At 63.8% G+C, this 112,841-nt stretch carries 116 protein-coding genes and 1 pseudogene (1 of these 117 running past the window's edge); 62 read left to right on the top strand and 55 right to left on the bottom strand.

What is annotated here, in order from left to right:
* Positions 1-235: 235 nt before the first annotated feature.
* Together AB0O58_RS02175 and AB0O58_RS02180 are read left to right on the top strand one after the other, a co-directional pair.
* Positions 236-655 (top strand): CrcB family protein, encoded by a 420-nt coding sequence (locus tag AB0O58_RS02175; protein ID WP_283549911.1) that lies wholly within the window; start codon positions 236-238, stop codon positions 653-655.
* Positions 652-1,017, top strand: coding sequence for a CrcB family protein (locus tag AB0O58_RS02180; protein ID WP_032366900.1), 366 nt, complete (start codon positions 652-654; stop codon positions 1,015-1,017). The genes AB0O58_RS02175 and AB0O58_RS02180 overlap by 4 nt, the downstream gene beginning before the upstream one ends.
* Before the next feature lie 10 nt (positions 1,018-1,027).
* Here the strand turns inward: AB0O58_RS02180 and AB0O58_RS02185 are convergent, their stop codons facing one another.
* The 7 genes from AB0O58_RS02185 to AB0O58_RS02215 all read right to left on the bottom strand — a co-directional run bounded on the left by AB0O58_RS02185 (position 1,028) and on the right by AB0O58_RS02215 (position 7,108).
* Positions 1,028-1,603: a YdcF family protein gene (locus AB0O58_RS02185; RefSeq protein ID WP_206497727.1), complete on the bottom strand. Its 576-nt coding sequence runs from the start codon at positions 1,601-1,603 to the stop codon at positions 1,028-1,030.
* 50 nt (positions 1,604-1,653) lie between these two features.
* Positions 1,654-1,860 (bottom strand): hypothetical protein, encoded by a 207-nt coding sequence (locus tag AB0O58_RS02190; RefSeq protein ID WP_027495611.1) that lies wholly within the window; start codon positions 1,858-1,860, stop codon positions 1,654-1,656.
* 79 nt (positions 1,861-1,939) lie between these two features.
* The gene (locus AB0O58_RS02195) at positions 1,940-2,671 is read right to left on the bottom strand and encodes a MerR family transcriptional regulator (protein ID WP_308051221.1); all 732 of its coding nucleotides are present in this window, start codon (positions 2,669-2,671) and stop codon (positions 1,940-1,942) included.
* 112 nt (positions 2,672-2,783) lie between these two features.
* Entirely contained in the window at positions 2,784-4,307 is a 1,524-nt protein-coding gene (locus AB0O58_RS02200) for an NAD(P)/FAD-dependent oxidoreductase (RefSeq protein ID WP_366237796.1), read from the bottom strand.
* A complete protein-coding gene (locus AB0O58_RS02205) occupies positions 4,304-5,224 on the bottom strand; it encodes a ferritin-like domain-containing protein (RefSeq protein WP_366237797.1) in 921 nt (306 codons plus the stop codon). The genes AB0O58_RS02200 and AB0O58_RS02205 overlap by 4 nt, the downstream gene beginning before the upstream one ends.
* Before the next feature lies 1 nt (position 5,225).
* The gene (locus AB0O58_RS02210) at positions 5,226-6,104 is read right to left on the bottom strand and encodes an SDR family NAD(P)-dependent oxidoreductase (RefSeq protein WP_366237798.1); all 879 of its coding nucleotides are present in this window, start codon (positions 6,102-6,104) and stop codon (positions 5,226-5,228) included.
* Entirely contained in the window at positions 6,101-7,108 is a 1,008-nt protein-coding gene (locus AB0O58_RS02215; RefSeq protein ID WP_366237799.1) for an alpha/beta hydrolase, read from the bottom strand. Before AB0O58_RS02215 ends, AB0O58_RS02210 begins: the two co-directional genes overlap by 4 nt.
* 112 nt (positions 7,109-7,220) lie before the next feature.
* Here AB0O58_RS02215 and AB0O58_RS02220 point away from each other — a divergent pair, with 112 nt between their 5' ends.
* Positions 7,221-8,309 carry a ferredoxin--NADP reductase gene (locus AB0O58_RS02220; protein WP_366237924.1) on the top strand — a complete coding sequence of 363 codons (1,089 nt, stop codon included), beginning with the start codon at positions 7,221-7,223 and terminating at the stop codon, positions 8,307-8,309.
* Between the two features lie 16 nt (positions 8,310-8,325).
* Here AB0O58_RS02220 and AB0O58_RS02225 read toward each other — a convergent pair whose 3' ends face one another.
* From AB0O58_RS02225 to AB0O58_RS02235, 3 genes are read right to left on the bottom strand one after another with little or no spacing between them, the layout of a single operon-like run.
* Positions 8,326-9,003 carry a TetR/AcrR family transcriptional regulator gene (locus tag AB0O58_RS02225; RefSeq protein WP_366237800.1) on the bottom strand — a complete coding sequence of 226 codons (678 nt, stop codon included), beginning with the start codon at positions 9,001-9,003 and terminating at the stop codon, positions 8,326-8,328.
* Entirely contained in the window at positions 9,000-9,800 is an 801-nt protein-coding gene (locus AB0O58_RS02230; RefSeq protein ID WP_206497891.1) for an alpha/beta fold hydrolase, read from the bottom strand. The genes AB0O58_RS02225 and AB0O58_RS02230 overlap by 4 nt, the downstream gene beginning before the upstream one ends.
* Before the next feature lie 17 nt (positions 9,801-9,817).
* Positions 9,818-11,374 carry an NAD(P)/FAD-dependent oxidoreductase gene (locus tag AB0O58_RS02235; RefSeq protein ID WP_206497731.1) on the bottom strand — a complete coding sequence of 519 codons (1,557 nt, stop codon included), beginning with the start codon at positions 11,372-11,374 and terminating at the stop codon, positions 9,818-9,820.
* Between the two features lie 196 nt (positions 11,375-11,570).
* On the opposite strand from AB0O58_RS02235, the gene AB0O58_RS02240 reads away from it, so the two are divergent.
* Both AB0O58_RS02240 and AB0O58_RS02245 read left to right on the top strand, forming a co-directional pair.
* The gene (locus AB0O58_RS02240) at positions 11,571-11,732 is read left to right on the top strand and encodes a hypothetical protein (RefSeq protein WP_155288534.1); all 162 of its coding nucleotides are present in this window, start codon (positions 11,571-11,573) and stop codon (positions 11,730-11,732) included.
* 166 nt (positions 11,733-11,898) lie between these two features.
* Positions 11,899-12,081: pseudogene (locus AB0O58_RS02245) on the top strand (CsbD family protein); the annotation flags it as partial.
* Between the two features lie 460 nt (positions 12,082-12,541).
* Here AB0O58_RS02245 and AB0O58_RS02250 read toward each other — a convergent pair.
* The 3 genes from AB0O58_RS02250 to AB0O58_RS02260 form a co-directional block, all read right to left on the bottom strand.
* The gene (locus AB0O58_RS02250) at positions 12,542-12,838 is read right to left on the bottom strand and encodes a hypothetical protein (RefSeq protein WP_027495602.1); all 297 of its coding nucleotides are present in this window, start codon (positions 12,836-12,838) and stop codon (positions 12,542-12,544) included.
* A 103-nt stretch (positions 12,839-12,941) separates the two neighbouring features.
* The gene (locus tag AB0O58_RS02255) at positions 12,942-13,907 is read right to left on the bottom strand and encodes an alpha/beta hydrolase family protein (RefSeq protein ID WP_205914390.1); all 966 of its coding nucleotides are present in this window, start codon (positions 13,905-13,907) and stop codon (positions 12,942-12,944) included.
* A gap of 177 nt (positions 13,908-14,084) precedes the next feature.
* The gene (locus tag AB0O58_RS02260; protein WP_366237801.1) at positions 14,085-15,365 is read right to left on the bottom strand and encodes a hypothetical protein; all 1,281 of its coding nucleotides are present in this window, start codon (positions 15,363-15,365) and stop codon (positions 14,085-14,087) included.
* Between the two features lie 77 nt (positions 15,366-15,442).
* On the opposite strand from AB0O58_RS02260, the gene AB0O58_RS02265 reads away from it, so the two are divergent.
* The gene (locus tag AB0O58_RS02265) at positions 15,443-15,841 is read left to right on the top strand and encodes a hypothetical protein (protein ID WP_032400384.1); all 399 of its coding nucleotides are present in this window, start codon (positions 15,443-15,445) and stop codon (positions 15,839-15,841) included.
* 93 nt (positions 15,842-15,934) lie between these two features.
* On the opposite strand, the gene AB0O58_RS02270 is transcribed toward AB0O58_RS02265, so the two are convergent.
* From AB0O58_RS02270 to AB0O58_RS02280, 3 genes are all read right to left on the bottom strand, one after another.
* A complete protein-coding gene (locus tag AB0O58_RS02270) occupies positions 15,935-17,242 on the bottom strand; it encodes an NAD(P)/FAD-dependent oxidoreductase (RefSeq protein WP_204857612.1) in 1,308 nt (435 codons plus the stop codon).
* 141 nt (positions 17,243-17,383) lie between these two features.
* The gene (locus tag AB0O58_RS02275; protein WP_032400362.1) at positions 17,384-18,001 is read right to left on the bottom strand and encodes a DUF305 domain-containing protein; all 618 of its coding nucleotides are present in this window, start codon (positions 17,999-18,001) and stop codon (positions 17,384-17,386) included.
* Positions 18,002-18,083: 82 nt separating this feature from the next.
* Positions 18,084-18,479: a DUF6153 family protein gene (locus AB0O58_RS02280; protein ID WP_032400361.1), complete on the bottom strand. Its 396-nt coding sequence runs from the start codon at positions 18,477-18,479 to the stop codon at positions 18,084-18,086.
* A gap of 150 nt (positions 18,480-18,629) precedes the next feature.
* Here AB0O58_RS02280 and AB0O58_RS02285 point away from each other — a divergent pair, with 150 nt between their 5' ends.
* Positions 18,630-19,508, top strand: a complete 879-nt coding sequence (locus AB0O58_RS02285; RefSeq protein ID WP_032400383.1) for a universal stress protein — start codon at positions 18,630-18,632, stop codon at positions 19,506-19,508.
* Positions 19,505-21,895 (top strand): phosphoketolase family protein, encoded by a 2,391-nt coding sequence (locus AB0O58_RS02290; protein WP_366237802.1) that lies wholly within the window; start codon positions 19,505-19,507, stop codon positions 21,893-21,895. Before AB0O58_RS02285 ends, AB0O58_RS02290 begins: the two co-directional genes overlap by 4 nt.
* Before the next feature lie 11 nt (positions 21,896-21,906).
* On the opposite strand, the gene AB0O58_RS02295 is transcribed toward AB0O58_RS02290, so the two are convergent.
* The 4 genes from AB0O58_RS02295 to AB0O58_RS02310 all read right to left on the bottom strand — a co-directional run bounded on the left by AB0O58_RS02295 (position 21,907) and on the right by AB0O58_RS02310 (position 26,120).
* Complete coding sequence (locus tag AB0O58_RS02295) at positions 21,907-22,791, bottom strand: universal stress protein (protein ID WP_322544588.1); 885 nt, start codon at positions 22,789-22,791, stop codon at positions 21,907-21,909.
* Positions 22,788-23,672 (bottom strand): universal stress protein, encoded by an 885-nt coding sequence (locus tag AB0O58_RS02300; RefSeq protein WP_322544589.1) that lies wholly within the window; start codon positions 23,670-23,672, stop codon positions 22,788-22,790. Before AB0O58_RS02300 ends, AB0O58_RS02295 begins: the two co-directional genes overlap by 4 nt.
* Positions 23,673-23,749: 77 nt before the next feature.
* Positions 23,750-25,456, bottom strand: a complete 1,707-nt coding sequence (locus tag AB0O58_RS02305) for a GAF domain-containing protein (RefSeq protein WP_322544590.1) — start codon at positions 25,454-25,456, stop codon at positions 23,750-23,752.
* Positions 25,449-26,120: a response regulator transcription factor gene (locus tag AB0O58_RS02310; RefSeq protein ID WP_032374979.1), complete on the bottom strand. Its 672-nt coding sequence runs from the start codon at positions 26,118-26,120 to the stop codon at positions 25,449-25,451. Before AB0O58_RS02310 ends, AB0O58_RS02305 begins: the two co-directional genes overlap by 8 nt.
* A 195-nt stretch (positions 26,121-26,315) precedes the next feature.
* Here AB0O58_RS02310 and AB0O58_RS02315 point away from each other — a divergent pair, with 195 nt between their 5' ends.
* The 6 genes from AB0O58_RS02315 to AB0O58_RS02340 all read left to right on the top strand — a co-directional run bounded on the left by AB0O58_RS02315 (position 26,316) and on the right by AB0O58_RS02340 (position 30,988).
* Positions 26,316-27,227: a universal stress protein gene (locus AB0O58_RS02315; RefSeq protein WP_366237803.1), complete on the top strand. Its 912-nt coding sequence runs from the start codon at positions 26,316-26,318 to the stop codon at positions 27,225-27,227.
* Between the two features lie 87 nt (positions 27,228-27,314).
* A complete protein-coding gene (locus AB0O58_RS02320) occupies positions 27,315-27,479 on the top strand; it encodes a hypothetical protein (RefSeq protein ID WP_155288688.1) in 165 nt (54 codons plus the stop codon).
* On the top strand, positions 27,476-28,423 hold the full coding sequence (locus AB0O58_RS02325; RefSeq protein WP_032400357.1) for an ATP-binding cassette domain-containing protein: 948 nt from the start codon (positions 27,476-27,478) through the stop codon (positions 28,421-28,423). The genes AB0O58_RS02320 and AB0O58_RS02325 overlap by 4 nt, the downstream gene beginning before the upstream one ends.
* Positions 28,420-29,247 carry an ABC transporter permease subunit gene (locus tag AB0O58_RS02330; RefSeq protein WP_032400356.1) on the top strand — a complete coding sequence of 276 codons (828 nt, stop codon included), beginning with the start codon at positions 28,420-28,422 and terminating at the stop codon, positions 29,245-29,247. The genes AB0O58_RS02325 and AB0O58_RS02330 overlap by 4 nt, the downstream gene beginning before the upstream one ends.
* The gene (locus AB0O58_RS02335; protein WP_051365012.1) at positions 29,240-29,890 is read left to right on the top strand and encodes a hypothetical protein; all 651 of its coding nucleotides are present in this window, start codon (positions 29,240-29,242) and stop codon (positions 29,888-29,890) included. Before AB0O58_RS02330 ends, AB0O58_RS02335 begins: the two co-directional genes overlap by 8 nt.
* A gap of 336 nt (positions 29,891-30,226) precedes the next feature.
* Positions 30,227-30,988 carry a flavodoxin domain-containing protein gene (locus AB0O58_RS02340; protein ID WP_230593456.1) on the top strand — a complete coding sequence of 254 codons (762 nt, stop codon included), beginning with the start codon at positions 30,227-30,229 and terminating at the stop codon, positions 30,986-30,988.
* 15 nt (positions 30,989-31,003) lie between these two features.
* On the opposite strand, the gene AB0O58_RS02345 is transcribed toward AB0O58_RS02340, so the two are convergent.
* The 3 genes from AB0O58_RS02345 to adhP all read right to left on the bottom strand — a co-directional run bounded on the left by AB0O58_RS02345 (position 31,004) and on the right by adhP (position 33,145).
* Positions 31,004-31,603, bottom strand: a complete 600-nt coding sequence (locus AB0O58_RS02345) for a hypothetical protein (protein WP_032400355.1) — start codon at positions 31,601-31,603, stop codon at positions 31,004-31,006.
* A 144-nt stretch (positions 31,604-31,747) separates the two neighbouring features.
* Complete coding sequence (locus tag AB0O58_RS02350) at positions 31,748-32,023, bottom strand: ANTAR domain-containing protein (protein WP_052061495.1); 276 nt, start codon at positions 32,021-32,023, stop codon at positions 31,748-31,750.
* Between the two features lie 111 nt (positions 32,024-32,134).
* On the bottom strand, positions 32,135-33,145 hold the full coding sequence (gene adhP, locus AB0O58_RS02355) for an alcohol dehydrogenase AdhP (protein WP_322544593.1): 1,011 nt from the start codon (positions 33,143-33,145) through the stop codon (positions 32,135-32,137).
* 255 nt (positions 33,146-33,400) lie between these two features.
* Here adhP and AB0O58_RS02360 point away from each other — a divergent pair, with 255 nt between their 5' ends.
* Positions 33,401-33,853 carry a DUF1003 domain-containing protein gene (locus AB0O58_RS02360; RefSeq protein ID WP_032374976.1) on the top strand — a complete coding sequence of 151 codons (453 nt, stop codon included), beginning with the start codon at positions 33,401-33,403 and terminating at the stop codon, positions 33,851-33,853.
* Here AB0O58_RS02360 and AB0O58_RS02365 read toward each other — a convergent pair.
* The 3 genes from AB0O58_RS02365 to AB0O58_RS02375 form a co-directional block, all read right to left on the bottom strand.
* Entirely contained in the window at positions 33,828-34,328 is a 501-nt protein-coding gene (locus AB0O58_RS02365) for a flavodoxin domain-containing protein (RefSeq protein ID WP_032374975.1), read from the bottom strand. The two genes, AB0O58_RS02360 and AB0O58_RS02365, sit on opposite strands and share 26 nt — an antisense overlap.
* Positions 34,325-34,756, bottom strand: a complete 432-nt coding sequence (locus AB0O58_RS02370; RefSeq protein WP_032374974.1) for a hypothetical protein — start codon at positions 34,754-34,756, stop codon at positions 34,325-34,327. The genes AB0O58_RS02365 and AB0O58_RS02370 overlap by 4 nt, the downstream gene beginning before the upstream one ends.
* A gap of 286 nt (positions 34,757-35,042) precedes the next feature.
* Positions 35,043-36,422, bottom strand: coding sequence for an MBL fold metallo-hydrolase (locus AB0O58_RS02375; protein WP_032374973.1), 1,380 nt, complete (start codon positions 36,420-36,422; stop codon positions 35,043-35,045).
* A 126-nt stretch (positions 36,423-36,548) separates the two neighbouring features.
* Here AB0O58_RS02375 and AB0O58_RS02380 point away from each other — a divergent pair, with 126 nt between their 5' ends.
* A complete protein-coding gene (locus AB0O58_RS02380) occupies positions 36,549-37,322 on the top strand; it encodes a sulfite exporter TauE/SafE family protein (protein WP_366237804.1) in 774 nt (257 codons plus the stop codon).
* Here the strand turns inward: AB0O58_RS02380 and AB0O58_RS02385 are convergent.
* A complete protein-coding gene (locus AB0O58_RS02385; RefSeq protein WP_045841147.1) occupies positions 37,297-38,718 on the bottom strand; it encodes a DUF4389 domain-containing protein in 1,422 nt (473 codons plus the stop codon). The genes AB0O58_RS02380 and AB0O58_RS02385 overlap by 26 nt on opposite strands.
* A 234-nt stretch (positions 38,719-38,952) precedes the next feature.
* On the opposite strand from AB0O58_RS02385, the gene AB0O58_RS02390 reads away from it, so the two are divergent.
* From AB0O58_RS02390 to AB0O58_RS02430, 9 genes are all read left to right on the top strand, one after another.
* Positions 38,953-39,258 carry a three-helix bundle dimerization domain-containing protein gene (locus AB0O58_RS02390; RefSeq protein ID WP_366237805.1) on the top strand — a complete coding sequence of 102 codons (306 nt, stop codon included), beginning with the start codon at positions 38,953-38,955 and terminating at the stop codon, positions 39,256-39,258.
* Between the two features lie 5 nt (positions 39,259-39,263).
* Complete coding sequence (locus AB0O58_RS02395) at positions 39,264-40,154, top strand: universal stress protein (RefSeq protein WP_196249590.1); 891 nt, start codon at positions 39,264-39,266, stop codon at positions 40,152-40,154.
* Positions 40,155-40,285: 131 nt separating this feature from the next.
* The gene (locus AB0O58_RS02400; protein WP_052061494.1) at positions 40,286-40,882 is read left to right on the top strand and encodes a hypothetical protein; all 597 of its coding nucleotides are present in this window, start codon (positions 40,286-40,288) and stop codon (positions 40,880-40,882) included.
* A gap of 42 nt (positions 40,883-40,924) precedes the next feature.
* Complete coding sequence (locus tag AB0O58_RS02405) at positions 40,925-42,388, top strand: bifunctional aminoglycoside phosphotransferase/ATP-binding protein (protein ID WP_032374969.1); 1,464 nt, start codon at positions 40,925-40,927, stop codon at positions 42,386-42,388.
* Complete coding sequence (locus tag AB0O58_RS02410; RefSeq protein ID WP_032374968.1) at positions 42,385-43,410, top strand: zinc-binding alcohol dehydrogenase family protein; 1,026 nt, start codon at positions 42,385-42,387, stop codon at positions 43,408-43,410. The genes AB0O58_RS02405 and AB0O58_RS02410 overlap by 4 nt, the downstream gene beginning before the upstream one ends.
* A 154-nt stretch (positions 43,411-43,564) precedes the next feature.
* Positions 43,565-43,765, top strand: a complete 201-nt coding sequence (locus AB0O58_RS02415; RefSeq protein WP_027495568.1) for a hypothetical protein — start codon at positions 43,565-43,567, stop codon at positions 43,763-43,765.
* 15 nt (positions 43,766-43,780) lie between these two features.
* A complete protein-coding gene (locus AB0O58_RS02420) occupies positions 43,781-44,908 on the top strand; it encodes a cation:proton antiporter (RefSeq protein ID WP_032374967.1) in 1,128 nt (375 codons plus the stop codon).
* Between the two features lie 130 nt (positions 44,909-45,038).
* A complete protein-coding gene (locus AB0O58_RS02425; protein WP_135043299.1) occupies positions 45,039-45,347 on the top strand; it encodes a WhiB family transcriptional regulator in 309 nt (102 codons plus the stop codon).
* 119 nt (positions 45,348-45,466) lie between these two features.
* Positions 45,467-45,688, top strand: a complete 222-nt coding sequence (locus tag AB0O58_RS02430; RefSeq protein ID WP_230593455.1) for an ANTAR domain-containing protein — start codon at positions 45,467-45,469, stop codon at positions 45,686-45,688.
* A 144-nt stretch (positions 45,689-45,832) separates the two neighbouring features.
* On the opposite strand, the gene AB0O58_RS02435 is transcribed toward AB0O58_RS02430, so the two are convergent.
* On the bottom strand, positions 45,833-47,047 hold the full coding sequence (locus AB0O58_RS02435) for an EAL domain-containing protein (RefSeq protein WP_322544594.1): 1,215 nt from the start codon (positions 47,045-47,047) through the stop codon (positions 45,833-45,835).
* A gap of 438 nt (positions 47,048-47,485) precedes the next feature.
* Between AB0O58_RS02435 and praA the strand changes: the two genes are divergently transcribed.
* Positions 47,486-47,995, top strand: coding sequence for an alkane oxidation protein activator PraA (gene praA / locus AB0O58_RS02440; protein WP_032366927.1), 510 nt, complete (start codon positions 47,486-47,488; stop codon positions 47,993-47,995).
* Between the two features lie 44 nt (positions 47,996-48,039).
* Positions 48,040-48,762 (top strand): hypothetical protein, encoded by a 723-nt coding sequence (locus tag AB0O58_RS02445; protein WP_032374964.1) that lies wholly within the window; start codon positions 48,040-48,042, stop codon positions 48,760-48,762.
* 69 nt (positions 48,763-48,831) lie between these two features.
* On the opposite strand, the gene AB0O58_RS02450 is transcribed toward AB0O58_RS02445, so the two are convergent.
* Together AB0O58_RS02450 and AB0O58_RS02455 are read right to left on the bottom strand one after the other, a co-directional pair.
* Positions 48,832-49,941 (bottom strand): GGDEF domain-containing protein, encoded by a 1,110-nt coding sequence (locus AB0O58_RS02450; protein WP_206497740.1) that lies wholly within the window; start codon positions 49,939-49,941, stop codon positions 48,832-48,834.
* 98 nt (positions 49,942-50,039) lie between these two features.
* Positions 50,040-50,258, bottom strand: a complete 219-nt coding sequence (locus AB0O58_RS02455; RefSeq protein ID WP_027495561.1) for a hypothetical protein — start codon at positions 50,256-50,258, stop codon at positions 50,040-50,042.
* Positions 50,259-51,030: 772 nt separating this feature from the next.
* Here AB0O58_RS02455 and AB0O58_RS02460 point away from each other — a divergent pair.
* The 6 genes from AB0O58_RS02460 to AB0O58_RS02485 all read left to right on the top strand — a co-directional run bounded on the left by AB0O58_RS02460 (position 51,031) and on the right by AB0O58_RS02485 (position 56,285).
* Entirely contained in the window at positions 51,031-52,254 is a 1,224-nt protein-coding gene (locus AB0O58_RS02460; RefSeq protein WP_366237806.1) for a fatty acid desaturase, read from the top strand.
* The gene (locus AB0O58_RS02465; protein WP_366237807.1) at positions 52,254-52,418 is read left to right on the top strand and encodes a rubredoxin; all 165 of its coding nucleotides are present in this window, start codon (positions 52,254-52,256) and stop codon (positions 52,416-52,418) included. The genes AB0O58_RS02460 and AB0O58_RS02465 overlap by 1 nt, the downstream gene beginning before the upstream one ends.
* The gene (locus AB0O58_RS02470; protein WP_027495558.1) at positions 52,415-52,588 is read left to right on the top strand and encodes a rubredoxin; all 174 of its coding nucleotides are present in this window, start codon (positions 52,415-52,417) and stop codon (positions 52,586-52,588) included. The genes AB0O58_RS02465 and AB0O58_RS02470 overlap by 4 nt, the downstream gene beginning before the upstream one ends.
* Positions 52,585-53,799, top strand: a complete 1,215-nt coding sequence (locus AB0O58_RS02475) for an FAD-dependent oxidoreductase (RefSeq protein ID WP_366237808.1) — start codon at positions 52,585-52,587, stop codon at positions 53,797-53,799. Before AB0O58_RS02470 ends, AB0O58_RS02475 begins: the two co-directional genes overlap by 4 nt.
* A gap of 10 nt (positions 53,800-53,809) precedes the next feature.
* Positions 53,810-54,430 (top strand): TetR family transcriptional regulator, encoded by a 621-nt coding sequence (locus AB0O58_RS02480; RefSeq protein ID WP_032375138.1) that lies wholly within the window; start codon positions 53,810-53,812, stop codon positions 54,428-54,430.
* 391 nt (positions 54,431-54,821) lie between these two features.
* Positions 54,822-56,285 (top strand): PLP-dependent aminotransferase family protein, encoded by a 1,464-nt coding sequence (locus AB0O58_RS02485; protein ID WP_206499159.1) that lies wholly within the window; start codon positions 54,822-54,824, stop codon positions 56,283-56,285.
* A 38-nt stretch (positions 56,286-56,323) separates the two neighbouring features.
* Here the strand turns inward: AB0O58_RS02485 and AB0O58_RS02490 are convergent, their stop codons facing one another.
* The gene (locus AB0O58_RS02490; protein ID WP_206499158.1) at positions 56,324-56,773 is read right to left on the bottom strand and encodes a YdeI/OmpD-associated family protein; all 450 of its coding nucleotides are present in this window, start codon (positions 56,771-56,773) and stop codon (positions 56,324-56,326) included.
* 103 nt (positions 56,774-56,876) lie between these two features.
* Positions 56,877-57,344: an SRPBCC family protein gene (locus AB0O58_RS02495; protein ID WP_032400353.1), complete on the bottom strand. Its 468-nt coding sequence runs from the start codon at positions 57,342-57,344 to the stop codon at positions 56,877-56,879.
* 98 nt (positions 57,345-57,442) lie between these two features.
* Here AB0O58_RS02495 and AB0O58_RS02500 point away from each other — a divergent pair, with 98 nt between their 5' ends.
* Positions 57,443-58,051: a ClpP family protease gene (locus tag AB0O58_RS02500; RefSeq protein ID WP_032383042.1), complete on the top strand. Its 609-nt coding sequence runs from the start codon at positions 57,443-57,445 to the stop codon at positions 58,049-58,051.
* Positions 58,048-58,677 (top strand): ATP-dependent Clp protease proteolytic subunit, encoded by a 630-nt coding sequence (locus AB0O58_RS02505; RefSeq protein ID WP_032383043.1) that lies wholly within the window; start codon positions 58,048-58,050, stop codon positions 58,675-58,677. Before AB0O58_RS02500 ends, AB0O58_RS02505 begins: the two co-directional genes overlap by 4 nt.
* Here the strand turns inward: AB0O58_RS02505 and AB0O58_RS02510 are convergent.
* Positions 58,635-58,937: a helix-turn-helix transcriptional regulator gene (locus AB0O58_RS02510; protein ID WP_287454495.1), complete on the bottom strand. Its 303-nt coding sequence runs from the start codon at positions 58,935-58,937 to the stop codon at positions 58,635-58,637. The genes AB0O58_RS02505 and AB0O58_RS02510 overlap by 43 nt on opposite strands.
* A gap of 66 nt (positions 58,938-59,003) precedes the next feature.
* Positions 59,004-59,678 carry a class I SAM-dependent methyltransferase gene (locus AB0O58_RS02515; RefSeq protein ID WP_366237809.1) on the bottom strand — a complete coding sequence of 225 codons (675 nt, stop codon included), beginning with the start codon at positions 59,676-59,678 and terminating at the stop codon, positions 59,004-59,006.
* Positions 59,679-59,778: 100 nt separating this feature from the next.
* Here AB0O58_RS02515 and AB0O58_RS02520 point away from each other — a divergent pair, with 100 nt between their 5' ends.
* The 3 genes from AB0O58_RS02520 (at position 59,779) to AB0O58_RS02530 (ending at position 61,728) form a co-directional block, all read left to right on the top strand.
* Complete coding sequence (locus tag AB0O58_RS02520) at positions 59,779-60,450, top strand: TetR family transcriptional regulator (RefSeq protein ID WP_366237810.1); 672 nt, start codon at positions 59,779-59,781, stop codon at positions 60,448-60,450.
* Complete coding sequence (locus AB0O58_RS02525) at positions 60,447-61,379, top strand: TIGR01777 family oxidoreductase (RefSeq protein ID WP_366237811.1); 933 nt, start codon at positions 60,447-60,449, stop codon at positions 61,377-61,379. Before AB0O58_RS02520 ends, AB0O58_RS02525 begins: the two co-directional genes overlap by 4 nt.
* Before the next feature lie 151 nt (positions 61,380-61,530).
* A complete protein-coding gene (locus AB0O58_RS02530) occupies positions 61,531-61,728 on the top strand; it encodes a hypothetical protein (RefSeq protein ID WP_366237812.1) in 198 nt (65 codons plus the stop codon).
* Here AB0O58_RS02530 and AB0O58_RS02535 read toward each other — a convergent pair.
* The 3 genes from AB0O58_RS02535 to AB0O58_RS02545 are packed head-to-tail and all read right to left on the bottom strand — an operon-like array spanning position 61,715 to position 63,093.
* Complete coding sequence (locus AB0O58_RS02535; RefSeq protein ID WP_366237813.1) at positions 61,715-62,050, bottom strand: hypothetical protein; 336 nt, start codon at positions 62,048-62,050, stop codon at positions 61,715-61,717. The two genes, AB0O58_RS02530 and AB0O58_RS02535, sit on opposite strands and share 14 nt — an antisense overlap.
* 3 nt (positions 62,051-62,053) lie before the next feature.
* The gene (locus tag AB0O58_RS02540; protein ID WP_032400351.1) at positions 62,054-62,497 is read right to left on the bottom strand and encodes a hypothetical protein; all 444 of its coding nucleotides are present in this window, start codon (positions 62,495-62,497) and stop codon (positions 62,054-62,056) included.
* Positions 62,498-62,523: 26 nt separating this feature from the next.
* A complete protein-coding gene (locus AB0O58_RS02545) occupies positions 62,524-63,093 on the bottom strand; it encodes a cysteine hydrolase family protein (RefSeq protein ID WP_287454488.1) in 570 nt (189 codons plus the stop codon).
* A 215-nt stretch (positions 63,094-63,308) separates the two neighbouring features.
* Here AB0O58_RS02545 and AB0O58_RS02550 point away from each other — a divergent pair, with 215 nt between their 5' ends.
* Positions 63,309-64,637: a glycosyltransferase 87 family protein gene (locus AB0O58_RS02550; RefSeq protein ID WP_080733388.1), complete on the top strand. Its 1,329-nt coding sequence runs from the start codon at positions 63,309-63,311 to the stop codon at positions 64,635-64,637.
* A 217-nt stretch (positions 64,638-64,854) separates the two neighbouring features.
* Entirely contained in the window at positions 64,855-65,229 is a 375-nt protein-coding gene (locus AB0O58_RS02555; RefSeq protein ID WP_366237814.1) for a PLD nuclease N-terminal domain-containing protein, read from the top strand.
* Between the two features lie 40 nt (positions 65,230-65,269).
* On the opposite strand, the gene lepB is transcribed toward AB0O58_RS02555, so the two are convergent.
* On the bottom strand, positions 65,270-66,010 hold the full coding sequence (gene lepB, locus AB0O58_RS02560) for a signal peptidase I (protein ID WP_287454485.1): 741 nt from the start codon (positions 66,008-66,010) through the stop codon (positions 65,270-65,272).
* A 41-nt stretch (positions 66,011-66,051) separates the two neighbouring features.
* Here lepB and AB0O58_RS02565 point away from each other — a divergent pair, with 41 nt between their 5' ends.
* Both AB0O58_RS02565 and AB0O58_RS02570 read left to right on the top strand, forming a co-directional pair.
* Positions 66,052-66,384, top strand: coding sequence for a hypothetical protein (locus AB0O58_RS02565; protein ID WP_032366948.1), 333 nt, complete (start codon positions 66,052-66,054; stop codon positions 66,382-66,384).
* Between the two features lie 46 nt (positions 66,385-66,430).
* Positions 66,431-66,916, top strand: coding sequence for a hypothetical protein (locus tag AB0O58_RS02570; RefSeq protein WP_230593454.1), 486 nt, complete (start codon positions 66,431-66,433; stop codon positions 66,914-66,916).
* 50 nt (positions 66,917-66,966) lie between these two features.
* On the opposite strand, the gene AB0O58_RS02575 is transcribed toward AB0O58_RS02570, so the two are convergent.
* Positions 66,967-67,380: a hypothetical protein gene (locus AB0O58_RS02575; protein WP_366237815.1), complete on the bottom strand. Its 414-nt coding sequence runs from the start codon at positions 67,378-67,380 to the stop codon at positions 66,967-66,969.
* 290 nt (positions 67,381-67,670) lie between these two features.
* Positions 67,671-67,853: a hypothetical protein gene (locus AB0O58_RS02580; protein WP_027495532.1), complete on the bottom strand. Its 183-nt coding sequence runs from the start codon at positions 67,851-67,853 to the stop codon at positions 67,671-67,673.
* A gap of 77 nt (positions 67,854-67,930) precedes the next feature.
* Between AB0O58_RS02580 and AB0O58_RS02585 the strand changes: the two genes are divergently transcribed.
* Complete coding sequence (locus AB0O58_RS02585) at positions 67,931-68,224, top strand: hypothetical protein (protein ID WP_032374949.1); 294 nt, start codon at positions 67,931-67,933, stop codon at positions 68,222-68,224.
* A 404-nt stretch (positions 68,225-68,628) separates the two neighbouring features.
* On the opposite strand, the gene AB0O58_RS02590 is transcribed toward AB0O58_RS02585, so the two are convergent.
* Entirely contained in the window at positions 68,629-69,855 is a 1,227-nt protein-coding gene (locus tag AB0O58_RS02590) for a PAS domain S-box protein (protein ID WP_363797549.1), read from the bottom strand.
* A gap of 133 nt (positions 69,856-69,988) precedes the next feature.
* Between AB0O58_RS02590 and AB0O58_RS02595 the strand changes: the two genes are divergently transcribed.
* Genes AB0O58_RS02595 through AB0O58_RS02605 form a run of 3 tightly spaced genes read left to right on the top strand, consistent with a single transcriptional unit; the run spans position 69,989 to position 72,372 of the window.
* Positions 69,989-71,194 carry an MFS transporter gene (locus AB0O58_RS02595; RefSeq protein ID WP_206498711.1) on the top strand — a complete coding sequence of 402 codons (1,206 nt, stop codon included), beginning with the start codon at positions 69,989-69,991 and terminating at the stop codon, positions 71,192-71,194.
* A gap of 30 nt (positions 71,195-71,224) precedes the next feature.
* Positions 71,225-71,581: a metalloregulator ArsR/SmtB family transcription factor gene (locus AB0O58_RS02600; protein WP_032366952.1), complete on the top strand. Its 357-nt coding sequence runs from the start codon at positions 71,225-71,227 to the stop codon at positions 71,579-71,581.
* Positions 71,582-71,634: 53 nt separating this feature from the next.
* A complete protein-coding gene (locus AB0O58_RS02605) occupies positions 71,635-72,372 on the top strand; it encodes a TetR/AcrR family transcriptional regulator (protein ID WP_052057102.1) in 738 nt (245 codons plus the stop codon).
* Here AB0O58_RS02605 and AB0O58_RS02610 read toward each other — a convergent pair.
* Both AB0O58_RS02610 and AB0O58_RS02615 read right to left on the bottom strand, forming a co-directional pair.
* The gene (locus AB0O58_RS02610; RefSeq protein WP_032366953.1) at positions 72,345-73,313 is read right to left on the bottom strand and encodes a diiron oxygenase; all 969 of its coding nucleotides are present in this window, start codon (positions 73,311-73,313) and stop codon (positions 72,345-72,347) included. The two genes, AB0O58_RS02605 and AB0O58_RS02610, sit on opposite strands and share 28 nt — an antisense overlap.
* A gap of 163 nt (positions 73,314-73,476) precedes the next feature.
* Positions 73,477-73,800: a hypothetical protein gene (locus AB0O58_RS02615; protein WP_288122925.1), complete on the bottom strand. Its 324-nt coding sequence runs from the start codon at positions 73,798-73,800 to the stop codon at positions 73,477-73,479.
* Positions 73,801-73,955: 155 nt separating this feature from the next.
* Between AB0O58_RS02615 and AB0O58_RS02620 the strand changes: the two genes are divergently transcribed.
* On the top strand, positions 73,956-74,750 hold the full coding sequence (locus AB0O58_RS02620; RefSeq protein WP_366237816.1) for an SDR family oxidoreductase: 795 nt from the start codon (positions 73,956-73,958) through the stop codon (positions 74,748-74,750).
* 10 nt (positions 74,751-74,760) lie between these two features.
* On the opposite strand, the gene AB0O58_RS02625 is transcribed toward AB0O58_RS02620, so the two are convergent.
* Complete coding sequence (locus AB0O58_RS02625; protein WP_366237817.1) at positions 74,761-75,687, bottom strand: GGDEF domain-containing protein; 927 nt, start codon at positions 75,685-75,687, stop codon at positions 74,761-74,763.
* Positions 75,688-75,936: 249 nt separating this feature from the next.
* Here AB0O58_RS02625 and AB0O58_RS02630 point away from each other — a divergent pair, with 249 nt between their 5' ends.
* A complete protein-coding gene (locus AB0O58_RS02630; protein WP_366237818.1) occupies positions 75,937-76,911 on the top strand; it encodes a GGDEF domain-containing protein in 975 nt (324 codons plus the stop codon).
* Between the two features lie 72 nt (positions 76,912-76,983).
* On the opposite strand, the gene AB0O58_RS02635 is transcribed toward AB0O58_RS02630, so the two are convergent.
* The gene (locus AB0O58_RS02635; protein WP_366237819.1) at positions 76,984-78,006 is read right to left on the bottom strand and encodes an ABC transporter substrate-binding protein; all 1,023 of its coding nucleotides are present in this window, start codon (positions 78,004-78,006) and stop codon (positions 76,984-76,986) included.
* Positions 78,007-78,175: 169 nt separating this feature from the next.
* On the opposite strand from AB0O58_RS02635, the gene AB0O58_RS02640 reads away from it, so the two are divergent.
* From AB0O58_RS02640 to AB0O58_RS02660, 5 genes are read left to right on the top strand one after another with little or no spacing between them, the layout of a single operon-like run.
* Positions 78,176-79,180: a 3,4-dioxygenase subunit beta gene (locus AB0O58_RS02640; protein WP_032374947.1), complete on the top strand. Its 1,005-nt coding sequence runs from the start codon at positions 78,176-78,178 to the stop codon at positions 79,178-79,180.
* 33 nt (positions 79,181-79,213) lie between these two features.
* Positions 79,214-79,420 (top strand): twin-arginine translocase TatA/TatE family subunit, encoded by a 207-nt coding sequence (gene tatA / locus AB0O58_RS02645; protein WP_027495512.1) that lies wholly within the window; start codon positions 79,214-79,216, stop codon positions 79,418-79,420.
* Positions 79,417-80,196, top strand: coding sequence for a twin-arginine translocase subunit TatC (gene tatC / locus AB0O58_RS02650; protein ID WP_288124080.1), 780 nt, complete (start codon positions 79,417-79,419; stop codon positions 80,194-80,196). Before tatA ends, tatC begins: the two co-directional genes overlap by 4 nt.
* Positions 80,184-80,633: a twin-arginine translocase TatA/TatE family subunit gene (locus tag AB0O58_RS02655; RefSeq protein WP_288124082.1), complete on the top strand. Its 450-nt coding sequence runs from the start codon at positions 80,184-80,186 to the stop codon at positions 80,631-80,633. Before tatC ends, AB0O58_RS02655 begins: the two co-directional genes overlap by 13 nt.
* A gap of 50 nt (positions 80,634-80,683) precedes the next feature.
* Complete coding sequence (locus AB0O58_RS02660; RefSeq protein WP_288124083.1) at positions 80,684-81,748, top strand: 2-oxoglutarate and iron-dependent oxygenase domain-containing protein; 1,065 nt, start codon at positions 80,684-80,686, stop codon at positions 81,746-81,748.
* A gap of 12 nt (positions 81,749-81,760) precedes the next feature.
* Here the strand turns inward: AB0O58_RS02660 and AB0O58_RS02665 are convergent, their stop codons facing one another.
* The 7 genes from AB0O58_RS02665 to AB0O58_RS02695 all read right to left on the bottom strand — a co-directional run bounded on the left by AB0O58_RS02665 (position 81,761) and on the right by AB0O58_RS02695 (position 95,932).
* Positions 81,761-82,792 carry a sugar transferase gene (locus AB0O58_RS02665; RefSeq protein WP_353852317.1) on the bottom strand — a complete coding sequence of 344 codons (1,032 nt, stop codon included), beginning with the start codon at positions 82,790-82,792 and terminating at the stop codon, positions 81,761-81,763.
* A 124-nt stretch (positions 82,793-82,916) separates the two neighbouring features.
* Positions 82,917-83,624, bottom strand: coding sequence for a GAF domain-containing protein (locus tag AB0O58_RS02670; RefSeq protein WP_366237820.1), 708 nt, complete (start codon positions 83,622-83,624; stop codon positions 82,917-82,919).
* A gap of 59 nt (positions 83,625-83,683) precedes the next feature.
* On the bottom strand, positions 83,684-84,352 hold the full coding sequence (locus AB0O58_RS02675) for a hypothetical protein (RefSeq protein WP_052054927.1): 669 nt from the start codon (positions 84,350-84,352) through the stop codon (positions 83,684-83,686).
* Between the two features lie 295 nt (positions 84,353-84,647).
* Positions 84,648-84,824, bottom strand: coding sequence for a hypothetical protein (locus tag AB0O58_RS02680; protein WP_366237821.1), 177 nt, complete (start codon positions 84,822-84,824; stop codon positions 84,648-84,650).
* A gap of 26 nt (positions 84,825-84,850) precedes the next feature.
* On the bottom strand, positions 84,851-85,156 hold the full coding sequence (locus tag AB0O58_RS02685; protein WP_366237822.1) for a hypothetical protein: 306 nt from the start codon (positions 85,154-85,156) through the stop codon (positions 84,851-84,853).
* Positions 85,157-85,259: 103 nt separating this feature from the next.
* Positions 85,260-86,135, bottom strand: a complete 876-nt coding sequence (locus tag AB0O58_RS02690) for a cyclopropane mycolic acid synthase family methyltransferase (RefSeq protein WP_230073058.1) — start codon at positions 86,133-86,135, stop codon at positions 85,260-85,262.
* Positions 86,135-95,932: an amino acid adenylation domain-containing protein gene (locus tag AB0O58_RS02695; RefSeq protein WP_366237823.1), complete on the bottom strand. Its 9,798-nt coding sequence runs from the start codon at positions 95,930-95,932 to the stop codon at positions 86,135-86,137. The genes AB0O58_RS02690 and AB0O58_RS02695 overlap by 1 nt, the downstream gene beginning before the upstream one ends.
* A gap of 267 nt (positions 95,933-96,199) precedes the next feature.
* Here AB0O58_RS02695 and AB0O58_RS02700 point away from each other — a divergent pair, with 267 nt between their 5' ends.
* Positions 96,200-97,975 (top strand): DUF4012 domain-containing protein, encoded by a 1,776-nt coding sequence (locus AB0O58_RS02700; RefSeq protein ID WP_366237824.1) that lies wholly within the window; start codon positions 96,200-96,202, stop codon positions 97,973-97,975.
* A gap of 353 nt (positions 97,976-98,328) precedes the next feature.
* Here AB0O58_RS02700 and AB0O58_RS02705 read toward each other — a convergent pair whose 3' ends face one another.
* Entirely contained in the window at positions 98,329-99,945 is a 1,617-nt protein-coding gene (locus tag AB0O58_RS02705) for a polysaccharide biosynthesis tyrosine autokinase (RefSeq protein WP_366237825.1), read from the bottom strand.
* A gap of 784 nt (positions 99,946-100,729) precedes the next feature.
* Here AB0O58_RS02705 and AB0O58_RS02710 point away from each other — a divergent pair.
* The gene (locus AB0O58_RS02710) at positions 100,730-101,866 is read left to right on the top strand and encodes a glycosyltransferase (protein ID WP_366237826.1); all 1,137 of its coding nucleotides are present in this window, start codon (positions 100,730-100,732) and stop codon (positions 101,864-101,866) included.
* Here AB0O58_RS02710 and AB0O58_RS02715 read toward each other — a convergent pair.
* Together AB0O58_RS02715 and AB0O58_RS02720 are read right to left on the bottom strand one after the other, a co-directional pair.
* Positions 101,794-102,774, bottom strand: coding sequence for a glycosyltransferase family 2 protein (locus AB0O58_RS02715; RefSeq protein WP_366237827.1), 981 nt, complete (start codon positions 102,772-102,774; stop codon positions 101,794-101,796). The genes AB0O58_RS02710 and AB0O58_RS02715 overlap by 73 nt on opposite strands.
* On the bottom strand, positions 102,771-103,523 hold the full coding sequence (locus AB0O58_RS02720; RefSeq protein WP_052054930.1) for an acyltransferase: 753 nt from the start codon (positions 103,521-103,523) through the stop codon (positions 102,771-102,773). Before AB0O58_RS02720 ends, AB0O58_RS02715 begins: the two co-directional genes overlap by 4 nt.
* Before the next feature lie 276 nt (positions 103,524-103,799).
* Between AB0O58_RS02720 and AB0O58_RS02725 the strand changes: the two genes are divergently transcribed.
* From AB0O58_RS02725 to AB0O58_RS02755, 7 genes are all read left to right on the top strand, one after another.
* Positions 103,800-105,941, top strand: a complete 2,142-nt coding sequence (locus tag AB0O58_RS02725; protein ID WP_366237828.1) for an acyltransferase family protein — start codon at positions 103,800-103,802, stop codon at positions 105,939-105,941.
* A 66-nt stretch (positions 105,942-106,007) separates the two neighbouring features.
* A complete protein-coding gene (locus AB0O58_RS02730; protein ID WP_366237829.1) occupies positions 106,008-106,871 on the top strand; it encodes a TylF/MycF/NovP-related O-methyltransferase in 864 nt (287 codons plus the stop codon).
* A 56-nt stretch (positions 106,872-106,927) separates the two neighbouring features.
* On the top strand, positions 106,928-108,328 hold the full coding sequence (locus AB0O58_RS02735) for a polysaccharide biosynthesis tyrosine autokinase (RefSeq protein WP_366237830.1): 1,401 nt from the start codon (positions 106,928-106,930) through the stop codon (positions 108,326-108,328).
* 55 nt (positions 108,329-108,383) lie between these two features.
* The gene (locus AB0O58_RS02740) at positions 108,384-109,715 is read left to right on the top strand and encodes an O-antigen ligase family protein (protein ID WP_366237831.1); all 1,332 of its coding nucleotides are present in this window, start codon (positions 108,384-108,386) and stop codon (positions 109,713-109,715) included.
* Positions 109,712-110,977, top strand: a complete 1,266-nt coding sequence (locus tag AB0O58_RS02745) for a glycosyltransferase (protein ID WP_366237832.1) — start codon at positions 109,712-109,714, stop codon at positions 110,975-110,977. Before AB0O58_RS02740 ends, AB0O58_RS02745 begins: the two co-directional genes overlap by 4 nt.
* A complete protein-coding gene (locus AB0O58_RS02750) occupies positions 110,974-112,206 on the top strand; it encodes a hypothetical protein (RefSeq protein WP_366237833.1) in 1,233 nt (410 codons plus the stop codon). Before AB0O58_RS02745 ends, AB0O58_RS02750 begins: the two co-directional genes overlap by 4 nt.
* Positions 112,203-112,841 carry the 5' portion of a glycosyltransferase family 1 protein gene (locus AB0O58_RS02755; RefSeq protein ID WP_366237834.1) on the top strand. It continues 444 nt past the right edge of the window, so only the first 639 of its 1,083 coding nucleotides appear in the window; its start codon is at positions 112,203-112,205; its stop codon lies off the right edge, out of view. The genes AB0O58_RS02750 and AB0O58_RS02755 overlap by 4 nt, the downstream gene beginning before the upstream one ends.

Below are 112,841 nucleotides of genomic sequence, written 5' to 3' on the forward strand. Positions count from 1 at the left end.
GCTCAACGCGTTCGCGATCACCTTCGAAGGACGCATCACCCCGAACGGAAACTAACCGACGCCAAGGTCGGATCCACCGTTAATCTGACACTCCCGAAAAGTCCACTCAACGTGACATTGACCCCCGAAAAGTCCACCGAACGTGACATTGAGTCCCCTCGGGGTGGCCTTCGGGTTGTTTTGCCGCCGTCGGCTCACTCAGCCGAGGGGTATCGATCGCATTAGGCTTGTCCAGGTGATCGAGGGCCTGCATTCCATGGACGGTCGCGGTCTGCGTCGTCGCTCGCTCGGGCAGTACGTCGCGGTCGTTGTGGGCGGCGCGGTCGGTGCGGCGTTTCGGTACGAGGTGTGGACGTGGCGGGCGACGCCGCGGTGGCAGTTGTTGTCCACGTTCGGCGTGAATGTGTTCGGCTGTCTGCTCGTCGGCGCTGCGTTGGGGTATCTGTCCGGTCGTCGGGCTCCGGTGACTCGGGCCGGGCTGTTCGGTCTTGCGTGCGGTCTGACGACGTTCGGTCTCTATGCGTTTCAGGCGGTCACCCATCGCGGGGCGTGGAATTCGGTGATCTATCTGGTGGCGACGCCGGTGTTCGCGTTGATCGCGATGGCCGTCGGGGCTGCGATCACGAGACCGGCACGAACGAGCCCGACGCTGTGACGACGTTGATCCTGGTGGCGGCCGGCGGCGGACTCGCGGCTCTGTGCCAGTTCGTGTTCTCGTTCGCCCTCCGGTCGAGGCGACGGGCGACGGCACTGAATCTGGTGGCGTGTGCCGCGCTGGGGTTGGTGTTCGCACTCGATCCGCCGAATGCTGTTCGCTCCGTGGTGGCGGTCGGGTTTCTGGCGTCGGTGGCTCCGCTGGCGGGGACAACGCTGGCGACGATCGGGCTTGCGCGAGATCGTCGGTACCGCTCGGCAGCACTGTTCTTCGGCGCGAACGTGGTGGGTGGAATTGCCGCGGTGATGTTCGGGTTCCTGGCGTGGAAGTCCGGTGTGACGCTCTATCACAAGATTCTGTGACCGAATCCGGTCAGTCGCTTTCCGAATCCTGGCAGGAGCCCTGCACTCCGGCCTTGACGAACCCTGTGATTTGGTACAGGTACGTGAACTCCCATTCGACGAGTGAGAAGTCGTACGCGCGAGGCGTCGGACGCATCGTGACGGTTCCGTCGAAGCACTGATCGAAGATGTAGCGAGCCCGCGGGAGGTGGTATCGCCACGTCACGACGATCACGTGGTTCCAGCCGCGTTCGCGGGCAAGGGTTTCGGTGAACATGGCTTCGCCACGGGTGGTCGAGGGCGACGGCGGAATGCACAACACCTCGAACTGCGACGTGGACGCCGCGCAGGCCTTCTTCATCGTCGGATCGCTGGATCCGTAGGGATCGGACAGCACCACTGTCGTGGCCAGGCCTTGTTGGGCGAGCGAAATGCCGTAGGCCTCACGTCCGTCGTGTTCGCCGCCGAGCACCACGATTGCGTCGGCGGCAACGAGCGAATCCACCCGAGCTTTCGTAAACGCGAGGTAGCCGCCGACACCTACCGACGACACCAGGACAACTGGGATCGCCAGGGCGAGAAACAGCAACCAGCGTCCGCGGAACACCTCACCAGGTTAGGGAAGGCGCTCCGCGAGCGCGCGGTCAGCGACTCATATCACTCGCTAGGCTGCGGCACGGTGACGTTGCAGTCCGTGACCTCGGGGTTGATTCCGAAGTAGTTGAGCGGACCGGCAACGACGGTGAGGGCGATTGTGCCCGCACCTGCACAGTTCTCGGGCGCATTCTCGAAGTCTCCGCGCTGGTACGACGCGAATGCGCCGATGATCAGCCAAACCAGAACGATCAACGTTACGAACCTCATTGGTGCCCCCTTAGGCGGTCAGCCGCCGTTCGGCTGTCGAAGGGCAGGTATGTCCGATTGTGGCAGGCTTCAAACCACGTCACGTGCGCTTCGACAGAGTCTCCGACAGATAATCGTCGAGGGCGCGTTCCTGTACCCGGTCCAGTGCGCGCGCCAGTTCTGCCTGTGCCGATTTAATGGCAAGGCTGCGCATCTTCTCGAACATCTCGGTGGTCTCGGCTACCTCTCCGGACTTGGGCAGCCAACCTGGACCGTGTTTCGCGGCCAGATGGTCGGTCACGCTCCCGACCATCGACTCGGCGATTTCGTTCATTTTCGACGCGGTCCGCTCGTGCTGGTCGAGCAGACGTTCCAACGTGAAGCCGTACTGACTCAGGTCGACGAACACCTCGAGGAGGGTCGGATCGAGAATCTCGCACTGGTCACCGTCGATTCTGATCAGTTTCGCTTCGATCAGTCGGGCAACGATGTCGTCGTTGTCCTCACCGAGAAATTGCGCAATCAGTTCGACGGGAATGACCGTGGTCTCGGCCGACGACCACTTGCGAGTCACGATTTCCTGCAGGCCCAGGATTTCTTCCAGGTCTTTGCCCTGCTCCCAGCCCGACAGGAAATCGGCTATGTGCGCCGAGGTGAACCCCCGCTGAAGCAGCGAGTCGATCACCTTCAATCGAGTCAGGTGATCGTCGTTGTAAATACCTACTCGTCCTCGGAGCGTGGGCGGCGGCAGCAGCCCGCGTTCCTGGTACGCCCGCACGTTGCGAGTGGTCGTCTTGGCCTCTCGGGCCAAGTCGTCGATTCGATACTCCACCGAGCTCCCTACCTCCGCCGCGCGTCGACCTTCAGGATATACGTCGACCACGCGGCGGAAGGAAGAGCCGAATCCGACCGTCATCGAAACGACAAGCGTGCTCTCGAGCGATTCAGGAGTGGGCGACGACCTGTGCCGGTTCCTGCGGCAGGTCGACGCGGCGCGGAACCATGGTGAAATCGCCCTGTTCGACACCTCTGAGTTGGTTGACGTACTGGGTGGCGAAACCCGGGAACATGGTCGCGTTGAAGCCGTCCTCGGTGAGATACCAACTGCTGCAACCGGAATTCCAGGTCGTCTTCGCCAGTTTGCGCTGCATGTCCTCGTTGTAGGCATCCTGGACGTCCTGGCGCACATCGGCGCTGTGCAGATCTCCTTCGAGTACCAGAGAGATCGCCTCGACGATGTAGTCGATCTGCGCCTCCATGTACACCAATGCCGAACTGTGTCCCGGGCCGGAATTCGGCCCGAAGGTGAAATACATGTTCGGATAGCCCGATACTGCAATGCTCTTGTACGCCTTGGCTCCCGCGCTCCATTCGTCGGCCAGCACGCGGCTGTCGCGTCCGGTGATCGGAATGGGTGTTCCGGTGTTGGACACGTCGAACCCGGTCGCGAAGACGATGGCGTCGAACTGATGCTCGACGCCTTCCACGGTTCGAATGCCCTTGGGTGAGAGCGTCGCGATCGGCCAGGTCACCAACGTGCAGTTCGGCTTCTGCAGGGCCGGGTAGTAGTCGCTGGTCATCAGCAATCGCTTGCAGCCGGCCCGGAATCGGGGTGTCAGCTGTCGCCGCAGCCACGGATCGCGAACCTGCTGACGCAGATGCGCGCGCCCGACCAGTTCGACGATGCGCGTCAACGGGGTCTTCCACACGACACCGAGGGCAACGGACTCGTGCCCCCAGAACCACAGCGACCGCGCCAGGGCCTGCGTCTGCGGGTACCGGGCGTATCGATGCTTGGTGCCTGCCTGCACCTTTCGATTGATCCTGGGCAGCGTCCAACCCGGGGTGCGTTGGAACACCTTGACCGTATCGGCGATCTTCACCAGTTCGGGCACGATCTGTACCGCGCTCGCCCCGGTTCCCACGACCGCGACCTTCTTACCCTCGAAGTCGTAGTCGTGATCCCACCGTGCACTGTGGATCTTGTGTCCCTCGTAGGTATCGATGCCTCGAATGTTCGGCAGGCTGGCATTGGCGAGCGGCCCCGACGCCATCACCACCGTGCGCGCCCGAACATCGGGGTGCCCGTCGATGCTCACGTGCCAATGCCCGGCCGCCTCGTTCCAGATGATGTCGACTACGTTGTGTCCGAATCGAATACGCGATCCGATGTCGAACTCACGCACCATTGTGTGGATGTAATCGAGAATCTCACCACTACCGGAATAGGTGTGCGACCAGTTGGGATTGGGCGCGAAACTGTACGAATACAGCCTCGACGGTATGTCGCAGGCTGCGCCCGGGTAAGTGTTGTCGCGCCAGGTTCCACCGACGGCGCTGCCGCGTTCGAGGATCGCGACATTCTCGATTCCACTGTTGCGCAGTCGGATAGCGGTACCGATTCCGGCGAATCCCGCACCGACGATCACGGCGTCGAGTACACCTTCGCGCACATCGAACTCGCTCATGCGACGGGCTCGTAGGTCAGTTCCTTGGCCCAGGTGGGCTCGGAATTGAGAGTCTTGGTCGGGTACCGGCGAGTGAGCTTCACCAGGCCATCCGCAACGTGGTGGTATGGATGCTTGCGGTTGATGACAATGCTGCTGTGCCACTGCACGAATCGATACATCGGCACGCGGAGCGCCTCGGGGCTACGCTCCCCCACACTGCGGAATCGCTTCATCGCGGTGTAGAGCCGCTCCTCGTCGACACCCATCTCGACGATGTTGTCGCGCATCTTGTTCAGCAGTGGGATGTAGCGCAGCAATCCGACGATGAGGGCCGGGTTCATCCAAGCACCGATGGTCTCGACCACCAGCTTGCGCATCCGGGAATGCCCGAGCAATTCGATGACCGCGAAATCGACCGCCAGATGCCGAGATTCGTCGGAGTTGATCTTCTTGAACACGGCCTGACACACCGGATCGTCGATCTCGTCCATGATGAACTTCACCAGCGCGCCGTCCAGGGCCACCTCGAGCATCGGTATGACGGTGCCCAGCACGGGCAGAGACAGCCCGTCGGAATGCTTGTCGAGCCAGTCGATGACGAGCTTGACGTTGACGTTCGGCTCGGGCATCCGGTCACCGTCGAGCATGCCCCAACGACGCATGAGCGCGAGCTCGGCGTTGGCGTGCTTCTGCTCTTCCGCGTGGAAGTAGCGATAGATCTCCGCGAGAGTCTCGTTCGGTGCCTTGAGCGCCATCGCCGCGAAGCCGCGAGCGCCCACGTTCTCGATCCACATCAGATCGGACATGAAGGGCTTGAGTTTGGCGTGCAGTTCGGGGCCGATGGTCTCGGCTCCCGGGCCGTCCCAGTCGATGTCCGCCAATGCCCACTGACGGTCCTTGATCTTGGTCAACATGTCTTCGAAGTCCATTGCCATGTCAGGCTCCTGTGGTTGTCGAGGTGAGGGATTCGTTCTTCGCCGGCTGCTGCTCGGCGGGCAGCACACGATTGAGCAAGCCGAGAAAGCGCACGTACACGGCGGGCAGCAATCTCTTGAACCGCCAGACGGCTTTGGCGTCGAACTGGGGCACGACGTAGAGCCGGCCCCGGTCGAATGCATCGAGCGTTCTGGCAGCGATCTTGTCGGGAGACCGTCCGGTCCAGCGCATCGCGAACTCGGCCAGTCGGGACGAACTCGCGGTGATCCGGCCGTCGACGGCAACGTTGGTCTTGACGAAGGTGGGACACAGAACCGACACCCGCACACCGGTACCCGAGAATTCCGCCGCCATCGTTTCCGACAGGCTCATCACTGCGGCCTTGCCGACGTTGTACGGACCCATCAGCGGCGCAGCGGCGAAGCCGGCGGCGGACGCGACGTTGATGATCCCGCCCTCACCCGCGGCCCGAAGCCCGGGCGTGAACACCTCGCAGCCGTGGATCACGCCCCAGAGGTTGATTGCCAAGGCCCAGTTCCAGTCCTCGAAACCGATGTTGCCGAAGGGCTTTCCGCCGATTCCGACGCCTGCGTTGTTGATGAGGACCGTGGTGGGTCCGTCGAACTCGATACTTGCACGCAGGGCCAGTTCCTCGACGTTCTCGCGGATCGACACATCGCACTCGACGGCGTATCCGGTGCCGCCGAGGGCGTTCACCATCGCGACGGCCTCCTGCGCTCGCGGCAACGAGATGTCGGCGCACATGACGGCTCCTCCACGTCGAGCCAGTTCCAATGCGAACGCCCGGCCGATGCCGCTGCCTGCGCCGGTCACTACCGCTCTCGACCCGTACGAGGGTCTTCCGGTCTTGCTTCTCATCGACATACCTGTTCCTTCGACTCATGTTGTAGGGCTTGATTATCGAGCGCATACGCGATGAATGCGGATGCATGCTCTAGTGCTCGGTCGGCCTCGGGGATCAACCTCGGGAGAGCTTGGAACACGTGCATCTGATCGGGCCAGATTTCGAGTTCGCTCTCTCCGCCGGCCGCGTCGATCATGGAGTGCAGGTGTCGCGCATCGCCCCTGAGCATCTCGGCTCCGCCCACCTGGATCAGCGTCGGTGGCAGCTCTCGCACACGTCCGAGATCGAGCCGGAGACGCGGGAGATCCGCATCGTGGCCGTCGGTGTACAGCGCCACGAGTCCTCGCGCTGCCTTCGCCGAAATCATCGGGTCCTTGCGCGTGCGTTCCATGCGCGCCGATAGCTCGAAGTCGAGATCGATCAACGGCGAGAACAACACCAATGCTCCCGGCTGCGGCGTCCCGGTTCGGTCGTTCTCGATGATCAGGTCAGCGGCCAGGTGTCCGCCGGCAGAGTCCCCGGCGATGACGATGTTCGATGCGTCGTACCCCTGGCCCAGCAGCCAGCGGTACGCGGCTTCGAGGTCGTCGGCTGCGGCGGGAAATGGGTGTTCCGGGGCGAGCCGGTAGTCGACCGTGAACACCGACAGGCTCGTCGCCCTGGACAATCGTGCGGTGAGACCACGGTGCGTCCGCGCCGAGCAGATGACGTATGCACTGCCGTGGATGTAGAGGATCACGCGTGGCCCCGGCGACAGGCCGGGCGCTCGCACCCACTCACCGCGAACCGGGCTTTCGGCCACGAGGTCCACTGCCGTTCCTTTCGGGACCGGACCGCACAGGTTCATCGAGGTGGCGACGAGGCGTCGAGAGAACTCGATGCCGCCGCGTGAGGTCGGCAGCAGGTTCGTCATCGGACGCAGAATCAGCCGAGTCATCAAGGCAGCCAGACGGGTTCGCCGAGACCCGGCCCTGAAAGCGCCGCGAGGCAGGTAGTCGTCGTCGGTGGTCGGAGTCACGTCATCACCCTCACCCGCTATTCGCCATTTGTCAATGGCCTATTATTTAGTGGCGAAGTGTGCGACAGTGGCGTCCAACACCGAAAGCGCAAGGGAGCGAGCACACGTGACGATGTTCAGGAGTAATCCACCGGCGGAACTGGATGCGTCTGCCATCGGTCCCGAGGACAGGATCTTCGAGTTGGAGATCGCCGAGGTGACCCGCGAGACCGAAGATGCGATCTCCCTCGGCTTTCTGGTTCCCGAGCATCGGGAAGCGCAGTTTCGGTACGAGCCGGGACAATTCCTCACCCTGGAGATTCCGTGCACGGACGGCGGCTCGGTGGCCCGGTGCTACTCCTTCTCCAGCTCTCCGGTCCGGGACCCGTTCCCCACTGTGACCGTCAAGCGCATTCAGGACGGTCTGGCATCACACTGGTTGCACGACAACGCTGTTTGCGGGATGCGACTCAAAGCGCTGAAACCGTCGGGCATGTTCGGACCCGAGGGCTGGGACGTGGATTTCGTCCTCATCGCCGCCGGCAGCGGCATCACCCCGATGATGTCGATCCTCAAAACTGCTCTGTTGCAGCACAAGAATCGAATCACCCTGGTCTACGCCAACCAGAACGGCGACTCGGTGATCTTCGCAGAGCACCTGACCGAACTGCAGTCGCGCTTCCCCGAACGACTCGACGTTCACCACTGGTACACCTCGGAATCGGGGTTACCCACCGCTGCCGGACTGGCCTCGATGAACGTGACGACTCCGTCCGACTGCGAGGCCTTCCTCTGTGGACCGACGCAATACATGAACGTCGCCGAGGAGTGGCTCGCTCGCACCGGTACGACGGCGCACAGAACACACCGCGAGGTGTTCTCCTCATTCGACTCGAATCCGTTTCAGGCCAGGGGCGCGTCGATTTCCGACGAACCCGGCGCGAACTCCGTGGCCGCTCATGTCGAGATCGACGGAATGGAGACCGAGTTCACCTGGAATGCAGACACGAAGCTGCTCGACCGACTTCTCGAGCTGGGTCTCGACCCGCCGTACGTGTGCCGCGAAGGAACCTGCGGCGGTTGTGCGTACACCCTCACCGAGGGCACGGTGAACATGCTCGCCAACGAGACGCTCGACGAACACGAACTGCAGCACGGCGTCCGACTGGCCTGCCAGTCCGTGCCCGATTCCACGAGCGTTCGTGCGGTGTTCGACCGCTGATCCCGGAGGAGGGCGCTCAGCCCTCGAGCGTCAACGAATGCGGCTTCGAGGTGAACGCCGCGGCCGAGCCGGAGGCTCGCGCAATCCCCGCGATACCGCCCCAGACCATCATGGTGAGGTAGTCGATGAGTTCGTCGACCGTCATGGTCCGGTCGAACATCCACCAGTGCGACGCCAACCGGACCGCACCGATCAAGGCGAAAGCGAACGGCGTCGAGCCGGCCGTCGAGAACTCCCGCGCTCGAAATCTGTCGGCGATGACGGTCGCCAGCAACTCTGCGATCAGTTCTTCCGATGCGGTGACGATGTCCTGATTGCCACCGACGGCATTGTTCGCGTGCACGTAGATGTAGATCTCGGGATCGGTGGCGACCGTCGCGACATAGGCAGTGATCACGGCACGGGTGAGGTGATATTCGTCGAGATCCTCGGAGATCGCGTCCCGGATCCGAGGCACCAGTGCAGTCTCGACGTATCGCGCCATCGCGGCGTTCGCGAGCCCCTTCTTGTCGGCGAAGTGTTTGTACAGAACAGTTTTCGAGACGTGGTTCGCCGCGGCGATCTCGTCCATCCCGATGTCGTGCCCATGCCGACGAATGGCGGCCAGTGTGCAATCGAGTAGTTCACGGCGCCGAGTGATCCGGTGATCGTGCCACCGATGGCTTCGCCCGTCGACCTTCTCCGGCACGGTCACGCCGAGCGCGAGACGGTTCGTGATCCCCTCAACAGAATCGAGGCGACCAACTCCGGATCGTCCGACATCGGAACGTGCCCGAGCCCCGAGTACGTGCAGACGTCTGCCTGCGGAAACGTTCGACGCACCAGCGGTGCCTGATACACCGGCAACACCAGGTCCCGGCGTCCCCACGCGACGGTGACAGGAACGGACTCGTCGACCGGAACGCTGAAGCGCGGCACTGCGTTACCGGCCGCGTCGATCGCACGATTGGTAGTGATGCTGAGCGCGTCGATCGTGGCCGTTGCCGCGGGAACTCGCCACGGCTTGGCGTAGAAGACAGCGTTGGCGATCGTGCGTCCCACGACCGAACGCATGACGGTCGGTGCGATCGGGCTCATCACTCGAGACAACGCCCGCAACAGACGGAACACGAAGAGCGCCCGAGTCTGATCCCAGTGTCCGCGAAAGAAACCGGCCGGTGACAGGGCGGTCGCCGAGGCGACCGACCCGCGGGCAGCAAGTTCCATCGCGAAGTATCCACCCAACGAATTACCGGCCACGTGCGGCTTCTCGCCGTCCACCGCAACGTAGTCGAGAAATCGCTCCAACTCGGCCACGATCCACGGACCCAGGTCGAATTCCTCGGTGGGCAAGTCCGGTGACGCGCCGTGACCGGGCAGGTCCACCGTCACCACTCGTCGATGCCGCGCCAGTATGTCGACGACACTGTCCCACGCATGTTGTCTGTGCACGATGCCGTGAATGAGCACCAATGTAGGGCCCTCACCCCGGATGGTGTGCGCGAGGGTCAGACCGTCGATGTCGGAAGTCACTGCGTGCCGACCTTTCTCGGCCAGATGCGGTATACGGGCGCGATATCCGCCCCCGCCACACGGGCGTTGTCCGCTCGGCCGAACGTCATCGATTCCGTCAGATCGTCGAATCGTGCGTCGATCCTGTCGAGAATGTAGTTCTGCCGCACCGACCAGGGACGTTCGGTCCCCGATTTGGGTAGCTCGTTCAAGGAACGCGTGACGTATCCGCAGGCGAGGTCGACGACCGGACGAGAGTCCACGGCCTTGCCCTGTCGGTCCGGGATCGCATGGGTGTAGCCGTGAGACCGCATGTACACCAACAGTTTGGCTACTGCCTGCGCCGTCATGTCGGCCTTGAGCGTCCACGATGCATTCGTGTACCCGATGGACCATGCAACGTTGGGTACGTCCTCGAGCATGTGACCCTTGTAGACGAACTTGTCGTGCACCTCGAGCCGCTCACCGTCCAGAGACAATTCGATACCCCCGAACGCCTGGAGCTTCAATCCGGTTGCGGTGACGATGATGTCGGCGGGGATCTCGTCACCAGATTCCAACCGGATCCCGTCGGCGGTGATCTCGGCTATCCGGTCGGTCACCACAGTCGCGCGGCCGGTGCGAATGGCCTTGAAGAGATCGCCGTCCGGCACGACGCACAGCCGCTGGTCCCACGGGGCATACGTCGGCTTGAAGTGCTTGTCGACGTCGTATCCACGCGGAAGCTGCGCCTTCGTCATCGCCCGGAACACCCTGCGGGCCGTCTTCGGCGCACGTCGACACAGCTGATACGAGCCGACCATCAACAGTGCATTGCGCCACCGCAGTGCACTGTGCGCGAGGGAGTCCGGCAGTACACGCTGAGTGAGGGTGGTGAACGGATCGGTCATCGGCAACGACGCGATGTAGGTCGGCGAGCGCTGCAGCATCGTCACCGACGCAGCATCGACCGCGAGCGAAGGCACCAAAGTGATTGCGGTCGCGCCACTTCCGATGACAACGACCCGCTTACCGGTGTGGTCGAGACCTTCCGGCCACTGCTGGGGATGCACCACCTGCCCGGTGAACTTCTCCATCCCGGGAAGATCCGGGGTGTACCCACCCGAGTAGTCGAAGTAGCCGGTACACAAGAACACGAATCGACTTCGATACGTCCGCGGCACGCCGTCGGACAGTGTGTCGACGGTCCACAGGTCCGTCGACGAATCCCAGTTCGCCGCAACGACCGAGGTCGAGAAGTGCGTGTGCTCGTCTATGCCGTTGGCGTGGGCGGTTTCGACGATGTAGTTGCGAATGTCTTCGCCATGAGCAAGGAGGGTGTCTCCCTGCCATGGCGTGTGCGGGAACGAGAACGTGAAGATGTCGCTGTCCGAACGAATACCTGGGTACCGGAACAGATCCCAGGTACCGCCTGCTCGCTCGCGCCCTTCTAGGATCGCGTAGCTGAGCTCCGGTGCCATCTCCTGCAAGCGATACGCGGCTCCGACTCCCGAAATACCCGCACCGACGATGAGCACATCCCTGAAGTTGTCGTGGATCGAACCGTCGACCTCGGGCCAAGTATCTGCATTCATCGACGCGCCTCGCTGTCTCACCGAACACCATCGCCCGGACGCCGACCGAGCAGCGACACCGCGACTAACATCACATAATGTGCCATTGACTGGTGGCGGTGTCAATGGCAGCCTTCGTGACAACACAGACAGGAGCTGTCATGGACCGCACTCTCTTCGCTGGGTGTACACCCAACGCAACCGGAACCAGTAGCCGATGACTCCCGTGGCGGTCGGGGCTGCGGGAGTCATCGCGCTGATCCTGCTCACGTCGAGAGGATCGGGACTGGACTTCGACCGGCGCTCGTTGTCGACGGCCTACTCAGCGCGTGCGGCGCGCGCACGCCGTAGAACGTGGTGGCCGCGTTCGACGAAGTAGTCGCAGCCCGCCGAGCAGCACAAATACGGCTACTCGTCGTAGTGACCCGAAACACCGTAGTCGGACGTATGTTTCGGACCGTCGAGTTCGACTCATACTTACCGGCGTCGTCCGCGACGTCACCGCTCCGGATTCCGGAGACGACCTACACGAAAGAGGGATACCGATGGCCGACTTCATCGACAAGGCTCAGCACAAGGCAGAAGAACTGGCCGGGACTGCGAAGGAGAAGGCCGGTGAGGCCACCGGTGACGACAGCCTTCGCGCCGAAGGGGCCACCGACCAGGCCAAGGCCAACACTCAGCAGGCTGCCGACAAGGTTTCCGACGCCGCCGAGAGCGTTGCCGACTCCGCGGCCGGCGCTGCCAAGCAGGCCAAGCACGCAGCTGCAGACGTTGCCGACAAGGCAGCCGACACCGCCGCAGACGTCAAGAGCGCCGTCCAGGACAAGGTCGAGAACGTCGACGTCGACGACGTGAAGGAGAAGGCCTCCCAGGTCGCCGACAAGGCAGCCGAGAAGGCCTCCGCCGTCACCGACGACGTGAAGACCACGGTCCGCAACATCGACAGCGAGGATGTGGCCGAGGCCGCGAAGGTCGGCACTCCGATCGTCGCCGCCATCGCAGCCGCCGCCGGTGCCGTCGCATTCGTGCTGATCCGTCGCCGCAACCGTCGACGCAGCGCTGCACACCTGTTCGTTCCGTCGAAGCGCACCACCCGCAAGCTCGCCAAGAAGGCGCGTAAGCACAGCTTCTGAAGGTGATCACCCGAAAGCCCCGCCTCGTTTTCAGGCGGGGCTTTCGCTCGTTCTACAGCGGTTTCAGCGCCCGGCTGGGCACCCAATGTGTGACGGTTTCGCTCCGGTCTCGCGACATCAGTTCGTAGGTGACGCGACCCAACCAATCGCCGTCGACGGTGATGGACCATTCGACCAGATCCCCCGGGACCACGCGTCGAACATCGAAGCCTTCCGGATTGAACTTCGACGCGTGATGTGGCGGTAGCGGGTAGAGGACGTTCAGATCGATCCACACCTTGAGCGGAGGTCTGAGCATCTTGAACGGACGCACGGCAGACGCGGGTCGAGGTTGAGCGCGTCGTGCCATCGTTCGATCATACGTTCGATTCGGACGCAGTCACACCTGTCCCCGCAACGAGAAACGGCCACCCGCACGCGAGGTGCGGGTGGCCGTCTTCGATCAGAAGGAATCAGATGCCGAGCGATCCTGCCAGGAACGGCCAGGACTTGTGCAGGTCGTCCTGCCAGTAGCCCCAGGAGTGGTTGCCGACCGGACGGAAGTCGACAGTTGCCGGGATTCCCAGCTGGTCGAGACGCTTGGCCAGGTTGGACGTGCAGAAGTTGGTGGCCAGCTCGATGCCGCCGCCGACGATGACCTGGTTGGCGAGCGTCGCCGGGTCGTTCTTCAGTCGCGGGTTGGCGAAGGTGTCGTTCGGGATGCCGGGCAGTCCGCTGCCGGTGCTCATGTAGATCTGGGTGCCGCGCAGCTTCTCGGCGTTGAGCAGCGGATCGTTCTCGCGCCACACGGGGCCGTCGAGCGGGCCCCACATGTTCTCGACGTTTCCGCCGCCGTACGTCTCGACGACGAGCTTGACGAACTGCTGACCGATCGGGTCCGAGGTCTGCGCGCAACCGCTGTATGCCGCGACACCGGTGAACTTGCCGGGGTACTTGATTGCGATGTTGAGAACCGACGTGCCCGTCATGGACAACGCTGCCAGCGACTGGCGACCGTTGGTGTCGAACTGCGCATCGATCAGCGGAGGCAGTTCTTCACCGAGGAAGGTGCTCCACTTGTTGCTGCCGAGCTTCGGATCGTCCTGCAGCCAGTCGGTGTAGTAGGACCACTTGCCCTTCTGCGGAGTCACGATGTAGGCGTTCTTGTCCGACAGGAAGGCCTCGGCGTCGGTCTGCGACTGCCACGATGCCGCATCCTCGCCGCCACCTGCACCGTTGAGCAGGTACAGCACCGGACGCGACACGCTCTCGTCGGCGGGGCGCTGCACCGTCACCGGAATGGTGCGGTTCATCGACGCGGAGTACACCTGGAGCTGAACCTGGCGGCCGTCGAGGGTGTTCACCGATTCGATTCGCGAGCCGTTGCTCGACTGAGTCGTTGCGGCGGGCAGTTCGTCCGCGGACGCGACGGGCGTCATCAGCGCGGTCGGAAGAATCGCCACTGCGAGGGCGACGGCCGCAGCCGAACCGAATCGCTGGAAGCCGTGTCGTCGAGATCGTGGCACGCTGTTTCACCTTTTCGTCGAGTTACACCGGTCGAGTTTCTACATCGGCCGAAGATGAGGTGACGTTACCTCGAGCAAACGTCCCGAGCGTTATGGACCGGACGAATCCGAGACGCGATCGTGATGCTCGCGCTCGGCCCTCGAACCGAGGACGAGACACACCAGGATGACGATCACCGCCACGACAACGCCGACGGGAAGTGGCGAATACAGCCAGACAATGGGCGGCACATAGTCGTCGGATGTCCCATCCGTCCAACCGAACACCCGCGGCGGTACCGGTGCCGACACCGAGAACAGCGTCAGTGCGAACGGTACGAGCGGACCGATGGTCGACGCCACCGTGCGCGTCGCTCGTGCCGATCCGACGAGCAATCCGACAGCGATGGGATGCAGCACGCAATAGCACACAGTCCCAACGGTATTGATCGAGTCGTCTCCGATGGGCAGAAGACCGGTGGCCGTCACAACGGTCAGCAGTGCACACGCGGCGGTGGTGAGATCGCGTCGCAGGCCCACTCCCACCGCTCCGACGAACAACACCGCGGCCACGACGAGTACCCACCACGACGCGTCGCCCCACCCGAGCGCATTGACTCCTGATGCCGCTATCGCCAAGCCCGACATCACGTATCGGCCGTCGAGGCCACCGAGGTCGAACGCAACACCGTATGCCACCAAGACGGCGATCGCGACGGCGAAAATCCACGTGCTCGCCGTCGACGTCGTATTGCCCAGATAGATGTAGACCACCAGACAGACGAATCCCAGCACGAGAGCGGCTACTGCGTCGGAGGTTTCGAATCGGCCCACGGATGCCCGCCGGACGGCCACGAGCAGCACGATAGTGGTTGCGAGAAGGAGGAGTAGCGGGACCGTGGATTCCACCAGATACGGCCCCAGCCCGTCCATCCACCGACCCTCACGCGGTCCGCGTAGCCGGGATATCGCGCTGTAGAACAACATGGAGCCCAGCAGTCCTACTGCAAGGCCGCCCGACGGGAGCCTGCGTCCACCGGCGATGAATCCGCAGATGCCGACCAGAGCGCCGGCACCGAGCGCATTGGTCGTCACCGCTTGGTTGGCCGCGATCGGCACGAAGGACGGCAGCGCAACCAGCAGCGAGCCGAGAACTGTTGCTAGGGCGGCCGATATCCGGGGCCGGCGGCGATGGACCGCCACGAGCACGAGCACCGCCATCAGAACCGTGAGAGAACCAGCCCATTGCGCGGTGACGAACGCTCCGTACCACTTCCCCGTCGACTCGATGTGGAACACATCCTGCCCGAGGGATTCACGAATCGAATATCCGGCCACGAATCCGCCGATGGCCGTGGCCACTACGGGCAATACGCGATCCGCTGCAATCACGCGTTCAATGTAGAGGGCTTCCCAATCGACGGCCATGTGTGGTCTATTCGACGCGAACCCAACGTCAGGAGTGCGCCATGTTTCGTCGTATCGCCGTCACGGTTGCTGTCGTCGCAGGTGCCGCCGCACTCGGAGTCGGTACCGCCGACGCCGACGAATGGCCCGTCGCGCCGCCGTACCCGAGCCCGACTGCTCCGCAGGACGTCACCGGAGTGTTCCTCACCCCTCAGGACCCGGACTACTGGAATCCCTTCGTCAGCGAGAATCGACTGACGTCCCCGTACGGCAACAGCACTCGCATCGTGTGCACCGGATTCCATGGCGTACTGCTGGAGTGCTGGCAGGCCGACTCGAACGGCAACCCGCACAAGCTCATTCCGCTGAGTATGGACTACCCGGGTTCGACTGGCCACTTGCTCCCCGGCGGCGGTCCACGGCACTTCGTCTATCCCGGCTACATCCCCGGCATCGGCTGACCCTGTCGACACCGCCGGCAACTGATCTGAGTGTCCACAATTCGCCCTGGTAAGCGGGATTTCGTACGAGGGTGACAATAGTGGGCGCTCAGGTCAGTTGTACGGCTTGCGCGCCGTTTCCGGGTCGCCGTAGGTGATTGCCCGTTCACGTCGTGTTCCGCTGAGAAGTGTTGCGCCCCAGTTGATCAGCGTTCCAGCTCGGTTGCGTTTACCGGCCAGGAATGCGATGTGGATGACGCCCCACGACACCCAGCCCAGGAATCCCGACATCTTCAGCGGCCCGGCCTGCACCAGCGCGTGGCCGCGGGCGATGTAGGCGGCAGTGCCCAGGTCTCGATACTTGAAATCCGCACGCACAGAACCGGATACATCTGCTGCGATTGCTGCGCCCGCTGCACGTCCACCCTGCATCGCCACTTCGGCGACACCGGCCAGACCGTTCAACGCCATGATGTCGCCGACGACGAACACGTTGCGGTGACCCGGCACGGACAGGTCGGGTTGCACGGCGATCCGTCCGGACCTGTCCTGCTCGACGCCCAGGGCGTCGGCCAGATTCTTCACGAACGGAACCGCTTCGACGCCTGCGGTCCACAGCACGGTGCGAGTGTCGTGGCGTGTGACGGTCTTCGGTTCGGCCTTGGCCGTCACCTCGACGTCGGTGGCCGTAACGTCGGTGACGTGAACGCCGAGATGCGTTTCGACTCCGACCGTGTCGAGGGTGCGCTGGGCCTTCTTCGTCAGGGAGTCTGGGAACGATTCGAGTACGCGGTCGCCACCGTGAAAGAGGAGCACCTTAGCTTCGGACGGGTGGATCGAATCGAATTCCTTCGCCAGCGCCCGGGTGGCGAGTTCCCTGATCTGCCCGGCCAATTCGACTCCGGTGGGCCCTCCACCGGCGACGGCGAAGGTGAGCCAGGGGCGACGCTCTTCGGGGGTGGGCAGGGACTCGGCCATCTCGAATGCCGAGATCAGTTTTCGCCTGATCGCCAAGGCGTCGTCGAGGGTCTTCATGCCCGGTGCCCACTGCACGTATTCGTCGTGGCCGTGATACGCCTGCTGCATTCCGACGGCAACCACGAGGTAGTCGTACGGCAACTCGAACGTCGACCCGTCGAAGCGGCTCGCCGTCACCACTCCGCCATCGCCCACGGTTGTCACCGAGGTCGCTTCACCGAGAGCCACCTTCACGTTCTTCTGCTTGCGCAACAGGTGACGCAACGGGCTGGCGATCGAGCCTTCGGAGAGAAGGCCGGTTGCGCACTGATAGAGCAGCGGCTGAAAGACATGAGAGGTGCCTCGTTCGAGAACGGTGATGTCGACATCCGAACCGTGCAGCCGGCGGGTTGCATACAACCCGCCGAAGCCGCCGCCGAGGACCAGGACCCGTGGACGTGACATCGTCGATACTCTCCCTCGATCCGACCCGCAGAACACAATTCCTCGCGCGTCACAGCGTACTCGAGGGCAACGGCGTGTAGTCGTCCCCCGCCGGGCCGCGCCCCGGTCTGGGGTGCGGCCCGGCAACGTACCGACAACGGATCAGCCGAGCATCCGCTGCATCGTGTCGATTTCCTGCTGTTGCGTGGCCACGATCGTGCGAGCCATCTCCTGCGCGTCGGGGTTCGAGCCGTCCGCAATCTCGTTGTTCGCCATCTCGATCGCGCCCTCGTGATGCTCGATCATCATCGTCAGCCACTGACGGTCGAACTCCGGGCCCGACAGACCGGTCAGGGCGTCCATGTCCTGCTGGGACATCATGCCCATACCCGAGCTGTGGTCCATTCCGCTCATCTCACCCATGTCCGACTGGGGTGCGGGCTGACCCCATTCGGCGAGCCAGGCCGTCATCCGGTCCATTTCCGGTTGCTGCGCGGCTTGGATCGCCGACGCCAGTGCCACGACGTCCGGATTGTCGGTGCGACCTTGAACCATGTCAGCCATGTCGACGGCCTGCGCGTGGTGCGGGTACATCATCCGCGCGAACATGACGTCGGCGTCGTTGAACTCCGCCGATGCCGATGCCGATGCCGAATCCTGAACGGAAGCCGATGAGGTAGTCGACGTCGACGAATCCGACGTGGTGTCGCTGCTGCAGCCGGCGACGAGGAATGCGCTCACCGTGGCGGCAGCCAGCGAAGCGACGAGTGTTGTACGCATGTGAATCTCCTTGAACGAGTGTGTAATACAGGGATCTAGGTATGTCGATCCGCCGGTGGTCGTGCGTCCACCGGGCTCCCTGTCACACTCGCAAGGTCACCGATCTGTCCAACTCCCACAGAGTCCACGGCGGCGCGCGCTCCGATATGGAATGGACGCGCCCACCGATCCCGTCCTCCGACATGACCGAGTGGATGCCATCGACGTTCGTCATCGGGACCGACAGCGCAGCCCACGACACGGTGGTTCCCGCGCACGGATGCATCATCTGATGTGCCGACGGGCAGTCGTGCTCACCGACTGCCACCTGAACCGGGTCCTCGTGGTGGGTCGCCGACGCCATGGCCGCATGCTCGCTTCTTGCCGACGTGGTCGGTGTCACCGAATGCATCAGCAGTACCCCGAGGATCGTCAGCGCGATCAGCAATCCGCTCGCCGAGGCAAAGCCCGGGCGACGGCGTCGGATCACTGAATGCATGTCACCGACGATAGCAAGACATACCCCCCAGGGGTAGCAGTCAGGGCATTCCGGCTCGAGCCGAAGGACTTCCGACTCTGTCTGCGCTCCAGCGAACCGTCCATGCTCGAGGTGTACCTGAACACGACAGTCAACGAACGGGAATACAACATGAATGCATCGAGTCGGGTCGTCGTCGGAGTCGACGGATCTGCCACATCGCTCGACGCGGTCCGTTGGGCAACGCGCGAGGCGATACGACGCCACGCCCCGCTCGAGTTGGTCACGTCGTCACTGTTCGCGCCGGGAACCTACGGCGATGCCATCAGCCTCCGGATCGGCGCGTTCGCAGATCCGGACGTCGAGGCCAAGCGGGTCCTGACCGCTGCGGTCGACGTTGCGCACAAGACCGCGGCAGGCAATTCGCTGATTCTCGACACTCGTCTCGAACATGGCTCGGCTGCACGCAATCTGACGCACTTCGACGTCGCGCCTGCCTTGATCGTCGTCGGTTCGAGAGGCCTCGGTGAGTTCACCGGCGGACTGGTCGGGTCGGTCAGTACCGCCGTCGTGTCACACGCCAAGTGCCCTGTTGCAGTGGTCAAGTCGAACACGGTCAGCGACGGGCCGGTGGTCGTGGGTGTGGATTGCACGTCCAACAGCCAGCCGGCCATCGGATTCGCGTTGCGCGAGGCGTCGATGCGAGGTGTCGACCTCGTTGCCGTACACGCGTGGAGCGACCTCGAGCTCGGGAGCGTGCTGACCCGCGACGAAGAAGGTCCGTGGGCCGATTCCGAACTGGCAGAGAAGACATCGCTGGCCGAGAGCCTGGCCGGATGGTCGGAGGACTACCCCGACGTCACCATCCGCCGGGTGGTGGTTCAGGACAGACCCGTTCGCGAACTGGTCCGTGCCTCCGAGAGCGCGCAGCTGATCGTGGTCGGTAGCCGCGGCCGGGGCGGCTTCGCCTCGATGCTGCTCGGTTCGACGTCCCGCGCGGTGCTGCATTCGGTCGATGTTCCCGTCGTTGTCGTACCCACGAACCGATGACCGCGTCCACCACCGAGACCACCTACAGCTCCGATGAACTCGACGCCGATCTGCGCTACTGGGCTGCCGCGAACTACCTGACGGTTGCCCAGATCTACCTGCAGGACAACGTATTGCTACGGCAACCACTGACGGTGGAACACATCAAGCCCCGACTGCTCGGGCACTGGGGCACCAGCCCCGGTCTGTCGATGATCTACACGCTGCTCAATCGCCTCATCTGCCGAACCGGTTCGGATTGGCTGTATGTCACCGGTCCCGGTCACGGTGGCCCGGCGTTGGTCGCGAACACCTATCTCGAAGGCACGTACAGCGAGATCTATCCCGACATCTCGCTCGACAGCGACGGTGTGCGTCGTCTGTGTCGCCAATTCTCCACTCCCGGTGGCATTCCGAGCCATGTGAGCGTGCAGACCCCCGGCAGTATCCACGAGGGTGGCGAGCTGGGGTATGCCCTGATCCACGCAGCGGGCGCGGCGTTCGACAACCCCGATCTGGTGGTCGCCTGTGTCGTCGGCGACGGGGAGGCCGAAACCGGTCCGCTGTCGGGTTCATGGAAGATCCCGGCGTTCCTGAACCCGGTTCGTGACGGCGCAGTGCTGCCCATTCTGCATCTCAACGACGCCAAGATCTCCGGCCCGACAGTGCTCGGGCGCAGCACCGATCAAGCGATTGCCGACTACCTCGGCGGTCAGGGTTGGGCACCGATCTTCGTCGAGGGCGACGATCCGCGAGAGGTGTTCCCGGCCTTGCAGTTCGCTCTCACCCGCGCCCACGACGATATTCGGAGAATCCAGCGTGCGGCCCGCGGCGGCGAGTCGCACCACGGAAGTGCATGGCCTGCAATCGTCTTGCGTACCCCGAAGGGCTGGACCGGGCCACACGAGGTCGACGGCAAGCTGATCGAGGGAACGCACTGGGCCCACCAGGTCCCGCTGTCCGGCGTCCGCGAGAACCCGTCGCATCTGGCGCAGCTCGAGCAGTGGTTGCTCTCCTACGATCCCGGATCACTCTTCGACGACAACGGCGTACCCGCGGCGCACATCAGTGAACTCACTCCGACGGGCGACAAGAGGCTCGGGGCCACTCCCCACGCCAACGGCGGTGTGCTGTTGCAGCCCTTGGTCATTCGTGAGCTCGAGAACTACGCTCTGACGATCGACTCCCCGGGACGCATCTCGCACGAGACGACCACCGTACTCGGGGAGATGATGCGGGATATCTACCTCGACAACGCACGACCCGACGGCGGTGGCACTTTCCGCCTGTTCTGCCCCGACGAGACCGCCAGCAACCGTCTGCAGGCCGTGTTCGAGGCCACCGACCGATGCTGGCAGCTGCCGACCACCGAGTTCGACGACAATCTGGCCGCCGACGGTCGCGTCATGGAGGTGCTCAGCGAGCATCTGTGTGAGGGCTGGCTCGAGGCGTACCTGTTGTCGGGCCGACACGGATTGTTCGCGAGCTACGAGGCTTTCGCGATGGTGAGCGTGTCGATGCTGATCCAGCACACCAAGTGGCTGCAGCATGCGGCCACTCTGGCCTGGCGAGCACCCGTCGCCTCGTTGAACGTGCTGCTCACCAGCACGTGCTGGCGCAACGACCACAACGGGTTCAGTCATCAGGGGCCCGGACTGATCGACGCGGTGATTCCTCTGGCACCGGATGTGGTGCGCGTGTGGCTGCCACCGGACTCCAATACTCTTCTCGCCGTTGCCGACCACTGCTTTCGGAGCCGCGGACACGTCAACGTGCTGGTGGTCGACAAACAGAGCCATCCCCAGTATCTGACGCTCACTGAGGCTCGCGCACACGCAGCAGCCAGTGCCTCGCGGTGGGACTGGGCCGGTACCGAGAACACCGCTACTCCGCGCGATCCTGAGATCGTGCTGGCCTGCGCCGGCGACGTTCCGACCGAGGAGACTCTCGCTGCAGCGGACCTGTTGCGTAACTGGACTCCCGAGTTGCAGGTGCGCGTGGTCAACGTCATCGACCTGATGGCGCTGCTACCCGTCGCCGATCATCCACACGGGTTCTCGGAGGATCAGTTCGCCGATCTGTTCACCGAGTCGGTCGATATCGTCTTCGCTTTCCACGGCTACCCCCGGGCGGTGCACCAGCTGCTGCACGGCCGCCCGAACGCGCAGAGATTCCACGTCCGCGGCTTCATCGAACAAGGCACTACCACAACACCGTTCGACATGGTGGTGCTCAACAAGATCAGTCGCTACCACCTGGCGATCGAAGCACTCGACCGAGCACACACGGCGTCGGCCGGTGCCGAGGAACTGCGGCAGCACTGCCGGGACCAACTGACCCGGCACGACGCCTACATCCGGAAACACTTCGAGGATCTACCCGAGATTCGCGAATGGCGGTGGTCGTGACGGATCGGTTGCTAACCGCGAGCGATGATCAGCGGACAGTCGACGCGGTGGGCCAGAGACCGAACGGTGGATCCGAGCAGCTGGCCACTGAAACCGGTGCGTCCGCTCGAACCGACCACCACGGCCTCTGCGCGCACCGCCGCGCCCAGGATGCGTTCGACGACGTCGCCGCGCAGCACTGTCTGCTTCACCACCACGTCGGGATACAGCTCGCTCCACCCGGACAGGTTTTCGGCCAACACGGTTCGGCCGTTGGACACGATTGCCTCGGACTTGTCCGACGTCGACGCGTCGGGTGACGAGACGAGTCGGTCCGTCGACACGTGGACTGCAACAAGGCCAGTGCCCCGAAGCGAGGCCTCCTCGAAGGCCAGCCGGACGGCCTCCTGGTTGTGCGCCGAGGCGTCGACCCCGAGGACGACCGGTCCCCGTGCCGAATGCAACTCCACGCTGCGCGGCACGATGACTACCGGACAGCGCGCCTGCACAGCCACCGCCGTGCTCACAGAGCCGAGCAGCTCGGCGAAGTACTCGCCGTTGCCGCGTGAGCCGACCACCATCATCGACGCGGTGGCGGACTCATCGATCAGCGCCTGAACAGTCGGTCCGACAATCGGTTCGATCATGATCGTCAGCGCGTCGGGTTTCTCGACCGACCGCCGCGCGACGAGGGATGCCGACGTCAGAATCGAATCCGCACGTGCATTCTCCTCGGCGCCGAGGTGCGACGGGAGTGCGACGAAACTGGTGTAGAGGGCCCTGATTTGGTACGCGGACACCAGCTTCAACGGTGCTCCGCGTAATTCGGCTTCGCGTGCGGCCCAGCCGACCGCGTCGAGTGACGAACCGGATCCGTCGACGCCGACGACGATCGCCCTCGCGTTCACGGTACTCATGCGTGCGGCACAACGAGGACGGGGCATTCGGCGTGCCGCAGGACTTTCGTCAACGTGCTTCCCGGCACGCGATCGCGCTCGTGCCCCACCACCAGCAGCTGTGCAGTATCGGACACCGCGACGAGTTCCGATCCCGAATCGGCCTCGGCGTAGACCGACGCCACCCGCACCGAAGGATAGTCGGCGCTGAAGGGTTCCAACCGGACGTCCATTGCCGACTCGGGGTGCAGATGATCGACCGGACCGCCGATGGCGCTGGCCAGAATGGTCGAGACAGTCTGGGTGTGCACGGCCAACACGCTCGCCCCGCGCATCGACGCTTCGTGGAATGCCTGCGCCACAACGAGGTCCGATGCCGAAACCTTCGCGTCTCCCAGAGCGGCGACGACCGCGCCGTCGCGCTCGGAATCGAAGGTGCGCACAACGGCCGCGGGGTTCGGTGAGCATTCGACCACCGTGCGCACCATGGATCCGAGAACCCGTGCAGCGATCGAATTCTCGGTCTTGGCACCCAATACGATCAGGCACGCAGACGCTGCTTCGGACAGCATCACCGTTTCCGGGACACCCTGTAGAACAACAGCTTCCACGATGACGGTCGGGTCGCTCGCCCTCGCTATGATCGCGGCCTGGTCCAAGACGGTGCGCGCATAGTCACCGTCCACGTCGGGTGCCCCGTATACCGTTTCACGCTGAATCTGGGGTTCGATCACATGTACCAGTCGCAGTGATGTTCCTCGGCCTCGCGCCTCACGCACTGCGAAGCGCACTGCATCGAGCGCGGCCGTCGATCCGTCGATTCCGACCAGAACGGGTCCGGTGGTGTGTGAGATGTTCATCGGGGTCCTCTCGGTGGTGCGACGCAGGATCAGCACCGTCACCGAAAACGCTACGAGATTATAGCCACTCGCGGTAACGGCCGGAGGTCATCGAAAAAGGTGACCAACGACTGGAGCCGTCAGGGCAGCGGTACCGCCCACGTCACATCGGTGCCGCTGCCGGAGGCACCGGGGCAGACGGTCATGGTCCCGCCGCACTCGGCCGCACGGGTCCCCAGGTTGGACAACCCACTGGTGGTGGTGTTGTCGGGCATACCGATTCCGTTGTCGGACACCACGATTTCGAGCTCGTTCCCCACCGACAGAGTAACGGTCACAGTGTCGCCCTGGGCGTGATGAACGACGTTGCTGACAGTCTCGCGGACAACGGCAACGGCATGATCGGCGAGTTTGGTGTCGACGACCGACAGTGGTCCGAACATCCGCACGACGGCACGGATATCGACGTTCTCGGTGAGTTCGAGTACCGCGCTGTTGATACGTTGCCGCAGCCGTGTTGCGGAGTGGGATGTGCTCTGCAGGTCGAAAATGGTCGTCCTGATGTCCTGCACCGTGTCCTGCAGGTCGTCGATAGTTCTGGACAGACGCTGCCGTAGGTCCGGGGACTCGGTGCGCTGCAGGGTGCTCTGCAGCGCCAATCCTGCAGCGAAGATCCTCTGAATCACGTGATCGTGCAGGTCACGGGCAATACGATCCCGGTCGGACAACACGTCGAGTTGATGCATCCGCCGACTGGCGTCCGCGATCTGCATCACCAGCGCGGCCTGGTTGGCGAAGTTCGAGACCAGTTCGAGTTGGGTCTCGTCGAACGGTCCCCGCCCCGCGGCGCGCAGAACCACCAGGACTCCACTGACGCCCTCTGCCACGCGGAAGGGTGAAATCATTGCGGGTCCGAAAGCAGAGCCCAGTTCCTTGACCCCGTAGTCGAGTCGCTCCTTCCGCAACGCTGTTCGACGCCGAAAGGCTACTCCCGAGCTCGAGCCCTCGATCGGAACGACTGCCCCGATCATTCGATCGGCCCCGAGTCCCTCACTGACCGTGACGACGAGTTGCGTGACATCCCCGAAGGCTTGGTCTGTGTCCTCGGGTACCGCGATGAACGCCGCATCGGACCCGGTCAGGTGCAACGACTTACGCGCCACCATCTGCAGTACTTCGTCGATGTCCGTCCCGGAAAGGAGCTCGGTGCCGATGTCCCGCGTTGCCTCCATCCACGCCTGACGCACCCGCGAGTCCTCGTACAGTCTCGAGTTGTCGATGGCGATGCCGGCGGCGGACGCCAACGCCTTGGTGACGACTTCGTCGTCCTCGGTGAACTGCTTGCCGCCCTTCTTCTCGGTGAGATAGAGATTGCCGAAGATCTCGTCGCGAACCCGAATCGGCACTCCGAGAAAGGTTTTCATCGGAGGATGGTTGCGCGGGAACCCCACCGATTCCGGGTGCGATGTCAGATCGTCCAGACGTAGCACTTTCGGTTGGTCGATCAATAGTCCGAGTACCCCGCGTCCGGTGGGGAGCGGGCCGATGGCCACCCGGGTGTCCTCGTCCATGCCGTAGTTGATGAACGCACTCAATCCGTGGCCTTCTCCGCGCACGCCGAGCGCACCGTACTGGGCGTCGACGAGCTTGACGGCCGATTCCACGATCGAACGCAGCGTCACCTCCAAATCGAGTCCCGAGGTGATGACGAGCATCGCGTCGAGCAGACCGTCGGCTTGAATCCTCGCATCGGCGATGCGACCGATACGATCCTGCACCTCGGCAAGCAGCTCCCCGAGCCGGAGTTGCGGTAGCGAAGACCGGGTTTCCCCGTGCTGGTCATCCATCCCGGGACCCCGGTTTCCGGTGGGCAGGCGGATCGCCGTCGGCGAGCTTCGACGCATACACCGCAGCTTGGGTGCGGCGTTCCATCCCGAGCTTGGCGAGCAGCCGAGACACGTAGTTCTTCACCGTCTTCTCCGCCAGGAACATCCTGGCCGCGATCTGTCGGTTGGTCAGGCCCTCTCCCAGCAGATCCAGCAGGGTGCGCTCCTGGGGCGTGAGGTGATCGATAGGGCCCGATGACGCCGTCCCGGCTCGCAATTTGTCCATCAACGCCGCGGCTGCACGGTTGTCGAGCAGCGACCGGCCGGAACCGACGTCCTTGATCGCTCGGGTCAGTTCCATGCCGGTGATGTCCTTGACGACATAGCCGCTCGCGCCCGCGAGTATCGCGTCGAGCATGGCCTGGTCCTCGGTGAACGAGGTCAGCATCATGGTCTTGAGGTTCGGCAGTCGATCGAGAAGCTCACGGCACAGTTCGATGCCGTTGCCGTCGGGTAGCCGCACGTCGAGCACCGCGACGTCGGGCTGCAGGGCCGGAATTCGGGCCAGCGCCTGCGCAAAACTACCTGCCTCGCCGATGACCTCGAGATCGGGATCGGAGTCGATGAGGTCGATCAGACCGCGCCGCACGATTTCGTGATCGTCCACCAAGAACACCGTGACCACGTCGACACCCCTCTACCTGCGTCCATGTCGAACGCCTCGACTTCTGAGCCTACGGGGGACGGGCGGCGGTGGTCCGACCTTTCGTCACCGAAACAGAGGACCAAAGTCCTCGGTCCAGGTGTTGTTGTCCTGCCGCGCCCGAGGCTGTGCGCGGCGTCTGATGGATGTTCGACACCACGACCGAGGAGGAAATCGATGGGTCCACTTCCGACCATCGTCGGGGTCGACGGTTCGGCGGCGGCTCTGGACGCGGTGCGCTGGGCCGCTCTCGACGCACGATTGCACCTGTCCGATCTGCTTGTCGTCTCGGCGACGTCGCTGCCCAAGGTCTTGACCGGGTTGGGCGTCCTCCCCGATACCGTGGTGCACCAGGCCAGATCGGAAACCGACCGAATTCTCAGCGAGGCCCGGGAGACTGCGTCTCGTGGGACGGCGACAGTCACCGTCGATACCGTCTCGTCCGAAGCCTCTGCGGTGTCCACATTGCTCGAACTGTCCGAGACGGCCCGCATGGTGGTCATTGCCACGCGGGGGCTCGGTGGCACCGAGCAGCGGTCACTCGGCTCGATCGGATTCGCCGTCACCACTCATGCTCGCTGCCCGGTCACCGTGGTGCGTGGCTGGACCGACGGCAGTATCGACCACGCGATCCAACCGGTGGTCGTGGGCGTGGACGGCACCAAGGCGAGCGCTGCCGCAATGACGTCGGCGTTCGAGGAGGCGGATGTTCGATCGGCACCACTGACTGCGGTGCACTCCTGGTCGGACACGGATCTGTCGATCGGCTTCCCGATTCGAGGAATGGAGTGGCCGGACAACCGACGCGCGGCTGCAGATCACTTGGCGCGGCTGCTCGAGCCGCACACTCGACTCCATCCGACGGTGTCGGTGCGGTCCGTGGTGGTCAAGGACAAACCGGTGCAGGCACTTCTCGATCACGCCCAAGGTGCTCAGCTGGTGGTGATCGGTAGTCACGGACGCGGCGGCTACGCGGAGATGATGCTCGGCTCGACCAGCCGGTCGGTGCTGACACGAGCGCACTGCCCGGTCACCGTCGTGCCGTCGCCCGGTCGCCTCGCCGCTGTCACCCACCGGCCCAGCATGTGACTGTCCCCGACCGGACAATGCCGTTCGTCGACCTACGAGGGTCCTAATGCCCTACGACGGCCGAGCCGAGCCGAGCACGCTGTGTCCATGAGCCGACCGGACAACAACGCCTCTGTTCGCGCGACACGCTCGATACCCGAGGAACTCATGAAGACGACACCGACCACATTGGTGGGGGAGTTCGACCGCTCGAACCTGTCGTGGTTCGAGTGGATCGTCTACCGACTCGTGCGCGGGAGTCGATCACGATGAGCTACGCCATCGAAGTACGCGCACTGAGCAAGAGCTACGGCGGGAAGCTCGTTATCGACGACCTGTCGTTCGTCGTCGAACCCGGCACTGTCACAGGCTTTCTCGGCCCCAACGGATCGGGTAAGTCCACCACGATGCGATTGATCGTCGGATTGGATCGCCCCAGCGCGGGCACCGCACTGATCGGGGGCGTCGAGTACGCGCAGCTGTACCGCCCACTACTCACGGTCGGCACCTTGCTGGATTCCGAGGCCGTCCACCCGGGCCGGACCGCATACGATCACTTGTTGTATCTGGCCCAGACTCAACGTATCCCGGTCACACGCATCATCGATGTACTGGAGCTGGTCGGTCTACGCGACGTCAGTGGCGAACGTACCGGGTCGTTCTCGCTCGGCATGAGAAAACGACTCGGAATCGCCGCGGCCCTGCTCGGCGACCCCGCTGTGCTGATCTTGGACGAGCCGATCAACGGGTTGGATCCGGACGGCATCTACTGGATGCGCAACCTCATGAAGAACCTGGCGGGAGAAGGGCGAACGGTCTTCGTCTCCAGCCATCTGATGGGTGAGATGGCCCAGACCGCAGACCATCTCGTCGTCATCGATCACGGCAAGCTCATTGCCGAATGCACTCCCGCCGAGCTGATTGCCCGCAGCAGTCGGGCCTCGGTGCTGGTCTCGTCGTCCGATTCTGCGCGGCTGGCAACAGCCATCGAGGCAACCGGGGGTACCGCCGTTGCCCTCGACGACGATCGACTCACCGTCAGTGATCTCTCGGCGCATCGAGTGGGGGAACTCGCCCAGCAGCAGAACATCGCGATCTATCAGCTGACCCCGCAACAGGCATCGCTGGAGGAAGCGTTCATGACCCTCACCCACCTCGACGACATCGAGCACGACCGACATCTCGTCACTCACTCACACGGACAGGCGACACCATGAGCATCACCGCACCGGCTCCCCTCGAGCGTGAGCGTCTGCGCATGGATGTTCCAGGACTGCTGGCGTCGGAGTGGACAAAGCTCAGATCACTCAGATCGACGGTCTGGTCTCTCGTGGCGCTCGTGGTCGTGACCCTCGGCTTCACCGGACTGTTCACCTGGTTCACAGTTGCGTACTGGGACAGGGTCGATCCCGTCTCGCAGTCGCAGATCGTTGCCGACCCTGCGCGTCAGATTCTCGGCGCGGGGTTTCAGCTCGGGCAGCTGGCGGTGTGCGTTCTCGGCGTTCTGGTGGTCACCAGTGAGTACGCGAGCGGCACGATCAGAGCCAGCCTGTTGGCGGTTCCCGCACGAATCCCTGTGTTGGCAGCCAAGACCGGCGTGTTCATGGCCGTAGTACTCGTGATCGGTGAGATCACAGCCTTCCCGACATTCTTCCTCGGCTCGGCCATCATGGATTCGCGTGCTTCGGTGTCGCTGACCGATCCGGGTGTGCTGCGAGCGGTGATCGGTGCCGGCCTGTACCTCGCGTTGCTCAGTGCCATGGCGGTGGCCGTCGGTGCCATCGTTCGTCACACCGCGGGTGCCATCACCGGCGTCATCGGATTCGTCCTCGTACTGGCCCCGCTGACACAGCTGATCCCCGGCACCGTCGGACGACACATTCAGGCGTACCTACCCTCGCAGGCCGGCAGCCTGATCGCCTCACCTCGGCAAGCCCCCAGCGACTTGCTCACTCCTTGGCAGGGATTCGGAGTCGCCGCGCTGTGGACCGTCCTGCTGCTCGCACTCGCGGCCTATCTCCTGCGCCGACGCGATGCGTGAGTCCGGGGCGGAGATCGCCGAGTCTGCCGGTGGCGCAATCCTGATCGCGTTCCATGTCCTGGCCTCGGTGCCCCTGCGCAAGTGGCGCACGACGTGGGGCGCGACGCCGGCCGAGGTCGACGAAACACTGCCCGGTGATGAGAGCGTGCCGCACCCGGCCTGGGGATACACCCATGCGATCGATATCGACACGACACCGGATCATGTGTGGCCATGGCTGATTCAGCTCGGTCAGCAGCGGGCGGGCTTCTACAGCTATCGAGGCTTGGAGAACATGGTCGGCTGCAACATCACGTCGGCGACGGGAATCGACCCTGGGTTCCAGACCCTCGCGGTCGGCGACTCCGTGCTCCTGCATCCGCAGTCACCACCGCTGACGGTGACCATGGTCGACGACGGGAGGGCGTTCGTGTTGTTGGGCGCAGACCCCGACTCGGCCGACCGGGCACTGTGGTCGTTTCATCTGCGCGCCCTGCCCGGGGGAAGGGCGCGACTGATCGAACGCGGAAGGTACTCGCATTCGACGTCACTGAAGAGCCGCGTCATCTTCGGTCGCTACTTCATCGAACCCATCGGGTTTGTCATGAGCAGAAAGATGTTGCGGACCATCGCGGCAAATGCGGCTGCGGCGCAACAGATCTAGCCTAGTGGCAACATCGTGTCCAGGCTCCCTGCCGTGAGTAGGAGACGACCCGCAATCCCCTTGCTCTGTGCCGAGCGGCGTTGCACGTGTCATGACGGGCCCTTCTCGGTGGGAATTCTGCGGTCCACTGGCACGCTAGCGACGCGACTATCGAACTCGGAAGAGTCCGAGGTACTCGATCGGTGGGGACTGTCGGCGGCCGACCGTGCGTTCGGCCGAACACAGCGAACACCTTCGGCGATCGGTGTGGGTCCTTAGGCCCTGTCTCCCGACTCTCTCACCCGGCAACATCATCGTCAGTGATGTTCACGTCAACCACCGACAGGACCGACCGGCATGACGCTCCCCCTCGCGCTCGACATCGCTGTATCCGCACTGTGTTTCGCAGTACTGCGGGGCGGTGTCCGGACCCGCATCTGCGCTACGGCACACGACATCGCCGCCCCCGACACGTTGGAGGAACTGTTTGCCGCTCGGTACGCACGTGGCGAGATCGACTTCGCTCAGTATCGAGATTCTTTGAAGCTTCTGTCGACGCAACTGCATTGCTGCCACTACTCCGATCTCGAGAAAGAAGAAGACATCATGCGCATCCTGATCGCGACGGCAAGCCGTCATGGTTCCACCCGTGAACTCGGGCAGTGGCTGGGTTCGTCGATTTCGGCGAGGCTGGCGAATTCCGCGGTACCGGCGACGGTCGATGTCCGTGATGCCGCCGATGTGGACAGCATCGCCGAGTACGACGCCGTCGTCATCGGGAGCGGCGTCTACATGGGCCGATGGCTCCGAGATGCCCGATCACTGGTTGCCCGTGAACAATCCGAGCTCGAGACCAGGCCGGTGTGGTTGTTCTCCAGCGGGCCGATCGGGAGTGATACACCCGCAGCGACGAGGTCGAAATGGAACGAGGCGTCCTGGGCGATCGAGCACAAGGTGTTCGGCGGCAAGCTGGACCGATCGATGTTGTCGAGATTCGAGCGCGCAGTGGTGAAGATGATCAACGCCGACGACGGGGACGACAGATCACGGGCGGAGGTCGACGAGTGGGCCGGTGCCATCTGCGCAGCCGTGGTCGCCCGGACCTCGAGCCCCCGGTGACGGCGACAGCGCCGGTCAGGGTGCCTGCGGAGGAAACCATCCGCGGGCATCACGCAGGGTCCGTCGCGCCACTTCCGCTGTCGGCGTTCCTGATTGCGCGGCCAACCGATGCAGTTCGGCCCGGCCTTCCACCGCGCTGCGCCCGCCCGCGATGAGCACGCCGATCGCCTGATTGACCTCGCTCACCGAAGCGAGTGCGTGGGTCCCGGATTCGGTCGACCCCGACCCGTCGGCACCGCGCAGGTGTCTGTCCAGAACGACGGAGTCGCCGACGAGCCCGAGCGACCGGCTCACGTCGGCGGCGAAGTCCGTGAGAGCGCCTGCGGTGCCGGACAGAATGAGCAGGTACTTCTCGGTACCGGTGCGGTGTGGGTCAGCGAGGGTGACTCTGAGCGACGACGCGGGCATGCGGTCGGCGCTGCCTCCCGTCGACGCCGACACCTCGAAGTACTCGCCGTCGACGATCACGGTAAGAGTTATCGAGACCACGGCCGGTACCGCCGCGTCGATATCCGCCAACAGCCGATCGACCGATTCAGCGAGGTCGACCGTGGAGCAGTCGAGTGCTGTGGTCAATCGCGCCAGGTCGGAGAGCATATGAGTATGCAATTTCATGGTGGATCCCCGAGCGGCCCGACCGCCTGTTCGATACTTTCAGGTCCTGCCACGGTGGCACTCCACCGTCAGGTTCGAGTGTGAGGCCCGAGTCGGACTCCCAGCCCCGGATTCACCCGCAACCTCGACGCTACGCGCTTGTGCTCACCCGATCCAGGGGTGGCGGTGACTCGACCGTGCAGTATTTCGCGACTCGGCCACCATCGATTGTGCGACCAGAGCGGTCTTCTTGTGCTCGGTCCGACCGATGGACCGCAGTGTGTCGTACCCTTCCGTGCCGCTGCACCCGGTTCTACTGATCAGTATGCCGATGGCCTGATCGATCAGAGCGCGACTACCCAAAGCCTTCTCGAGCTGCTCGGTCAGCTGTACCGCACTGTCCAACGCGCGCGCATTCTGCACCTGAATCGCTGCATTCATCACTACTCGATTCCTTGTGAGCACACGCGCTGGTCCAGCGCGTGTCTGCCCTCGAGCAACCCTACGGCGAATCGAACCGAAGGGGAACACTCATCGAGATCGGAGAGCCCCTCAGAACTCGAAAACCTGACGTGCGGTGACGCGTCCGGCCATCAGGTCGTCGAAGCAGTCGTTGACCTCGTCGAGTTTGCGCGAGACCGCCGATACCGTCGTTCGTCCGGCCTCGTGCAGTGCGAACACTTCACGCAGATCTGTCCTGGTGCCGACGATCGAGCCGAGTACGGAGATTCCGCCGACCACCGTCTCGAAGATCGGGATCGGGAACACGCCGTGCGCCGGCATCGACACGCACACCAGACGTCCTCCGCGGCGTAGTGACCGGAAGGCCTGATCGAACACACTCGGGATGACGGCCAGGACGATCGCGACATCGGCTCCACCGAGCGCCTGAATTGCCTCCACCGGATCGGTCGTCGCCGAGTTGACGGTGTGGTCTGCGCCGAGTTCTTTGGCGAGTTCGAGCTTCTCGTCCTCGATGTCGACCGCAGTGACGAATCCGCCCGCGATCTTGGCGTACTGCACGGCCAAGTGCCCTAGTCCGCCGACGCCGAAGATGGCCACGCGTTGCGCCGGGGTGACGCCGCCGACCTTGACTGCCTTGTACGTGGTGACGCCGGCACAGGTCAGTGGGGCGGCGTCGAACGAGGAGATTCCGTCGGGAACACGGACGACATACTTTGCATGGGCGACAGCGTATTCGGCGTACGCACCGTCGATCGAGTAGCCGCTGTTCTGTTGCGTCTCGCACAGAGTCTCCCAGCCGGACACACAGTGATCGCATTCGCCGCACGCCGAACCGAGCCACGCGATCGCGACCCGCTCACCGATTCGATCTCTCGACACCTGCGACCCGACCGCCTCGATCACTCCGACGCCCTCGTGCCCGGGGACGAAGGGCAAGGTCGGCTTGGCCGGCCAATCTCCCTGCGCGGCATGGATATCGGTATGACACACCCCGCACGTCTCCATCTTCACCAGCACCTGTTCGGGCGCGGGCTGCGGTATCGGAATGTCCTTGACGACCAGGGGCCCGCCGAACTCGGTGACAACAGCTGCTTTCATCGTAGAATTCCTCCAACTTTCGAAACCGGTGCCGTTCTCGACCGTCGAGCCATGCACACCGTCGATGGTCGGCGCTGCAGCGGCGGGCACGTAGGGCCGGAAGTCATCGACCGGTCGGGACGTCTCCCGAGGTGCGCGTGGGGAGGCAAAAGGCACAGCAGCCGTGGTCTTTCGTCCCTGGTGACTCTGGCGATCAGGGGCCACACTAGGCACCATGGACACTTCTGCACCCTCCGATTCGAAGACTTGCGAACGATGAACCTGTGGAGAAGACATCCGGGCGTTCGAACCGGTGATGCACTGACCACGGGTGAGCGTGCGGCGGATTACGTCCGAAACGGAATGGGATCCTGGCCGTTCGTCTTCCTGTTCCTGGGCGTGATGGCGCTGTGGGCCGCGTACAACCAGAACGACGGGTTCGATCCGTACCCTTTCATCCTGCTCAACCTGTTCCTGTCGATGATGGCAGGACTGCAGGGTGCCATTCTGCTGATCTCGGCCAAGCGCGCGGACTCGGTGAGCAGTGAGGTTGCCGTACATACACTTTCGAATACCGCACTGCTGCAGGACATGATCGAAGCGAATACCGTCTTGACCGAATCGGTGGCACAGTTGGCGGCAGAGATTCACGAGCACGTCTGCCCGTCCGCTCGGCGTGTCGGTGCAGGCACGTCCACGAAGGTTACGAGCCCGGTGTCCCAGCCCTGAGACAGGCAAGGATCTCTCGGGCCCAGTTGCACACACGAACCCAGTCTCGGAAGTCTCCGGCAACCGCGCCGGAGTTGTCGAAGATCTGACGTTCGCCCACCGAGAGCCGTTCCGCGTCGAGCCGACCGGGAAATGTTCGATGCGAGGATGCATCCAACATCGATACCGCGCGTGCGGCGTCGGCGGTGTCGTTGACCGGTCGGTCGCTCGAATGCAATGGCCCGCAGGAGAACAGCCACACGGGTGGGTGCGCAGACCTGGAGACCCGCTCGACGAGCCGCTTGGCGGCGGGGACCCACCGATCGGAATAGACGGCACTTCCGATGACCAGGGCGTCGTAGCCACTGATGTCGACGACGGAATCCGGAGCGCAGACCTCGACCTCGGCTCCCCCGTGCCGGAACACGCGGGCCATCTCCTGCCCGAGCGAGTTCGTCGCTCCGTGCCGTCCGGCGGTCGAGACCAGGATTCTCATGCGGTGCGACTTGCGAGGCGGTTCGTGTACGCCGTGATCCGCCACCCTCGGAGGGCGACGAGAACTCCCAGTATGCCGAACATGCCCTGCAGCCAACTCGTTTCGCCGATCACAAGCGGCTGGACCACTATCCAGGCAGCGAGCAGTACGCCCGCCGTGTGGGCGATGGGGCCGGTCTTGCCGCCACCCGCAAGAGCCGACGCCGCCGCCAGTCCCATCGGCACTCCGACGACCAGAACCAACGCGAGGCCGGCGAGCGCGGTATTCGACAGCGGCAGGCGTGCGTGCGCCTCGGTGCTCAGATCGATGGCACCCGAGGCCAAACCGATCGCGCCCCCGAAAGCGTTGATGGAAATTCCGGCGCACACTGCGCCCAGCCACGGCCATCGTCGGTCTTTCGTGGTGAGCGCTCGCGTTGTCGACATCATGGATTCAGCATGGCTGCCCGAACAACTCGCGAACTAGGGCACAAGGTCCGCCGCCACGAGGACTTCTCTCCACTTCGTCGTTCAGCGGCGAAAGAACGACCGCACAGTTCGCCGTTCCTCGCGCGGTGGCGTCGGGTTCTCACCGCAGGTGCAGCGGTGCGATGCCGGCACCGATCGCATGACGGCGTCGACATGTCGACCACAGCCACCCCATCCGGTCTTGCGGCACGTCGCACAGGTAACGGGATAACACATGAACTTCTCCTCTACGAGTCGTAAGAATCGATCAGGCCGGGACGTGGGCGTCGACCCAGGCGTCGTATCCGCCGGCCAGGTCCGAGACGTTCTCGAACCCGTGTGCGCGCAGTAGTGACGCAGCCACGCTCGAGCGCCACCCGCCTGCGCAATACACCACGATCGGCTTACCTGTCGGAACAGATGCAAGTCGAGTTCGTAGCTGCGCCAACGGTATCGGCGTCGCTACCGGTATCGTGCCGAGGTCGCGTTCACCGGGGTTACGAATGTCCACCAATGTCACCTCGCCTGCCGCGAGCATGGCGTCGAGTTGCTCGACCGTGGTGCGTGGGGCGGTCTCGACCAATTCGGTCAGCTCCACGGGGAATGCTCCGTCTCGGTCGACCACCAGGTAGCCGATTGCATTGTCCGATCCGATTCTGGCCAGACGCAGTGCGGCTTCCTGTTCCTCCCCTGGGTACGCGATGAGGACGATTCGTCCGCCGATCTCCGCAACCATGCCCCCGGTCTCGGCGAAACGACCGTCGAAACCCACATTGACCGATCCCCGAAGATGGCCGGCAGCGAAGTTGTCCACACTCCGCGCGTCGAGCACTCGGGTGCCGGCGGCAAGCTCGCCTCGGACCTGCTCCGGCGTCAACGCAGGGATCGTGCGGCTCGGAGACAGCAACGGGTGGATCTGCTTGTTCATCGCGGCGTCGGCGGCAAAGTACGACGGTGCCGCCGGCTGACCTTCGGTGACCAGCGCGACGAACGCGTCTTCGGTCATCGGCTGCACCGACGGGTTGGTCGCCCGCTGCTCGCCGATGGTGGAGGTCAGCTCGGTGGACAGGTTCTTGCCGCAGGACGAGCCGGCTCCATGGGCAGGCATGACGACGACGTCGTCCGGCAACGCCAGCAGCGTGTTGTGCACTGTGCGGTACATCGCTCGGGCGAGGTCGGCGGTGGATCCGTCCCCCAGGTTCACCAGATCGGGTCGCCCGACATCGCCGATGAACAGGGAATCCCCGGTGAGCACCGCCGTAGGCGTGGCCCCGGGGTGCTCGCGCACCAACACCGATATCGACTCCCAGGTGTGACCGGGCGTCGAGAGGATTTCGAGTTCGACTTCGCCCAGGGACAATCGCTCCCCGTCACGCAGTCGCCGGATCGGGTAGTCGGTCTCGGCGGCCTCGCCGAAACCGATCCAGGCACCGGTAGCGTCGACCAGTTCGAGGTGCCCCGAGACGAAGTCGGCGTGGAAGTGGGTGTTGACGACACCCTCGATCGTGAGGCCGTGTTTCGCCGCATCGTCCAAATACTCGGCGATGTCGCGGCGAGGGTCGACGACGATCGCACGTCCGGTGCCCTCGTCACCGATCAGATACGAAGCGTGGGAAAGGCATTCGAGGTAGTACTGCTCGAGGATCACGGTTTCCTCCGTCCGGACGTCGCCGAGCGAGTGTCGCTGGGCGGTAGACACAGTGTGCAATACCCCCTAGGGTATGTCAAGTACCCCCTGGGGTATGCAGGCATCTTCGATGGGAGTGAATACGCGATGACAGTGGGGCTGGCGCTCGGGTTCGGCGCCGTGATCGGAATTCTCCTCGGCCTGCTCGGCGGAGGCGGATCCATCCTTGCCGTTCCGGTGCTGGTGTTCGCCCTCGGCCTCGGCGTCGAGGAAGCGATACCCGTCTCGCTGATCGTTGTCGGTGCCGCCGCGGCTGTGGGGGTGATCCCGAAGCTGCGCGCCGGACGCGTCGAATGGCGACTGGCGGCGGTGTTCGCTGCGACCGGCATTCCCGCGACCTTCGCCGGCAGCGCCATCGGCCGATTGCTTCCGGACAGGATATTGCTGCTCGGGTTCGCCGCAGTGATGGTGGCCGCAGGAGCACGGATGCTCGCCGAGCGGGGTGATATCGGAACAGCCTGCACCACTTCGGCATCGGGCATCAATTGGAGACACTGCGCACCGCGCTCGATCCCGGCCGGCCTTGCTGTCGGCTTCATGACCGGGTTGTTCGGCGTCGGAGGTGGATTCCTCATCATTCCGGTGCTCGTGCTGATGCTCGGCATCGAAATGTCGGTCGCGGTCGGCACCTCGCTGGTGATCATCGTCGCCAACTCCGTCGCGGGTCTGTTCTCACATCTGAGCGGCACGACCATCGACTGGTCGATCACCCTTGCCTTCGCCGGCACGGCAATCCTCGGCTCCGTCGTGACCGCATACTTCGGAACTCGTCTCGATACGGCGCGGCTGCAACGCCTGTTCGCCTACCTGGTGTTCGCCGTCGCCGGGTACGTCGTCATCGACGCTGTTCTTCTGAGCTGATCGGGACGTCTTCGGGTCCCATGTCGAGCCGGAACGGTGGGTAGTCGTCGGTCATCAGGGCCGCGTAGGCCGCGACTCGATACACCCACCGGTTGATGCCGAGCACCAGGTCGAACAGACCTTTCGGATAGCGACCGGTGAACAGCAGCGATACTGCGACGATCAGGACGAGCACACCGAGGACGGAGCCGAACAGATACGGCTGGCCCGTGGGGCCGGCGTCCCCGCTACCGGCCAGCCGGAAGCCGGCATACCAGCCGCCGGCCAGCAGGGAGAGCACCAGGTAGTGCGGGATTGCCAAGAGCCACCACTTGATCAATACCTTTCCCCGTGAAAGCTTTTCGGGATAGTCCACCGTTAAGTCGGCGGGATAGCTCGCGTGATGCAGGGTGAACGGCGGGTAGCGATCGGTCCCCAGCGCCGAGTACGAGTAGAACTGCACACGCCACATCCATCGGAGAACGCCGACGTTGAAGTGGAACAGCCCGCGCGGATATCTTCCGGTAAACAGGATGGCCACGCCGGCAACGAATGTCGTGACGACAAACCCTGCCGCGAGAAAGACCAAAACGACGTAATGCGGCATGGCCAGAAGCCATTTGACGATCCACAAGCCACGGGACAGCGACTCGGGACGCTCGCCCGTCAGCGTGACCGGATATCGAGACCGTTCGATGCTGCCGGACACCGGGATGGGTTCGGCAAGTGGTTCCGAGACGGGGTCGGAGTCGGACCTCCTCCCGAGCCCGGACGCTCCGAACACGATGGACACGACACCGAACACCAGAAGGATTGCAGAGCCCGCGAGAACAAATGCGGCCACCGGTCCGAGCGACTGCACTCGAACGCCTGCACTCACGTCCACGTCGATGCCGGCGCTACCGTCGGCATTCATGACGACCAACGTCCACGAGCCGCCCTGTGGCGTCCATTCCACCTGTGTAGTCCCGATGCCGCTCGAGCGGGCCGACCACCACTGCTGATCCAGCGGCGGACCGGACGGTTCGCCGCCGGCGACGGTGTCGTATCGAGCCCGGAAGGGCGAGAACTCGACGTCGGTGACCACGGTGTGCGCCACACCGCGAAGGTAGTCGTCGACCTCCGCGGTGGGCGCGACGCCGATCAGTACTTCGCGTGCAGGGTCGGACGAGGTGACCCGGGCCGAGACTGTCACTTCGTCCGCCACCTGCCAGTCGATCGCACCGACCAGCGAGACGTCCTCGGACACAAGCGCATACGACGCCGTCGTCAACGGTGCAGTCGGCAAGCTGATTCGCCCCTCGTCGTCCTGCGCGAGGTAACCGGCGAACAGGAGTAGGCCGACACCGAGCATGGCGAAGGACACGAATGCCACCACACATCCGACGACGAGCGCGAGAATTCTGTTGATTCCCATCGGGCATCCTTCGGTCGATACAGCTCGTACTGCTTCGGGCATCCGGCAGTCCGGACGACGCTACGAGGCCGGCGACGACGACAGAGGGGCCTTCGGTAACCGGCCTGCCGACGAAAGGCCCTACATCACGTGACACGCGTCGGCCACCCTCGGTGGACAAGCTCTTTGCGCCCACGATCCACCCACCGGTGAACGGTGCCGTCCCGGGCTGAAATGCCTGGATGGGAGACATTCATGACCCTGATCGATTCGGCACCATCGACGTTGCCGTTGACCGGTGAATTGGCATCGATTGCCGCGATGCTCGCCGAGAGGTACCCCGATCTGACTCGTGCGAGCGTCGACGATGCAGTCCTTGCCACATACGACCGACTGAACTCGACGGCACGCCTTCGCGGCCACCTGTTTCCGTTGACCGCCAATCGAGCTCGGGTGCTCCTCGAACAACTCGAAGCCGAGCGTGCGATCGACGAAGATCTCGCTGACGTCGCGGTCGACATACGTCGCACCCTGGCACCGGTGGTCGGACGATCATGGTGAGCACGGTGCCGCAGAATCGCCCTGCGGGCTCCGCTCCCGGGTTCTGGGCGAAACCCGAGTGGGGTGACATCGTCGTCGCGCTCGACGGGACACGGGAATCGCGCGGCGCACTGATCTGGTCGGCGGGCATGGCATCGATCACCGGATCGCGAATTCGCCTCGTGCACGCGCTGATATCGCGACACTCACCGACAGTGGGTAACCAGGAATCCACACGATCGAGGGTGCAGATACAGGGTCGGCGGCTCCTCCGATCGGCTCGCAGCGAGCTCTTCGGCATCGACCCCGGTATCGTCGTCGATTCGATTCTGACGGACGACCCGATCGCCTCAGCTCTCGGCGCACTGTCGCAGACTGCCGATCTGCTCGTCATCGGCGGTCATACCTCAGGTCCGATCAGAGACATCGTGTTCGGCCGCAACGCAACTCGAATCGTCATGGCGTCACGGTGCCCGGTTCTGGTGTGGCGTGCCCAGCCCCGAGACGCCGCGCCGAACTCGCCGGTCGTCGTCGGGGTGGATCGATCCGAATCCTGCACCCGTGCGATCGACGCAGCCTTCTGGTGCGCGGACGCACTCGGTGTCCCGGTCACCGTTCTGCACGTCCGCTCTCCCCACGAACGTCCTGCTCCGAAAGAGTCTGCACCGGAACGAATGCGAACCCTGCATTGGCTGGGCGGACGCGTCGCAGCTGCCGCGTCCGCACACCCATCCGTTGTCGTGCACCTACACGTGCTCGAGTCCTCGGCCGAGCACGAACTTCGTCTCGCATCGGAGGCCGCACACCTTCTCGTGGTCGGCAGCCGCGGGCACGGACCGTGGGCCGCTCCGATTCTCGGCTCGATCGGACGATCACTGGTGCATGCGTCGGGCGGCCCGATCCTCGTGGTGCGTTGATTCTTCGATCGATCGAATTCACGGTCCACCGCCCTCGGCGTATCGGGACCTTGTGCCCTTACCTACCAGGGCGCAGCGTCGGAGACTCGTAATCGACGCCGAACACACGGCGGTGAGGGGTAGGTGACGGCATGCTCGCAGAACTCGCGCACCGGTGGTGGCACCAGAGTCCTTGGTCTTCCAATCCGCTGATGCGACTGCCCGACAGGATCGAACGAACGGCCTTCGTCGTCGGTGTCGCTGTCCTTCTGTTACTGATACCCGTCGCGGCGACGATCGGCTCGGTGACCTACAACGACCTGTCGTCGCGGTCGCAACAGCAACGGGCAGAATACGTTCAGGTCGACGCCCGAGTGATCGACGCCGTGCAGTCCAGGAGTGCCGGCGGCGACAGCACCACGCTCGCCACCGGTATCGCAACGGTGCAATGGAGTGCACCGGACGGGTCGATTCGCTCGGAATCGACCGAGGTTCCCTCGGACGTGCAGATCGGTGAGACCACTCCGATCTGGTGCGATGCGAACGGAACCCTCGTGCATGCGCCCGTCAGTGCGGTCGGTGCCGTCATCAACGGTGCCTCCACGGCCATGTTCGTATGGGTTCTCGGCGCAGTCTTCGTCGGATTCCTGGTCTACCTCACCACCGTCGCCGGTGACCGAAGCCGCATGCGGCACTGGGACACCGACTGGGAGGATTTTCTGCAGGCGCGAAACCACCCGTCGCGGTAGTGCTGTCCAACCTGTTCTCCAACACCTTTCGAAGGATGCACCATGCCTGCAGTCGTCGATTGCGATCCGTCGGCCGACAGTGCCGCAGTGGTCCACGAAACCCACAGTGCCTACGTTTTCCTGTTCGGCGACTTCGCCTACAAGATGAAGAAACCGATCCGAACGGATTTTCTCGATTTTCGGACCGTCGACTCTCGACGGACAGCGTGCGAACGCGAGTTCTCGTTGAATTCGCGATTCGCACCCGATGTGTACCTGGGCATTGCCGAGCTCACCGACCCGCAAGGCGGTCCAGCCGAACCAGTGCTGAAGATGCGTCGTCTTCCCGACTCCACTCGACTGTCTGCTCGTGCCGCGGCCGGCGACGATATCGGCAACACGGTCGATCTGGTCGCACGGGCGGCCGGGGTCGCCCACAAGAACAGCCATCGAAGTAGTCGCATCGACGACGAGGGACGACAGAGTGCTGTGGAAGAGAGGTGGCGCAACAACATCGCCGAATTGCATTGGCTGGCGGTCGGCGTGCTCGAGCCGGCGCTCGTCGAGCGACTGGAGAGTCTGTCGGCACGTTACGTCAGCGGGCGTGCCGCCCTGTTCGATCAGCGTATTTCGCAGGGCCACATGGTCGACGGGCACGGCGACCTTCTCTCGGACGACATCTTCTGTCTGCCCGACGGCCCCCGGATACTCGACTGTCTGGACTTCGACGACCGCCTTCGCTTTCTCGACGGGATCGACGACGTCGCCTGCTTGGCAATGGATCTCGAGTTTCAGGGTCGCCCCGACGCGGCACGACGCTTCGTGGCGTCGTACCTCGAGGCGACCGAAGACGATCCTCCCTGCTCGCTGATCGATCACTACATCGCCTACCGCGCCACCGTGCGCGCCAAGGTGGCCTGCCTTCGCTTCCATCAGGGTCATCCGTCTTCGCAGACCGACGCGCTCGCCCACATGCAGCTCGCGCTGGACCACCTGGCGTCCTCGGCGGTCACCATCACGTTGGTGGGAGGCCTGCCCGGTACCGGCAAGAGCACGATGGCGGCAGCGCTCGGGGAACGTAGCGGAGCCGTGGTGTTGTCGAGCGATGTGGTGCGTAAGCAGCGCGCCGGACTCGATCCGCGGTCACCGCATCCGGCGGCTGTCGGATGCGGACTCTATACATCCGAGAGGACAGCAGGCACCTACGCCGAGATGATGCGTCGAGCGCACGAGCAGGTCACGATGGGCCGTTCTGTCATCATCGACGCATCGTGGAACGACGAGCACACCCGAGAGCAGGCACGGGAGCTCGCCGCCGACACCCACAGCGATCTCGTCGAGTTCGAGTGCCGGGTTCCGAGGCGAATTTCTCTGGACCGCATCGCGACTCGACCTCGGGGGGCCTCGGACGCGTCCACGTCGGTGTACGACGCCATGGCCCGTTCCCGCTGCCCCTGGCCGAGTGCAACCGTGATCGACACTGACGGAACTCCTGCCCGATCACTCGCCGCTGCGCGCACTCGATGACACATCTCGACGGCGAATTCGGAAAAGTCTGGCGCACAACGGTCCCCGGGTCGGTGGACAACAGTCCGCTGCAGCTCGTCGACGAAGGCCGCCCGATCCCTGGACCGGGAGAACTGTTGGTCTCGGTCGAGGCGTGTGGTGTGTGCCGGACGGACCTTCACGTCGTCGAGGGCGATCTTCCGGTGCACGCCCCTCACGTCGTCCCCGGGCACGAGATCGTGGGGGTCGTGTCTGCCGTCGGGGTGGATACCCTCACCTCGTTCCGGGTCGGCGACCGCGTGGGAATTCCGTGGCTTCGGCACACGTGTGGGACCTGCTCGTTCTGTACCGCTGGGAAGGAGAATCTGTGTGCCGAATCCCGCTATACCGGTTGGGATCACGACGGAGGGTTCGCAGAGTGGGCGGTTGTTCCCGCTGACTACGCTCTCGCGTTGCCGGACGGATACCGCACCGCCGAGCTCGCGCCCCTGTTGTGCGCAGGAATCATCGGTTACCGAGCACTGCTCCTTGCCGAGCTTCCCGCCAACGGCATACTCGGGCTCTACGGATTCGGGGGCAGCGCACATATCGTCGCCCAGCTCGCTCGTTCGGCCGGAGCCACGGTGCACGTGATGACCAGGGATCCTGTTGCTCGCGCGTTCGCCTTGTCTCTCGGACTCGACTCCGCACAGGACACATTTGCCGCGCCTCCCCAGCAACTGGATGCAGCGATCGTGTTCGCGCCGATCGGTGAGATCGTGCCGGTGGCGCTCGACGCACTCGTACCGGGCGGAACCGTCGTACTGGCCGGAATCCACATGACCGATGTCCCTGCCCTGAATTACCAGCGACACCTGTTCCACGAAAAGCGTTTGCGCAGTGTCGAAGCGAACACCAGAGAGAATGCACGGGCATTTCTCGAGATCTGCGGTCGAATCCGCCTGAAAGTCGAGGCCACGGAGTACTCGTTCGCCCACGTGCCGGATGCCCTGCGAGATCTGCGGCACGGCCGGTTCGCGGGTGCCGCGGTCATCGTGATGTGAAACCGGGCGACGCGCCCGGACACCGCGAAAGGGCCGAGTGGCCTTGATAAGAGGGCACTTGGGCCGATGGCACAGCCCTCTGGTCGTCGTACGCTCAGGACTGTCGTCCTGGCAGTCGTCGACACGAAGCAGACCCGTTCGAGGAGACGATGACATGAGCGATCTCGACACCGAATATCGGTCCGCCCGCATCGACTACGAGCGCAAACTCATGCGCAGCCCTCTGGCGGCGCAGTTGCGTGTTGTCGAGCAGCTGATGAGACTGATGATGGCCGAGCAAGGCGTGCTGCACCCTCGTGATCTCGTTGCGTCGGCGCTGCCGCCGAACATGCACCCGACGCTGAACTCTGCCTGACGTCGGCGGGGTCGTATGACCTTCGAGACGCTCGCCCTGTGTGCCGCGGTGGGTTTGTTCGGCCCACTTCTGGCGCTTCCGCGTGGGCTTCGGATACCGGTTGTCATCGGAGAACTCGTCGCTGGAATTGTCATCGGTCACACAGGCTTCGACGTCATCGATCCGAGTGAGCAGACACTGAGCTTTCTGGCGCAGGTCGGGTTTGCGCTCGTGATGTTCGTGGCGGGCAGTCAGGTACCGATTCGCGATCCTCGACTGAGGGTCGGCCTCCGGGTGGGCGCTGCGCGGGCTGTGGCCGTCGGGCTGCTGGCTACCGCACTCGGCTGGGCCGTCTCCACTGCGTTCGATCCACCGCACCCCGGTCTCTACGCGGTGTTGATGGCATCGTCCTCGGCCGCGGTCATCATGCCGATAGTCGAATCCAGCAAGACGGCCACATCCGGGCTGATGTCCTTCCTGCCACAGATCGCGATCGCCGACGCAGTCTGTATCGTCGCTCTACCCCTGGTGATCGATCCACCGCGCGCTGTTCCGGCCGCGCTCGGATCCATCACGGTCATCGCTGCCGCGGCCGCGATCTTCTTCGTACTGCGACACTTCGACCTCACCGGACTGCGCCGCCGAATCCACCATGTGTCTGCCCAGCGTAAGTTCGCTCTCGAATTGCGACTCAACCTGGTTCTGCTGTTCGGCCTCGCGGCCCTCGCGGTCCACACTCACGCGTCGGTGATGCTGGCCGGCTTCGGCTTCGGACTGGCCATCGCTGCAATCGGAGAACCGCGACGTCTGGCGAAACAGCTGTTCGCCATCACCGAAGGTTTCCTGGGTCCGCTGTACTTCGTCTGGCTCGGCGCGTCACTCGACCTGCGTGCACTGGGTGGCCACCCGAGCATGATCGTGCTGGGGCTCGTGTTGGGTCTGGGTGCAATCGCGGTGCACGGTGCGATGCGCGCGACAGGCCAGCCCGTCGGGCTTGGGATACTCGCGGCCGCCCAACTGGGCGTTCCGGTTTCGGCCGTGACTCTCGGGGAGCAGAGCAGCGTGCTGGCACCCGGTGAAGGCCCCGCCATCGTGCTCGGCGCACTGGTGACCATCGCGGCGGCGGCCGTCATATCTCGGTCTGCTGCTCGTCGTCCTGCCTGAGCGGTGGGCCAGAACTGCGCGGCTCAACGGCGGGTCTTCGGCGCCGCAAGGCATTTGGTTGTTTCGAGTCTCCAGGGATGGGGAATAAGCGTTGTGGAACGATCGGCACGACGCGAAACGGATCACGACGATGACGGATGACCAGGTCTGGCGCCTCAAGGGTGCGTGCATCGAAGACATGGATGCATACGACTCGCAACAACTTCCTCGGCACGGACGCAAACGCGCAGAGAAGGCATGGCGGCTGTGCGCCGACTGCCCGGTGTTGCGGAACTGCGCCGAGCAAACGGCTCGCGATATCGAGTCGGGTCGCATTCCGGTCGGCGTGGTCGTCGCCGGCGCGGCGTATCACGACAACGCCAGCAACGGTCGCCGAACGGATGCCTACCGCACCCTCGAACTTCTGATCGGGAGACCTCTGGCCAACCCGGCTGCCTGATAACGAGGCGGTTACGGAACGCTACGTCACCGGTAACGGCTACGGTACGGTCTGTCGCTTTCACCGCGTGTCTTTCGGTCTCTGACCTGCATGGACGTCAGGTGCGCAACAATGACTGCATGAGCACAGCGCACGTGACGAGGATCGAGGGCCCGCTCGATCTCCAGGACGCGTTGGCGCGTCGCGCGCCTATCGAACAGGCAAAGGGAATCCTGATGGCGGTGCACCGCATCACTGCCGACGAGGCGTTCGCTTTGTTGGTCGAGAGGTCGCAACGTGCCAATCGCAAAGTGCACGACATCGCTCTGGAGTTCGTGCACGAGATGGCCGAGTTGCCCTGACCGACAAGTCGACCCCGCACGCTGTGTTTTCAACGTACGGGGTCTGAGCAATGTGGCAGTCCGGACTACTTCATCACCTGTTGTGCCGTATGCCCTGCCGTGGCTGCCCGAAACATCCAGTACGCACACCACCGGCTCGACCGTTCAGAAGCGCGCGAGAATTGCACGGGCGCAACGGACTACGGTGGCGCGGTCGTACGACATCACATAGTCGAATTCACGATCCGCGTCGGCTTCGCCCCGGTGAAGGTCGATGGCGGCGAGCACTCCGCAGAAATGCGGGCCGAGAACTACCACGTTCCACTCCTCGACGAGTGAGTCCGTCGGGTCGAGCGGGGCGTGCACGATGCCGCCTTCTTGCACGTAGCCCATCCCCACCCCGTAGACGCCGGCGTACGAGATCTGCTCCGCCATCGACACCCACCGCGCACGGCTGGTCGGTGTGAAATGCTCGGCCCGCTGAAAGGTGCCGAGTACCAATGTTTCCGGGCCCGACGCCGACGCCTGCATCTCCAGGGACGTGCTCATGGCCACCAACAGACGCTTGGTGCTCCGCGTCGCGACCTTGCCTGCGGCGGCAATTGCGTACGGCGACTCGAGCGCGGTGGCGGGGGTGCTCCAGGTGGGGAACGGCGGCATGATCTCCGCGGCGTCGGCCGGCAACTCTTCGGTCGTCTGAGCAGCCGGGTACAGCTCGCCCACTCCGTAGGTGGCACCGAGACCGAGTGCCCGGCTGCGGTGCACGGCGGTGTCGACTCCGCTGGCCACGACCACGGCACCGGTTCGCTCCACCTGAGCCGACACCGCGTGCGCCGTACGGGCGGTGGCCAGATCCGGCCGGGTGGAGACCATGGAGGAAGACAGAATGATGACATCGGGTTCGATGAGCGGCAGCAGCGTCAGGGATTGTGGTCGGCGACCGACGTCGTCGACGGCAACCACTTTTCCGTCGCGACGTGCTTTGTCGATCGCGGCCAGAGTGCGCGCCGGGCTGTCCACGAGTGCCGCCTCGGTGACGACGACGATGTCGCGACGCAACTGTTCTTCGGTGGTTTCATCGAGTGCCGCGAGCGAGTCGACATCCATCGAGACCAGCATCGGTAGCCGAACAGCGCTTTCGAGCCGGGCCACTCCCCATGCGAGAACATCGAGTTCACGCTTGGCGTCCATGGCGCGAGCGGCACGCTTGAGTGCATCGGCGGAGGCGAGTGGACCGTCCTTCGGGCCGCGCAGTTGTACTTCGATTGCCGCTAGCGCACCGTTGTCCAGTCGACAGACCGGGGCGAAATACGGCTGCACCGTCAACTCTCCCGTGTCCGTGTCGACTGTTGAACCTGCTTCGGCCAGCGCGAACGTCACACCACAGTTTGACACGAAAAAACCACCCCCGTCGCGCAGGGGTTGCTATCTGTTTCAAACCTCTTCGGGTCGTCTTTCCTCGCTGACGCCAGCCTGAACGACTCAGGTGTCACCGAAGAACTACGGCGCGTCTCGTTTCGGTAACGAACGATAACGGTTCGATAACGCCACAGACGGGTGTTCGACGCGCCCATCATGCCGACTCCCCCAGGGAAAACGGGCCGAAAACCCATGAAGCGCATACCTTCCGAGGTGTCCACCGAAATCAATACCAAGACTTACAACAAACATACCGACCGGATTGTGACTTGTCACTGTCTTGCAAAAGAACATATCCGACATCCATTTCGTCGTCCTAATGTTCGTTTCGGCTGCCGGAGCACCGGAGCCACCGGATGCCCGTCTGGGAGCCGGAAGCTGCTCGGACTTGGAGGATCGATGACGCTCAACCTGCCGTCCCGTACCCGAACGTTCACCACTGTCGCTGCTGCAGTCGCGATTGCCGGGGCCACCCTCGGTGCCGGAAGTGCCGCTGCCGCCACCATCTCACCGGCGAATACCGCCTTCACCGCACCCGGCACGATCGTCGTCACCACACCGGCCTCGTTCGGGGTACCCGTCAGCTGCTCGATCACCCTGTCCGGATCCACCAGCGCGGACGGCTCGTCGGCGTCGATCACCGACGCGAAGATCAGCGGATCGAACCGTCTTTGCGGCCTGCCGCAGCTGAAGAACCTGCCCTGGACCCTCACTCCCACCAGCTCCACCACCGGTGAGGTCTCGAACGTCGGCTTCTCGCTTCTGGGCTACAACTGCGGACCCGCAACGCTCGCAGGTTCGTTCGACAACATGACCAACACTCTGACGTCGAGCAACCAGCCGATGTCGGGCAACTGCACGGTGAACAGCCTGTCGGTGCAGCCGAACCCGGCATTCACCTTGTCCTGATCGCCAATTCCTTTCCAGCACAACGACAATATTCAGGAGAGCACGTGAAGATCCGTAACAAAGCCGTCGTCACCGCGACGGCCTTGGCGTCGAGTGTCGCTCTGGCGACCTTGGTCGCCGGCCCGGCCAACGCTGCCGACACCCTTCCCATCACGTTCCAGGCCGACACCACGACCTTGATCGCCAAGACCGGCCAGCCGGTGGTCTTCCCGACCACCGCTCTGGCCACCGACGTCGACCTCGTCGGCGGAACGGTGACCGGCACTCTTGCCTTGCCGCAGGCGTCGGCCGATCTGAAGCTCGGTCCGGCGACGCTCGCCAACTTCACCATCTCGATCGTCGACGCCACTCCGGTCTCCGGCACCATTGCAGCCGGCGGTCCCGCCGAGGCACCGCAGCTGGAGCTGAATGTCGCGCAGAGCTTCAAGATTCGCATCGACTCCGTCAAGCCCCTCGGCATCGGCGGCACCGGATCGTCCGGGTCGGCGGCACTCGACCTGATTCCCCCAGGTAGCAACTGCGTCACCAGCGAGACCACCGCCAATCTGACCGGTGCCCTCGACGCGATCGATCTGATTCAGAACAACGAGGCCGACACCCATGTGAAGGGCACGTACACGATTCCGCAGTTCCAGAACTGCGGCACGTACACCTCGTTGCTCAACGGTCTCATCGCCGGCCCCAACAACACCCTCGACGTGCACCTGACCAACCCGGTCTTCGACGTCGGAACGCAGCAGGCCATCGCGTCCAAGGTTGCTCTGTAGCACCATATTTCGACTTCGTTGACGGCGTCGACCGGTTCCAGTAGCGGGATCGGTCGACGCCGTCGCTCGTCAGTGCGGCTCGCCGGCCGGCCGCGGCGATCGAGGCTCGCCTTCCGACAGGGCGACGCGGTCGCCGCCGAGCCCCTTGGCCCGGTACATCGCCCGGTCCGCGCGACCCAGCAACTCTTCCACTGCGGTGCCGATCTCCCGCCCATCGACAACCGCATGCGCGACGCCTATCGAGGCGGTCAGCGGGGACCGATCGGTGGCGTTGCACAGTCGGATTCGTAGTACCTCAGCGCTGGCGACAACCGAGTCACGGTCATCGAGGGCAACAATGGCGAACTCTTCGCCGCCGAGCCGGACGGTGATGGCGGGTGCCGGAAACACGTCGAGGATGCGGGAGGCCGCCAGCCGGATCACGGCGTCTCCCTGCAGATGGCCGTATCGGTCGTTGACGGCCTTGAAGTTGTCGATGTCCATCACCACGGCCGTCATTCCGGTTGCCGATCCCGGCCGTAGTCGCAGGTTCCCGATCGCAGCGTCGAATCCCCGCCTGTTCTGCAATCCGGTGAGGGGGTCGTAGAACGCGCCGGTGGCATCGCGTCGCAGCATCATCATGAACGTGTGCACGATCAGCGGCGCCGAGAACATCACCAGTATCAAGATCACCAGGTAGACCGTGGCCAGTAACCGTAGTTCGGGTTCGGCCACCAAGGCCGAGCCGTACAGCACCGCGGTCGTGACCAAAGCGAAACCGTAGTGGGCAGTGAGCAGCTTGGGACCGTGGAACCCCACGACGTAACTGCCGATGACGGTGAACAGGGCGGCGGTCGGCAGAACCGTCGTGGGAACACCGATGGTGAGCACCACGGCCGCGAGGACGACGTCGGCGTAGAAGACGAAGGCGATCGACATCTGCCAGCTCGGCCAGCCACCGACCCACCAGGCGACCCCGACCGGGATTGTCGTAGCGACGGTGAACCACAGTGCAGCCGTACCCTGACTGCCTTCGGCGAGGCCCGGCACCACCAATCCGATGGCCGCCGCCGCGCCGAACAGCCAACACCAGAGGCCGATGAGGATCTTCGTGATCTCGAGCGCCTGCTGCGAGCGCGCGAAGGCAACGTTCCATCCGTAGTCGACTGGAAGTGCCCACCATTCGCGCAGACTGTTCACGTATCTCGAGCGGCTTTCCTCGTGTCCCGACTTGGATGAACCAGTGAACCACAGAAGATACCGCCTGGTACGCGAACGGCAGATGTCTTCGGCAGGCGTCAGCCGCGCATGCCGTCCGCCAATTCGAGCACTCGGCCGGCATAGGTGCCGACGAACGCGTCGAGTGCCTGCTGCGACAACTCGGGGCAACCCGCTCGGCGAAAGTAGTGTTCGAGATCGACCAGCCGGTCACCCATCCCGACGCGTTGGCGGTCGAGTGCCTCGAGCTCGGCGACCAGTGCTTTGAGCTCCGCTACCTTGCGCAACACGTCGTCCATCGCCGTCACCGTCCACTCGCTCGGGTGTCATATGTAGGAGCGGTGGAGCAAGGCTTCCCTCCTCGCTCCACCGACTCGAACTCTACTCTTGATCGAACAGGTGTGCGAATCATATCGTCACATTCGCTGGTTTGTACCATCCAACTTGTGCACAAACCCGAGAAGTGACCTACAGTCTGTGCCATGCTCCAGAAAAGGGGTCCGAACGGCGTTCGGCCGCCAGGCTCGACCAGCCCAATCCAATTGGCACTCTTAGCAATACTCATTATCGCGGCGATCGCTCTCGTCGTACTCGCCATCGCCGAGGGCCGCTTCTAGCCGTTCGCCATCGAGCGCGTGCGGCGATGCCCCGCGTTCACTCCTACCGCTTCGCCACTGACGCTCCGCGGGCTGCGCCGGCATTCTCGCCGACGCAGCCCTTTCGGGTCAGGATCCGAGGATTGCGCTCACTGCGGTGCTGCCGCTCTCGGCACTTCCGCTGCCGATGAGCCCGAGGATGACGTCGACGATGATCTTGGCGATGAATGCGTCCATAACTACTCCTGATGTGAAGTACCCCCGACGGGATACAGACGGACCTGCGAGTGCCGTGACCATTCGTGACCGATCACAACGAGTCGGAAGGTAGCAGGCCGATTCGTCCAATCGGTGACGCTGTGACTGCCGCAACAATCCATCCGCTTGATGTACAAATATCTTGATTTGTACACACGGGATACAAATTGCGCGTATTGTCCACAGCACAGTGATCCGCCCTACACGAGGAGTGACGATGACGGCATCGAATGTCGACGATCAGGCACAGGCGCCCGTCGACGAGTGGCACGACCGCAAGCGATACCTCTGGCTCATGGGCCTGATCCCGCCGACGGCGGTGTTTCTGGCAACCGGTCTGGTGTGGGCTTTCAACCAGCTCGGCTGGAACGCCGTGGCGCCGGTCTGGTGGTGGATCGGCGCGCTGCTCGTCTACGGGTTGCTCCCGATCCTCGACAGGTTCTTCGGGCCGGACGGCGACAACCCGCCCGACGAGGTGATGAAGGCGCTCGAGGAAGACAAGTACTACCGCTACTGCACGTACGCCTACATTCCGTTCCAGCTCGCCAGCCTGGTGTTCGCCTGCTACCTCTGGTCCGCCGACAACCTCTCGTGGCTCGGCATCGACGGCGGCCTGGGGCTGCTCTCGAAGATCGGCCTGGCCATCAGCATCGGTGTCATGGGCGGCGTGGGCATCAACACCGCGCACGAGCTCGGTCACAAGAAGGACGACCTCGAGCGCTGGCTGTCGAAAATCACACTGGCACAGACGTTCTACGGCCACTTCTACATCGAACACAACCGCGGTCACCATGTGCGCGTCGCTACTCCCGAGGATCCGGCGAGCTCCAAGTTCGGTGAGAGCTTCTGGGCCTTCCTCCCCCGCAGCGTGTGGGGAAGCCTGCGGTCGTCCTGGGAACTCGAGAAGACTCGCATGGAGCGACTGGGCAAGAGCACGTGGAGTATTCACAACGATGTGCTCAACGCGTGGCTGATGTCCGTCGTCCTCTACGCGGTCCTTGCCGTTGTGTTCGGCCCGATCGTGTTGCCGTTCTTGGTCGTTCAGGCAATCTACGGCTTTTCGTTGCTCGAAACGGTCAACTACCTCGAGCACTACGGCCTGCAGCGCCAGAAGAAGGACAACGGCCGTTACGAGCGCTGCACCCCCGAGCACAGCTGGAACTCCGATCACATCGTGACCAACATCTTCCTGTATCACCTTCAGCGACACAGTGATCACCATGCCAACCCCACCCGGCGCTACCAGACTCTGCGCAGCATGGACGGAGCACCCAACCTGCCGAGCGGTTACGCAAGCATGATCTCGCTGGCCTACTTCCCGCCCGTGTGGCGCAAGGTGATGGACCACCGCGTTCTCGATCACTACGACGGCGACATCACTCGCGTCAACATCGCGCCGTCGAAGCGGGAGAAAATCCTCGCCGCATACGGAGCGAAGTGATGGCCGCCTACGAGTGCCCGGTGTGCGAGTTCGTATACGACGAGACCGCGGGCGCACCGCGTGAGGGCTTTCCGGCCGGAACTCCGTGGTCCGAGGTACCCGACGAGTGGCCGTGCCCCGACTGCGGCGTCCGAGAGAAAATCGACTTCAGGAGCAAGCCATGAAGCTCTACCGCTGCGTGCAATGTGGATTCGAGTACGACGAAGAGCTCGGCTGGCCCGAGGACGGCATCGAACCCGGCACGCGCTGGGACGACATTCCCGACGACTGGTCGTGCCCCGACTGCGGTGCGGCCAAGGCCGATTTCGAGATGGTCGAGGTCGAGCGCGGGTGACCGCTCGCCAACCCGGCACCGTCGTGATCGTCGGCACCGGGGCCGCCGGATACACCGCCGCCACAGTGCTTCGCGCCGAGGGCTTCACCGGATCCATCACGATCGTCGGTAGCGAACCGGAGACCACGTACCGTCGACCGACTGTCTCCAAGGAACTGCTGCTGGGTACGAAATCGGTCGATCAGGTTCAGCTCGGTGCAGCCATCGACGGGGTCGACGTTCGCACAGGCGTCACGGCTACCGCCGTCACCGATTCCGAGGTGCACCTGGACGAGGGAGCTCCGGTCCCGTACGACGCCCTACTGCTGGCAACGGGTTCTCGTGCACGACAACTCGACCTACCGGGTGCCGCGCACGTGTTCACCCTTCGCACCGCAGCCGATGTCGCCCCGCTGCAGACCGACATCGTCCGAACGAGATCACTGCTGGTCATCGGCGGCGGCCTGATCGGGTGCGAGGCGGCGGCAGCGGCACGATCGCTCGGCGCCGAGGTCACGGTGTTGGAGGCGGCATCGGCTCCGCTGAACCGGATCGCACCGGCCGCGATCTCGCAGATGTACCGAGACCTGCATGCCGACAACGGCGTCACGATGCACACCGACGTCGCCGTGACCGGCCTGGAGAAGCTGGCCGACGGCACCGTTCTCGCAACCTCCGCGGACGGTCGTTCATGGTCCGCCGGCACCGTGCTGATGTCCGTCGGCTCGGTCGCGAACACCGAGCTCGGGGCGGACCTGGGCCTCGAGACCGCGTCGGGAATCCTGGTGGACGCCCACATGCGCACGTCGAGACCGAACATCTACGCCGCGGGCGACGTCGCCGAAGTTCCCAACTCGGTACTCGGCGGGACGTATCGGAGTGAGCACTGGAACGGAGCAATCGACCAAGCCACCCGGGCGGCGCGATCCATCCTCGGTCTCGACGTCGGTGCTCTCGATGTCCCGTGGGGATGGTCCATGCAGCACGGCGTCAACCTGCAATTCGCGGGGTGGACCGATACACACGACGAGTACGTCGTGGTGCGCGGCTCCATCGAAAGCCGTCGGTTCACGGCCTGCGCGGTGCGCGACGACAGGCTCGTCGGGGCAATCGGGGTAGGTCATCCCAAGGACATCCGGCAGGTCCGCACCCTCATCGCGAGCGCGGACCCCGTCGATCGGAACAGTCTCGAAGAAGGTTGGCTGGACAGGCCACATGCGGTCGTTCGATAGAGTCGTGTTCATGCCCGCCGCCGAACAGACGTCGACTCCCGGTCGATACCGTGAAGCCGCGTCCACTCTGGCGCGCGATGTGGCGCTCGATGCGCTGCGCGAGTTGTTGCACGAGCGCAACTGGCGCAACGTCACGATGAGCCACATCGCCAAGGCCGCGGGGTTGAGCAGGCAGAGTCTGTACAACGAGTTCGGTTCGCGACGCGGCGTCGCGCAGGGGTATGCCATCAGATTGACGGACGCGTTCGTCGCGATGTGCGAGACCGCGCTGTACCAACACGAGAACGATGCGTCGGCCGCTCTGAGACAGGGCTTTTCGTCGTTCTTCGAGCTGAGCGGTCTGGATCCACTCGTCCGATCTCTGCACAGCGGCGACGCGCCGGAGGATCTTCTGCGCCTGATCACCACCGACAGTGAGGTGCTGATCGACCGTGCGGGCGAGCGTCTGGCGGAGACATTTCAGCGTGGATGGGTGGGCGCAAGTCCACGACAGGCCGACGTCATCAGCAAGTCCATCGTGCGCCTGGCCCTGAGCTACATTCCCGAGCCGCCCGACGATGTCGCCTCTGCCGCAGACGATCTCGCCCTGCTGCTGACGCCGTTCATCGACTCCATCGCCGACGGCAACTGACCTCAGCGCCCATAGTTCGTACCCACCCCCAGTTCTCGCACCACCCCCGCTGATCTCGCACCCACCCCCGCTGATCTCGCACCACCCCCGCTGATCTCGCAAACGCGCGCGCGTTTGCCAGGTGCGAGCGAAATAGGCCCCGAATCGGTAGCAAACTCGGACGCGTCTGACGAATGCGCGCGCGTTTGCTGCAGCTCAGCCACATCAGTCGACATCGATACGACTGCGCGGCGGACCAGTAGGCGCGCTTCTCCCTCCCTCCCGTAGGGCGACCACGGTCCATCCCGCGCCGACCAATGACAAGGCCAATACAGCTCCAATTGCGATCATGCGACAACAATGGACTGGTTTTACCGTGAATAGTTCAGTCCAGTGTGCGACAGTGGACTGCATGGACTCGTTCGACGCCACCGCGATCTCGGCCCCGGAGTTGGCAGCACGCATCGGCCCGTCGACTCTGCGCAACAGATCCGGTGGTCCGCTCTACCTCGAGATCGCCGACGAGTTGCGGCGGTTGATCGAGAACGGCGAGGTGTCGGCTCAGACGCGGCTACCCGCCGAGCGGGCACTCTCGATCAGTCTGGACGTCAGTCGGGTCACGGTGGCGTCGGCCTATCGCCACCTCCGCGAAGGTGGCTGGATCAGCGCCCAACGGGGCTCGGGCACATACGTTTCCCCGACGGGGCCGATGCCGGCCTGGAGTTCCCTCGCCGGCGACCGTGACAGTGCGACAGTGGAATTGGTCAACGCGTCACCGTCGGCTTCTCCTCTGCTGGCCGATGCGTACAGAACCGCGGCCGAAAGGATTCAGGGCCGATTCGCGTCCGGCGGCTATGCCCCACTCGGGCTGTTCGAGCTCCGCGAATCGATCGCCGCCTACTACCGTGGGCGCGGAGTGTCGACCACAGCCGAGAACATCCTCGTCACCTCCGGTGCCACCGACGCCATCCATGCGGTTTTGGCGACATTCACCGAGCCGGCTGCCCGCGTGTTGGTCGAGCACCCGACGTATCCGGGTGTCGTCGAACTCGTCCACTCGCTCGGCGGCCGATGCATCCCGGTGCCTATCGACCCGGACGAGACCGAGGCGTTCGTGCCGGCCGCAGACCGTGCCGCACGTCAAAGCGCACCGACCCTGGCCTATTTCATGCCCGACTTCTCCAATCCATCGGGAGCTCGACTCCCCCTCGGCACCCGCCGACAGCTGTCCGCAACGATGCACCGCCACGCAGTACTGACCATCGTCGACGAGGTAGCGGCGGACCTGTCCCTCGACGGGTCGCGCGACATCGAACCCTTCGGGGCGGCAACGCCGGATAGTGCGACGGTGACGATCGGGTCGACGAGCAAGACGGTGTGGGGTGGGCTGCGAGTCGGGTGGGTTCGCGCCGAGGCAGGGCTACTGGCGAGGATCGCCGCCACCTATGCGCGACGCCAACTTTCGACGTCCATTCTCGATCAACTCGCTGCGGTCGAGTTGATGGGCAAATACGACGAGGTACGCCGAGTGCGCGCCGACATATCGAGAGTCGCACGTGATCACACCGTTGCTCTGATACGAGATCGATTGCCCGATTGGCACTTCCGCGTTCCGGACGGCGGGCTCGCATTATGGTGTTCCCTGCCCGACGGTCTTCGATCCAGTGCCCTTGTCGCCGAAGCTCAGTCGCACGGAGTGCTGCTGGCACCCGGACTACGATTCGGGACGGGATATGCCTTCGACGACCGTCAACGCATCCCCTTCACTCGTTCACTTCCCGACATCACCTCGGCTGTAGATATTCTCGCGCGCCTGTCTGCGACGGACAGGCCGACGGAGGTCATCGCATCGAACAGGCCCGCGACAGTGGTCTGATCGACGCTGACACCCGCGCCCCAATGCCGGGTGGTACGTCAGGGCCGAAGAGCCTCGACGATCGACGCGATGCGTCGGTCGCGGGTGTCGGCGCGCTTGGCGTCGGCGACCGATCGTGCGTGTTCTTTTCTCTTCGACGGAGACAGTGCGTCGAATGCTGCGCGCACCGCAGGTTCGGCGTCGAGTGCAGTGGCGAGCTCGGCCGGTAGCTCGACGGTGCGCGGTTCGTCGTCGAGTTCGATGGTCACGTCGACGGTGTCGCCGGCCTCGACTCCGAGCGTCGTGCGCACACTTTTGTTCAGGCCCAGCAGGTTCTCCCCACCCATGCGCCCGATGCGTCCTGCCACCGTCTGCCCACCGATCGTGAACCGCACCGGCGGCGTCTTGGTGCTGCCGAGTGAGGCGACCTGGGCGTCGGTCAGCACGATCGCAGCCGCTGGGCCGCGAGGCTCGAGGACCGCGGTCAGTTGAAGAACCGTCGACGTCATCGGCACAGAATAGGCGCGACTACAGGGCTGAGTGTCCACAATTCGTGTCTGCAGGCGGAATCGCGCGCCGACGCGAAAAGTGGACAGCCAGCGCACCTACCTGTCAGGACTCCGATTCGATGATGCGCTTGATGGCCGCCAGGGTGCGCGGAATGCCGTCGAGCGCGGCCTTGCTGCGGGTGTCGATCTGCTCCTGCGCGGAGTCTCCGAATTTGCGGTGGAAGAGAGCGATGCCGTCGGGCAGGAAGTTCCAGTTCTCGGTCAGCCGGGTGCCGCCGTCCACCGCTTCGAGTGTGTATCCCCAGCGGACGAAGTTGTCGCCGACGACCCACGCGAATTCGCGTCCGGGCTCGGCCACTGCGACGGTCGAGACCGTTTCCCAGGTGCGGTCGGGTGTGACGTTGCGTCCGGTGAACGTCGATCCCACACCGCCGCCGTCGGGTTCGTTCCACCGGCACGCCTGGCAGATCGGGCTCCATTCACCTGTTCGGGTGACGTCGGATACGACGGCGTAGACGTCCTCGGGCGATGCGGCGACGACGACGGAATCGGAGAATTCGAGTGCTGTCATGCCTCCATTGTCCCTCGAGCGTCACGCAGCTCTGAGCAGCGTCTCTGCCGACAGCAGAATCGTTGGCACGCAGCGCTATTGGAGTTCACACTCGAACCATGAGCGAGACACCCCGAATGTTCCCACCCGAACTGCGCGACCGACTGCTGCGTCATCGAATCCTCGTGCTCGACGGCCCACTCGACGACGACAACGGCACCGTCCTCACCACCCATCTGTTGACGATGGCGGCCGAGAATCCGTCGGCCGATATCGCCCTGTGGATTCACTCCCCTGGCGGATCGGTGCCTGCCATGCTCGCCATCCGTGACGTGATGCATTTGATTCCCTGCGACGTCTCGACGTTGGCACTCGGATTGGCCTGCAGCGCCGGTCAATTCCTGCTGTCGTCGGGAACACACGGAAAGCGCTACGCGCTACCGCATTCGCGGATTCTGATGCACCAGGGCTCGTCCGGCATCGGCGGTTCTGCTGTCGAAGTGGAGGTGCAGGCCAACGATCTTCGTCATACCCGCGATACGGTGCTCGGCCTCATCGCCGACGACACCGGGCAGACACGAGAGCAAATATTCGACGACTCCTTGCACGATCGTTGGTTCACCGCGGACGCCGCGCGTGACTACGGGTTCGTCGACGCCATCGTCAGTTCGTTCGATCAGGTCATGCCTGCGCGTCGGGTGTCGTTCGGGATGGAGATGGCCCGATGAGTACGTACACCATTCCCAATGTCGTCACCCGTGATTCGCGCGGCGAACGCGTCGTCGACGTCTATTCGCATTTGCTCAGCGAACGCATCGTGTACCTCGGTACTGCATTGGATGCCGGTGTTGCGAATGCGATGATCGCGCAGCTGTTACATCTCGAGGCCGACTCCCCCGATCAGGAAATCTCGATGTACATCAACTGCGAGGGCGGCGATACTGCGGCCATGTTGGCGATCTACGACACGATGCAGTTCATCGGATCCCCTGTCGCCACAACATGTGTGGGGCAGGCAGTGGCGGCCGGCGCGGTGCTGCTCGCCGCAGGTGCACCGGGTCGACGTTCGGCGTTGACGCACAGCCGGGTGGTGTTGCATCAGCCAGCGGGGCAAGGGCGAGGCACCATTCCCGATCTCATTCTCGCTGCCGACGAGATCGTCCGGGTGCGCGCCGAGATGGAGATGATCCTGGCGAAACACACCGGACGCGATGCAGCGAAAATCCGGCACGACACCGACCGTGACCTGGTGTTGACGGCTCCGTCGGCGCTGCAGTACGGCCTGGTCGACCAAGTCCTCGAAGGACGACGTCAGGCAGCCATCAACGTCGCATTGCCGCGGGACAGGTCGTGATGCGCCAGACCTGAAATTTCGGCCATCGACGTGCCGAGTGCCCCGACGACGGCCGCAAGGATCTCACTCGACGGGTCCTTGCGGCCGCGTTCGAGCTCCGAAAGATACTGCGGTGCAATCCCTGCGCGCGCTGCTGTGTCCGCGAGTGTGTCGCCGCGGGAGTGTCTGCGCTCGCGCAGCCGGCGGCCGACCACCTCACGCCACAGCGGTTCCACTGCGCGTGCTGCTCGGCGCTCATCGATTCGTAGGACCTCGCCCATGATCGGAGCCTAAGCCTTGATTCCATGGAGGGTCGGCGATTCTGCTCAGAGCAGAGAACCTTCCGGTCACTCAGGCTTCGTCCATTCGATGGTGTGCCTGAATCCGACGCGGTGTCGCATCGTTGCTCCGGGCAGTATCGCGTCGACCGACCGCTTCACTTCGTCGAAACTGAGCACCGGGTCCTTGACCGGGAAGGGTGCCGGCTGCTTTCCCGCTGGGCTCGGCCAGGGATGGCCGACGAAGCCGATCAGCGGGTTGGTCACGATGGATACGGCGTCCCACAGCAGATCCCGGGGACTTCGTGGCGCAGCCATACCCACGACGAGCAGCCGGCCGTTCGGCGCGAGAACACGCTCGACCTGGCGAAGCGTGTCGTCGATGTCGAGGTGGTGGAGAACGGCGATCATCGTGATCAGGTCGACGGATTCGTCCGCCCACGAGTCGAGTTGGCGTTCGGAGACAGTCACATTGGTGACATCGGAGCACGCAAGACCTGTGCGGCGGCGCATGTCGGAGTCGATGTCGACTCCGGTGACGTGATCGAAATACGGTGCGAGAGAGTGCACGAGACCGCCACGGCCACAACCCACGTCGACTGCCTCGCGTCGTCGGCTCGGCAGGTTGGCGAGAATCCAGCTGTGGAAGTAGTCGTTGTGACTCCACGGATGCCGCGCGTTCAGCGCTTGTACCCATTGAGCCCCCTGGCCTCCGATCAGCGAGGTTCCCATTCGTCTGAGCATGCGTCGAGTATCCAGGTCGGTCCCCGGCCATTGCGCTTGAACATGTTCAAAAATGGGTCTACCGTCCTTTTTGAACACGTTCAGAAAACGAGGTGACCGCATGGCCCGCACATCCGAGACGCGCGACAAGCTGGTCGAAGTGGCTCTTCGGCTGTTTCGCGAAGAGGGGTTCCAGGCCACCACCATGCGCCGGATAGCCGACGAGGCCGGCGTGTCGCTCGGCAATGCGTACTACTACTTCGCGGGCAAGGACGAACTGGTCAACGAGTTGTACGTGGTGATCCAGCGCGATCACCGCGAACGTGCGGAGCAGGTCATCACCCAGGGCGGGTCGCTGTCGGAGAACCTGGCCGCGGTTCTGCATTCCGGCTTGGACGTCCTGACGCCGTATCACGCGTTCGGCGGCGCATTCCTCCAGCTGGCGCTGCCGACGAGGTCCAGCTCCAGTCCGTTCTCCGAGGAATCCTCCGACGCCAGAGCCATCGCCATCGATCTGATGCGCACGATGTTGGATGCATCCAAGCAGAAGGTACCCGCGTCGCTGAACGATGCACTGCCGCTGCTGCTCTGGATGATCTACATGGGCGTCACGCTGCATTGGGTCACCGATTCGTCCGACAACCAGGCTCGCACCCGCACTCTGGTCGACGGGCTCGTGCCCGTCGTATCCAAGGCGGTTCGTCTCGCCCGACTCCCGGTTGCGCGCGGCCTGGTAGCCGATGTCGCCGGTCTCCTGAAACGAATGACCTCTCTAGAAGGGTTGAGCCAATGACCGATTCACCATCGACCGTCGTTCTGTGCGGTGCCTCCGGCTACATCGGCGGGTATCTGCGCAGCTACTACGAGGACCGCGGCATCGGCGTCAGGACGGTCGGACGCGGATTGTCCAGCGATGCAACATGGTCCGACCATCGCAGCCTCGTCGAGGTCCTGAACGGGTCCGATCTGGTGGTCAACCTCGCCGGTCGCTCTGTGAGCTGTCGCTACAACAAGGCCAACGCCGACGCGATCATGTCGTCGCGAATTCAGACGACAGCCCAGCTCGGGCGTGCCTTGGCACAAGCACACAATCCGCCCGCGCTGTGGGTCAACGCGAGCACCGGAACCATCTACCGCGATGCCCGCGACAGGTCGATGAGTGAACGGGACGGCGAACTGGGATCAGGCTTCTCGGTCGAGGTGGCCAGGTCGTGGGAACGCGAACTGTTCGACGCCGATGTGTCGATTCGCAGAGTGGCACTGCGGTTGTCGATCGTGCTGGGCGCGGGCGGCGGGGCGATCAATCCGATCATCGATCTGGCACGAGTGGGATTGGGTGGCCGCATGGGCGATGGCGGCCAGATGTTCAGCTGGGTGCACGTCGATGATGTCGCTCGGACTCTCGACCATCTGTACGCCACCTCGGACATCGTCGGACCTGTCAACGTCGCGACACCGTTCCCGGTGACCAACGAGGTTCTGATGCACCAGGTTCGATCTGCTCTCGGTCGCGATCACGGAATGGCGACGCCGGCATGGCTGCTGAAGCTGGGCGCACGGGTGATCCGAACCGAACCCGAGCTGGTCCTCAAGAGTCGGTGGGTCGAGCCGCAGGTGTTGACCGACAGTGGGTTCGACTTCCGATACCCGACGCTGGAGGGTGCGTTGGCCGACATCGTATCTCGGACGCGCCCCGGTCTGCTCCCCGTCGCCCTCGGCTGACGGGGAGCTCCGAGCGCTACACCAGCGACGCCGAGAGGCCGCCGTCCAGAATGTAGTGAATTCCCGTGATCCACGTTGCACGGTCCGAGGCGAGGGAGCGTCACTCGACGTCTTGGACATCGAGGAACGTCGCGAAGACATAATTTGGCGCGTGGTGACGAAGTACTGCGAACTACGCGGCTCCGAATCGGCCCTCGACCGCCCCTCCGCCTACATCCTGCTCGACGGGATCTTTCAACGCGCCTTGCTCCACCATCTTGCGGGCAACACCTCCGAAGTCGACGCAGCCCGAGCACAATTGACGGCCGCATTCGCGTTGTTGGACCTTCCGAACGTCACGACTTCTTGATCTTCTCCAGCGGGTAACCCCCCACCACCACGATCACGAAGACGTAAGCAGCCAGACCGGCCAGCTCCCAAGTCGTTCTTTCACGGTGGAAGTCGGAGCCGATCCATACGATCGGCACCACAGCCATCATGGAACCGACCGTGCACCAGATCCCGACCGATCGATTGGCTCGTGCACGCAGTCGGGGTGTCGACTTCACCGCGTCCGACACTCGTGCACCGTAGTAGTCGGGATGCGTTGCTCTGCCACGGAATCCGACGGACGCCGCGTACGCGAACGCGACGAACCACAGCATCAGCATCAGCATCAGCACGGTGTTCATGGGCTATGTTGCGGAGGCTCGACGTCGACTCTTCAGTTCGCGAAAATTCCGAATCGTGTTGGAGCAAGCCCATGCCGCGATGAGCGGCACCAGAATTGCGGCTGATGCGGTAGCGGTCGCGAACACCAGAACAACGACGGCGTAGGCAATGAGTGTCACCACCACCGCGTCGACTTTCCTTCCGATCGACGACCCCGGTGTGACGACGATTCCGGGGAACCTCGGAGAGCCGGCCAGTGTGCGAACTGCCGCAACACACGCGGCGAGACCGCCCACGACCAGGAACGAAAACAGCAACACTTCACCGAAACCCGTGTCGGCCCAATCTATTCGAGGGTCGAAGATCCCGTGGACCAGCGACGATAGAGTCGGGATCGACGCGAAGTACCCCAGATACAGCAGCACAATGGGTCCCGCGAGCCCTGCTACTGCTCCCCGATCGGCCATACCGAACGGTATCAAATTGGGCGACGTCAGTGGGAAGTTATGTCTTTCGTTTCGATCACCGTCGCGAACTCGCCGTGCAGGTTCGTGGCCGTGATGGCCGACAGTGTTGCGGCGGGTACGACTGTCCCGTCGAGCGCGACGCGATCGAAGGTGTGCGTCGCGTCTATGACGAAGTAGGTGTCGTAGCTGAGGTTCCCAGCCATCCTCGCGGTGGTCTCACAGCAGTGATTGGTGGTGATTCCGCAGATGACCACCTGGTCGATGTCCTCGCCGCGCAGCCATGCGTCCAGATCGGGAGTTCCGTAGAAGCTCGAATTGACGCGTTTGTGGACGAGCAGATCCGGAATCCCGTCGAGCATGTCCTTGAAGCGATGCCCGTCCTGCGTCGGCGACAACGGCGACTCCGGATTGTCGGAATCGTGCTGAACGAATACCACGGGCCAAGCCCGGGACCGCCAGAACTCAACGAGATCGACAATATTGCTCTCGCACGACGGGTTGTCCCGTGGACCCCAGAATTCCGAGTTTTCGAAACCGGCCTGCACATCGACGACGATCAATGCAGGTCGACGAAGGTCGGCCACCCGGATATCCATGGACATCAACCTATCCGGTGCCGATCGGGACAGCGAAAATCCCGGGTCGAGTTGCGGCCCGGGATTTTCGTCGAACTATCGCGTCGCGAGTTCGTAGATCAACAGTCCGGAGAGCGAGAGGACGGAGACGAGTCCCAGCCACACGCTGACAAAAACGTACCGGTCTGTCCGTGTCGAGTTCTCTGTATCAGGTACAACGATCTATCGTGTAGGCCATGACGACGTCCAGTATTCGGCCGCTCTACGCGCGGTCGGACTCGGACGTGCACGCAGAGAACGACCAGGAGACGGCCATCCGGGAGACGCAGCCGGAAGTGCACGCGACGGGCGTCGGCCGGCTCGGTTGGCGCTGGTTCCTCGCGTCGGCGCTCGCCGCGTGCGTCGCGATCGTTGCGCACGCCTACTTCTTGGGATGGACAACCCCCTTCGGTCTGTTCGGCAACGGAATCGACACCATCGTCTATCGGCACGGTGCGTACGTCGTTCAACAGGGCGAGCCGCTGTACGAGTTCGCATTGTTCGACATCGGCCTACCGTTCACCTACCCGCCCTTCGCGGCGTTGGCCTTCGCCCCGCTCGCCCTTCTCACTGTCACGAGCGCTGTGGCGGTGGTTCAGGCGATCAACCTGTTGCTGATCTACGTGGCCGTGGTCGCGAGCTGGCGCGCGCTCGGATATCGAAGCGCAACAATGTATCTCGTCAGTGTCGGATTGGCAGTGGCACTGACGTGGCTCGAGCCGGTTCGCATGACCATCTGGCTCGGTCAGATCAATTTGCTCTTGCTGGTTCTCGTTCTGCTCGACCTCACCCGCGGCGAGGGCAGTCGTCTCCGCGGCGTGGGTGTCGGCATTGCTGCGGGACTGAAACTGACGCCCGCATTCTTCGTGCTTCATCTACTGGCACAGAGACAGTGGCGGGCAGCCGTTACTGCGATCGCTGCGTTCACAGCAACCGTGCTTGCCGGACTGATCGTCATTCCCGCCGATTCGTGGAGATTCTGGACGTCGACGATGATCGACTCGGAACGAATCGGTGCGCTAGCCTCACCCGCCAACCAGTCGATCCATGGCGCATTGGCTCGACTGTGGCCGGGCAATACACCTCCTTTCGCCGTGTGGCTGGTGCTCGCCGTCGTCGTCGCCGCTCTGGCGCTGTGGGTGGCGGCACGCGCGCAGGCAGCCGGAAAGACGTTGCTGGCCCTGACAATATGTGGAATGGCGACGCCGATGGTCTCGCCTTTCGCGTGGGGCCATCACTGGGTGTGGTGCATCCCGCTGACCGTCCTCGCTCTCGACTACGCCAACCGACACCGAACCTGGTGGAGTTGGCTGGCCCCGATCGCCGTGACCACGCCGATGACTGCCTGGTACTTCACCGACTACCGCGGCATCAAGGCCATCGGAATCTTCATGTTCGAGGGCTCCCCCGCCTTCGAGTTCGCCGTCCAATTCACCTATCCCGCGGTGTTTCTCACGACCCTCGTCGTCGTCTTCGTCGCTCTGAGGATCAGGCCCACCGCGGGCCATGACGATGCTCGCCGATAGGCGCACCCGCGTCCCACAGGTCCGGTGACCGTCCTGCTCACCAGGGATGGGCAGCGATCATCCCTGTATATCTACTGCCCAGGTCATTGACGCTGCATCCGGCCGTGTCCGAGCCCCCGCCCCAGACTTCCAAACCGACTCGTCTGTCGGAAACGCGAAGACAGCGCTACGATCTTCGGTACATCGGACCGAGCGGTCTTGGACATGGAGGGACACAATGCCGTATTTCGGTTTGCTGGTCATGCTGCTGTGGGTGTTCTGTCTGATCGACGCGATCACCGCAGACGAGGGTGGCATCCGCTATCTGCCCAAGATCGTCTGGATTCTGCTCATCGTCTTCCTCCCGTTCGCTGGGTCGTTCGCCTGGCTCGTTGCGGGCCGACCCGTCGGTGCCGGGATCTGGGGAGGTGCCGGCGGGTCCGATTACGGTCGCGCAAGCAACTCCGCGTACCCCGAGTACGAGACGCGGCCGGGCCGTCAGGCCGCCCAGAATCCGGATGCGGACGCCGAATTCCTCCGGCAATGCCGCGAACGCGCCGAGGAACAGCGGCGCATCGAACGCGAGCGTCGTAAGCGCGATCTCGGGTTCTAAGACGCTGCTACTCGACGGGATCGTGGGAATGCGTAGTCGATCAGCGCTGTATCGCAGGCGAGTCGATGGCTCCCCATCTCGACGGTGGCAGCACGATGAATCTGGCCTTGCCTATCACGTTCTCGATGGGGACCGTTCCGCCCAGTTCGTCACGGGAGTGTGCCCTCGAATCTGCTGAGCCGCTTCGGTTGTCGCCCATCATCCACAGATTGCCGGACGGCACGGTCACCGGCCCGAAACAGCGACCGGACTGCGGAACTGTTGCGCAGGTGAGTGTGTCCGCGTCGTAGGGGAAGTCGAACGCGATGTAGGGCTCGTCGAGCGGCTGCCCGTCGACCTCGACTCTTCCTTGCACATCGCAACACTGGACGGTTTGCCCGCCTGTTGCGATCACCCGTTTCACGAGGTCGTTCTCGTCGGGCGCGACGAGTCCGGCCCACGATCCCGCGTCCTGCAACGCCTTCACTCCTGCGTTGCTCGATCGGCTCGACGTGTATCCCCTGTTCCACGACTCCGTCGGAGCCTTGAACACCACCACATCACCCGGCTGCGGATCTCCGAATCGAAACGTCATCTTGTCCACCACGATTCGATCGCCGGTACAACCGGGACAGCCGTGCAGCGTGGGTTCCATGGACTGCGACGGGATGAGATAGACACGGCCGACAAAAGTCTGCAGCAGCACACTCAGTAACAATGCGACCACGACCAGAACCGCCAACTCTCGTAACCAGGACGGCACCCGACGACGGGTCGCATCGGAATTCGCAGCGGCAGTCATAGCAGCAGCCTAGGGCCACAAGTTTGCGTATCGTACTGAGCATGTTGTTTCTCGGCCTCGTGATCGCCGCCATCAGCGCGGCCATGATGACTGTCGCTACGCTGCAGCTGTCACAGGTGAACGAGGGCCACTATCTGCCGATGACCATCGGCAAATTCGCAGTTCGTTCACCGTGGAAAGTGACGGCCCTCCGACTGGGTGCGCAGGCCATCGCGGCCGTGGGTGCATGGATAGTGGCTGTAGCGGTCCACAACCTGACGACTGCTCCTGCTGCCCTCGTTCTTCCAGCGGCGGCCCTGATCCTGCCGATCGCCATACCGGTACTGGTGATCACCGCCCAACACAACCGACGCCTGACGACGTCGGGTATCTGACGCCGATTCACCTACCCACCATGCTGTTTCGGTTCATACTGGGCTGGTGAAACTTGTTGGAGTGAGCGCGGTCGCTGTGGTGTTGCTCGCCTGCGCCTGCTCCCCCGCCGAGGTGGACGAGCCGGAGTCGCCGGTCGCATCGATCAGCCCGACGCAATTCGCCTCTCCGCCACCGCCCATCACCGACGATGTGCCGACCGCAGCCCAGTTGACGGCTCTGTTCGCAGCGAGCGTGGACTACTCGATTCGCGAAGAAGATCGAGCTCGATTGTTCGACGGGCCGGCCGAGAACAACGTGCGGCTCGCACGCGCCTGGGGCGCTCAGCCGGATCCGCAACACATCGAATTCACAACCGTCGCTTCGACCGGTCCCGATTCGGTCGAGGCCATGGGTGTCGGAACTTTCCGAAGCATGGAGGGTTATCCCGTCGGACCGATGTCATTCGTGCGATACGACAATCAGTGGAGAGTCCCGCGTGATGTTGCCTGCAGATTCGTGGGCGCGTTCGACGGCCCTGACGCCTGTCGGTGAGCGTGTCCTCGGCGCGCTCACCGGTTCGGACTGAACCGCTCCAGCCGAAGTCAGTTGACCTCGGGCGCAAGGAAGTACGCGAACACGTAACTGATTGCAGTCAACGCAATTGTCACCATCAGCTGTATTGGCGGCTCCGCGCTGTCCGACGCGACCATCGCCGAGGAAGCGCTCGCCCATGCCAAGAGCCCAGCAACAAATAGTGTCACCACTGCCGCAGTGCACAGGGCAAATCGGTGTCGCCATTGTTTTCGACCGCTCGGTGGCCACGGCACCGCAGTCTTCAGTGCGTACTTGCCGCCGACCACCGCCGCGAATCCCACCAGCAGTCCACCGATTGCGCCGAGTACGGCTGGGAGAGTCAGATCCAACCACTTGCCATCGATGACCGGTGCGATGAGTACCGCAGACGTGACTGCCCCACTCCCGGCGGCCACGCTCAGCTCTCTGCCGACCCAGTCCATGGGACTCACCCAAACACATGGCCTCACCACCCTCGACTCACAAGCAGCCTGGCAAAGAGGGTGAGCGCGGCTATCTGCACCCGATTCAGTTGGATTGGGAGGCAACGGGTGCCCACGCCGAACTGCTCCGGCCGAGTCACGAAACGGGACTGAACCCCGCCGCAAACGCGCGCGCTTTTGTCGAATGGCCCTCTCTGGCGGTCGAAATTGGCGACGAATCCGCGCGCACTTGACGAATGCGCTCGCGTTTGCGGCGCAATCCGGACCAACGCCGCCCCACGGGCATCAACCTAAGAACGCATCCGTCCGTCTATTCGCCGGATGGCCTTCCATCCCGCAGGAGTAGCGACGGTGCAGATGATCGCGCCGAACATGATTCCCTGACTCAGGGCCGACCAGTGGCCGGGGCTGTCTCCGAACACCGGCCACTTGTAGATGATCGCGAGTACAGCGAGGAAGACAACAGCGCGCATAACTCGAACCCTACCTAAACCAACTCTCCGGTATCCTGACTGAACGGGACAAATCAGACCCATACGAGGAGCCTGAGATGCAGAAGCCATTTCGCGAGTGGGTCATGACCGGCGCGTTGAGCAAGAAATGCGGCGCAACTCGCGCCGACTACATCAACGCCCTGGCTCTCGTCCCGGCCGTCGCAATAGGGTTCTTCTTGCTCCACTTCACGATCAACTCAGGATCCACCGCCCTCGATATCGCAGCAGGATGTCTCGGCGGCACCATTACCGGCTGCCTGTATCTCTATCTCGCGTATCGGGTCGATTCGCGCAAGAAGCAAGACCCTGCTCCCGCACCGATACTGGGGGCACGTCCGACACGGCTGTGAGGCACCACCCTCGTAGCCGACTCCCACGCCGACCGGAGTACCTCGAGGCCTCCCTCGAGAGTGGCGTCTACGACTCTGCCAGAGGTCCACGCTCTCGCAGACCTTCGCAAACGCGCGCGCGTTTGCCGAACGCTCCCATAATTGCCACACCATTCCGGGCATTTCTGACAAGTGCGCGCGCGTTTGCGAACTATCCGGACCCGCACCTCCCCGCCGCCCCGCTCACCCCTCTGCCGACGGATCAATGCGACTTTGTTGCACTCCAAGCGACTGCAAGCCACATTGATCCGCAATGGGGAGCCGCGCGAGGGGTCAGCCGCACGTCGGGGAGCCGCGCGAGGGGTCAGCCGCACGTCGGGGAGCCGCGCGAGGGGTCAGCCGCACGTCGGGGGCCGCGCGAGGGGTCAGCGTCGTTTCGACGAGTACATGCGTTCGTCCGCGATGTGCAGTAATTTTTCGGGGCTGACGGGTTTGTCCCAGCTCCATCCGACGCTGACCGATGCGGGTACCGGAACACCGTCGATGAGGTACGGGCCGGCCAGTAGCAACCGCACTCGTGCGGCGAGGCGTTCGACTCCGTCGGCCGATCGGGAGCTACGCAGCAGAGCGACGAATTCGTCGCCTCCGGTGCGGCAGGCGATGTCTCCGGTGCGGAGGTTGGCGCGGATGCGGGCTCCGATGGCGGCGAGCAGTCGGTCGCCTACTGCGTGGCCGTATCGATCGTTGACGGATTTGAAGGAGTCGACGTCGACGAACAGGATTCCGACCGGGTTTTCGTCGGCGGCTTCCTTGAGGGCCTGAAGTTCTGCCATCAACCGTCGGCGATTGGCCAGGCCGGTCAGGTCGTCGATCAACAGTTGGCGCTCGAGTGCCGCCTCGGCTCCCTTCCGGGCGGTGATGTCCTGGATCTGGGCGATGATGATGTCGTCGCCCTCGTTGTCTCGCACCACGGTGGCGTTCCGCTGGACCCAGATGGTGGCTCCGTCCTTGCGGATGTATCTCTTCTCCGATGCCACGCTGGTGAGCGTCCCGTCGGCCAAACCGGCAAGGTGGTGGTCTGCCATCGCGATGTCGTCGGGATGCGTGAGGTCTCGAAAAGTTTTCTGCAGCAGTTCTTCCGAGGTGTATCCGAGGAGATCGCACAGCGCTTTGTTCACTTGCAGCCAGCGGCCGTCGGTTGTCAGTAGCGCTTTGCCAATTGGTGCGTACTCCATCGCGATCTGGAAGAGGCGCACGGCGCGGTCGCGTTCACGTTCGGCTTCGGCTCGGGCGCTGACGTCGACGACCATTTCCGTGAACCCGACGACGACGCCGTCGACGAAGTCGGAAACGTAGGTGGCCTGGGTGACGCGTACGACGCCGTTGACGTCGATGAGTGTGCGGTCGAACTGTTGTTGCTCGCCGGCGAGAGCTCCGGAAATGTAGGGCCTGTTCAGTTCGTACAGCCCCTCACCGAGGAGCTCGCTGATGTGCATACCGACCAGGCGCGCCGGCTCGATGCCGAAGTAGTCGGCATAGACCTTGTTGGCGAAGACGTTGCGCTCCGAGCTGTCCCAGTATCCGATCATCGACGGCAGCTGGTCGATGGCGCGCGCCAGGTGTCCCACTGGATACGTGCGTGGATCGGCCATTGACCACCCCTGGATATTCATTGAGCCGATAACACGACGCTACCGAAAATAGCCCCATCGCGTGGCGTTCGTCTGCGCATCTTGAATAAAACATATGAGTGCGCAAGTGCGCACTCATATGTACAGTGAACGCATGCTTCGGCACAATCACACTTTCCGACGCCTGTTCACCGCACAGGTGGTCGCGCTCGTGGGCACCGGGTTGCTGACGGTGGCGCTCGGGCTCCTGGCCTACGACATCGCCGGAAGCGCCGCCGGAGCCGTCCTCGGTACCGCATTGGCGATCAAGATGATCTCGTATGTGGTTGTGGCACCGGTCGTTTCGTCACTGACCAGCACACTGCCGCGCAAGACCGTCCTCGTGACCGCGGACGTCGTCCGAGCGCTCACCGCGCTGGCGCTCCCCTTCGTCGATCAGGTGTGGCAGGTCTACGTCCTGATATTCGTGCTGCAGGCGGCGTCGGCCACGTTCACACCCACCTTTCAGGCCGTGATCCCGTCCGTCGTGCCGGACGCACGGCAGTACACCCGCGCGCTCACGCTCTCCCGCCTGGCCTACGACCTCGAGTCCCTGGTGAGCCCGCTGATCGCCGCCGCACTGCTGACGGTCGTCACCTTCCACACCCTGTTCGTCGGGACGGCGGTGGGGTTCGTCGTCTCCGCAGCGGTGGTGGTCGGCACAGCCCTTCCCAGATACGTTGCACCACAACACAAGAAACCACTCGACGGCATAGCGACCTTCGTCCGGCAGCGGGAACTCCAGGGTCTGCTGGCATTGAACATCGTGGTCGCCGCAGCCACGGCTCTCGTCCTCGTCAATACCGTTGTCTACGTTCGTGATCTGTTCGGCGGTTCGAGCACCCAATTGGCTGTCGCCCTCGGCTGTTTCGGTGCGGGGTCGATGGCGGCGGCGCTGCTTGTTCCGAGAGCCCTCGAGCGGATCTCCGACCATCGCGTCATGCTCGCCGGTGCCGCCGTCGCTGTCGTTGGCACTGCAGCTGCAGCACTCGTCGCCACCCTCGGCGGCGGGCCGACCGCGTGGACCGCTCTGGCGATCACGTGGTCGATCCTGGGTATCGGCACCTCGCTGATCAACACGCCGTCGGCGAGGATCTTACGCCGAGAGTCGGACGAACACAGCCGAACCTCGATCTTCGCCGCTCAGTTCTCCCTGTCCCATGCGGCGTTTCTGCTCACGTATCCGTTGGCCGGTTGGGTCGGTGCGCAATTAGGACTGCTCGCCGCGGCGACGGTGCTCACGGCCTTGGCTACACTTGCGGCACTGTCCGCAGCACGCCTGTGGAGTCGCTCCCGAATCCCGGTCGCCGCCTCCGCATGAGGAGACGCCGTCCGCAAAGGAGACACCTCGATGCCACCGAAGAAGGAACAGCGCATCAGTCTCCATCACGAGGCACAACCCGACTCCGCGCGACTGGCGACGGCAACCGACACGTTCCGGATGCTGTCCGATCCCACTCGGCTGCACATACTCTGGCTACTCGATCGCGGCCCCGCCGACGTCAGCGAGCTCACCGCGGCCACCGGCACGTCCCGCACTGCCGTCAGCCAACATTTGGCGAAGCTCCGGTTCACCGGTCTGGTCGAGACTCGCCGCGACGGGCGAAACGTCATCTACAACCTCGCCGACGGGCACCTCGCTCGGCTGGTGCGTGAGGGCCTCAATTTTGCCGACCACAAGGTGACCGGTGAACCCCCGCACGAGTGACCTCCGAACCCCAACGCGCCCACAGCAGCCCGTGGAACATGAGACCATGCAGCATGAGTGACGGTGGCGCACGCCCGAAGGCCGATGGCCGCAAGCGGCGGTGGGAACAGCACAACACCGATCGTCGACGCCACATCATCGAGGCCGCGATGACGGTACTGGCCCGTGACATCGCTCCCGGGGAGCGTCTGACCACTGCACAGATCTCGGCCGAGGCGGGCGTTCATCGCACCGGCCTCTACCGGTATTTCAACGATCGCACCGATCTCGACACCGCGATTCAGCGTGCCATCTGTAAGCAGCTGAGCGCTGCGCTGGTCGCCTCGTTCGCATTGACCGGCACTCCACGCGATGTGGTGCATCGTGTCGTGAGTACCTACGTCCGCTGGGTCGCCGAGCATCCGGCGTGGACGCGTTTCGTCGAGCAGGATGTCAGTGCCGAGTCGCCCAGTCCGCTCGAGGAGACCAATGCCCTGCTCGCCGAGCAGCTGGAGGTCAGCGTCGCGGCGTTCCTCGCGTTGGTGAATGCGGATCTGTCGCCGGAGGATTGGTCGCTGGTGCGCCCGTGGGTCGCGGGCCTGGTCTCCGGATGCATGGGCGCGGTCCGCAGCTGGAGCGCGCAAACCGAATCACGCACCGGCCTGGATCATTTCGCAACGTTCCTGGCCGACACCATCTGGCTGCAGGTCAAAGGACTTGGGGCATCACGCGGAATCGCGATACCCCAAGTCCCTCTCGAATCTGTCACCGGCCCACAGACAGCTCAGCCGAACGAGGGCTCACTGCGGTAACGCGACGGTCGTCCGTCGATTCCGAGGGCGCGCCACACGCGCTTGGAGACGCGGTTCATCAGTCCCAGTTCACCGGCGAGCATCCGTACGTCACCGAAGGTGTCGCGCAATGCCTTTCGTGACGATTCACTGTTCCACCACACGGCGTCCACTACCTCGTCGGGGATGTCGAGTTCGCGTCGCATCTGCTTGCTCGGCTTCATGATGACGTCGCACAGCAACCGCATGATGACGGGCGTGAGAATCGAGATCGACGCCTTCTCGAAGGGACCGAGACGAGGAGCCTTGTACCGCAGGTACTGATGCGCGAAGCCGATGTGGCGGGCTTCCTCGGCGATGTGGATCTGCATGACGCGCTGGACCAACGGGTGGCCGACTGAGCCTCCGCGCAGAACGCCCTTCTGCATGTGGTCGATCGGCTCTTCGCCCGCGAGGACGCCGACGAAGAATCCGAACGGTGCCGAGCGGCTGGCGAACACCGTGAGCATCGGCACGATCTTGCGGAACCATCCGGGTCCACCCGGCACGTCGATGCCGATGCGGTTCACCAGCTCCTGGAACATCTGCGTGTGGTGGCACTCTTCGGTGGCCTCGTGCGTCGAGTACCGGAATTCCGGTGAGTCATTGGGCAGCGTCAGGGCGTACTGCATGAGGCCGCTGATGAGGATCTGCTCGAACTGCAGGCCCACCTTGACCATGCTGGCCTGGCGATACATGCCGATGTGGATCTGCCGATCCAGGGGAAGCGACTTGTACCAATCGGTGTGACCGAGAGGATCCTCGTCCGGGAGTACCCACCGGGGATCGTTGGGAACGATCGCGTATTCGGGCTCGTCCCAGGGAATGTCGAGGAAAGCGTCGAAGTGCTGATGCACCGATGCCGTCGACAAGGAGTGCAAGGTGTCTCGGTAGTGCGTTCGTGCGTCGTCGACTGCAGTCATGGTGGTCCTTCCGCCTGCGTCCCGAACAATCTTTACGCTACAGAGCGTCACATATAAATCCCGTTAGTGCAACGGACCGTCGCAGATACTTACCGAAATGTTGCCGAAGACGACGAAAGCCGGCCGACGCGTCGTCGACCGGCTCTCGCCACGAACCCTTACCTCACCAGTGCGGCAGCACCATCAACAGGAAGCCGAGACCGATGAGAACGCCGACCGCTCCGGTGCCGATGGCGAGCGCGGTATCGCTGCGTTCAGCGCGCGGCCCGGAGAGATCCGGGCTTCGATCCGCCCACAGCGCAGACACGATGGCGATGAGGCCGGCTGCGATGCCGAGGCCGGCGGCCCAGAACGACACGATCGACAGAGCGCCGAACATCACGGCAATCTCGGTCACCTGCGTTCGGGTGCGAATATGTCGATTCCACCACCGCGGCAGCACGTCATCCATGTCGTGAGCGTCGAAATCGGGGGATGTCACTGTCACTGCTCTCTCCTTCCTCAGGCTCGCTGAGCTGGGGTTTGTTGCACGAAAGTATGCCTCTCCATTTTGGCACCCGACGCCCGAGAGTGCTAATCCCAGATTAGTTGCATACGCGTTATAACGGCGTAGGCTCACAACGAACACGACGAGGAGGATCCATGCAGATAGATCTCGATGGACGTACTGCCCTGGTGTCCGGCTCCACGCAGGGAATCGGCTTGGCGATCGCTACAGCGCTTGCACAGTCGGGTGCCCGCGTGGTGATCAACGGGCGTTCGCAGGCCACCGTGGACAAAGCCGAGCAGCAGATACTCGACACCGTTCCGGGCGCGCGTGTCATCGGCGTCGCCGCCGACCTCGCCACCGCCGAGGGCGTCGAGCAACTCACCGCGCGCGTCCCCGCGGTCGACATCCTCGTCAACAACCTCGGCATCTTCGGATCCAAGCCCGCCCTCGAGATCGACGACGACGAATGGCGTCGCTACTTCGAGGTCAACGTGCTCTCGGCCGTCCGCCTGATCCGCACCTACCTGCCCGGGATGATGGAATTCGGTTGGGGTCGAGTGCAGAACATCTGTAGCGACTCCGCCGTGGTCATTCCCGAGGAGATGATCCACTACGGCATGACGAAGACCGCGTTGCTGGCCGTGAGTCGCGGATTCGCCAAAGCTGCTGCCGGGACCGGAGTTACCGTCAATTCCGTCATCGTCGGCCCCACCCATACCGGCGGGGTGGAGGATTTCGTGGCCGAGCTCGTCGGCGACGACCTCCCGTGGGACGAGGCTCAGGCGACCTTCATGAAGAACCATCGCCCGAACTCGTTGATAGGCAGACTGATCGAGCCCGAGGAAGTCGGCAACATGATCGTCTACTTGAGCTCGGATCAGGCGTCGGCCACCACCGGTGGCGCTCTGCGGGTCGACGGCGGTTACGTCGACTCCATCCTGCCCTGATCGAGCACTGTCAGCGGCTGCGGCGCAGCATCTTTCGGCGGTACATGTCGGCGTCGGCAACCTGGGTCAGCGCCTCGAGTACGTCGGGTCCAGGGGAACCGACGGCGATACCGTACGTGACCGAGACAACATGCCCGTCGACGAGTTCCTGCGCGAGAGTGTCGATCTGCGCCGTGTCGAGTCCGGCGACGAGGACGATGAACTCGTCGCCGCCGAGCCGGGCGATCACACTTCCGGCCGGTACTTTCTCGGTCAGTGCGTCGGCGAGCCAGATGAGAATGCGGTCGCCTGCAGCGTGGCCGTCCCTGTCATTGACCGCTTTGAAGTGGTCGACATCGAACACGATCGCGGCGATGTTCTCGGATCGACGAGCCGCTCGGGCAGCGAGATTCGTCGCCGCGTCGACGGCACCGGCGCGGTTGAACACCCCGGTGAGCGGGTCACGGAGAGCGCCTGCGATCAGGGCGGCACCGAGAGCGCCGAACACCTCGGCGGCAGCGAGAATGCACACGACGTAGAGCGCGCCCCACAGCATCGGTGCCGGGGCAGGCGCGAGCAGCAGTGCCGTGGCCGACAGCAGAGCCAACGCCACACACAGGACCCGTGCCACGACGACGGGGTACGTCGCGCGCAGGTAGAGCGCCAGAAACATCGCGGGAATCAGCGCCCACACCTGGGCAGCGAGATTCTGATGGGTCAGCATCGTCAGCGCTGGAGCCAGTGCCGCACAGGCAATCGCGATCCCCTGCCGCACCGGGCCTGGTCGACGAGACAGGATCGCGACGAATCCCACCGCAGCGACCACTGCGGCCCACATCTCACCCACAGCCCCGGCACCGTTCGTGTCGGCCCAGGATGCGAAAACCGCGGCTGAATAGAGCACCAGCTGTACAGCGAGAAGGGACGACAGAACGCGGCGACGCGAGTCGATCACCACCGACCCCGCGTTCGCCGGCTGCCTGTTTCGCCGTGGGGACACAGCTCATCATCGCCGCCTACCCGCTGGCGTTACCGGACCGCCCCGTACTTTTCCTGCACCAGCAACACGATCAGCCCAAAAAGCGGGCACGCTGTGGCGGCATTCACCGCCGCCGATGAGCTCGTTCGATGCGAAAGTCGTCGCAGGCAACGGAACGGCGGGGTCGTGGTCGAGACAGGCGCCGTGCGCCCTGGCAGGGTATTGGCCATGCCCTCGTTCCCGCACGTTCCGCATCCGAGTTCGGTGCACGGTACGGCGGGTCTACGGACGCGGCTGTTGATGTACTTTCTGCTGGCCACAACCGGTCTCTATGCAGTGGGGGTGATCTTGACGTTGCTGCCTCACGGGGACCGGGTGACGTCCGATGTCACCGGTGGTGTCGTGGCTGTCGGTCTGGGAGCGGCCGGCGTGGTGATGCTGTGGGTTCGGCCCGGTACCGCGGTGGCGCTTCGGCTTGCCCTGGCCGCGGCGATGGTGGCGACACCCGCGGTGATGGCGTTCCATCGGCTCGCGGCGGCGCAGAGCCAGTGTCTGATCGCGGCGATGTTTCTGGCGATGTACATCCGTGCGTTCCATCGGGACGGACCCGGCAGAGTGCTGGTCGGCGTGCTCGTGGTGAGTGTGCTGTCTGCGGTGTGGGTTTCTCCTGCTCCGATGTATCCAATTTCGTACCTGATCTTCGGCGTCGCGGTGATTGCCGCAGGCGAGGCGTTCGGTGTGGTGACCAAGGCTCTCATCGTGGCGTCGTGCACCGATCCTCTGACCGGAGTGTTCAACCGGGCGGGATGGGAGATGGCCGCGGCGGAGGTGGCAGGCAACAGGACTGCGGAGCTTCCGGTCGCGGTGGTGATCGTCGACGTGGACAATTTCAAGGCCGTCAACGATTCGGGCGGACATCGTGCGGGTGACGAACTGCTGATCGATCTGGCGCAGTCCTGGACCCGCGCAGCTCCCTCCGACGCCGTGATCGCTCGTCTGGGTGGTGACGAGTTCGCGGCGCTCCTGACAGGGCACAGCCGTGATGTGGTCGACGAGTTCGCCCGGATCACCACCGAGTCGTTGCCCTACGCCAGCGTCGGAACAGCTCAGTCCACGGATCCGCAGGAGTCTGTCTCGGACATTCTCGCCCGCGCGGACGAGAATCTGTACGGCGTCAAACATGTTCGCCGAGAACGCCCTTGAGGATCCAGTCGACGGTGCCCTGGAGAAACCACCACGCCGCCAAAGCAAATCCCTACCCGCATCGCTGCCGCGTCAGTTCCCGGCTACCTCGGTAGCCCGAGCGAGTCCGTCGACGAGGGTGGGCAGGAAGTACGGAATCGACAGTGCCGTCGGGCCTACTGCAGCACCGGCTTCCTGCCCGACGAATCCTGCCACTGCTCCCCCGGCGACGGCCGGGATCTGTCGCGTCACCGGTGATCCCGTGAATTCGGCCAGTGCAGCGTCGGTGTCGACCTGAGTGAACACCACGTCGGCGTCGATCTTCGAGATGTTCTCCGCCGAGACGGTGGTCGAGAACGTCGAGTCGCCGCTCGCCAGGGCCGTCACCGACGGGTCCGAGGTGAAGCCGAGATTCTCGAGCAACTCCACCCGCGGGTCGGACGGCAGCAGCAGGTAGTAGACATCTGCGGCCTCGGACACGTAAGCGATTGTGCGGCCATCGAACTCGGGGTGTTGCGAGCCTGCATCGGTGACCTGCTTGTCCAGATCGGCCACGAGATCTCGAGCCCGATCCGGTACGCCCAGCACGTCGCCCGTGGTGGTGATGACATCGCGCCACGGCGTAGACCACAGCTCTTCCGGCGGGGCGATGACGGGAATTCCGGCGTCGGTCACCGCGTCGTACTCGGCCTGGGTCAGACCCGAATGCGGGGCGAGCAGAACGTCGGGGTCGGCGGCGAGCACCTTCTCGACCGTCAATGCGTTGGTGACGTTGTCCAGCAACGTCGGAGCGGGGCCACCGCTCGCGTCGATGGCGTCGGAGATCCACGGATAGATCAGGTCGTCGCCGCCGCCGTATTCGGCCGACGGCATGGCCACCGGCACCACACCCAGTGCGAGCACGGCGTCGGTGGTGCCGAAGCCCCACGTGGCAATCCGCTCGGGCACGGCGTCGAGTGTGGTCTCGCCGTACATGTGCTGCACGGTCAACGGAAACGAGTCGGTGGACGATGCGGCGGGGGCGGAAGCGTCGTCGGCATCGGACGAGCTGCAGCTCACCAGAGCGAGCGAGGTGAGCACAGCGGCGGCGAGGCTGGTCAGTACACGATGAGTCATGAAAAGTCCTGTATGTCGGGGTAGTGACTAGAGGTTAGCCTTAGCTTGCTTGAACCGCGAATCGGGCTCCCAGGAACCTCCCAGCCGGAGCCCAGGGTTCTCCCCGGATCTCCGCAGAGTATTGGCACTACCGAAACATTCAGTGCCACATCGAAGGAGACTGAGCGCGATGCCTCGCATTCCCGAACCCACGAACACCCCCGACGGACCCGCGTACGAAGGTCGACTGCTCGACCGTCCCGACGAGGAGGTGGTCGATCAGGGTGCCGCGTTCGACATCACCACCCTCCTGACCCGTCGCCGCGTTCTGAGCATCGTCGGAGCCGGTGCCGGAGCACTCGCCCTCGCGGCGTGCTCGAGCACGTCGAACGCCGGAAGTACCACCACCACAGCTGCATCCACGACGGCGACCACCGCCTCGGCCACGAGCGAGATTCCACAGGAGACCAACGGCCCGTATCCCGCCGACGGCACCAACGGCGTCAACGTTCTCGAAGAATCGGGAATCGTTCGCCGAGACGTGACGTCGAGCCTCGACGGCGGCACCACGGTCAGCGGTGTCCCACTGTCGTTCACGTTCACCCTCACCGACATGGCGAACGACAACCGCCCCTTCGAGGGGGCAGCGGTGTACCTGTGGCAGTGCGACGCGAACGGCAAGTACTCGATGTACTCCGAGGGTGCCGAGGACGAGACGTACCTACGCGGTGTGCAGGCGGCCGATGCGAGCGGGAGCGCCACCTTCGACACCATCGTGCCCGGCTGCTACTCCGGCCGCTGGACGCACATGCACTTCGAGGTCTACCCCGACGCAGCGTCGGCAACCAACGCGGAGAACGCAATTGCCACCTCGCAGGTCGCCTTTCCGCAGGAGATCCTGAACGACATCTACCAGCTCGACACCTATCCGGGCTCCGCGAGCAACCTCGCCCAGCTCGGCAGTCTCGACAACGACAACGTGTTCGGTGACGGCTACGACCTGGAGATGGGCACCTTCACCGGCGACCCCACGAGCGGCTACGTCGGCTCGCTGGCAGTCGCGATCGACACCACCACCGAACCCGCCATGAGCGCAGCGCCTTCCGGCGGCGGTGCGGGCGGCGGCGGCGGACAACCGCCGATGGGCGGCACACCCCCGGCCGGCGGACCTGCCGGAACCGCTCCCACCAACTGACCCTCCCCGACACTACCCACCGAAGGAAACATCATGTTGCACAACCTCACTGGATGGCACGCCCTCGTCGTTCTCGCCATCGTTCTGCTCGTGTTCGGTTCGACCAAACTCCCCTCGCTCGCCAAGGGTGTCGGCCAGTCGATGCGCATCCTCAAAGACGAAGTGCGTGATGACAAAACGAAGACATCGACGACGCCCGATGACGTCTCGGTCCCGGTTCCATACCGACACGCCTCATGACCGCAGCCACCGCCGTGCGGGGTGCGATGCCCCTTGCCGGGCACATGCGCGAGGCACGTCGCCGTGCGATCCGTGCGGCGGTGTCGCTGCTCGTCGGCGTCGTGATCGGCTTCGCGACCTCCGATCGGATTCTCGACATCCTCCGCGGCCCCGTCGAGGAACTGGCGCTGTCCCGCCAGGCCAGCCTCAACTTCGAGACCGTCACGGGCGCATTCGATCTCCAGCTGCGGATCGCACTGTTCACCGGCGTCATCGTGTCGAGTCCGGTGTGGTTGCGGGAGATTTTCGCTTATCTCACTCCAGGATTGACCCGTCGCGAGAATAAGTACGTACTCGGCTTCTCCGCGGCTGCTACCCCACTGTTCGTCGCCGGCTGCGCATTCGGGTTCACCATCTTTCCTCGTATGGTGAGCGTGCTCGCGGGCTTCTCGTCCGACGAGGACAGCACCATCCTCAACGCGTCGTACTACGTGGATTTCGTCATGAAGATCGTGTTGGCAACCGGTATCGCCTTCGTCCTGCCGGCAGTGTTGGTCATGCTGAACTGCCTCGGCATCGTCTCCGCGCACAGGCTACGCAGCAGTTGGCGTGTCAGCGCGGTGGCGATCGCCCTGTTCAGCGCGCTGGTCACCCCCGCGGCAGACGTGCTGTCCATGTTCCTCGTCGCGCTGCCGATGGTCACTTTGTTCGGCGCTGCTCTCGCGATCACCGAGATACACGACAGACGATCGTCCAGACGTGCTATTGCACAGGAGAATTCATCATGTTCGGCCTGACATTCGAGAAATTGTTGCTCGTCGCGATCATTGCGGGGTTCGTCCTCGGCCCGCAACGACTGCCTGACTACGCCCACCGACTCGGACGGGCGGTGCGCACGCTGCGGCACTTCGTCGACAGCACCCGCAGCACAGCGGAGGCCGAGATGGGCGTCCCGCTGCGCCGCAGCGAGTGGGAGTCGTTGGACCTCAGACAGTACGACCCACGCCGCATCGTCGCCGACGCACTGCGAGAGAACGACGCTCTGCGAGAGAACGACACGGGGACGCCGACCGATCCAGAACTGGTCGCAGAGGCCGCCCGAGTGCGACCCGGTCAGAAGTATCTGATCACGGGACCGTCGTCGCATCCGCGTCGCGTGCTCATCGAGTCACTGCCCGAGAACGATCCACGCCGGCTCGCTGCCGAGGCATCGACGCGCGAAAGTGCGTGCTGAGGCGGTAAATTGTCGGCTCAGCAGCTAGGACTCCAGGAGAGTGAACGCCGATGTCCGATCACCGTGCACACGAGTTCGAGATCCCCACGATCGACATCGACCCCTTCGCCTCGGGCAGTACGGCCGATGCGGTAGCCCGAGGTCGCGTGGTGGCCGAGATCGACGACGCCTGCACCCGTTCCGGATTCATGCAGATCACCGGGCACGGCATCGGAGACGACGTGCTCGACGGTCTGGCGCGGTCCATCGACTCGTTCTTCGCGCTGCCGCTTGCGACCAAGAACGAGTACCGGATACCCGACGCGAATCGTGGATACAGCCCGCCCAAGAGCGAATCATTGAGCCTCAGTGTGGGAGTCGAGTCGGCGTCGCGAATGAACGACTTCTTCGAGGCATTCAATGTGGGGGTGGAAGCGCGGTCCTTCGACTCCCTCGATCTGGACGAATCGGATTACGGGATCAACGTGTGGCCCGACGAGCTGCCAGATTTTCGCCGCGACGTCGACAGATATTTTGCCGAGGCGTCTCGGGTCGCCCGCACTCTTACCGGAATCTTCGCTGCGGCACTCGAGCTACCGGTCGACTTCTTCGACACGCTCACCGACCACTCGATCGACGTGCTGCGGATGAGCAACTACGCCCTGCCCGAGGGCATGGTCACCCTCGACGGTGACCTCACCGGGATGGGCGAGCACACCGATTTCGGGATCGTGACGGTGTTGTGGGCCGACCAGGTGGCCGGTCTTCAGGTGCTGGGTACCGACCGCGTGTGGCACGACGTCACTCCTCGCGACGGAGCGCTGTTGGTGAACCTGGGAGACCTCACTGCGCGATTGACCAACGACCGGTGGCTGTCCACTCTGCATCGCGTCAAGCCACCCGTCGTCGACGGCACCATCGTGCGTCGGCGGTCGGCGGCGTTCTTCCACGACGGCAATGTCGACGCGGTGATCTCCACGTTGCCGTCGCACCTCGACGCGGATTCCGGCCTGGCGTACGAGCCGGTGTCGGTACGCGATCACATCGCCGCCAAGCTCGCCGGATCGCGGCAGGGCAAGGCGAATGTCGGCGCGGTCCGCGAGGCCGCACGCGTCCGCGCGGCGGAAGGCCGATGACGGACGCGTCGGTCAGTCTTCCGACCTCTTGAGCACGGCGATGCACGTCAGAAAGACGATCTTGATATCGAGCCGGAGGGACCAGTTCTCGATGTAGTAGTTGTCCCATTCCGCACGATCCGCGATGGGGGTCTGACCGCGTAGTCCGTTCACCTGAGCCCATCCGGTGAGACCTGCTTTGACGCGATGTCGCTCTCCGTAGCGTCTGATCTGCGCTGCGAACAGGTCGACGTACTCCGGCCGCTCGGGACGGGGGCCGACCAGGCTCATGTCGCCGCGCAGCACGTTGATGAGCTGCGGCAGCTCGTCGAGCGAGGTCTGCCGCATGATCTTGCCGATCCGGGTGCGTCGATCCACGCCTTCCACACCGCCGGGTGCCGCTCCCTCGGTCCGGACGAAGTCCGCATCGGAGTCACGTGGTGGCCGCATGGACCGGAACTTCAAGCAGTCGAACGGAACTCCGTCTCGGCCGATTCGTTCTTGCGCGAAAAAGATGGGCCCGGGGGAACTCGCCCGTACCAGCACGGTGAGCACGAGGAACACCGGCGACAGCAGCAGCAGAGCCAGTCCGGCAGCGACCCGGTCCAGTGCGCCCTTGAGGACGAACTGCCACCCCCTCGGATCGACATGCTGCAGCACCATCAGGGGCAGCCCGCCCAGATGCTCTATGCGCGCGTGCATTCCGACGGTGTCGAACATGCGGGGTACGAGCCAGACGCGGGCACCGGCATGCTGTGCCGCACGGATCGCGTCGACTATTTGTTCGTGCGGAGCCGAGGCGAACGCGACCACCACCTCTTCCACCCGATGCGCTCGGAGTATTCGAGTCAGGTCGGTGAGCGGTCCCAGATACGAAAGCCCCTGTTGCACAGAGGGGTCGACGTCGGGCGAGGAGTCGACTGTCCCGACGAGATCCATCCCGTATTCGGAGGACTGCTTCATTCTGCGCGCCAGTTGCTCTGTGACGGGACCACTACCGACGATGACAGTCGGTGCACTCGCATGGTGTTTCGCGCGAAGCCAGCGCTGTCCCCATCCTTCCAAGTTTCATGTCCTCAGAGCGGTGACGCCGTTCGGCAGTCGACATTTCGTACACCGAAGACATATCACCCTTCACCTTCATCCGGCGTGCAACGCAAGCATTGTCACTGCCGAAACAGCGCTGCTGTCAACGAATTCGCTGTTGAATGAGCCAGGCGATGTCTTCGAGGGTCTTCACGTGGCCGGACGTCCATTTACGTGGCCGGTAGTCCCACACATCCAGCATTCCGACGGTGAACCCAGCGTCGGACTTGATCGGCGCTGCCATATAGGCGATCAGATCCGCAGTCGCGTGATCCCTCAGTAGCGCGTGCTCTCGAATGTCCTGCGCCACCAGCGTTTCGCCGGTTTCCACCACGACACGGCATGCCGACCGTTCCACCGCTAAGGTCTGTGGCTGCGCTGCCGTTCCCGATGTTCCGACGCTGGCTTTGATGAATTGTGTGTGATCGTCGACGAACGAGATCGACGCACCCTGTGCTCCCATGGCTCGCAATGTCATCCGGGCCAGTTTGTCGAACTGCTCGTCACGAGAACTGCCGATCATGCCGGTAGCTCGTACCGCGGCGAGACGGTCGACGTCGCCGATCTGTAAGTACGTCTGCGGAAGTGACGTCGAATCGGGATCGGACAACTCGATGTTCTCGTACTCGAAACTACGGGCGTCCGCGAGCACCGCGGCCACTTCCGGTGAAGACTCTCGTTCGAGTTCGGTGACGAGGCGAGTGATGATTGCCCGACGTGCGTAGGTGTTGAGGGACTCGCCGGCCTTGTCGGCATGGTGCGTCAACAGCCTGTTGATTCGATCTCCGAATCCGGTTTTTCCCAAGTCCACCTATCGGACGGTAGTTCACTACGCGCTGTTGCGCGCAGCGATCGGCCGGCCACCCCGGCTCACACTGGACGGAAGCCGGCTCCCGGCGCTCCCGATTGATTCAGCAGCCGAACAGATTCCGCCGCCGACGCGTATGCGGTGGGGCTGAGCAGCGGCACCCCGGAGGCGTGGCTCGTGATGCCGACGAGGGTGGTGCCGACGACCAGAGGTCCACCGGAGTCGGACCAGACAGTGAGGGCGTCGGACATCAGGTCGCTGCCGCGGGCGTCGACGATGCTGCCGCATGTCACTCCGCTTCCGAGCCCGGTCTTGCAGACGGGCTGCCCCACCGATGCGGTACCGATGTCGGTGACAGTGACTCCGCCGAGACTGTTGACGGGTGTCACTTTGGTGGGGTCGAGAACGATGACGCCGTAATCCGGCCCCCAATGTCCGACGGCGGTAGTACCGACCGGGGCCGCGGGCGATCCGACGAGCGTGACGGGTAGGCCCGGGCGAAGGATGCAGTGGCCTGCGGTGAGTGCGACCAGCCGGCCCGCGTCGTCGTAGCCGACGGCCGCGATGGAACAAACGGTGAGGTCGTCGAGGCCTCCGGTGGTGACGAACCCACTACCGGGGCCGACGACCGGAAGCGGCGCTGCGGTTGCGGTGCCGGTGGACGTCGCCGTGAACGCAAGAACCAGGGCGGCGAACAGTCCACTGACAACACCGAGTCGAGCAGTCTTCATGGTGGGCATTCCTCGTCGATGAATGTCGGTACGGGGTGAGCGACGCTGGTCGCGTTTCACACCCATCCAACCAGCGCCCCGCTACGAATGCGACTCGTGTGGTGGGTTGTCGGCATCGTCGCCGTGTGGTTGCTGATCGGCGCGCTCGTTGCCGTGTGGATCGGTCGTGGCATTCGCCGGGCGGACGTCGAAGAGTCGGCAACCGAGTCCCCGAGCAGGTCGACACAGGAACCACCACCTGAAAAGGACGCCGCGTAGCCGAGCGGAGCCACTGCGAGCCGGCTTCAGGAACGCGTCATGGGCGAACCGTGCGACCTCGGATCAACACGGCAACTCCCATCCCGATCAGGGCCAGAATCAGCGGTGCCACTATTGCCATGTTCGCGCCGATGGCAGTGAACAGGACAACCGTCGCCAGCGCCGCGAGAAAGTACACAACCGCAAAACGTGGTGCCCAGAACACTGTGTGCACGGATTCCTCCTACATCGGAAGCAGTCTCACTCGGACCAGAAGACAAGAACGATTACGACCAAGACGACGAACAGCACCAGGCCACCGCCGGACAGAGCAAGTGTTCGCGCGTTGGTCACGGTGAAAACCCCGTCGCCTGCTGGGGTGGCGTTGCTTTCGGTGATCGAAAACGTGACCGCGAGCAAGAGCAAGAACTCGACAACCCATACCCACCAGGGCAAGTCGAGTCGTGCCATCGTCAACGCGGATCCAAGGGTGATGGCCAGCGACACTACTGCCGCATAGACCACTGACGGCAGGGTCACACCCCACGGAGTCCGGATGCTCTTCATGTCTCCACCCCGGCCCAACCGCTGCCCTGCATTTTACGAACATGGCCACTGTCGTTAGCCAGAGTACCTAGTTGACCTCCCCAGTCAAGGGCTGGTCGCACCATCACTCCGCAGGCGTGTCCCCGGCTTCGAGGGTGAACTGCACAACGTTGATGCGTGAGTTCTTGAATCGCTCCGACGACCCGGTGAGGTATTGCACGTATTTGTCGTAGGTCGCTTCCGACGACAGTGCGATGGCCTCGTCCTTGGATGCGATCAGCTTCTCGGCCCACGTGTCGAGTGTGCGTGCATAGTGCGGTCCCAGCGCATGCTCGCGGAGCAACTCGAATCCCGCTTCGGCCGCTTTCGCCTTCACCACCTTGACCAACGTCAACTGCCCACCGGGGAAGATGTCGCGCAGGATGAAGCGGGAGAAATGCGCATCCTCACGCGTGAGTCCACCCCCGGAGGCTGGGTCGGGCGGCGTGATGACGATGGTGTGCAACAGCATTCGGCCACCGGGCTGCAACACCGAACGGCACTTGGCGAAGAACGCCGAATACCGCTGACGTCGGAAGTGCTCGAACGCGCCGATGCTGACGATCCGGTCGACGGGCTCGTCGAATTCCTCCCAGCCCTGCAACCGGATGTCGACGTTGCGTTCGGTCGGTAGGTCGGCGACGAGCGCGCGACCGCGCTCGTACTGGTTTCGACTCAACGTCAGACCGATGACGTTGACGTCGTACTTCTCCACCGCTCGCTTGACGAGAGCTCCCCAGCCGCAACCGATATCGAGCAGTGTCATGCCCGGCTTCAGATCGAGCTTGCCCAGTGCCAGGTCGATCTTGGCCGTCTGCGCTTCCTCCAGCGTCATGTCGTCACGCTCGAAGTAGGCGCAGCTGTACGTCATGCTCGGATCGAGGAACAGCGCGAAGAAATCGTCCGATAGGTCGTAATGCGCCCGCACATCATCGACGAACGGCTCCAGTTGTTGATTCATCACGCCACACCCTTCCCCACAGCATCGGCGCCGATCACTCGGCCTAGTGCACGGGCACCCTGCTCGCCCAGCATGTCTTCATGTTCCACATCGACCTCTGTCACCGAGATCCGGCCGTCGACCAGAGCCGTCCAGTGCTTCGCGCCGTCCGAGCCGCGGGCAGCGAAGTATTGGACATCGCCCGCGAACACCGCCGGCTCGTACGACGCGACCCAGCTGGCAGCGGAGACGACCGGTCTATACATGGCACGTAAATCGTCCTCGGTGAGGAACGCCAGTTCGGTTCGCGTACTCCGCAATTCCGCCACGATGTCCTCGAAGGACGTCGCCTCGACCCCGAGCTGACGAGCCAGATCGTCGACGCCGAATTCCTCGGCGTCGTCCGGGGCTGCGAGTTGCGCATCGACGAGGGCCAGCAGCGGGACGTCCTCGCCTTCCGACTGCAACTGCACGGCCACCGCGTGGGCAATCACGCCGCCGAACGACCACCCCAGCAGGTGGTAAGGCCCGTGAGGCTGAATATCTCGAATCATCCGCACGTATACGAAAGCGAACTCCTCGATCGACGACGGCGCAGCGTCGCGGTTCGAGATGCCCGGATCCTGCAGGCCGTACACCGGGCGGTCCGTCTCCCCGAGCAACGACAGGTAGCTCCAGGCAATTCCGATGGCCGGGTGCACACAGAACAGGGGCGCGCCCACGCCGTCGGTCCGCAACGGCAGCAGCACGTCAAACGCGCCACTCGGTTCGATGTCTCCGTCGTCCATGTCGAGGCGCGCGGCCAGTGCCGTGATCGTCGGGTGCTCGAGCAATGCACTGATCCGGATTCGACGGCTCAGCTTGTCGCCGAGGGCGTCCATGACCTGCACCGCCGAGAGGGAATGCCCACCGAGGTCGAAGAAATTGTCGTCGATGCCGATGTCGTCGGCGGCGAGGTGCAGCACGTTGGAGAACACGGTGTGTACGAGTACTTCGGTGGACGAGACCGGCGCGCGTCGTTCGGTCGACATCACTGCGGGCCCGGGCAGCCTGCTCGTATCGACCTTGCCCGACAACGTCATCGGCAGTGCATCAACGACGGTCACGGTGCTGGGCACCATGTAGGCAGGCACCGTTCGCGCCAGGAAGCCGCGAGTCTCTCGCGGTTCGACCGCACCCACCACATAGGCAGCCAAGGAGTTCGCATGCCCGATCACGCTGGCTTGACGCACGGTGGGGTGACGCAGCAGTGCCGCCTCGACCTCGGCGAGTTCGACGCGATGGCCGCGGATCTTCACCTGTGAATCGACTCGACCCAGATATTCGAGTTCGCGTCCGGTCTCGCGCGCCACCCACCGCACCAGATCGCCGGTGCGATAGAGCCTGCCGTCACCGAAGGGATTGGCGACGAAGCTGCTCGACGTCAACGCCGCGTCGCCCACGTACCCGTCGGCCAGGCCAGCCCCGCCCAGGTACAGCTCCCCCACGACGTCGGTGCCCACCGGTCGCAGACGCGCGTCGAGCACCACCGTGTCGAATCCGAGGGTCGGTTCGCCGATGGTCACCGCAGCCGATGCCCAGTCCCGCTGATGCGTGGTGCAGGTGCTCATGACGGTTCCCTCGGTGGGCCCGTACGCGTTGAACACCGAGCGATCCTGCGACCATCGCTGCAGCAGTGCAGAATTGGCGGCCTCGCCGGCCATGACGACCACTCGGAGGGAGGGCAGCGCGGAGTCGGTCACCTGCAGCACGGTCGGCGTGAGGCAGGCGTGGGTCACCTGGTGCCGGTCGATGAGCGCTTCGAGCTCGCGTCCTCCGTGCACCTCGGGCGGCACGATCACCACGCTCGCTCCGGCACCGACGGCCATCAGCGTCTCGAAGATGGACGCATCGAAACTCGGTGACGCGAACTGCAGCACCCGGGATGTCGGCTCGACGCCGAACAGATTTCTTTGGCTCTGAACGAGATTCGCGATGCCGCGGTGCGTCACCCGGACGCCCTTCGGTGCCCCGGTCGATCCCGAGGTGTAGACGACGTACGCCGTGCTGTCGACGCTTGCTTCGCGTACCTGGAACAGGTCGAGCTCGTCGCCATCAGCCGTCAGCCAGTCGTTGCCGGCCGAGTGGAAGTCCACGGACGCGATTCCGGTGACGGGGGCTGCGCGATCGAGGATTTCCCGTACTCGCGGGGCCGGTTGCGACGCATCGATTGGCAAGAAGCCGGCACCGGTCTTGGCCACGGCCCAGATCGCGGTGAGGTACTCGACAGACCGTGGCAGGGCGATCGCCACCAGAGATCCCGGCTCGACTCCGGCCCGAACGAGGTTGTCGGCCAGTGCATTCGATTGCCTGTCCAGCTCGTGGTAGGTCACCGATCGTGCGTCGTCGATCGCCGCGATGTTGTCGGGCCAGCTACTCGCCGCCCGCACGAGCACTTGCGCCAGTGTGGACTGATCGGCCGTACCGTCTCGACGGGACACGACCGCCGATCCGCCCTGGCCGAAGTCTGCGCTGCCGAGCCGAAGGTCCGGTGCCGCGGCGACTGTGTTCAACACCGTGGTCAAACGTTCCGCGAGTCCGGTGACGACCGCCCGCGAGAACCGGTCGGCGGAGTACGCCAGAGTGCCCAGCAGCCCGGCATCGGATTCTTCGACGACGAACTCCAGATCGAATTGCGTCGCCGTGATATCCACTCGACGCGGACTGACTGCGCTCGGGCCCAATTCGATTGTGGGCGTGCTGACGTCACCGAAGGCCAGAAGCACCTGGAACAGCGGGTGCGTGTCGACGGCGCGGGTGGGTTGCACTGCGTCCACCACCCACTCGAACGGGACGTCCGAGTTCGCGAAGGCATCGAGGTCTCGATTGCGCACCTCGGTGACGAAGTCCTCGAACGCCGTCGCCGGATCGACGTCGGTCCGCAGGACGACGGTGCCGACGAACATACCGACGAGGTGGTCGAGCGCCGGATCTGCTCGACCCGACACCGGAGTTCCGATGGCGATGTCCCGCGTGCCGCTGGCCTCTGCGAGTACGGCGGCCAGCGCCGCGTGGACGACGACGAACACTGTCGCACCCAGGCGATGCGCGAGCGACCGCAAATTCGCGAGAGTGTCTGCGTCGACGGCAAACTGGACTCCAGACGCGTCCTGCTCGGCGTCAGGAGTGCCGGTGGGCAGGTCGAGGAATTCCGGCAGGCCGGCAAGGGTGCGACGCCAGAAGTCGAGTTGGTCGGACGCCACCGCGTCGAGTACGTCGCGTTGCCACACCCGGTAGTCCGGATAGTCGACGGCGAGTGGAGTGAACTGGGGTGCAGCTCCGGCCGTTCGAGCCAGCAGAGCCGTCTCGATATCGCGGCTCAGTGGACGTAGCGACAAGCCGTCGACCGCGATGTGGTGCGCGACGACGGTCAGCACGCGCTCAGCGCGACGTTCCGCGAGCATCAGTCGTAGCGGTGCCTCGACGGTCAGGTCGAAGCCCTGCTGTGCCACCCCGCCGATGCCGGCATGAGCGTCGTCCAGGGTCGAGAGCACGATCTGCGGATCGAGCACGACGGTCACGGGCCCATCGCCCGTCGACGGGTATACCGTGCGGAGCGGCGTATGCCGTTCCAGCACATCGGCAATCGCCGCGCGTAGCACCTCGAGGTCGAGGCCGTCCGGAAGCGTTACCTCGAAGGCGATGTTGTAAGCCGCCGATGTCGGGTCGTATCGATTCTGCAGCCAGATTCGTCGCTCGGCCGGCGCGAGGCCGGAGTAGGAGCGCGCATCCGCGCGGTGCACCAGCGCAGGGAGCGCGGTGTAGTTTTCGGACAGCAACTCGATCGCCGACGCGAGCTGCGCCGCGGTGGGGGCCTCGAACACAGTCCGCACCGGCACCCGAACGCCGAGCACCGCACTGATGCGGGTGGCGACGCGGGTGGCCGCGAGGGAGTCTCCCCCGAGGACGAAGAAATTGCTGTCGACCGCGGGGGCGTCGATTCCCAACGTGTCGGCGAAGATTCCGAGAATGACGTCCTGCGTCAACGTACGTCCGACACCCGACTCGGAGTCCGACGCTATCGCTGGAATCAAGGCCGCCTTGTCCACCTTTCCGTTGCCGGTCAACGGAATACGATCGATCGACGTGATGACGGCCGGCTGCATCGCCAACGGCAGCCGGTCCAGGAGCCACTGGGCCGCATCGAACTCGCTGGTTCCCACCACCCAGGCGTGAATTCTGCTGTCGACCACCAGTGCTGTCGCCGCGCTGACGTCGGGATGTGCCGTCAGTGCGCTCTCGATGTCGCCCAGTTCGATGCGCACACCGTTGATCTGCACCTGGTCGTCGCGCCGACCGCGGTAGTCGAGTAGTCCCGACAGCTCACGTCGGACGAGATCGCCGGTACGGTACATCCGGGCACCGCCGTCGGTTGCGACGAAGCGCGCGGTAGTCGACGCCGGATCGGCTCGGTAGCCGCGAGCTACTCCTGACCCCGCGAGATACAGCTCTCCGACGCCTCCGAGCGGCACCGGCTGCAACCGGTCGTCGAGCACGAACGCTCCGACGTGATCCAACGGCCGGCCGATCGTGGCGGGCTTTCCGGCGCGCAGCGAATCGGCCAGGGTGGCCACCACCGTGGCTTCACTGGGTCCGTAGGCGTTGAGCATCGACCGTCCCGGCGACCACGCGTCGACGACCCCGGCACCGAGCACGTCTCCGCCGACGGCGACGGTCTCGACGCCGGCCACCGGCGGCACCGTCGCGAGTACCGCGGGCGTGGACAGGTAGTGGGTCACCCGCTGCTCGGCGAGGAAGGCGGCCATCTCCTCCCCGCCGAGGAGGCCGTGTGGCGCGATCACCATGGTCGCTCGGGCCCCGAACGCAAGCACGAGCTCGAGCACTGCGGCATCGAAGTTCACCGAGTATCCGTGCAGCACCCTGGACGTCGCTTCGACTCCGTAGCGCGAAACGACCTGCTGTGCCAGTGAATACACACCCTGATGCGTCACGATGACGGGCTTGGGCGTACCGGTGGAACCCGACGTGTGGATTACGTAGGCCGGGTGCGCAGGGTCGAGCGTCGCCAGTCGGTCGTCGTCGGTCAGTGGCGCGTCGTTGAACGTCTGCGCGTCGCTCTCCTCGACCCACCCCACTCCCGGTTCCGTTCCGCCGAACCCGATCTCGATGGGCCCCAGCATCTGCTCCCGACGGGCCGCCGGGTAGCGGGGATCCACCGGTACGAATGCGCCGCCGGCCTTCACCACGGACCACAGCGCCACGATGTACTCGGCCGAGCGCTCGAGCGACAACGCGACGAGGGTTTCCGGTCCGACGCCGTGGGCGATCAACAGTCTCGCGATCCGGTTGGATCGTCGATCGAGTCCGGAGTACGTCAGCGATTCCAGGCCATCGATCGCTACCGAATCTGCTGTACCACCGATCAACACGTCCAGGAGCGTGCCAGTGTCGGACTCGACCGGTTGTGTCGGTGCGTCGGCAAGAGCGAGGTCGCCGACGACGAACGCGGGGTCCGACACCGCCGCATGCAGGAGTGCCGTCACCGCCGACGCGAACTGTTCGACGGTGGCCCGCTGATACAGGTCCAACGCGTATTCGATCTGTCCGACGAGACCGGCCGATTCGGCCTGTGCGGCGGAGGATTCCTCCAGCACGAGATTGAGGTCGAACTCGGAGGTACAAGTGGGTATCTCCAGCACCGAGAACGGCAGGTCGTCGACCGATCGGTGCGGTGCGTTGTCGAATGCCAGCATCACCTGGAACAGCGGGTGCCGGTCCAGGGATCGGTCGGTCGTCACGGCGTCGACGATGCGCTCGAACGGCACGTCCGAGTGTGAGAAGGCGTCGAGGTCTGCGGAACGGACGGCATCCAGCAGGTCGACGAAACTGCCGGCCGGGTCCACTGTGACTGCGAGAGGGAGTGTTCCGACGAACATTCCGACCATCTCGTCGAGGGCTTCGTGGCCTCGCCCGGCCGTCGGCGATCCGACCACCACACGGTTCGACGTGCCGAATCGACTCAGGGCCGCAGCCACCGCGGCATGGACCACCATGAAGGTGGTGGCGTTGTTCGACCGCGCCAGCTCACGGATTCCCGCATGCAGGTCCGGCCCGATCTCGAACGGAACCGCATCGGTGGTCATCGATTGCACGGCAGGCCGGGGGAAGTCGGATGGCAATTCCGCCAACGCGGTGTCGCGCTCCCCCAGCACCGAGGTCCAGAACGAGAGTTGTTTGTCGGCAACCGCATCCACCGTCGCGCGGTTCCACACCGAGTACTGGCCGTACTGCGCGCGTAGGCGCGGCCACGTCGGTGCATGACCGGCCGTGCGTGATGCGTGGGCGAACGCGAAGTCGCGCACGAGTGGGTCGAGGGACCATCCGTCCATCGAGATGTGGTGCACTGCCACGACGACCACCGTGTCGCCGGACTCCTCCACGCTCAGCAGCGCTGCCCGGATGGGCACGTCGGCCGCGACGTCGAACCCTTGTCCGGCAATAGCCGCGACGGCGTCGTCGAGGTGGTGCTCGGGCACAGTGCGGGCCGGTACATCGACCAGGACGGTGTCGGTAGGCCGCACCACCTGCCGCGGACCGTCACCACCGTCCGGGTAGTAGGTGCGCAACGCTTCGTGTCGTTCGGCGACATCGCGCAGTGCTGTCAGGACCAACGACGCATCGCCGCCCGCTGCGACCCGGATGGCGATGGGCATGTTGTAGGCAGGTGATGTGGGGTCGAACTGGTTGAGGAACCACAGGCGTTGTTGCGCGTACGACAGCGGGACACGTTCCGGCAGAACGGTATCGAGCAAGTCGAGGGACACTTCACGCTCGGCCGAGGAATCGATGGCGGCCGCGACGGCGTGGACGGTGGGGTCGGCGAACAACGCGGTGAGCGAGACTCCCGAGCCGAGGCGAGCGAGAACTCGGGTGGCGCTGAGCGAATCACCGCCGAGCTCGAAGAAGGAATGCTCACGACCCACCTCCTCGACGCCGAGGACGTGGGCGAAGGCTGCGGCGACTGCGCGTTCGGTCTCGGTCTGCGGCGGTACGTACTCGGTGTCCGTCGGCTCGGTGGGGGCCGGTAATGTCCGGCGGTCGACCTTGCCGCCTGCCGTCATCGGCAGTGCGTCCAAAACCACGATGTGACGAGGAATCACCCACGCGGGCAAACGGTTCCGCAGGTGACCGTCGAGCCCGTCGGAGGCACCGGTGACGTACAGGGCCAGTCGGTCGTCGCGAACGACGGCCACAGCCGCGGTCACTCCAGCGAAAGAAGCCGCGGCGAATTCGATCTCACCGAGTTCGAGCCGACGCCCGTGCAATTGGATCTGATGGTCGGAGCGGCCCAGGTATTCGAGCGACGACCCGTCGAACGACCACCGGACGATGTCGCCCGTCCGGTACAGCCGCGCACCCGCCACACCAGGGTCGGCGACGAATCGCGCCGCCGTCGAACCGAATTGGCCGTCGTATCCCCGGGCGAGTCCGTCGCCGCCGAGATACAGCTCGCCGACGCCTCCGTGGGGTGTGGGCCGCAGGTGCGAATCCAGTACCAGTGCGCGAACGCCCGGCAGCGGCGCACCAATCGTGACGCGCTCACCGACGACCATCGGGGCAGACAGTGTCGCCAATACCGTTGTCTCTGTAGGGCCGTAGGCGTCGAGCATCGTTCGTTGGGGAGAGGCGAACCGGTCTCGCAACGTGGGTGGGCACTCCTCGCCGCCGACGTCGAAGACTTCGATGGAATGCAGATCCTCCGGGTCGAGTGTCGCCAGCACCGTCGGTGAGGTGATCAGATGCGTGATCTTCTCGCTGGCCAGGAACGCGGCGACGGCAGGCCCGGCGTAGACATCGGCCGGGGCGATCACCAGGGTGGCACCCGCCGCGAAGGCCGCGAGAATCTCCTGGACGGACGCGTCGAACACGGGCGAGGCCAGGTGCAGCACTCGTGAGTCGGCGGTGACGGCATACCGATCGACGACGTTGTCGGCCAGTTGCGCCAGGCCGCGATGAGTGACGCTGACGGCCTTGGGTTTTCCGGTCGATCCCGAGGTGTGGATGACGTAGGCCTCGTTGTCGACGTGCAGCGCCGGCGGCGCGAGGTCGCGCTCGTTCGCGTCGAGCAGATCCTCGATGTCGAACCATTCGATGGTGTTCGGAAGTTGTTCCAGCACATCCTTGGTGGTGATACCGAATTCGATGTCTGCGCCGGCCAGCACCGTAGCCAGTCGCTCGGCGGGCTCGGTGGGGTCGACCGGCACGAACGAGGCCCCGGCCGTAGATACCGACCACGAGGCAAGCAGAGATTCGTAGGAGCGTTCCATCGCCACGGCAATGCGCTTCTCGACGCCTGCGCCCAGCGAGACCATTTGCGCAGCAATATGTTCTGCGACCCGGGTGAAGTCCTCACTGGACTGATCGACACCCGCGGCACGCACCACCGTCCCGCGTTGCAGCAGCGACGGCAACGGCCTAGGCCACACCGTGTCCGCTGGACATGCTGTCAGCAACGCGGATTCGTCCGCGGCGTCGAGCACATCCAATTCCGATACCGCAAGGCCCTCAGGGGCATTCACCACCGCACGCAGCAGAACCAGGAACCGGCGGTGATGGGCTGCGAGTTCGTCGGTGGAGTAGAGGGCCGGGTTACCGAGGAAGTCGACGCGTGTGCTGGTGCCGGCAACTCCGGGGTAGACGTTGACCATCATGTCGTCGATGGGGCCGCTGGAGAGCACGCGGTATTCGCCGATGACGTCGCCGAGGCGAATTGTGCTGTTGTACATCATGATGTTGACCGTGGGGCCGAACACTCCGCGTCCAGCGGCGGCGCTGCCGGTGCCGTCGCCGGTATCGCGCTGCATGTCCTCGACGCGGAAACGCTGATGGCGCAGTGCACCGGTGAGTTCCACCTGAATGCGTCGGAGGAGTTCTTCGACGGTCACACCCTGTTCGACGCCGATGCGCAGGGGCACGACGTTGGACATCATGCCGGAGGATTCCCGCAGTTTGGTGGTGGCTCGCCCCGATACCGGGAGGCTGAGCATGACGTCGTCGGTGTCGGTCATGCGCGCGAGATACAGCGCGAACGTGGCGAGTACGACGGGGACGTCGGAGCTGTTGTACCGATGTGCCACGGCCGCCACGGCTTCGGTGAGGTCTGCGTCCAGCACGGCACCCACACTCACCGTCACGCCGCTCGGTGCCGCGCGCGTGTACGTGTTGCCGGCCAGTCGGGGTGCGTCGAGGTGGCCGTCGAGTCGTCCGAGCCAGTACTGGCGGTCGGTGTCGTAGCGAGAGGAGTTGGGGTAGGCGGCCTCGTAGTCGTAGATCTCACGGACGCCGATGGCGCGCGTCTTGGGTATCTCGGTGCCCTCGGTCAACGCGGTGTACACCGCCGCGGTGCGTTCCTGGACGGAAATCGCGCCGAGTCCGTCCATGACGATGTGGTGGGCGCGGCTGTACCAGTAGTAGTGCCCATCGTTCACCTGAATGATCTCGGAGGCGATCAACTGATCGCGAACCAAATCGACGGGGCGACGATACTGCTCGTCCATGTAGCGCTGAGCATCCTCGACCGGATTCTCGCGGTCTCGGAAATCGCGATAGATCATCGCGTACGGAACCCGGAGGTCTCGCCACTGGTACGGATGACCGTCGTGCAGCCCGATTCGGACGGCCGGGGATTCGAGTTGTCTGCACGCGATGTCCGTGGCTCGGATCAGTACGGCCGGGTCGATATCGCCACGAATTTCGACGTATTGGGCGATGGTGAACGGTACGTCCGGAGCCAGCTGCTGGGCGAGGTAGATATTCATCTGCGCAGCGGACAAAGGGAAGCGGCCATCCTCGAACAACTCACCAACCTCTGGCGACACTCGATGACCTCCTCAACGCATATGCTTCGACGGCGTGAATTTTCGGCTGACGTGCCGCCCAGCAACGTCGATCTACATCGCCCGTGACAAACCTAGTCGACCCATTGTGAATGCTCTACCCGGATCGAACGACAGGTACGCCGGAACCGCCGCTCCCCTTTAGGCTATGCACTCGACCGACTTCCTATGACCGAGAGGCCACCGACAATGGCGACCAGTTCCACCGATGTTCGTGGTTCTCGATCCGGCAAGAAGCGGCCGATTCTCCTCACGGTGGGGGTGCTGCTGGTCGTCCTCGTCGCATTTCTGGTGTGGCTGGGGTACGAGGCCTACACCGCTCAGTCCAGCCTGAACGCGACGCGCGACTCCGCCACGCAGGCGAAAGATGCTCTGCTCGACGGTGATGCGGCCGGTGCCGAGGCTGCGGCCGCTCGGGCCTCGGAATCGGCGGACGACGCGGTGTCGGCAACGACGTCCATCCCGTTTTCGATAGCGAAAGCCGTTCCTTACCTTGGTAGTCCGCTGAAATCGGTAGCTCAGATCACCGACGTGGTGCACGGTTTGGCCGTGGACGTCCTCACTCCCGCATCGACGGCGGGCGAAAGCCTGAACCCGAGCAGCCTCGTCGAAGGTGGCGGCAAGGTCGATACCGCCGCTCTCCGGGACGCACAACCTGTGCTGGAGCAGACCGCCGCCGCAGCCGAGGAATTGAGCCTCCGAGCCCAGCAGGTGGACGAGCCCGCATTCCTCGGCGTCGTGAGCGATGCACGTACGTCGTTGATCGATCAAACACACGACCTCGCAGGCCTGCTCACCAACACCCGCATCGCCAGTCAGCTGTTGCCGTCGATGCTCGGCGACAACGGCCCGCGCAGTTACTTTCTCGCGTTCCAGACCAACGCCGAGGCCCGCGGTACCGGCGGCCTGCTCGGTGGCTACGGCATCATTCGCGCCGAGAACGGCACCGCCCGTGTCGACACTCTCGGTGCCAACAACGAACTCGAATTCGCGAAGCAGCCCATCGACCTGGGCCCCGACTACAACGCACTGTGGGCACCGCGTAACACCACCACCGACTTCCGGAACTCGAATGCGAGCCCACACTTTCCGTATGCCGGCCAGATCTGGTCGTCGATGTGGACGGAGCAGACCGGTGAGGTACTCAACGGTGCCATCGCTACCGATCCGATTGCGTTGAGCTACATCCTCGGAGCCACCGGCCCGGTCACGCTGGCCGACGGCGAGCAGATCACTGCAGACAACGTCGTCGAAATCACGCTCAGCACAGCCTATTCGAGGTTCGGTAACGACCAGTTGGCACGTAAGGCGTATCTCCAGCAGATCGCGTCTGCAGTGGTACAGAAGATGACCACGGGCGCTGCCCCCACCAGATCTTTGCTCGACGCGGTGGGCCTCGCCGGCAGCGAAGGCCGTATTTCGGTGTGGAGCGCAGATCCGGCCGAGGAGGCAATTCTGGCCGGCACCAAGGTGGGTCACGTGTTGCCGGACAGCCCGGCTCCCTACGCCAATGTTGTGGTCAACAATGCCGGTGGCAACAAGCTCGATTACTACCTGGCGCGGGATATCAAATATTCGGCCGAATCCTGCACCGCCGGGACCCGTAAGTCGACAGTGACGGCGACGCTGACCAACAATGTGGATCCGGACGGCCTGACGTCGTACGTGGCGAGCACGTTCCAGCCCAACGTCCCGTACGGCACCAACGAGTCGATCGTCTATCTGTATGGCACTCAGGGCGCGAAAATCACGTCCATGAAGGTGAACGGTGTTTCCGGATTCTCCATCCAGGCCGGAACCGAATTGGGTCGCCCCGTACAGGCCGCGTATCTGACCATTCCGCCCGGAAAGTCACAGACGGTCGCCTGGGAGCTCGAAGAACCCTCGGCTCCGGGTGAGGCGACGGTGCCTGTGCAGCCGTTGGTCGATCAGCCAACCGTGAGCATCGACGTTCCGCAATGCTGATTGTCCAACGGTGGTAGCCCAGCGTTGAGACCCCGATGACCCCAGCCCCGCGCGTCTTCGTCACAGAGGGCGCGACGGGGCTGCGGTGGTTCTTCGACTGACTTACAGTTCGGTCCGTGTTCGGAAAACGACGTAGAAACCGAGTCAGGCCACCAGGAGATGCGCATCCATTTGTTTGGATCGCGTTGGTAGTCCTGACGCTTGCACTAATCGTGCTGTTCGTGGTCGCGGAATTCGAGGGTCGCGTCTAGCCTCCAACAGTCGAGAATGCCCCGCCACAGCAATTGTGGCGGGGCATTTCGGGTTGTGGCTGTGAGTAATCTCGGCCGCGCTAGTTCTGTCGGTGGAACCGATTATTTACGGAAACGGGGGTTGTCGGTGCCGTTCGTCGACGGGTCGGTATGCACCTCGGGACGGCGCGCTCGTCCGTATGGAGCCGCGCTGACGGCCGTGCGTGCGGACTCGGTCGGTCCCGAGGGCGCCGACTGCGCCGAGCCGGTGGATGTCGATGCAGCCGGCGGCGGCGTGGGTGCAGCGACCGGGCCAGATGGCTCGACCGGGCCTTGCGGTGCCGGTGCGGGCACCGGTGGCACCACCTGACGCGGCAGGTTGGTGTCGGCGGTGTAGTTGTACGAGTAGCTGTACATATCCCCCTTCTTCGACGGGGTCAACGCCAGCACCACGCCGAGGACACGGGCACCGATGGTTTCGAGATTGCCGATCGCTCGTGCGAGTTCGTTGGACTTCGTGTGTCCGTAACGCGTGACGAGCAAAGCACCATCGGCATGGGTGGTGAGGACAGCGGAGTCGGTCACGGGCAGCAACGGGGCACCGTCGACGATCACGTAGTCGAACCTCGAACGCAGTTCGACCAACAGAGCACGCGAGGCTTCCGAGCCCAGCAACTCGGACGGGTTCGGCGGGATGGGACCCGAGGCCATGGCCTGCAGGCCCTCATACTTGGTGGGCTGCAGCACCTCTTCTACCGTTGCTTGGCCGGCGAGCACGGTGCTCATTCCGACCGAGCCGATGAGACCCATGTACTTCGAGACACGCGGACGACGTAGATCACCTTCGACAAGTGCCACATGGTGACCTGCTTCGGCCAGGGCCACAGCGAGATTCACTGCGGTGGTCGTCTTGCCTTCACTGGGAATCGCACTCGTGACGACGATGACCCGTGGTGGGTGGTCGACCTCGAGGAACTGCAAGTTGGTGCGAAGCTCGCGGAACGCCTCGGCACTGGACGATTGAGCGAGGTCCTGAAAGTCGACGGCCGGATGCGTCTTGCGCTCCTTGTCGAAGGGGATAGTGCCGACGAGCGCCTTGCCGGAGATTGCTTCGATCTCACGACGACCCTTGATGGTGTTGTCGAGGCGGTCACGCAGAACCGCGAGAGCGATTCCGAGCAGCAGGCCGACAGCCGCCCCCAGAGCGAGATTGCGCTTGGTCTTAGGACTGACAGGCGTTGACGAGGCCTCGGCCTGTTGGAACGTCTTGACTCCGGCCGCAGGGTCCCCGCCGTTCGCCGGTGTCTCCAGTTCGCGGACTTGCTCGGTCAGTTCGGTTGCCATCGCATTGGCGATGTCGCGAGCCCGTTCGGGCGACGGGTCGGTCACTGTCAGATCGAACAGGACCGTGTCGGGAGTCGAGGACGCCTTCACCTTCTCTGCCAACTGTGACGCGCTCATGCCCCCGAGCGGAAGTACGTTGAGGACCCTGGCCGCCAACGCGTCGCTGGTCGCCAACTCCGAGTACGAAGCCACGAGTTGCTGCGAGGTCAGGTTGCCCTGGTAGGTCTCACTCACCGTCGCGCCACCAGAGGTGGAGACGAACATCCTGGCGCTCGACTCGTACAGCGGCGTCGTCAGCAGGGACGCACCTAAGGCACCAAGGATCGCTACGACCACGGTTACGGCGATGATGATCCATCTCGCCTTCAGGATTTTCAGATAATCCTGTATCTCCATGCTTCGAGCTCCTCGTCCGTTCGTACAACCCCGCAACGGGCTACTGTGTGGCTCAATCGTTACATAAGTATTCGATCGCCGTGCACCGGATGAGTACTGACACTGAAGCCGCACACTCATTCGTTTGATTCACGAGACTTACTCGGCGAATTCCCTGTTGTGACGTGTCACGACAATCCGTGTCCCCAATTTCGACTTCAGAATTCACTAACGGGCCAGGAGAGCCAGCAGCGTTCGCCCCAGCTAGAGCAGGAACGATAAAGAGCTTCGCCACCCAGGCCCAAGCGAGGGTGATTCTCGACACCTCGGGACCCATGCATCCCTGTCGTTCGAGCAGCGAGACGGCCCGGACCCCGGCGAGCCCTCGTCTCTGTTGCCGGCGACCCCCAGCTCTGCTATCGCCACGGCCGCCCGCCTCTGAGACGGCCGGAACGATGAATCCAGCCCCCGTAGGCCTCGGAAGGACTGCGCGAACAGGTAGAGCGGTTGCCCTTCACCTTCGGGGAGTCCCGGGACGCTGGAACAAACCGCGGGTCCCTCGAACGAACAACAAATAGACTTTCGGGCTCTTAAAATCGCCTACTAGACAGAATTGATTCTGTTATGAGCAATTTTCAAAACCGACACCGAGTTCACGAAATCGGTTTGTGCACGCAATGTTTCGTCTTCACACGTTGGACGGACAAAAGCGTGGCCGCGTGTATAACATCCCTTTCAAATTGCTACGTCGAATGCTAGATAAAACGACGAGCGCACAAATACGTCGACGCTCAGCGGGAGCATTATGACTCGTACGGTCGCCATCATCGGCACACGGGGATACCCGAGTTTCTACGGCGGTTTCGAGACCTTGGTCCGACATCTGGCCCCCTACCTGGCCGATCACGGCTGGAACGTGGTTGTGTACGGCCGAGAAAAAGCCTTGAGCACCAACCCGGTCGACGTGGATCCGCGGATACGATCCGTGGTCACCCCTGGCATCGACACCAAGTCGGCCAGCACCATCACCTACGGGGCCACATCGTCGGCACATGCCGCGGTGACGAAACCTGATGCCGCACTGGTGATGAACGTCGCAAACGGGTTCTGGTTACCGTTACTTCGGCTTCGGAAAATTCCTACGTTGGTCAATGTCGACGGCATCGAATGGGAAAGGGAGAAGTGGGGACTTGTAGCGAAGACGATCTTCGCAATCGGCGGCCGTGCAACAGCGCGGTACGCGACCACTCTCATCTACGACTCCCGAGCGCTGGGTGTTCGATGGGAGGAACTCTCCGGCCGGGCAGGTGTATTCATTCCGTACGGCGGCGATCCTCGAACCGGAGACGATCCGCCCGACGGTCTAGCGCGCCGGAAGTACATTCTGATGGTGGCTCGCTTTGTTCCCGAGAACACCATCGGACCGTTCTTGGGCGCCATCGAAACACTTTGCGAGCGTTGGCAAGTGGTGATCGTCGGTTCGTCAGGGTACGGCGGTGCCCTGGAGGAGCGGGTGGCCGACATAGCCGCCCGAGAGACCAACGTGCGGTGGTACGGGCACATCAGTGACGACGACATGCTGTTCTCATTATGGGAGAACGCCGGTGCGTACTTCCACGGGCACAGCGTGGGAGGAACGAACCCTGCGTTGGTCCAAGCTATGGCCTGCGGTGCGCCGGTAGTCGCACGCGACACCGTCTACAACCGTGAGGTTCTCGGCGACGGAGCGGTGTTCGTCGACCCGGATCCGCGGTGCATCAGCGCCGGACTCGAGACCGTGCTGGACGACAGCGAACTACAACAGGAGCTGAGCACAGAATCGATCCGCCGAGCTCACGAGCACTACACCTGGGAACGAGTCTGTGCCGATTACGATCGAGCGCTTCGCGACCACCTGTCGTCGGCGGACGCCGTCAGTGCTCGGAACACCGCGTTGGAGTGACGAGTGAAATCTCCGGCTGCACCATGCAATTCGGCCGAGCGATGCAACAGAGACTGCAACAGGAAGACGACGGCCCGGAACCGTAGACCACATCCCACCACGAGCGCCCACACGATTCGCTGCAGGCGCGACTCGGCAAGGTATGCGCAGTAGAACTCGTAAAGATTGAGCACCCAGGCGGAGTTGGTGCCTGCCTCCGGCGCACCGTTGCTGCTGCCCACCAGATGTTGTGCATGCGCAAGCGGCTGGATCAACACCACGCCCCCTGCGCGGCCTACGCGCCAGCAGAATTCGATGTCCTCGGCGTACATGAACCACCGCTCGGTCAATCCGCCTACTCGCCACCACGTTTCGGAATCGACCATCAGGCAGGCACCGGTCACCCAGTCGGTGCAGACCACGCCCTCCCCGACGTCCGAGGGGAGCAAATAGTGCCCCTGCAACCGCGTCCGGCCCCGCGAGAGCCGGGAGATCCCGAAATAGTGACTGGCCATCGCCCAGATCGTGGGCATTCGGCCGGCTGCCATCACGCGCACGCCGCCGGTATGGATGACGGGCGCGACGATCCCGCCGTGGGTCGACGGCACCGTCCTGGCCAGAACCTCTACGTCCGCGGCGGCGATGACGGCATCGGGATTGAGCAGCATGATGTTCAGGCCGGTGGCTGCTTCCGCAGCTCTGTTGACACCCTTGGCGAATCCGAGGTTGCGCTCGCCCGCGATCACGCGCACGGCTGGCCAATTCCGCTCGATCAGCGGCACCGTCTCATCCGTCGAGGCGTTGTCATACACGATGATTTCCAGCTCGCCGTCCCGTCCGTACCCCGCTTCGAGCGCGTCGAGGCATGTAGAGATTACGTGCGCACTGTTGTAGGTGACGATCAGAACCGAGACCTCGGGTCGAGTCATGTGGCGGTGTGTTCGCGGGCCTTGATCAAACGGGCCGGCACGCCTCCTACGATCGTGTAGGGCGCAACGTCTTTCGTGACCACCGAACCGGAGCCGACGATAGCGCCTTCACCGATAGTGACCCCGCGGGTGATCACGCAGCCCGCCCCGATCCACGTGTCCGCTCCGATGACCGTCGGGCTCCGGAGGTAGCCCTGCCTGTTCATGGGCACCGACATGTCGGCGAAACCGTGATCCTCACTGAAGATCGACACATGGGGCCCGATCATGGCGTTGTCCCCGATGGTGATCCCGCCCTGACCCCAGATCACGTTGTACATCCCCACCGCGACTCCCTCGCCGATCACGACGCCGACACCGGGTTCCGAGATGACCCCCGATCCGTTGATCGACGACCCACGACCCACAGTAGTCCTGTCGCCGAACGTGATTCCATGTGCCGAGTGCGCGTCGATGGCCACGCCGTCGCCGAACACCACGGCGGTGCCCACGCGCAGTTTGGCTGCGTTGCGCACCTTCACGCCGCGGCCCCGAAAGTGCAGTGCCGGTCCCCTCAAATAGGGCAGGCCCAGCAGTTGCCCCCGGAGCGCCTGACCGACTCGATCGACCACAAAGGTCAACAAGGCCGTAGAAGGAATGTCGTCGGGCATTCGCCTCCGACGCAGCTTCCAGTAGATGGTGTCGATCAACGCGTGCAGCATCTTGCACTCCTTAGAACGCAATTCGGTGCGCTCACGGTAACCGTCCACGCCAGGATCGGCACCCCGTTCGGACGCTATGAGCTTGGCGAACTACTTTGTCGCACAACATGAACCAGATGGGCATCATCAGTCGGCGGTAAGAAACAACCAACATGAAGGTTAGCGGGCCATTCGCCGGACCACCCTGAACGCATACCGCCTTCTAACCGCCGTTCGGATCGTTGACGGTTTCCGTGTTCGCTTACCAAAGCTCCGAATCCGGCTAGTATTCGCTTCACCGACCGGGGTTTTCCGGAAGTCACGCACATGCCTCGAGGACTGCAGATGTCACTGCACGAAAGGAAAGCCGGCCGACCGCCGGCTGTTTGCACGCCACCGAGTATTCCCGGCAAGTCCAACGACTTCGGATTCCTGCTCGACATTCAGGGTTTGCGGATGATCGCCGTGACCTTCGCGATTTTGCATCACGTCGTTCGTTGGCCCGAAGGCGGATACGTCGGCGTGGACATGTTCTTCGTCATTTCCGGGTTCCTCATCACGAGCCTGCTACTGCGAGAGGGCATGCGCTACGGCCGGGTGTCCATAGCGAACTTCTATCGCAGACGGGCCCGCCGGATCCTGCCCCTCGCACTACTGGTCCTGGGCGCAACTCTCACCGCGTCGTACGTACTGGTTGTCACCAGCAGGTTCGAGGCGATCGTGGTCGATACGTGGTGGTCGGCTGCGTTCATGATGAACTGGCATCTGATCTCGATCGGGACGGACTACTTTCAGACGGCGTTGCCGCACTCTCCGTTGCAGCACTACTGGTCTCTTGCCGTCGAGGAACAGTTCTACGTGGTGTGGCCTCTACTCATGGTCGGCCTGCTCTTCATCGCCACGAGATGGCGAAAGAACCTGCCGCTGCGGCCGTTCGTCGGCGGATTCGCTGTGGTCGCGATTGCGGTGTCGTTCCTCTGGGCCATGGACGAGAGCGTCGCCAGCCCCACCGCGGCCTACTTCTCCACCTTCAGCCGGGTGTGGCAACTGGCAGCGGGGGCATTGCTGGCATCCATTGCGCCGATCTTCCACCGGATGCCCGTGTGGCTCCGGTCCGTCATGGCGGTCACCGGCCTCGTGGGAATCTTCTATTCCGAGTTCACCTTCGAGGTCACGTACACCATCCCTGCGCCCTACGGCGTCGTCCCCGTCGTGGCCACGTGTCTGGTGATCGCAGCAGGTATCGGATCCACCGGCCTGGCCGTGACGAAACCGCTTCGGCTACGACCCGTGGTGTACATCGGTGCCATCTCGTACTCGTTGTATCTGTGGCACTGGCCGCTCGTCGTGCTTCTCCTCACCGTCATGAATGTGGGCATCACGTACTACGTCACCGTCATCGTGTGCACCGTTCTGCTGTCCGTGGCGTCCTACCACCTGGTGGAGAAAGCCGTCCTCGACTCGGACTTCCTGGCTCCCCGATCGAGACGCCCCGGGCACCGCTCCGTTGAGAGCGACAGTCACGACGGTCAACGCGTGTTCGTAGCCGGGCTGGGGGCGGTCATGGTCTTTCTCCTGGTCGCCCTGTTCAATCAGCCGTCCGTCGTGCTACCCGCGAGCGGGCCCGCCCCGGTTCTCGCCGCAGCATCCGTCGAAGAGGACCGCGACCCGCTCGAGGCCGCCATCGTGGAGTCGCTCGGTGCCACGTCCTTTCCGGTCACAACTCCCCCGCTCGACGACGTCGAGAGCGGTAAACCGGTCGAGATGAGCCCGGAGGCCGGGTGCTTGGATCCCCCGGAACTGAGCCTCGATGTGTGCAATTACGGACCTCCCGACGCGCCTCGTTCTGCGATCGTCGTCGGCGACTCCTTCTCGGCTTCCTGGCTGCCCGCCATCGTCGGAGCGTTGATTCCCAACGGCTTTCGGGTGCACGGCATGGGACTCAACAACTGCCCGTTCGTCGCCTCCGACGTGACCATCGGCGTGGACGAGCAGTCCACCGATCGATGCAACTCCAGCCGCGACGAGATGGTCGATCAGATCAATACCGCCCGGCCCAGCATGGTGGTGATGGTGGATATGGAATACGGAATCCAGGCCATGGTGGACAACAAGGGCTCGGCGCAGGCGTGGACAGCCGCGCGCACCGCGATCATCGAGCGGATCGCGCCCAGCGATGCCGCCGTCGTGATCCTCACCCCGAACCCACTCGGCAAGGCCGCCACGGAATGCGCGGGCAGGCTGGCCGTTCCATCCAATTGCGTCAGCACCATTTCCGAGAACTGGCTGACCAAACGCAGCGCCGACGAGGCAGCCGCACAACAAACGGGAGCCACGTTGATCGACACTCGTTCCTGGTTCTGCTATCGCAATACGTGCCCATTGGTCGTATCCGGCATAGTAATCAGCTGGGATACCGGTCACATCACCCGACAATACGGCGAATACCTGATTCCCAGAATGCAAGAAGCGTTGCTACCGACCTGAATTGTCCCGCCACGAATATCGTTCTTGCACCCGACGAGTCACGTAATGCGTTGCTATGGTTTGCCAATGACGACGGAAGTCACCGATATCGACTTGGTGAGAGGTCTTTATCTGAACACGGTCAAACGCGCTCTGACGGGCGCTCTGGCGGAAGACAACGATTCGGTGCTGGGCGGCGTTCGGTGGCAGGGAAATCCATCGCTACCCAAACGATTGGCGAGCTCTTTCGCCCATGCGGCCGGCCGGTTCGGTGTCGAGATTGCGATCAAGAAACCGTACGACGAACGCGAGCGAGAATCCGGCCTCGACTGGCCGTCCCGGGCGGAGTCCATGATCGGTCTGCGCCGGATGACCAACATCGAGGAGTGCGTCGCAACGATCGTCTCGGACGGGGTCCCCGGCGATCTGATCGAGACCGGCGTATGGCGCGGCGGCGCATCGATTTTCATGAAGGCGAACTTGGTCGCCTGGGGTGACCGGAGTCGGACCGTATGGGTTGCGGATTCGTTCGAGGGACTCCCGCCCCCGGACGCCACCCGGTATCCCGCCGACGCGGGCGATCGCAACCATCAACTCGGCGGCCTCGCGGTGGGCCCCCGCACGGTGCAGCACAACTTCGAGCGATACGGCCTTCTGGACGAGCGAGTGCAATTTCTCGTGGGGTGGTTCAAGGACACGCTTCCGACCGCACCGATCGATGCGCTGGCGCTGATGCGACTCGACGGCGACATGTACGAGTCGACGATTCAAACTCTGGAGTCGTTGTATCCCAAGCTCTCACCGGGCGGGTTCTGCATCGTGGACGACTACGGAAGTCATTCCTCTCAGGCCGGACAAGCTGTCCGGGACTACCGCCGGGCTCACTCGATCCAGGACGAGATCATCGACATCGACGGTTCCGGCGCATTCTGGCGACGCACAGTTCCCTGATCGCTCGGCACACAACACCGAAGTTCGAGGGTCTGCAGTTCGAGGGAGAGATGCGAATGCCAGTTCGCCGGTACGCTGCCGCGTTGCGCGCGAGGTGGCTCGTCATCGTGGCCACGACCATTGTCGGCACCCTCATTGCTGTCGTGTTCTCGCTCGTGTCCACACCGATGTATCAATCGACCACGCAATTCTTCGTCACGACGACAGCGGTGTCGTCCAGCGACGTGTACCAGAACAACTTGGCGTCGCAGCAGCGAGTCGTCTCCTACACCGAGTTGCTCACCGGCCGGGAGTTGGCTCGTCGTGTCGTCGACCAGCTCGGGCTGCCCATGAGTCCGGACGAACTGACCGACCGCATCACCGCCACGGCCAAACCCAATTCGGTTCTACTCGACGCGTCCGTTGTCGATTCGTCTCCTGCTCAGGCCCGCGACATCGCCAACGCCATCGGCGAGCTGTTCCCCACGCTGGTGGGCGAACTGGAGAAGCCTGTCGACGGGGGTACGGCCAGCGCTGCGGTGACCGTGGCCGAGACCGCCGAGGCATCGACCACGCCGGTTTCGCCCAAAAAGGTCCGCAACGTTGCCCTCGGATTCGTCCTCGGACTTCTGGTCGGCATCGCGGGCGCACTGGTTCGCGACAGGATGGACAACACCGTCAAGGAACTCGACGAACTCCAGGCGCTGACCGACAGCGTGCTCATCGGGTCCATCCCGTTGGACAAGAAGATCCGTGACACCCCGCCCATCGACTTCGGTTCGTCCACCGCGCCCATCGCCGAGGCGTTCCGTCAACTGCGGATGAACCTCAAATTCCTTTCGGTCGACAATCCGCCCCGCATCCTGCTGGTCACCAGTTGCATTGCGGGCGAGGGCAAATCGACCACTGCGGTCAACCTTGCCCTCTCGCTCGCGGAATCCGGCAACCGGGTCGTCCTTGTCGATGCCGACCTGCGACGGCCACACATTGCCGACTACCTCGGCATCGTCGGCTCGGTAGGGGTCAGTTCCGTTCTCGCACACGACGCCGGCCTCGACGAGGTGGTGCAGACCACCGGCCACACAGATCTGTGGGCACTGGGTTCGGGCCCGGCCCCGCCCAATCCGAGCGAACTGCTGGGAAGTTCCACCGCCCAATCACTTCTGCGCGATCTGGGACGGGCCTTCGACTATGTGGTGGTGGATTCGCCTCCCCTGTTGCCGGTCACCGACGCCGCCACTCTCGCCACGCAATGCGATGGCACCATCCTGGTCACGCGGTACGGATACACCCGCCGCGAGGAATTGACGCGCGCTGCGGCCAACCTCGAGAACGTGGGTGCCTCGTTGCTCGGTGTGGTCATGTCGATGGTCCCGGCAACGGGACGCGGACGAGATCAGTACGGTTACGACTTCGAGCCCGGTCGAGTGCCGACACCGCCGACGCAATCGGCACCCGTGCGCACCAACCGGCACTGACCCAATGATTCTCACCGGGCGAGTAGGCCGCAGAGCAGGCCCATCCTCTGCAGAAATGACAGGCCTCGTCTGCGCTGCCTCCGTCGTCGTGTACCTGGCGCTGGCCGTTCCCACGATCGCCTCGATCGCGCTGGCTGCGGCGATTGGTGCTGTCCTCGCTGTCGGATCCTTGAGAAGCATGGAATGGGCATGGTGCGTCTTCTTCTTCGCGTTGTGCTCCAACGGTGTTCAGGTGACGGTCGCAGGGCTGAGCATTCGTCCCGAATACTTCGCAACACCGTTGTTCCTGCTCGCCCTGCACGCCCATGTACGGCGGAACCCGTCCGCGAGCGTCGGCAACTCACTCGGTCCGGGTCTCGTCCTCGGCGGGGTCGGGCTCATCGCAGTCGGACTCACGTCGAGCATGGTCTTCGCTCTCGACCCCGGAGCGAGCCTGCGCATGGCCATCCAGCTGCTCGTCGCGCTCGTCGCGGTGGTTCCACTGGTCACGTCGGCCCTCGACCTGAGGTTCATCGTCCGTTCCGGCACAACTATTCTCGGGTTCATCTGCGTCGTGAGCATCGCTGCCTTCGTACTCGATCCGAGTACCCGCATCGACGGCCTGGCCTTCGAGTACAACATCATGGGCTGCTTGTGCTTCGGATGGCTGGGCATCGTCTACTACTTCGCCGGCACCCCGGCCGTGACCAAACACGTTCTGGTGATGACAATCCCGATCACCATCGCACTGATACTGACGTCCACCAGATCGGCCTGGATTGCCCTTGTGCTCCTCGCCGTCTGCGTCTTGTTCCGTTGCGTCAAGCGTTATCCCACCGCCGTAGTCTCGGCGGTGGCCGCGTTCACCCTCGTCGCCTTCTACCTACAGGACGTGTATTACCGCGTGGGTGACGAGGACACGTTTCTGTGGCGCGTAGTCCACGTGATCGACACACAGAGCGGGACCGGTGCCTACCGCGTCCAACTGTGGAACAACGCGATCGATCAGATTGCCGCACGCGGCTGGGGCGCGTCGTCGTTCGGAACCGGACTGAACACGTTCTCGCAGTTCAACCCCGTCGACCCGACCAATACCGGCCCCGCGTATCTCAGCTCGATGTGGCTGTCACTTCTGTACGACGTGGGCTTCGTGGGGTCGGCCTTCTTCGCCGTCTTCGCCGTCGCACTGTTCCTGGCCGCCCGAGACAGGGCGCACGCCCTCCCCCTGTTTCTGGGATTGGCGATCTGCACATCGGTGACCAGCGTGATCTGGTTTGCATTCCCCTGGGTCTTTCTCGCACTGACGGCGATCACACCGATTCGGAACACACGCACGCATGCCCCTATGCCGGCGTCCCACGGATCGTCCCGACGGCGCAGACGGCACCGCCTCGCGGGGACGCGATGACCTTCACCGCAGTCGATGGTCGACCGCATGCAATCGTGCTGTCGTCGTTCACGGTTCACCCGGACATGCCGAGCGAACCCGGCATCGGGTGGCAGTTTCTGTTGGCGACCCTCGAGCACGCGAGGGCTGTCGAAGCCCACGTGATCCTGTTGACGATGCGACGTTCGGAGCAGGCATGCCGAGGCAGGATTCCCGAGGAATTCCGGGATGTTCTCGAGATCATCGCTGTCGATCTTCCCTTGTCCCCACCGTTCTTCCGGTGGCACTATCCCCGGTTCACCCGCATCGAACACGAACTGTGGGTGCGATTCGCCGCCAAACAAATACCGATGCTGGAACAGCGTTTTCGTATCGTCTACGCACATCACGTGACGTTTGCTTCGGAGATTCTCGGGACGCCGATCACCGCTGCGTCTTCGACGGTCTACAAGGTGTGGGGCCCCGTCGGTGCTGGGGGCGTTGCCAATGTTTTCGCTATCGCGCCGACCTCGTCTGCGACACGTCGACAACGGGTTCTTCAGACAACACGCGACCGAGTGGCCTCGATCCCTGCCGCGCGTATCGCTCGACGGTGCAATCTGGTGCTCGCACAGAACGGTGCGATGGAATCGGCCGTCACTCGCACGGGCACTCGATGCAGGCGGTTTCCCAACGTCGTCGTCGCCCTCCCGCAAGACCTGCCGCCGCGGGCCGAGCACGAGGGCATTGTCATCCTGGTCGTCGGGCATCTCATCACCCGTAAGCGTCAGGAATTGGCGATCGAAGCGCTGGCATCAACTGTGCTGAGGGACGCTCACCTCCACATCGTGGGCTTCGACAGTACGAGCCACGGCGCGTACCTGCGCGGACGGGCAGAGATTCTGGGCGTCCACGATCGGGTGACCTTCCACGGATCCCTCGACCGCGCAGCGGTATTGAATATGATGGTCCAATCGGATGTGCTGATGCACCCGTCGGGACGCGAAGGTGCGAGCGGCGTCGTGGGCGAGGCGGCCTCGTGCGGATTACCGGTGGTGTGTTTCGAGCGAACCGGAGCCAGTTCTGTGCTCGAGGATTCCGGAACATCCGGGGTCGTGCTCCCTGCCGACCCGGCGACCACACGGGACATGTTGGCGGAAGCCGTAGTCCGCGCGTCGACCATGCCACGTATCAGCACGACGCAGTGGACCAAGCAGCGGTTCGTCGACCTCGCCGCGCAGCTCTACGCCGAGGGCCTGGCATTCGGCACAGTGATGTCCGGCCGGGTAGGTCGGCCACGATGACCGGGAGCCCCTCGGTCGAGAACTCGGCCGTCACCCGAGCCGGCATTCTGGTCCGCACCCTCGATCAAGGTTTGTGGTCACTCGGCTTCTTCGCCTTCAACGTTACGGCCGGTGTGTCGTTGACTGTCGGCGAATTCGCTTCGCTGTCGGTCGGTGCCGCACTGGGTTTCATCGCCGTCGGGACCTCACGAGCGTGGGGGATCTACGCCCCCATCGTCGACGCAGCACGAATAGGTATCCGCCCCGAGGATTCCATCGACCGGTGGTCGAGTTGGCGCGGAACCCTTGCCTTCGCGACCGTCGTCGGTGTTGCTTCGTTCGCATGGATAAGCCGCGGCGGCGAATGGGGCTATGCCGCCGCAGTAGGGGCTCTGGCGGCGACGATGGTGATCTCCGATCTGCCGCGTCAAGTCCTCATCATCCGAGGCAGCTACTCCCGTGCGGCACTGTTGGCGGGGATCTACGCCGCCGGCGCGCTCCTGGCCGCGGGTATGACTGCACTCGGTGTCGACAACAGTGCGCTGCTGCCGATCTGGTTCTGCACCTTGCTGATCGTGCTCACGGCCGGGGTCGTCTTCTGCGGCACAGCCACCTCCACCAGCAAGTCCGATTCCCACTTCTCCATCGCGTGGCGAATCACCGCAGAGGCCGTCTACCTGGGATTCGGAAGTCAGATCGCCACGTTGCTGCTCTATTCGATCCAGGACGACACCGCCACTGCCGGGATCCGATTCGCCTACTCATTGGTGTTCGCGCCGGCGTTCGTGATCATCCAGAGCATCCAGCCGTTGATCTTCAAACAGTTCGCCACACTCAGTGCGCAGGGCACCCGTGCAGTACTCGCGGTCTCGGTGCGCTGGAACACCGCGGTGGCCTTCGGCCTCGGCGCGTGTGGGGTGGTGGGTTACACGGCGCTTTCGACGGTGTTCTCCGACATCGGTCCCGCCGCTGCGCTGCCGTACGTGGTTCCGGTGGGAATGGCGATCCTGTCTGCGCAGACCTTCGAGGTGGCACTGATGGCCACCCGATTCTTCGTCGGCCCTGTATTCACTCATCGAGCCCGACTGGCCTCGGTGCTCGTCGACGTAGGTAGCCAAACGATCGGTGTATTCACCGGCGGTGCAGCAGGTTTGGTGTGGACATTGATAATCCTGAGCGGGCTACGCATCGCGGTGTCGGTGGCGATGCTCGTCGTACTGCCCCGACGCGACAGAACGGAGACAACATGAGGGTCCTGTTCGACGGGTACTACTGGTTCGACGGTCCGCCCGCCGGCATCGTCATCACACACGAGCAAATTGCGGCGTGGCGACGCGAGTTTCCGAGCGATGTGCTGACCGTCGCGCTGCGGCGCAGTCCCACACCGGCGGAGGCGGCAGACTTGGAACGGCAAGGTGTGCGATGGATCCGCACATACCTGCCGACGCAGCCGCTGAAGAACATGGTGGAGCTGTCGCTTCGAGTTCGCCTCGGCCCGTTCGACATGGCGTGGGGATCCAATTATTCTCCGCTGCTGGGTAAATCGGCCGTCTTCGTGCACGATGCGCTGTTCCAATCCAACCCGGAGTGGTTCACCCGCATCGAACGCATCTACCTCTCGCCGATCATGATTGCCGCCCGTTTCGCGACCGTGATGTTCGTCAGTAGCAACACCGAGGCCGCGCGCATCGTTCGGCATAATCCTCGGCTGTCGCCCACAGCGGTGACCGGCTTCGGCATCTCGCAAGCATTGCTGGACGCCGATCCGCAACCACCGCCCGGCCTGAATGTCGATCCCGGCTCGTTCGTTCTCTCCGTCGGCCGACTCAATACTCGTAAGAATCTCGCGACGACACTCTCCGCTGCTGTGCGTTCGGGATCCATC

Origin of the sequence: Rhodococcus sp. NPDC080181, from assembly GCF_040702225.1 — a bacterium.
GTDB classification, from domain to species: Bacteria; Actinomycetota; Actinomycetes; order Mycobacteriales; family Mycobacteriaceae; genus Rhodococcoides; species Rhodococcoides fascians.

Bases quoted from the DNA above. Each gene is read 5' to 3' on its own strand.
- AB0O58_RS02190 (WP_027495611.1), bottom strand. From the start codon at position 1,860: ATGAGGTTCGTAACGTTGATCGTTCTGGTTTGGCTGATCATCGGCGCA.
- AB0O58_RS02200 (WP_366237796.1), bottom strand. From the start codon at position 4,307: ATGAGCGAGTTCGATGTGCGCGAAGGTGTACTCGACGCCGTGATCGTC.
- AB0O58_RS02205 (WP_366237797.1), bottom strand. From the start codon at position 5,224: ATGGCAATGGACTTCGAAGACATGTTGACCAAGATCAAGGACCGTCAG.
- AB0O58_RS02210 (WP_366237798.1), bottom strand. From the start codon at position 6,104: ATGAGAAGCAAGACCGGAAGACCCTCGTACGGGTCGAGAGCGGTAGTG.
- AB0O58_RS02220 (WP_366237924.1), top strand. From the start codon at position 7,221: ATGTTCAGGAGTAATCCACCGGCGGAACTGGATGCGTCTGCCATCGGT.
- AB0O58_RS02235 (WP_206497731.1), bottom strand. From the start codon at position 11,374: ATGAATGCAGATACTTGGCCCGAGGTCGACGGTTCGATCCACGACAAC.
- AB0O58_RS02240 (WP_155288534.1), top strand. From the start codon at position 11,571: ATGACTCCCGTGGCGGTCGGGGCTGCGGGAGTCATCGCGCTGATCCTG.
- AB0O58_RS02250 (WP_027495602.1), bottom strand. From the start codon at position 12,838: ATGGCACGACGCGCTCAACCTCGACCCGCGTCTGCCGTGCGTCCGTTC.
- AB0O58_RS02255 (WP_205914390.1), bottom strand. From the start codon at position 13,907: ATGACGCCCGTCGCGTCCGCGGACGAACTGCCCGCCGCAACGACTCAG.
- AB0O58_RS02265 (WP_032400384.1), top strand. From the start codon at position 15,443: ATGTTTCGTCGTATCGCCGTCACGGTTGCTGTCGTCGCAGGTGCCGCC.
- AB0O58_RS02270 (WP_204857612.1), bottom strand. From the start codon at position 17,242: ATGTCACGTCCACGGGTCCTGGTCCTCGGCGGCGGCTTCGGCGGGTTG.
- AB0O58_RS02275 (WP_032400362.1), bottom strand. From the start codon at position 18,001: ATGCGTACAACACTCGTCGCTTCGCTGGCTGCCGCCACGGTGAGCGCA.
- AB0O58_RS02280 (WP_032400361.1), bottom strand. From the start codon at position 18,479: ATGCATTCAGTGATCCGACGCCGTCGCCCGGGCTTTGCCTCGGCGAGC.
- AB0O58_RS02285 (WP_032400383.1), top strand. From the start codon at position 18,630: ATGAATGCATCGAGTCGGGTCGTCGTCGGAGTCGACGGATCTGCCACA.
- AB0O58_RS02290 (WP_366237802.1), top strand. From the start codon at position 19,505: ATGACCGCGTCCACCACCGAGACCACCTACAGCTCCGATGAACTCGAC.
- AB0O58_RS02295 (WP_322544588.1), bottom strand. From the start codon at position 22,791: ATGAGTACCGTGAACGCGAGGGCGATCGTCGTCGGCGTCGACGGATCC.
- AB0O58_RS02305 (WP_322544590.1), bottom strand. From the start codon at position 25,456: ATGGATGACCAGCACGGGGAAACCCGGTCTTCGCTACCGCAACTCCGG.
- AB0O58_RS02315 (WP_366237803.1), top strand. From the start codon at position 26,316: ATGGGTCCACTTCCGACCATCGTCGGGGTCGACGGTTCGGCGGCGGCT.
- AB0O58_RS02320 (WP_155288688.1), top strand. From the start codon at position 27,315: ATGAGCCGACCGGACAACAACGCCTCTGTTCGCGCGACACGCTCGATA.
- AB0O58_RS02325 (WP_032400357.1), top strand. From the start codon at position 27,476: ATGAGCTACGCCATCGAAGTACGCGCACTGAGCAAGAGCTACGGCGGG.
- AB0O58_RS02330 (WP_032400356.1), top strand. From the start codon at position 28,420: ATGAGCATCACCGCACCGGCTCCCCTCGAGCGTGAGCGTCTGCGCATG.
- AB0O58_RS02335 (WP_051365012.1), top strand. From the start codon at position 29,240: ATGCGTGAGTCCGGGGCGGAGATCGCCGAGTCTGCCGGTGGCGCAATC.
- AB0O58_RS02340 (WP_230593456.1), top strand. From the start codon at position 30,227: ATGACGCTCCCCCTCGCGCTCGACATCGCTGTATCCGCACTGTGTTTC.
- AB0O58_RS02345 (WP_032400355.1), bottom strand. From the start codon at position 31,603: ATGAAATTGCATACTCATATGCTCTCCGACCTGGCGCGATTGACCACA.
- AB0O58_RS02350 (WP_052061495.1), bottom strand. From the start codon at position 32,023: ATGAATGCAGCGATTCAGGTGCAGAATGCGCGCGCGTTGGACAGTGCG.
- adhP (WP_322544593.1), bottom strand. From the start codon at position 33,145: ATGAAAGCAGCTGTTGTCACCGAGTTCGGCGGGCCCCTGGTCGTCAAG.
- AB0O58_RS02360 (WP_032374976.1), top strand. From the start codon at position 33,401: ATGAACCTGTGGAGAAGACATCCGGGCGTTCGAACCGGTGATGCACTG.
- AB0O58_RS02365 (WP_032374975.1), bottom strand. From the start codon at position 34,328: ATGAGAATCCTGGTCTCGACCGCCGGACGGCACGGAGCGACGAACTCG.
- AB0O58_RS02370 (WP_032374974.1), bottom strand. From the start codon at position 34,756: ATGATGTCGACAACGCGAGCGCTCACCACGAAAGACCGACGATGGCCG.
- AB0O58_RS02380 (WP_366237804.1), top strand. From the start codon at position 36,549: ATGACAGTGGGGCTGGCGCTCGGGTTCGGCGCCGTGATCGGAATTCTC.
- AB0O58_RS02385 (WP_045841147.1), bottom strand. From the start codon at position 38,718: ATGGGAATCAACAGAATTCTCGCGCTCGTCGTCGGATGTGTGGTGGCA.
- AB0O58_RS02390 (WP_366237805.1), top strand. From the start codon at position 38,953: ATGACCCTGATCGATTCGGCACCATCGACGTTGCCGTTGACCGGTGAA.
- AB0O58_RS02400 (WP_052061494.1), top strand. From the start codon at position 40,286: ATGCTCGCAGAACTCGCGCACCGGTGGTGGCACCAGAGTCCTTGGTCT.
- AB0O58_RS02405 (WP_032374969.1), top strand. From the start codon at position 40,925: ATGCCTGCAGTCGTCGATTGCGATCCGTCGGCCGACAGTGCCGCAGTG.
- AB0O58_RS02410 (WP_032374968.1), top strand. From the start codon at position 42,385: ATGACACATCTCGACGGCGAATTCGGAAAAGTCTGGCGCACAACGGTC.
- AB0O58_RS02415 (WP_027495568.1), top strand. From the start codon at position 43,565: ATGAGCGATCTCGACACCGAATATCGGTCCGCCCGCATCGACTACGAG.
- AB0O58_RS02420 (WP_032374967.1), top strand. From the start codon at position 43,781: ATGACCTTCGAGACGCTCGCCCTGTGTGCCGCGGTGGGTTTGTTCGGC.
- AB0O58_RS02425 (WP_135043299.1), top strand. From the start codon at position 45,039: ATGACGGATGACCAGGTCTGGCGCCTCAAGGGTGCGTGCATCGAAGAC.
- AB0O58_RS02430 (WP_230593455.1), top strand. From the start codon at position 45,467: ATGAGCACAGCGCACGTGACGAGGATCGAGGGCCCGCTCGATCTCCAG.
- praA (WP_032366927.1), top strand. From the start codon at position 47,486: ATGACGCTCAACCTGCCGTCCCGTACCCGAACGTTCACCACTGTCGCT.
- AB0O58_RS02455 (WP_027495561.1), bottom strand. From the start codon at position 50,258: ATGGACGACGTGTTGCGCAAGGTAGCGGAGCTCAAAGCACTGGTCGCC.
- AB0O58_RS02460 (WP_366237806.1), top strand. From the start codon at position 51,031: ATGACGGCATCGAATGTCGACGATCAGGCACAGGCGCCCGTCGACGAG.
- AB0O58_RS02465 (WP_366237807.1), top strand. From the start codon at position 52,254: ATGGCCGCCTACGAGTGCCCGGTGTGCGAGTTCGTATACGACGAGACC.
- AB0O58_RS02470 (WP_027495558.1), top strand. From the start codon at position 52,415: ATGAAGCTCTACCGCTGCGTGCAATGTGGATTCGAGTACGACGAAGAG.
- AB0O58_RS02480 (WP_032375138.1), top strand. From the start codon at position 53,810: ATGCCCGCCGCCGAACAGACGTCGACTCCCGGTCGATACCGTGAAGCC.
- AB0O58_RS02485 (WP_206499159.1), top strand. From the start codon at position 54,822: ATGGACTCGTTCGACGCCACCGCGATCTCGGCCCCGGAGTTGGCAGCA.
- AB0O58_RS02490 (WP_206499158.1), bottom strand. From the start codon at position 56,773: ATGACGTCGACGGTTCTTCAACTGACCGCGGTCCTCGAGCCTCGCGGC.
- AB0O58_RS02495 (WP_032400353.1), bottom strand. From the start codon at position 57,344: ATGACAGCACTCGAATTCTCCGATTCCGTCGTCGTCGCCGCATCGCCC.
- AB0O58_RS02500 (WP_032383042.1), top strand. From the start codon at position 57,443: ATGAGCGAGACACCCCGAATGTTCCCACCCGAACTGCGCGACCGACTG.
- AB0O58_RS02505 (WP_032383043.1), top strand. From the start codon at position 58,048: ATGAGTACGTACACCATTCCCAATGTCGTCACCCGTGATTCGCGCGGC.
- AB0O58_RS02510 (WP_287454495.1), bottom strand. From the start codon at position 58,937: ATGGGCGAGGTCCTACGAATCGATGAGCGCCGAGCAGCACGCGCAGTG.
- AB0O58_RS02515 (WP_366237809.1), bottom strand. From the start codon at position 59,678: ATGCTCAGACGAATGGGAACCTCGCTGATCGGAGGCCAGGGGGCTCAA.
- AB0O58_RS02520 (WP_366237810.1), top strand. From the start codon at position 59,779: ATGGCCCGCACATCCGAGACGCGCGACAAGCTGGTCGAAGTGGCTCTT.
- AB0O58_RS02525 (WP_366237811.1), top strand. From the start codon at position 60,447: ATGACCGATTCACCATCGACCGTCGTTCTGTGCGGTGCCTCCGGCTAC.
- AB0O58_RS02535 (WP_366237813.1), bottom strand. From the start codon at position 62,050: ATGAACACCGTGCTGATGCTGATGCTGATGCTGTGGTTCGTCGCGTTC.
- AB0O58_RS02540 (WP_032400351.1), bottom strand. From the start codon at position 62,497: ATGGCCGATCGGGGAGCAGTAGCAGGGCTCGCGGGACCCATTGTGCTG.
- AB0O58_RS02545 (WP_287454488.1), bottom strand. From the start codon at position 63,093: ATGGATATCCGGGTGGCCGACCTTCGTCGACCTGCATTGATCGTCGTC.
- AB0O58_RS02550 (WP_080733388.1), top strand. From the start codon at position 63,309: ATGACGACGTCCAGTATTCGGCCGCTCTACGCGCGGTCGGACTCGGAC.
- AB0O58_RS02555 (WP_366237814.1), top strand. From the start codon at position 64,855: ATGCCGTATTTCGGTTTGCTGGTCATGCTGCTGTGGGTGTTCTGTCTG.
- lepB (WP_287454485.1), bottom strand. From the start codon at position 66,010: ATGACTGCCGCTGCGAATTCCGATGCGACCCGTCGTCGGGTGCCGTCC.
- AB0O58_RS02565 (WP_032366948.1), top strand. From the start codon at position 66,052: ATGTTGTTTCTCGGCCTCGTGATCGCCGCCATCAGCGCGGCCATGATG.
- AB0O58_RS02575 (WP_366237815.1), bottom strand. From the start codon at position 67,380: ATGGACTGGGTCGGCAGAGAGCTGAGCGTGGCCGCCGGGAGTGGGGCA.
- AB0O58_RS02580 (WP_027495532.1), bottom strand. From the start codon at position 67,853: ATGCGCGCTGTTGTCTTCCTCGCTGTACTCGCGATCATCTACAAGTGG.
- AB0O58_RS02585 (WP_032374949.1), top strand. From the start codon at position 67,931: ATGCAGAAGCCATTTCGCGAGTGGGTCATGACCGGCGCGTTGAGCAAG.
- AB0O58_RS02590 (WP_363797549.1), bottom strand. From the start codon at position 69,855: ATGGCCGATCCACGCACGTATCCAGTGGGACACCTGGCGCGCGCCATC.
- AB0O58_RS02595 (WP_206498711.1), top strand. From the start codon at position 69,989: ATGCTTCGGCACAATCACACTTTCCGACGCCTGTTCACCGCACAGGTG.
- AB0O58_RS02600 (WP_032366952.1), top strand. From the start codon at position 71,225: ATGCCACCGAAGAAGGAACAGCGCATCAGTCTCCATCACGAGGCACAA.
- AB0O58_RS02605 (WP_052057102.1), top strand. From the start codon at position 71,635: ATGAGTGACGGTGGCGCACGCCCGAAGGCCGATGGCCGCAAGCGGCGG.
- AB0O58_RS02610 (WP_032366953.1), bottom strand. From the start codon at position 73,313: ATGACTGCAGTCGACGACGCACGAACGCACTACCGAGACACCTTGCAC.
- AB0O58_RS02620 (WP_366237816.1), top strand. From the start codon at position 73,956: ATGCAGATAGATCTCGATGGACGTACTGCCCTGGTGTCCGGCTCCACG.
- AB0O58_RS02630 (WP_366237818.1), top strand. From the start codon at position 75,937: ATGCCCTCGTTCCCGCACGTTCCGCATCCGAGTTCGGTGCACGGTACG.
- AB0O58_RS02635 (WP_366237819.1), bottom strand. From the start codon at position 78,006: ATGACTCATCGTGTACTGACCAGCCTCGCCGCCGCTGTGCTCACCTCG.
- AB0O58_RS02640 (WP_032374947.1), top strand. From the start codon at position 78,176: ATGCCTCGCATTCCCGAACCCACGAACACCCCCGACGGACCCGCGTAC.
- tatA (WP_027495512.1), top strand. From the start codon at position 79,214: ATGTTGCACAACCTCACTGGATGGCACGCCCTCGTCGTTCTCGCCATC.
- tatC (WP_288124080.1), top strand. From the start codon at position 79,417: ATGACCGCAGCCACCGCCGTGCGGGGTGCGATGCCCCTTGCCGGGCAC.
- AB0O58_RS02655 (WP_288124082.1), top strand. From the start codon at position 80,184: ATGTTCGGCCTGACATTCGAGAAATTGTTGCTCGTCGCGATCATTGCG.
- AB0O58_RS02660 (WP_288124083.1), top strand. From the start codon at position 80,684: ATGTCCGATCACCGTGCACACGAGTTCGAGATCCCCACGATCGACATC.
- AB0O58_RS02675 (WP_052054927.1), bottom strand. From the start codon at position 84,352: ATGAAGACTGCTCGACTCGGTGTTGTCAGTGGACTGTTCGCCGCCCTG.
- AB0O58_RS02685 (WP_366237822.1), bottom strand. From the start codon at position 85,156: ATGAAGAGCATCCGGACTCCGTGGGGTGTGACCCTGCCGTCAGTGGTC.
- AB0O58_RS02690 (WP_230073058.1), bottom strand. From the start codon at position 86,135: ATGAATCAACAACTGGAGCCGTTCGTCGATGATGTGCGGGCGCATTAC.
- AB0O58_RS02695 (WP_366237823.1), bottom strand. From the start codon at position 95,932: ATGAATATCTACCTCGCCCAGCAGCTGGCTCCGGACGTACCGTTCACC.
- AB0O58_RS02700 (WP_366237824.1), top strand. From the start codon at position 96,200: ATGGCGACCAGTTCCACCGATGTTCGTGGTTCTCGATCCGGCAAGAAG.
- AB0O58_RS02705 (WP_366237825.1), bottom strand. From the start codon at position 99,945: ATGGAGATACAGGATTATCTGAAAATCCTGAAGGCGAGATGGATCATC.
- AB0O58_RS02710 (WP_366237826.1), top strand. From the start codon at position 100,730: ATGACTCGTACGGTCGCCATCATCGGCACACGGGGATACCCGAGTTTC.
- AB0O58_RS02715 (WP_366237827.1), bottom strand. From the start codon at position 102,774: ATGACTCGACCCGAGGTCTCGGTTCTGATCGTCACCTACAACAGTGCG.
- AB0O58_RS02725 (WP_366237828.1), top strand. From the start codon at position 103,800: ATGTCACTGCACGAAAGGAAAGCCGGCCGACCGCCGGCTGTTTGCACG.
- AB0O58_RS02730 (WP_366237829.1), top strand. From the start codon at position 106,008: ATGACGACGGAAGTCACCGATATCGACTTGGTGAGAGGTCTTTATCTG.
- AB0O58_RS02735 (WP_366237830.1), top strand. From the start codon at position 106,928: ATGCCAGTTCGCCGGTACGCTGCCGCGTTGCGCGCGAGGTGGCTCGTC.
- AB0O58_RS02740 (WP_366237831.1), top strand. From the start codon at position 108,384: ATGACAGGCCTCGTCTGCGCTGCCTCCGTCGTCGTGTACCTGGCGCTG.
- AB0O58_RS02745 (WP_366237832.1), top strand. From the start codon at position 109,712: ATGACCTTCACCGCAGTCGATGGTCGACCGCATGCAATCGTGCTGTCG.
- AB0O58_RS02750 (WP_366237833.1), top strand. From the start codon at position 110,974: ATGACCGGGAGCCCCTCGGTCGAGAACTCGGCCGTCACCCGAGCCGGC.